Origin of the sequence: Pandoraea vervacti, assembly GCF_000934605.2 — a bacterium.
GTDB lineage: Bacteria > Pseudomonadota > Gammaproteobacteria > Burkholderiales > Burkholderiaceae > Pandoraea > Pandoraea vervacti.
In genome coordinates this window covers 1,670,147-1,785,489 of record NZ_CP010897.2, presented here as the reverse complement: position 1 = coordinate 1,785,489, position 115,343 = coordinate 1,670,147, and the positions used below count along the sequence as shown (strand labels likewise).

Genomic DNA, 115,343 nt, shown 5'->3' with positions numbered 1-115,343 from the left:
GTTGCCGGAACGGCGCAAGCGCATCAGGTCTGGATCGAGCAACCCGCCGACCAGAACGCCGTCATCCGCTTCGGCGAGTTCGGCGAAAACCTGCGCGAAGCGTCGCCGGGACTGCTCGACAAGTTCGTCGCCCCGACCGCCACGCTGCGTTCGGCGCACGGCGAGAAAACGGCTGCCGGCACCAAAACGGCGAACGGTTTCACGCTGCCGTTCCGTGCCATGGCGGGCGAAGCCCTCGTCGCAGAAGAGGCCAGGTATCCCCTCTTCACTTCCCGTCGCGACGCTCAGGAGATCACGACCTGGTACCGTCCGTCGGCGCGTCTGGCGACCGACTTCACCAAGCAAAAGCCGCAACTAACGCTCGACCTGGTGCCTGCCGGCAAGTCTGGCGAGTTCCAGTTGTTCTTCCAGGGCAAGCCGCTGCCCAAGGCGAAGGTTTCGCTTGTCACGCAATCGGGCTGGGCGAAGGAAGCGCATACGAACGAGCAGGGACGGGTGACGTTCGACATGCCGTGGAAGGGTGTGTACGTTGCCGAAGTCAGTCACAAGGACATGACGCCGGGTGAGCGCCCGGGCACGAACGGCGCCGAGCGATATCAGGGCGTGAGCTACGTGACCACCACCACCGTCACGCAGGTCGATGGCATCGACCCGCTGCCGGCCGGGCCGGTCGCCACCCCCAACAAGTAAGCGACACGCGTCATGGCTCAGGTTCGTCGCGCGCCATCGGCCAACACCGGCGGGCTCGGCCGGCGAGGCGCACTCGTCGCCCGCATCGTGGCGGCCATCGGCGGCGGTTACGCCGTTGCCGCCCTCGCCAGCGTGGCTGTCCTTGCCTTGCCGATGAGCAAGCCACAGGCGGTCATCACCGGAGAGCTGGCGAGCTTTGCGATCTATGCGGGCGCCGTCGTGTGGGTGTTCGCGGCGCGCAGTGCGTGGCGTGCCTGGGCCGGCCTGCTCATCGTCGCGACACCGCTCGCACTGGCGGCGTGGGCCGTCGCGTGCGGATGGGTGCCGGGAGGGGCGACATGACGCCTGAGCCGAACACCGAGGTGAAGTCGGCGAAGACCGGGATTTCCATGGGCGCATTGAAATCCCGGCAGCCCGCCCCGCCGCCGGGACGTGGCATCCGCCAGACGATGTCGGACCTGCATACCTGGGCCGGCCTGCTCGTGGGCTGGCTGCTGTATGCCATGTTCCTCACCGGCACCGTGAGTTACTTCAGGGACGAATTGTCGCAATGGATGCGCCCTGAGGTGCCGCACAGACAGACACTGCCAGATCCAGCTGTCGTTGCGCAAAGCGTTGCCAACCGGTTGACGACGCTTGCCGCTGGCAGTGCGCAATGGGGCATCACCTTGCCGACCGAGCGCAATCCCGTCGCGAGCGTGTTCTGGCGCACGGCGCCGGTACCCACGGGCACTGGAAACACACCGCGTCGCACATTCGAGGAAGCGACGTTCGATCCAACGACGGGCGAGACACTCGGAACGCTCGGAACGCGCGAGACCCTCGGCGGTGACTTTTTCTATCGATTCCATTTCCAGTTCCATCCGTTGCCGGTCCTGTGGGGACGCTGGCTCGCCGGTGTCTGCGCCATGTTCATGCTGGTGGCGATCATCAGCGGCGTAATCACGCACAAGAAGATCTTCGTCGACTTCTTCACCTTTCGGTGGGGCAAGGGACAGCGTTCGTGGCTAGACGCGCACAACGCGCTCTCGGTCTTCGGCCTGCCCTTCCACCTGATGATTACCTACACGGGTCTCGTCACGCTCATGGCGATGTATATGCCGTGGGGCGCGCAGACTGCCCTCAAGACACCGGTCGAACGCGCGGAACTGGCTGCGCAGTTGAGTGCCTTCCCCGCGCCCGGCAAGGCGACTGGACAGAAGATGCCGCTTGCCTCCATCGAGACGATGGTGCGCGAGGCACAGGCTCGCTGGGGCGCACACGACGTGGGACGTGTGACCGTCACGAACGCGGGCGACGCGGCCGCACGTGTTGCCGTCACGCGCGGCGATGCCACGCGCGTATCGATGAGCCCACAATATCTGCTATTCGATGGCGCCACTGGCAAGGTGCTCGAAGTCCATGACGGCGTCGGCGCCGCCGCCGAGACTCGCGGCGTGATGTACGCCCTGCACCTCGGACGCTTCAGCGATCTCCAGTTGCGCTGGCTGTACTTCCTGGTGAGCCTCGGGGGAACGGCGATGGTGGGCACAGGGCTGGTGATGTGGACCGTGAAGCGTCGCACCCGGCTGCCGGACCCGACACGACTTCACTTCGGGTTTCACGTGGTCGAGCGTCTTAACATCGCGGCGATTGCCGGCCTCTCGATCGCCATGACGGCGTTCCTCTGGGGCAATCGTCTGATTTCGCGCGACGTCATCGAGCGCAGCGCCGCGGAAGTCCACACGTTCTATTGGGTATGGGCAGCGACGCTGCTATACGCACTGGTGCGCCCGGCCCGACGTGCATGGATCGAGTTGCTGTGGATCGGCGCGGCTGCGCTTGCCCTGCTGCCAGCACTCAACGCCGTCACCACTTCGCGCGGCCTATGGCAAAGCGTGACGACCGGGGACCGGGTCTTTGCCGTCATGGATCTGGCGTTGTGGGCGTTCGCCGCGCTGCATGCGTGGCTGGCCGTGAGAACCGCCCGCCATCGGCCGAAGACGAAGCCCTCCCGCGCGGCGCTTCCAGGCAAAACGACGTCGCCCGCCTCGGGGAGCGCCACCGTCAACGCGCCGTTGGGCGAGGATCGCGCATGATGGCTCTCCTCACGTTTGCTTTCTGCCTTGCGGGCTTTGGCGCCCTCGCACTGGCGACGGAACGTCAGCAGCAGACGTATTTCAGCGGCGTCTGCGCGTCACGCACGCGGCGCTACCGGCGGATCGGCTGGACAGCGCTGGTCGCAGCGCTTGTCGTCACCGTGGCGCGACAGGGATGGGGACTGGGGCTGGTGAACTACAGCGGGCAGACCAGCATGGCCGCCGGTCTGGTCTATCTGGCGCTCATTGTGGCCGAGCGGCGGGCAGCGCCTGCACTTACTCGTTCTCTTCGAAGTAGTGCCCGAACTTGACCTGCTTGGTCCGGATATAGCGTTCGTTCTCTTCGCGCATCGGAATATCGAGCGCCACGCGCTCGCTCACGGGGATGCCGTGCTTGATGAGCGTATCGAACTTCTTCGGATTGTTGCTCATGAGGCGTACCGAACCCACCCCCAGAATGCGCAGGATGGCGGCGGCGGAATCGTATTCGCGGGCGTCGTCGGGCAAGCCGAGATCGAGGTTCGCCTCGACCGTATCGCGGCCCTGCTCTTGCAGCAAATACGCACGAATCTTGTTGCTCAGGCCGATGCCGCGCCCCTCATGACCGCGCAGATACAGCATCACGCCACGGCCTTCTTCGGCAATCTTGCGCATGCCGGCGTCGAGTTGCTCACCGCAGTCGCAGCGGTAGGAGCCGAACACGTCCCCCGTCAGGCATTCCGAATGCAGGCGCACCAGCGGCGGCAGATCGACACCGCTCGCGCCCGTCACGTCGCCCATCACCAACGCCAGATGCTCGTTGCTGCTGTCTTTGACGCGAAACGCGTGGGAGGTAAAGGTGCCATAGCGGGTGGGCAGCGTTGCCGTAGCAACAAGCTCGACGCATTCGCCTGCGTCGCAGTTGAGCGTGGCAGAGGCAGTACCAGGGGACTTCATGTTGACGTTCAAACGGGCTGAAATTGGGAGTCGCGTGCCATCGCACAGCGATGGCGTGTGCTCGGAGTGTACCGCCATTTGCGAATTTCAGCCGACAGCGCCCTGCAACACACTGTTGCACAGGGCTGTCCAATGCGCTGTCGTGCGCGCCCGACCGGCATGAACGCTCGGTTCCCGACGCCTCGACGGCCCGCGAGCGCTCGATCTACCCCGCACCGCGAAGCTTTCGGGAAGCCCGTCCAGCGAATCGACGCCACGGCGGTGAAGGCTCTGTTTTAGCACTGCGCCCGGAAAGCAACCCGCACGAGCGCTTCGAAGACGTCGCGCCCGGCACCGAAAGCCGGATCGAATTGCAGCGCATCGCGCGCGCATTTTTCCGTAATGTCGGGGGCGATCGTCAATGACGGTCCCATCATGCTGGTTGCCAGCTGGATTTCACAGGCGCGGTTCAGCGTCCAGAGATAAGTCAACGCTTCGGGTACGCTGCCGCCCCAGGAAAGCAGACCGTGATTGCGCAGAATCACCGCCTTTCGCCCGTCGATGCTGCGAATCAGTCTCGGCCCCTCCTCCGGATCGACGGTGACACCTTCGAAATCGTGGTACGCCACGCGCGCCTGCAATTGCGCGCTGTAGAAGTTGTCGCTGCGCAATCCGGCTGCGGAACACGCGACGGCAACGCCCGCCGTCGTATGGGTGTGCATGACACAGTGCGCCCCGGGCAAACCGTTGTGCAGCGCTGCATGCACCGTGAATCCGGCCGGATTGATCGGGTATCGGCTATCCCCGAGGATATTGCCCGCGCCGTCGACTTTAACGAGATTGAGCGGCGTAACTTCAGAGTAATGCAACCCGAAGGGATTGATCAGGAACGCGGGCGGGTTGGCACTGCTTAAACGAAGCGTGATGTGGTTGTAGATCAGTTCCGTCCAGCCGAGGTAATCGAACACCCGGTAGCAGGCGGCCAGCTCACATCGTGCGGCCCATTCGCTGTCGTCGATATCGTCTGGTCGCTTGAGCGAAGCGAATGCGGGCAATGCAGAAATCGTTGTCATGCTGCGTGTCTCCTCAGTTCCCGGAAGAGTCTACGCGGCGCCGCGTCGCGTATCGCGATTTTCGCTTATCGATTGCTTAAACGCGCTTACGAATGGGCACAGCGCGTCATTGCGCCAGCGCCTTGTACCAGTCGCCGACCCAGTGCACAAGGAAATCGTGAAATCCGGCGGCGGCCGGCGATAGCGCACGTTCTTTCGAGTAATAGAGACAGATTTGCCGGATCGTCTCCGGTTTTCCGGTTCGGCGCATCACCAGACCCTGGCTGCGCGCGAAGCCCTTAACGTAATCCGGCGCGAGCGTGACGGAAAGGCCCGCACGTGCCAGTCCGAACGCGGTGGTCACGTTCTCGACGATCTCGACGGGCAACACGCGCTGGCTGTCCGGCTGGTCGCTCAGCATGCGCGTCACGCTGTACTCGTGGTCGCGTCCGGTGGCCACCACGGACGCTTCGCGCAACGCCTCCCACGGCACGACGTCGTAACGCGCGAGCGCGTGTTGCGGCGAACACCAGACCACCCATGGGCTGTCGAACAGAGGCGTGGCGCTCACCCGTTCGCCCAGCGGTTGATTGGGGCCTAGCGCAATGTCGATCTGCGCGTCGGCAACGGATGGCACAAGTTTTTCGACTTCGACGTCCGACGGCCGCACGCTCACGTTCGGATGCAGATCGCGGTACGCGGCAATGGCATCGGGCAGGACGGCGGCACACAGCACGAGCGGCGCGCCGACGCGAATAACGCCTGACGCCCGCTCCCGGATGTTCCGAGCCGAACGCTCCGCCGCGTAGAGTTGCGTCATGGCGGCCGACGCAGCCGATAGAAAGTCTGCACCGGCCACCGTGAGCGAGACACGCCGCGTGGTCCGATCGAAGAGCCGGAAACCGACTTCACGCTCCAGCTCACCGAGCAACTGACTGACGGCCGACGGTGTCAGACAGACCCGGTCGGCGGCTCGCGCAATGCTCCCGCAATCGGCAATCGCGAGGAACGTCTCAAGCTGTCGGGCATTCAGTCGGCTCAGTGCCATAGGTCCTTCATCCGCGGCGAAAATGACGCGTGAGTCATGCGCTCAGCCATTCGCGCAAGTCCTCGGTACGTCGGCCCTCTTGCCGTCTGGCGTGGCTGGCGCCGCCCGCACGAGCGGCGATCCGTTCTCGACCGGGCTCAGCAGTTGCCCTTCTTCGCCTGTCCGGGGGGACAGAAACCGTTGCCAGGGCCACCACGGCCGCCGTGCGGCCCATCGTCAGGCAGATAAACGGCACAACTGGTAAGCAGGACCGATGCGGCGAGCAGCAGGAACGTAAGTTTTTTCATGTTGGAAGACCTGTAGAACCCCGGACAGAGCGCGACATCTGCGTGCCGTATCGGCGCTATTTTACGGGATCGCGGGAATCACCTGCCCCTCATCTCCCTCACCGCCTTGCCCCTGCCACCGGAGCCGCTAGCCCAACTCGCCTAGAAGCTGCAGCAGTCGCAAAGCAGTTCCGGATTGAGCAGATCCGGCGGGCGTCCACCGAGTCGTCCAAAACCGAAAGCCGCCAGAAGATTCTCGACGGCACGTTCGGCGTCGGGCGAGGACATCGCCCGCACGCCCGCGCGCGTCATGGCCGCAATGTCCATGCGCGGCTCGTGCGAGGTCAGGCAGCACACGGCCTGAAGCGTGTCGAGACCGTCCAGCAGTTGCGCATCAATGACGTCGCGTTCGCCCACCAGGGCGGCTGCCGCCGAGCGCAACTGCTCGCTCATGTCCTGCGCGCCGGTGCACAGCGTCACCTCGAAGAAGCGATCCAGGCGATCGATGGCCGCGCCGCACAATGGCTGTGTGACGACGACCCGATGCCGCCGCATCCCTGCGAGCGCGAGTTTCATGCGGCCACCGCTCGCGTGTCGACGGGGGCGGAATGGGCGGGCGGGACGGCTCGCGTCGGCACCCGGTCGCGAATCAGGTCGGCAGCACGCTCCGCAATCATGATGACCGGTGCGTTGATGTTTCCCGACGTCAGGTCCGGCATGACAGAGGCGTCGACCACTCGCAGATTGCGCACGCCCTTGACGCACAACTCGCTATCGACCACGGCCATCGGGTCGTCGTCTGCCCCCATGCGGCAAGTGCCTGCCGGGTGGTGGACCGTAATCGCCGATTGGCGAATGAACGCGTCGATGTCCGCGTCCGACGAACGCGATGGCCCCGGCGCGATTTCCGCACCGATATACGGCGCCAGACTCGGTTGCGCAGCAAGGTCGCGCACGATACGCACGGACGCGCGCAGTGCCGCCCAGTCGTATGGCGTCGAGAGGAAATTCTGATGGATGCGCGCCTTGGCGGCAGGGTCGCTCGATGTCAGCCGGATTTCCCCACGGCTTTGCGGATGCAGCAGCACGGTGCGGCACGCAAAGCCATCGTTGAACGGCTGCCTGAACGGCTTGAAGTATGGCCATGCACCGAGCGGCGCCGCCGTGAGCAGCAACTGAAGGTCCGGCGCTTCGCTGGGCACGGGCGCTTCCCCGCTGTGCATGAAACCGACCACCCCGCCGGGCACGTCCGACGCAAATCCCTTGCCCGTCAAGTACGCGCGGATCAATTGCATGCCGATGCGGTCCAGCCGCATCATCCGATGGAAGGGGCCGGGGCTGGCACGTCGATACATGACGATCACCGAAGGATGATCCTGAAGGTTGCGCCCGACGCCGCGACTGGCCACCGTCACGGGCACATCGATCTGCGCGAGCCGCTCCGGATCGCCAATGCCCGAGAGCATCAGCAGTTGCGGCGTGTTGATCACGCCCCCGCACAGCAGCACCTCGCGCGCAGCCCTAGCCACGTGTTTGACGCCGTTTTGCCAATACTCGACGCCGACCGCCTTGTCGCCTTCGAGCACGACGCGCGAGGCATGGGCATTGACCTCGACCCGCAGTCCCGCACGCTGGCGCGCCGGGTGCAAATACGCGCTTGCCGCACTACAGCGGCGACCGTTTCGAATCGTCATTTGCAGGCGACTGAATCCGGCTTGCGTCGCGCCGTTGTAATCGTCGACCCAATCGTGCCCGGCCGTCTCGGACGCGCGCTCGAATGCGCCGAGCAGCGGATCTTCGTAGCGACAACGCTGCACATTGAGCGGGCCGTCGCCGCCGCGAAACGCGTCGCCTCCCCCCTCCCACCGCTCCTGCCTGCGGAAGTACGGCAGCACGTTGTCGTAGGACCAGTCGGGTAATCCGTAGTCTCTGGCCCATCGATCGAAATCCGCCCGATTGCCACGCACGTGAGCCATCGCATTGACCGAGGACGACCCGCCGACCACCTTCCCGCGCGCGCATTCCACGCTTCGTCCTCCAACGTTCTCTTCCGGCTCGCAGTCGTACATCCAGTCGTGCAAACGCTTGGTCAGTATCTTGCCCCACCCGAGCGGAATATGAATCCACGGATCGCGATCCCACCCGCCTGCTTCGAGCACGAGCACGCGCGCGCCGCTATCCTGCGTCAGGCGATTGGCGAGCGTACAGCCCGCCGAGCCCGCGCCAACGATGATGTAATCGAAAGTGGTTTGCATGTGTCCTGCCTTCTGATGATCAACTCGAATGACCCACTCGGATGTCGGATCCGGTCGGCGGATCAGTGCTGTGCGGCCACGCGACGCAAACTCACGTGAATGTTCTTTTCCTGCGTGAACGACAACATTTCGCCCAGACACTCCTCGCGCCCCATACCGGACTGCTTCATGCCGCCGAACGGCGCGCCAAGAAAGTGCTTGCCGACTTCGTTGATCCACACAAAGCCCGCGTTGACCCGTGAGGCCGTGCGCATGCCCTTTTCGAGATCGTTCGTCCAGATGGCACACGTCAGGCCATAGTCGAGTCCATTCACATCGGCCAGCATCTGCGCTTCGTCGTGCCACTTGATGACGCTCAGCACCGGCCCGAAAATTTCCTCCTGCGCGATACGCATTTGCGGCGATACGTCGGCAAATACCGTCGGCTCGACGTAATACCCCCCGGCCAGCGACGGGTCGTCGGGCACCTTGCCGCCACACACCAGGCGCGCGCCCTCTTCGTGGGCCGACGCGATATAGGACAGCACCCGCGCGTGCTGCGCCTGGCTGATGATCGCGCCCATGGTCGTTTTGGGATCCGTCGGCAGGCCAGGCACAAAGGCCTTGCAGCGCTCGACGATGCGCTCGATGACGGCGTCGTAAAGGCTCTCATGCAGGAACAGGCGGCTGGTCGACCCGCACGATTGCCCGCACCACGTGAAATTCATGCCGGCCACGGCGCCAGCGGCCAGCGCATCGGGATCCACGTCCGGGTAGGCAATGAGCGCGTTCTTGCCGCCCAGTTCCAGCAACATCGGCTTGAGTCGCTCGGCAGCGCCACGCGCCACCGCACGTCCCGTGGGAATGCTTCCGACCAGTCCAAGCATGCCCACGCCGGGATGCGACACCAGCGCCTGCCCCACATCGCGCCCGCCATTGATGATCGACACGACACCCGGCGGAAACAGGCCGCCAACGATCTCCGCGAGTCGCAACGACGACAACGGCGCCTGTTCCGGCGGTTTGATGATCACGGCGTTGCCAGCGGCCAGCGGCGCGGCCATCTTGCCAGCCGCGAACATGAACGGGTGATTGAAAGCGACGATTCTCGCGACCACGCCCACCGGTTCGCGCACCGTAAAGTCGATGGCCTCCGGCCCCATTGGGATCGAAGCCCCTTTCATCTCGGTAACGAGCCCGGCGAAAAATTCGAAGAGCGCGGCGGCGACCATCACGTCCGAGGTCATTTCGGCCACCGGATTGCCGCAATCGGCAGCGTCGAGCCGCGCCAGATCGGCAGCGTGCTTGCGCATCTCGACAGCCGCTGCCTTGAGGATGCGGGCGCGTTCGAGCGGCGGGGTGTCTCGCCACACGGCAAACCCCTGCCGTGCGGCCCCAACGGCCGCGTCGACATCGGTCGCATCCCCTACCGCCACCCGGCCGATGCGCGACCCGTCGCCCGGGCTGTGGATATCTTCGTACCGGCCCGCGTGCGGCGCATGCCATGCGCCGCCGTAATAGAGGCCGTCCTGAGCCGGCAGGACCAGCCCCGCCGCGCAACCTTGCCGTGACGAAGCGGCGACATCCTGCGTGTTATCGGTCACGATCGCGTTCATCTCCGTCTCCTTACTTGCGCAGCGGCTTGGCCGCCGTCAGGAATTTCATGTCGAAACCGCCGCTGGCTTTCGCGCCCGCTTCGATCGAACCCTCCTTGCGCAGGATGTCGAACATATCGCCCCAGCGCCTGGCGTCGACCCAGCCAATGCCGTGGGTCGCGGTATCGCCCGAGTACATCGTGTGCTTGAAATCGGCGTCGAGTTGCTCGGCGAGGATCTTCTCCTGGCCCTTGTACTCGGGGTTGGCCTTGACGATGGCCGCGACCGCTTCGTCCGGATGCGTAATGACGTAGGCAAACGCCTCCATGTAGGCATTCACGAAGCGCTGCACGAGTTGGGGATTCGATGCCACCATCTTGTCCGAAGTGAACATGCCGGAGCCGTACACATTCAGACCATGGTCGGCCGCCTGAAGGATCGACAGTGACCCCGGCCCGCCGGTCTTTTCTTCGAGCAGTGGCACTTCGGCATCGATATAGCCCGGCACCGCGTCGACGCGCCCCATCACCAGGTAATTCTCGTAAGGCGGCGCAACGGTGCTTTGCTTGATATCCGCAAGCGACATGCCGTTCTTGCTCAGAAAGGCTTTGAGGAACACGTAAGTCGAACCGGCCGGGTGAACGCCGACGTTCATGCCTTTCAGATCGGTGGCCGCGTTAAGCGGCTTGCGCGACTTGATCGACACCATCGCCAGCGGGCTTTTCTGGTTGACCGCCACGAGCGTGGTGTTGGCCGCCCCCTGGGTGCGTGCGACAAGCAGCGTGGAGAGATCGCCGAAACCGAATTGCGCGCTGCCATTGGCGACCATGCGCAGCGCATCGACCGAGCCGGTACCCTTGCGGATCGCCGTCACATTGATCCCCTGCTTTGCGAACATGCCCTTGTCGCGTGCGACGAAGAACATGGCGTGGTTACCCCGCACGATCCAGTCAAGCTGGACGACGACGTCATCTGCCGCGGGCGCCGCCAGTGCCGCCGATGCCCCGGCGCCCAGCAACGACGCGCACAAGAGAAGACCCGAAAACAGTTTGCTCAATCTGCTCACGCTGGAACTCCTGCAAGAAGGAATGCTAAGAAAGCGCTCGTGGCGACCTCCGGCCGACGAGCCCGGGGGCCGATTCATCCCCCGGTTTGAAAATATCCGGCGATCACTCCGGCAATCAGCGATGCGCCTCGCCTCCCCAGGTAATGAAGCGGGATTCGAACCCTTCGACGGCGTAGTAGAACAACACCCCCAGTAACGACACCTGCACGAGCGCGGCGAACACGAGAGGCATCTGCATCTGTGTCGAGGCGAACTGAATCACGTAGCCCAGCCCCGCCGACGCGCCGGCGAACTCGCCGACGATGGCGCCGATCACGCTCAGCGTGATCGCCACCTTGATGCCGGCCATCAGCGCAGGCAACGAATGCGGTATCTGCACGCGCGTCAGGATCTGCGTTCGGGTAGCCCCCACCGACTTGAGCAGCGCCACGAGATTCGGATCGGCCGAGCGCAGGCCGACGAGCATGTTCAGCGCCACGGGAAAGAACGCCATCACGACGATCAACAGAATCTTGGGCATCAGGTCGTAGCCGAACCAGAGAACGAAAATCGGCGCGAGCGCAATCTTTGGGACGTTCTGGAACACGACCATCAGCGGGTAGACGGCGCTGCCCAAACGTTCGAATCGCGCGATGCACACGGCCAGTGCCGCGCCAACGACGCTCGAGAGCACGAATCCGTAAAGCACTTCGCGTGCCGTGACCCAGGTCGCTGCGGCGAGCTCGGGCTGCTTCGCCACCAGGGCGCCAACGACCTGCGTCGGTGTCGGCAACACGAACACGGGCACGTCGAACGCGCGCAACCCGGCCTCCCACAACGCCAGCAACACGATCATCAGCGCGACGCCCGGCCCTGCACGCCAAAGGCCCCGGAACGGCTTCGGCGCCGCACGCCCGCGCGCACCGGCGGGTACGACTTCGGTAGGCGATACGCTCATGATGTCCTCCCGGCACGGTGGCCTTCCTTGAGTCGTTTGCGCAAATGCGAGGCCGTCTGCGCAAATTCGAGCGTCGCGTAGCTGTCCTCATTGCGGGGATACGGCAACGGCACGCTCAGGCATTCGAGGATGCGTGCCGGTCCCGTTGCCATGACCGTCACGTCGCGCGAAAGGAACACCGCTTCGTCGATCGAATGCGTCACGAAGACGATCGTCTTGCCGGTGCGTTTCCAGAGATCGAGAAGAAAGTCGCTCATCTCTTCCCGCGTGATCGCATCGAGTGCGCCGAACGGTTCGTCCATCATCAGCACTTCGGGATCGAGCGCCAGCGCGCGGGCAATCGAGACACGCTGTCGCATGCCGCCGGACAACTGCGACGGTTTGCGGTCCACCGCGTGACCGAGGCCGACGATGTTCAGCAATTCGAGGGCGCGCGTACGAATGGCCTCCTTGTCGCGCAGCGTGCCGACCAGTTCCATCAGCAGGCAAACGTTATCGAGCGCGCTCTTCCACGGCATCAGCGCCGCCTCCTGAAACACGAGTCCGATACGCCGCTGCCGAACGGCTTCCGAAGGGGGCATGCCCCCAACGCTCACGCGTCCCAGCGTGGGCGCCTGCAAGCCCGCGAGCACCTTCAGCAGCGTGCTCTTGCCGCAACCCGACGGACCGACGAGCGAGGTGAAGCCACCGCGCTCGACGGACAGGTGAATGTCGTTGAGCACGCGATTGACGCGGCCGCGCGTCTCGAAGTCGACGCAAAGGCCGCGCACGCTGATATACGGCTCAGGCGAGGCGCTCGCAGCACTCGCGCTTGAGGCGGCCCTCTCCGGCCTATCCGGCCGATCGAGACTTGGCATGGGGACACTCCCGTCTTGCTGTTGGCTTGAGGATCGCCGCACCCCGGGGCGACCGGAACGCGGCCTGAATACGCGGCGTCGGGTCAGCCCGCGCTCGTGGCTTTGACGAACGCGGGGCGCTGTTCGATACGCGCGAGCCATGCCGCGATGCCCGGAAACGTCGGCAGGGCGTACGGAAAGCGTACGCAACGCTTGACGAGCGGGGCCAGCGCCACGTCCGCGAGACTGAATGCCGGACCGGCACACCAAGGCAACTCGCGCAATTGGGCGTCGAGAATTTTCAGTTCTGCCGCGAGATTCGGCCCCGTGTCGGCCGCCTGTTCGTCTGCGGGTTTTTTCGCGTCCTTGAAGCCTGCGAGATACACGGGATTGAGCGATGCAAGGGTCCAGTCCATCCATCGCTCCACGAACGTGCGCTGCGCCGGGTCGGCCGGATAGAGCGACGCGCCGTGACGACTGGCGAGATAGCGCAGGATCGTGTGCGACTCCCAGATCACCAGTTCGCCGTCGGCAAGCGTGGGCACCTTGTTGGTGGGGTTCATCGCGAGATACTCCGGCGTGCCCGTGTTGCCGAACTGGCGACCGTAGTCCAGCCGCTCATAGGGCTGTCCCAGTTCCTCGAGAAGGAAAATGACTTTCTGCACGTTGCCGGAAGTGGCGCGTCCGTAGAGCTTGAGCATGTCGGTGTCCTCGGGTAAGGGTCGTAGCCGATGCGGTATGTCACAGCGGCCGGTAAGCAATGCATTCGATCTCGATGCGCGTGGTGATCACCGCGCGCGCTTCGACCGTGGTTCGGGCAAGGCGCCCGTCCGGGAAATACTCTTTGAACACGCCGTTGTAGCGACCGAAGTCGCGGGCGTCTTCGAGATAGACGGTCGCCTTCACGACGTCGGACAGATCGCACCCGGCCTCGCGAAGCGCCCGCTGCACGGCGAGAATCGTGGCCCGCGTTTCCTCTTCGATCGTGCCGCCGATCATCCGTCCGTCTTCGTCCTTGGCGACTTGTCCGGAAACGAACACGAAGTCGCCTGCCCGTACGGCCGGATGGAAGGGAAGATTGGGGTTCTTCTTGCCGTGTACCGAAATCGTCATTGCAGTCCTCGTGTCCTTGGCGATCCGTGCGCCGGTGGTTATCGGGTTTTGCGCTTACGCGCTCACCCGGGGAAGCACTCGATGATGTCGATGCCCTGTTGTCGGTCGAGCAGGTATACGAGTCCGCGATCGTCGATGGTGACGTCGTTCGACGAGGCACGTTCGCACCCGGCGGGGGCGTCCGGTTCGTAGTAAGCCATCTCTTTCGGCGCAAACGGGTCGGCAATGTCGACGAGCCGCATGCCCTTTGCGAACCACGCGAACGGGAGCGTCGTGCCGACGAAGCGCTCCGAGGGCTGATGACATCCCGACATCGGCTCGCGCGGCGCACCATCGGGATCGACGCCCTCGACCTGAAACGTCGAGATCGGCATCGGCTGACGTTCGTCGGTGATGTCGTAAATCCAGGCGAAAGACGGCGGCGACGGCCGCAACTTTGCGACATCCTCGTCGGCAACGACCATGACGCGACGCCCCTTGACGAGACCGGGAATCGGCAACGCCGTGTGCGTGGGGTGCGGATGTGCGGGACTGCTGTTGATGCCGGAAACCAGCTTCGGAGACGACATGTCGGAAATGTCGAGAATGAAGAAGCCGTGGTGCCAGTATGAGACGTAGAGGCGATCGCCCATGCGCAGCGGATGATGGCAGCGCGGGCGCACGTAGTCGTCCCAAGGGTATTCCTCGCCCGCGCCGACGTTCTGTCCCGGAATCCACCAGCGCCCGACTTCCTCCGGGCGCTCGGGGTTGGCGAGATCGAGAATCTTGACGATGTTGCCGACAAAACCCTCGGCCGTCGGCGAGATGTAGGCGTAACGGCCATCGAAGTCATACCGATGCACGCCGCCCGCTTCGCCACCGGAATACCAACGCGAAATCGGACGCGGCTCGGACGGACGCGTGACGTCGAAGATGCCGAGACCGCCACCGAACTCGGGGGCCCCCTCGCGGAACTTCTCGTAATTCACCAACATCACGCCGTCCTGCACACGCACCTTGTGCGAGTGCCAGCCCATCGGCACTTCAAGCGTTGCCAGCAGACGCGGATGCCTCGGATCGGAAACGTCGTAGATCGACGTTCCCGCCGGCGGACGCATATGCGAGACATACAGGATATTGCGCTCGACCCACACCTGCCCGCCCCCGGGACAGTCGATATGGCTGACGAGGCGCGTATTCCATGCCTTGGCCATGACGGCGTCCCTTAATCGAGGAGGAGAACATCGCCGCCGGCCGTCTTGCCCCAGCGCTGCAACAGGCCGAACGCACGAAGCGCCGGTTCATCGCTCGCAATGAATACGATGGCTGGCTGCGTAGCGCTCGTGTTCTCGTATTGCGCCCAAGTGCCGCCAGGCACCGCGAGCGTATCGAACGGGTTCGTCTCGAAGGTCTGCTCGTCGAGCACGGCACGCACCGATCCCTCGAGCGGCGAGACCAGCAGGCTCGCCGTCTGTTTCATCGGCAGCGTGCGCTCGCCGGGGCGCAGCATCTGCATGAAGAACGTCATGGTCTTGTAGACGGGTCCGCCACGCAGGGGATCGACGTACTCGATGCGAAGTCCCTCGTAGGGGTTCTCCGCCCATTCGCGATGCTTCTCGAGCAACTCGCGCACAGCCTCGTAGCGGTAAATGAACATCGGCGATGAACCATTGGCGCCACGGCGGTGGTCGACGAAGCGCGGCATCAGCCCGCCCGTCCCATAGGTAATCGCCGAATAGTCGGCGGGAAAACGTGCCGACTGCTTGCGCATCGCCTCGCCGCCTTCGGTGTAATCGTGATCGAACGACAAGGCATTGAGCGTTTCGACCAGCGGGTAGTCGAGCACCGAAAGATTGATGGCGGGCTCGCTCCCCACATTACCGTGGTTGTGCCACGTATCGCGCGGCGTGAGCACCATGTCGCCCGGGCCGAAGACGACGTCTTCGCCCTCCACGCCAGTGAAGTTTTGCGAACCGGTGAGCCCGAGCCGGATCGCGCTTGCCGTGTGGCGATGCGGCGGCATGATCTCGTTCGGATCGTTCAGACGGTAGGCGGTGTACAGCGTGGTGACCGTCGCGCGACGGGGCTTGAGCCCGGGGTTGGTCAGAATCAGCGAGCGGCGATCGGAGTCTGCCGTAGAGATCAGGCGCGCCGATTGTTGCAGCAGGGGTTCCAGCACGTCCTTGAAGCGCCACAGGTAGGGTACGGCGCGCTGTCCCTGCATCAGTTGCTTGATTTCGTCGTGCTCGACATCGGCGCTTCGCGCCCAGAACGGGAACAGGTGCGCGTTACCGATCTCCTCGTACATTTGCCGCGTCTCGTCTTGTTCGCGACTGCGAACGGCGGCTGCCTGCGTGGCTTGCATCATGCTGCGGTACCTCCGAGTGGGGTTTTACCAACTGCCGATGCAAACGATTAGATCAATACAAATTTTTGGTGTCAACCAAAAATGTATTTGGTTATTATGGTTGGTATGTTTTGGTTGTTTATCTTGGTTGAACCAAAAATTCATGAAATCGAATCATGGGGAACGGACTACGCGCCGAGTATATGGACAAAAGGGAATAACCAAAGCAGGGATGCCGTTGGTCGGGCAAGCTGAATTCCGATATCATGCGGCCTCGATAATTTTTTTGGCGTGCAACCAAATCCATTGGTTGTGGTGGAGAAAAAACGATGGTTGACCTGGTTGAAAGTCTGCGGAGCCGTCTCGCCAACGGCGACACGTTGCCGGCAGAGCGACAGTTGGCCGACGAACTCGGTGTGAAGCGCCATCAATTGCGCAATGCGCTCAAGGTGTTGCGCGAGGAAGGCGAACTGGAGACACCGCGCGGGCGTGGCGAGGGGCAATCGAAGCGTAACGGTGAGTTGCTGGCCGGGCGTACCAATGTGCTCGAAGTGATTGAGCTTCGGCTGGCGCTGGAGCCGTTTCTTGCGCGGCTGGCCGCCGTCAGGGCGACCCCGCTGGAGATCTCTCGCATCGAACGGGCGGCGACCACGTCGCCCGGCGCCGATCGTGGATCGACGGACCTCGCCTTTCACCGCGCCGTGGCGTCGGCGTCCGGTAACGCACTTGCTGCAGACGTCTATCAGATCATCCGCCGCGTGGGCTCGGACATCCGCTTGCATATTCAGCAGCCCGTTCCTCACTGCCCCGAGCGAATCCGGCAACGCGACCGGGAACATCAGGCGATCGCGCAGGCCATTCGCGATCGGGCGCCGGACCGTGCAGAGACCGCCATGCGTGAACACCTGATCCGCGTGCGCGAACAGATCATGGCGCGCATGGTGCCGGGCGGCCAGCAGAGCTGAACACGTCGCCCCAAAAAAGAAGGGCTCCCGCGCAGGGAGCCCTCATCGTTTTTTGTTGCGTATTGGTTGCGTTTGAGTTGTGCTTTAGCCATGTCTTGGCGGAGGGCAGCCGGAGTCGAACCGACCTGGGAACGTCTGACGCCCCCAACCGGGTTTGAAGCCCGGCCGCATCACCGGATACGGATGCCTTCCTACACCGCGCCCCAGGCTACACCCGGGCGCCGTACATGCAAATCGCCAACGCGGCGAGTATATCCCGCACGGTCGAAGAACTCCAGAATCTGAATCGCGCGCTTGCGGCCCAGTCCCGTCGCATCCCGAAAGGCGCCGGCTTCCACCCTGCCGTCAGCCCCTGCAATCATGTCGGCGAGCGTCTGCACGCACGCATCGTCGTAAAACAGGTCCTTGACGATCTGATGCACCCGCCCCTGCCGCGCGAGCTTGCGCAGCACCGAACGCACCCGATCTTCCGGCACGTTCAGCTCACGTCCCATGTCACGCACCCAGGGCGGATCGAAACGCCCCTGCGCCACCTTCGGCAACAATGCCTGCGCCAGCGCGTTTTCCTCATCCGTCATTTCGACGCGATGCGTCGGCAGGTGCCACCACGCGCCGGTGCGCGCCAGCGCCCCTTCGCTCAACAAGGCCTGCACGATCACGCGCCAACGTGCCGCGTCCAGCGAGGGCCAGGTCATACGCCCCAGACGCGCCGCGTCGAGCCCCGGCTCGTCCGGCACGCGTGCGTGATAGTCGCTCAGCGAGGCGAGTACACGCGCACGCATGACCTCCCACGCCTGCGGCGCGAATGCTAGTGATTCGCCCTCGGACCCCGCGTGCACCACAGCTCCCGACGGCCATGTCCATTGCGTCGCGGGCAAGCCCGTCAACGTGATGACCTGCGTGCTCGTCAGACCGAAGGGCGATTGCGCGAGCAAGGCGTCGAGCCCGTCGCCATCGAGATACCGCGCAACGGCATCGAGCCACGCCAGTCTGGGCGCCGAACGACGCTTGCGCTCGGGCGCGGCCGGATCGAGCACGCGCCCCCCGCCGACGGTCGCCGTGGCTTGCGGATTGCGCACGATGAACCGGTCGCCCGGCATCGCGCACACCGGCGTGTCGAACACGAGCTGCACCCGCATCGACGCGCCGGGTGCAAGCGTATCCCCGCCGAGCAGCACCGTGCGCGCCTGCACATGGGTCGTGCCCAGATGCACATGCAGCGGAAACCATTGCGTGAGCGGCGCGCTACCCGGCAGCCAGTGCAGTTCGACGTCCACATTCGTCGATGGCTCGGACAAGCCCGACGCCACGATCCAGTCGCCACGCGACAACTGATCGCGCTCGACACCCGCCAGATTCAATGCGCAACGCTCGCCTGCCCGGCCAGTCTCCACAGGACGATTCTGCGCATGAATGCTGCGCACCCGCACAGGCAACTTCTGTGGCATCACCGTCAACGTATCGCCCACACGCACGGCGCCCGCAAAGGCCGTGCCCGTCACCACCGTGCCATGCCCCGTCAACGTGAAGACGCGGTCGACGGCAAGCCGGAACAGCGCATCGTCGCGACGCGCGGCGTTGCCCGACGCGAGCAACGCGCCCGCCGCTCGCGTCATATGCTCCCGCAATGCCGCCACCCCGGCATCGCCCGTCGTCGTCGCGGACACGGGAATCACTTCGGCGCGTGCAAACGGCGTGTCTGCAAGCCACGCCTCGATCTCTTTCGTCACCGCCGCCAGCCGTGCAGCATCCACCCGATCGGCCTTCGACAACGCAACCACGCCATGCCGCACGCCCAGCATCGTCAGAATGGCCAGATGCTCACGGGTCTGCGGCATGATGCCGTCGTCCGCCGCAATCACCAGCAACGCAAAGTCGATGCCGACCGCGCCCGCCGCCATCGTATGGATCAGCTTCTCGTGCCCGGGCACGTCGATGAATCCCAGCACCTCGCCATCCGGCAACGGTGTGTAGGCGTATCCCAGCTCGATGGAAATGCCGCGTGCCTTTTCTTCCTTGAGACGGTCGGTGTCAACGCCCGTCAGCGCGCGAACGAGACTCGTCTTGCCATGGTCGATGTGCCCTGCGGTGCCGACGATCATGCGCGCAACTCCGCGAACTGCAACGACAGCCGCGCTTCGTCACCCGCTTCGAGGCAACGCAGGTCGAGCCAGAGCGTCTGATCGGCAATGCGCCCGATCACGGGGTACGGCAACCCGCGCAGCGCGGCTTCGAGTCTCGCCAGCGCGCGCCCGCTGCCGCGCTTGCCGCCAGCCGGTGCAATCGCCAGCCCATAACTCGGAAGTTGCTCCACCGGCAACGCACCGCTGCCGATCTGGCTGACCATCGGGGCGGCCGTCACGGTGTAGTCCTCGCCCAGTGATTTCTCGAGCACCGGCGCCAGCCGCCCGGCTTGCGCAGCCATCTCGTCGCGCGTACGCGTGAGCAGGCGAAGCGTGGTCAGCCGCTCGGGCAAATGATCGGGATCTCGATACAGACGCAGCACCGGCTCCAGCGCCGCGAGCGTGAGTTTGCCCACCCGGAGCGCGCGCTTTAGCGGATGCTTCTTGATCTTCGCGATGAGGTCTTTACGACCGACGATCATGCCCGCCTGCGGCCCGCCAAGCAGCTTGTCGCCGGAGAACGTGACGAGGTCCGCGCCTGCGGCTATCGTCTCCTGCACGGTCGTCTCATGCGGCAGCCCCCATCGCTCCATCGGGGTGAGCGTGCCGCTGCCGAGATCGACCGCCACCGGCACGCTGTGCGGCTTTGCGATCTCCACGACCTCGGCCACATCGACGCTCTTGGTGAAGCCCGTGACTTCGTAATTACTGCAATGCACCTTCATCAGCAGCGCCGTCTTGTCGCCAATGGCATTGCGATAGTCGGCCGCATGCGTGCGATTGGTCGTACCGATCTCGACGAGCTTCGCGCCCGCATGCGTCATGATGTCGGGGATGCGGAAGGCCCCGCCGATCTCCACCAGTTCGCCGCGCGACACGACCACTTCCCGGCGCCTGGCCAGCGTCGCCAGCATCAGCAGCACCGCCGCCGCGTTGTTGTTGACGACCGTCGCCGCCTCGCCGCCGGTCAGCTCGCAGAGCAGCGGCGCGATGAGGTCGTCGCGATCGCCGCGTCCCCCGGTTGCCAGATCGAATTCGAGATTGGCGGGCGAGCTCAGCGCCTGCATGACCGACTCGATGGCGACCTCGGGCAACAACGCCCGCCCAAGGTTCGTGTGCAGCACCGTGCCGGTGAGATTGAAGACGGGGCGCAGCGTCGCGCGATTGCGCTCGGTCAACGTGGCGACGACCCGCGCGCCGAACGCGGCCGGCGTCAGCGCATCGTGGGTAAGCGTGCTGACGCGCGCCTGCGCACGACGCGCGTCGAGGTCGCTGCGCAACGCCGCAACGACCTGCGTGCGACCGAAGTCGGCGAGTGCCGCCTGAAACTCGGCCGTGCCCAGCAACCTGTCGAGCGACGGCAGATCCGCCACGTCCGCCCGCCCCTTGTCATGCTCCGCCATCGGCATCCTCGTCCCCATCAGGCGTCTTCGGCGTTTTGCCAGAGCAGCGGGTTGCCGTTGGCGCGCGCGTAGCCGGCTTCGCCCATCAGCACGTCCAGCGCCAGACTGGCGAGGTCGTCGGCGACCGGTTCGACGAACGGGTCCTTGTCCTGATAGAAGATCTTCCGATAGCTGTGGCAATCGTCACACGATTCGGCGCGAATCGGCGACGACGCCACCCGCCTGGATGCCTCGTCGAGCTTCGGTCGCCCGTCCGGCCCCTTGAGCATGCCACCGTCGGCCACTGCACTCTCAGCCGCCGAGGCCGACGCGGCGTCGGTCCCTGCGCCCGCGGTGTCGACGACGTGATACGCAACGTGCTCGCTCGCTTCACAATGCGTGCACTTCACGCGGACCATGTGCCACTCGGTCGCGCACAGCCCGCAGCAAAGATAACGATAGCCTTCATGCGCGCCCCCGATGCGCACCACGCTTGCCACCGGCAGCGTGCCGCAAACGGGGCAGACATTGGGGACGTCGAGCATGGGCACTTCACCGGCCTCGAAGGTGCTCGCCACGCCGGTCCAGAGGACTTGCAGCGCCGCCATCAGAAACGGCGCGCTCGCGGCATCGACACCCTTGCCGTGTCCCGCGAGCAATGCCTGTGCACCGGCTTCGAGCGCTGCCGGGTCGGCCGCGCGAACACGCTCGATCACCCCTTTGACGGCGGCGGGCAACGCCGGCTGCGCCGCCACCGCATCGAGCAGCGGGACGAGCAACGGCTGCCAGCGCCCGGCGTCGTAACCGCCGGAGGCGGGCACGAGCGGCATGCAGTGCTGCTGCGCCTGTTCGATGGACTCGGGCGAGGGACGCTCAGCCTGGAAGTTGTCGAGCACATGCTGCTGCGCGTCCACGAGTGCGGCCATTAGCCGCAGGTAGTCACCCAGCGGATGGCCGTCGGCCAACTGACGCAAACGTGCGGCGCGCGCCGAAAACACTTCGGCGCGTTGCGGCATGCGCAAACGGGGAATGGAGGTGCGATCGAGCGATTCAATCTGCCCGGGTTCGAGAATGCGTTGCAAGGTGGCCGGCCTCGTATGAGTGTCCGGCCACCAGCAGGGCCGGACTTATTTGTTGAGCTGCTTGTACCAGGCGCGATGATGTTTCCACGCCCAGCCGCGGGTGACGGTACCGCGCGTCATGGCGCGCACGGAACCCTTGATCCAGATCGCCGCGTAGATGTGCGTAATGATGCCGCAAATCAACACGAATGCACACACCGCATGCACGTCGGATGCCAGACGAATCACCCAGATCGGGAAATAGAACGCGAAGTACGCGCGCCAGATCACGATGCCCGAGAGCAACAACCCGATCATGCACAACACCATCACGTAGAAAAGCAGCTTCTGTCCGGCGTTGTAGCGCCCGACCTCCGGCAGATTTTCCTCGCGATTGTTGAGCACGTCGCCGATGTGCTTCATCCACTCGGCGTCGCGTTGCTCGAACTTGTTGTAGCGGGCGAGCCGCAGCGCGAGCCACACGAAAGCGATGAACATCACCAGCCCGACGAACGGGTGCAGAATCCGTGTCCACGGCCCGCCACCGAAGAGATTGGTGAGCCAGAACATCGACGGATGGAACAGCGCCAGCCCGGAGAGCGCGAGCAGAATGAAGGTGCCCGCGACGATCCAGTGGTTGATGCGCTCCGCGGCGTTGTAGCGCTCGATCAGGTCGTCTCGACCCGACTTGCCAACTTCAGCGTCATGCGCCATGGTCAGACCTCCTCGTGCGTGCGAACGCCCTTCTCGCCGTCGGGACCGCCGCCCTTGCGGGAGGCATCGTACCGGCGGGCCTGCGCTTCATCTTCCTCGGTCGTTTCGTTCGGACCGCTCTTGATGTAGTGGAAGAACCCGGCGATGGCCGTGAGCGCCATCGCGGCCACGCCCAGCGGTTTGGCAATGCCCTTCCAGAACGTCACCATCGGACTGATGCGCGGATTGTCCGGCAAGCCGTGATACAGCGACGGCTTGTCGGCATGGTGCAGCACGTACATCACATGCGTGCCGCCCACGCCGGCCGGATCGTACAGCCCGGCGTTATCGAAGCCGCGCGACTTCAGGTCTTCGATGCGCTCGGCCGCCTGATCCTTCATGGCGTCCTTCGTGCCGAACATGATCGCGCCGGTCGGGCAAGTCTTGACGCAAGCCGGCTCCAGTCCCACGGACACGCGATCGGAACACAGCGTGCATTTGTACGCCTTGTGGTCCTTTTGCGAGATGCGCGGAATGTTGAACGGACACCCGGTAATGCAGTATCCGCACCCGATGCACGCTTCTTCGTGGAAGTCGACGATGCCGTTGGCGTACTGCACGATCGCGCCCGGCGACGGGCACGCCTTCAGGCAGCCCGGATCCTCGCAATGCATGCAGCCATCCTTGCGGATGAGCCATTCCAGGTCGCCCTTCGGATTTTCGTACTCCGTGAAACGCATGAGCGTCCATGAGTCCGCCGTCAGGTCGGCCGGGTTGTCGTACACCCCGACATTGGTGCCGACTTCGTCGCGCAGATCGTTCCACTCCATGCACGCCGTCTGACATGCCTTGCAGCCGATGCACTTCGAGACATCGATGAGTTTGGCGACGTCGCCCGTGTGCGCCTCACGCACAGAGGGCGACGGCAAGGTCGTTGCCGAGCGCCGTTTGATATCCAGTGATTGCAATGCCATGGCGCCCCCTTATGCCTTCTCGACCTTCACGAGGAACGACTTCACCTCGGGTGTCTGCGAATTGGCGTCGCCGACGATCGGCGTGAGCGTGTTCGCGAGGAACCCGGGTTTGGTCAGCCCCTTGAAGCCCCAGTGAATCGGAATGCCCACGTGGTGAACCGTCTTGCCGTCCACCTTGAGCGCACGCAGACGCTTGGTGACGACCGCCTTGGCTTTGATATAGCCCCGGTTGGACGACACCTTGACCGTGTCACCCGCGACGACCCCGATCTCCTTGGCCAGCGCCTCGCCGATTTCGACGAATTGCTCAGGCTGGATGATCGAGTTCAGCAACGCGTGCTTGGTCCAGTAGTGGAAATGCTCGGTCAGACGATAGGTCGTGGCCACATACGGGAACTGCTCGGCGCGGCCCATGGTGGCCAGATCGTCCGGGAACACGCGGGCGCCCGGATTGCTCGTGGCCTTGGGTTGCTTCGGATGCAGCGGGTTGTAACCCAGCGGCGTCTCGAAAGGCTCGTAATGCTCGGGGAACGGTCCTTCGGCCATGGCGCCCTTGGCAAAGAAACGCGCAACGCCCTCGGGGTTCATGATGAACGGACTCATGCCTCCGGCCGGATCCTCATCCGCCTTGAAGTCCGGCACATCCGCGCCCGTCCACGCCTTGCCGTTCCAGTAGACCAGCTTGCGCTTCGGGTTGAACGGCTTGCCCGCGACGTCGGCCGACGCACGGTTGTACAGAATGCGACGGTTCGCCGGCCACGCCCAGGCCCAGTTCAGCGTCTGACCGATGCCGGTCGGATCGCTGTTGTCGCGCCGGGCCATCTGGTTGCCGGCCTGCGTCCAGGCGCCTGCGAAGATCCAGCAGCCTGATGACGTGCTGCCGTCGTCCTTGAGCTCCGCGAAGCCCGACAACTGCTCACCCGCCTTGCGCGTGACCTTGGTCGGATCCTTCGGATCGACGAGGTCCTTGAGCGCGCGGCCGTTGTACTCCTTGGCGAGCTCTTCCGGCGTCGGGCTCTCGGGCTGCGCATACGGCCAAGCGAGATTGACGATCGGGTCGGGATACTTGCCGCCCTGCGTCTTGTACATCTCGCGAAGGCGCAGGAACAGCGCCGACATGATCTCGATGTCGGTGCGTGCCTCGCCCGGCGGCTCACCGCCCTTCCAGTGCCACTGCAACCAGCGTCCCGAGTTGACCAGTGCGCCATCCTCTTCGGCGAAACAGGTCGTCGGCAGACGGAATACTTCCGTCTGGATCTTGCTGGAGTCGACGTCGTTGTGCTCACCGAAGTTCTTCCAGAACTCCGACGTCTCGGTGGCTAGCGGATCCATGATGACGAGGAACTTGAGCTGGGCGAGCGCCTTGTCCCACTTGACCTTGGCCGGGGTCGCGGCAAGCGGGTTGAACCCTTGCGCGATGTAGCCGGTCATCTTGCCCTTGCTCATCAACTCCTGCACTTGCAGCATGTCGTACGGCTTATCGAGCTTGGGCAGATAGTCATAGCCCCAGTTGTTCTCGGCCGTTGCCGCGTCGCCCCACCAAGCCTTCATCAGGCTCACGTAGAACTTCGGATAGTTCTGCCAGTAGCTCAACTGGTTCGGACGCAGAGGCTTTTGCGTGCGGGCCGTCAGATATTGCTCGACGGTCTGCTCCGCCTGCTTGGGCAACGACATGTAGCCCGGCAGCAGGTCGGTCATCAGCCCGAGATCGGTCAGCCCCTGAATGTTCGAGTGACCGCGCAGCGCGTTCATGCCGCCGCCCACCGCACCGATATTGCCCAGCAGAAGCTGCACCATCGCGCCGGTACGAATGATCTGCGAGCCGATCGAGTGCTGTGTCCAGCCCAGCGCGTACAGGATCGTCATGGTGCGCGTCGGGGTGGAACACTCGGCAATCTGCTTGTAGATGTACTCGACCTTGTCGGCTGGTGTCCCGCACACGCGCTCGACCATCTCGATGGTGTAGCGCGAGTAGTGCTGCTTCATCAGCTGGAACACCGTGCGCGGGTGTTGCAGCGTCGGATCGGTGAGGACGTAGCCGTCCGCGCCCTTCTGGTAATCCCAGGAAGACTTGTCGTAGGTGTGCTTCTCGGCGTTGTAACCCGAATAGATGCCGTCTTCGAACGAGAACTCGTCTTTCACCAGGAAGGTGAAGTCCGTGTAGTTCTTGACGTATTCATGCTGGATCTTGTCGTTCGTGAGCAGGTAGTTGATCAACCCGCCGAGAAAGGCGATATCCGTGCCGGTACGGATCGGGGCGTAGTAATCCGCCACCGATGCCGAGCGGTTGAAGCGCGGGTCGACGACGATCAGGCGCGCCTTGTTGTGCGCCTTCGCCTCGGTCACCCTTTTGAAACCGCACGGGTGTGCCTCGGCGGCGTTGCCGCCCATGATAAGTACCAGATCCGCGTTCTTGATGTCGACCCAATGGTTCGTCATCGCGCCACGGCCAAACGTCGGGGCAAGACCTGCCACCGTCGGGCCGTGTCAGACACGTGCCTGGTTATCGAATGCCAGCATCCCGGTACTGCGGATGACCTTGTGCGTGATGTAACCGACTTCGTTGCTCGACGCCGACGCGGCCAGCATGCCGGTCGTCAGCCAACGGTTGACCGTCAGCCCGTCGTCCGTCTTCTCGACGAAGTTGGCATCGCGGTCGGCCTTCATCAGCTTGGCGATGCGATCGAGTGCGTCGTCCCAGGAAATCCGTTCCCACTTGTCGGACCCCGGCTTGCGGTACTCCGGATGGGTCAGACGATTCGGGCTGTGGATGAAGTCGATGAGGCTCGCCCCCTTCGGGCACAGCGTGCCACGGTTGACCGGGTGGTCGGGGTCGCCTTCGATGTGGAAGATGCTCTTCTTGGCGTTCTTCGCGCCGTCGCCGTAGCTGTACATGAGCAGACCACAGGCGACGGAGCAGTACGGACAGGTATTGCGGGTTTCGGTCGCTCGCGCCAGCTTGAACTGACGGACCTCCGCCAGCGCCGCGTCGGGCGCGAACCCGAGCATTGCCAGGCTGGACCCGGCCAGCGTTGCGCCACTCACTTTCAGGAACTGGCGCCTGGACATATTAAGCATGGGGGAATTCTCCTCAAATTTTGAGAAACTTTGCGGGAGTGTGTTGAGTATAGAGCAAAGAAGTAACGATTTCCGTGACTTAGCACAAACCATGCCTCGTGTTGCATTACGCCTGATTGCAGCTTATTTCGTGGGAACTTCCTTGACATTTTGGTATTCTGAGCGTCACTTTGGTCACCGTCCCCGGTAATGGACACATTGCCCCCAGAAGATGATGTGACGAACCTGATCGCATGTCCGAACTGCGACACTCTGCACCGTCGCACGGAACTGCCTTCGCACGAAACCGCTCGCTGCGTGCGTTGCCATTCGGTTCTTTACCGCTCCCCGGACCTGCGCCTGTCGCGCGTGCTCGCGCTCACCCTGACTTGCCTGATCGTGTTCGCCATTGCGAATGCGTTCCCCATCGTCGAGATCGAGGTGCAGGGCATCGTGACCGAGACCACGCTCGTGGGTGCGGCCTGGGCGCTCTACAACGAAGGCATGTGGCTGGTCGCCCTGCTCGTCTTCGCCACGACGGTGGTGTTTCCCCTGTCGCAACTGCTTGCCCTCATCCATCTGATCACTCCGCTGTCGCTGGGCCGTCGTCCCTACGGCGTGTTCCATGTCATGCGCGCCATCGAATTCTGCCGGCCGTGGGGCATGATCGAAGTCTTCATGCTCGGGGTGCTGGTGTCGCTCGTGAAACTCTCCGCCATGGCGAGCGTGCTGCCGGGCATTGCGCTCTGGGCGTTCGGTGCGCTCACCATGCTGCTCGCCACGGTGCTCTCGTTCGACCTGCGCAATCTCTGGATCGTGATCGACCGCACGCCGGACCCCGAGGTGCAAGCGCTCAAGGCCCGAAAGACGAACCGCACGGGGTCGGCCACGCGATGAAATACATCTCCGCCAAAGCGGCAGGACTCGTCGCGTGCCATGTGTGCGGCCGGCTCTCGCGCGAAGTCAAAACCGTCGAAAAGGAGCGCTGCCCGCGATGCGGCGCGGTGCTGCATCAGCGCAAGGTCGACAGCCTTACCCGCACCTGGGCCTTGCTGATTGCTGCGGCGATCCTGTACATTCCCGCCAACGTCCTGCCCATGATGCAGACACGCTCGCTGCTCGGAAACAGCAGCGACACGATCATGAGCGGCGTGATTTATTTCTGGACCAGCGGCGAGTACGACCTGGCCATCGTCGTATTCACCGCGAGCATTCTCGTCCCGATGCTCAAACTCATTGCGCTGTCGCTGCTGTGCTTCACGGCGCAGCGCGGTGTGCGCTGGAAACCGCACCAACGCACCAAGCTGTATCACATGGTCGAGTTCATCGGCCGCTGGTCGATGCTCGATGTTTTCGTCGTCGCGCTGATGGTCGCGCTTGTCAATATTCAGTCGCTGGCCGTCATTCAGGCGGGGCCGGGCATCGTGGCTTTCGGCTCCGTCGTCGTACTCACCATGTTGGCATCCATGCAGTTCGACCCTCGCCTGATCTGGGATCAGATCCGCGACGACGACACCGAACAGGACGATCATGACTGACCCGAAAGACCCCAAGGATTCGCAAGACCCGAAAGCCGTTCCCCCGCCCGGTGCAGGCGACCTGCCCACGCCGGTGATCGAACCGCGCAAGCGCTGGGCGCCGTCGCTCGTCTGGCTGATCCCGCTGGTCGCGGCGCTCATCGGGCTGTCGCTGGTCGCCAAGGTGCTCATCGAGCGCGGGCCGAGCGTGACCATCGACTTCAAGACGGCCGAAGGCCTCGAAGCCGGCAAGACGAAGGTCAAGTACAAGGAAGTCGACATCGGGACGGTCAAGAGCATCGAATTGTCCGACGATCTGTCGCACGTGCGCGTCACGGTCGACCTCACCAAGAACGCCAAGAACTTTGCGGTCAAGGACTCGCGCTGGTGGGTCGTGCGCCCGCGCGTGGCAGGCGGCAGCGTGTCGGGCCTGTCGACGCTGCTCTCCGGCGCGTACATCGGCGCCGACGCGGGCAAGTCGAAGGAGTCCGTCAGCCACTTTACCGGGCTGGAGGTGCCCCCGGTGGTCTCCAGCGGCCAGCCCGGCAAGCCGTTCGTGCTGCATGCCGCAGACGTCGGCTCGCTCGACATCGGCTCGCCGATCTACTACCGGCGCATTCAGGTCGGTCAGGTCGAGGCGTATTCGCTCGACCCGGACGGCAAGGGCGTGACGCTGCGCGTGTTCGTACAGGCGCCCTACGACCAGTACGTCGGCACGAACACACGCTTCTGGCATGCAAGCGGTATCGATCTGCGGCTCGATTCGAGCGGCTTCCAGGTCAATACGCAGTCGCTCGCGTCGGTGGTCATCGGCGGCATTGCCTTTCAGGCGCCGGATGGCTCGGGTGCGGGCGTGATCGCCAAGCCGGGGCAGGAATTCCGGCTGGCCCCGGACCAGGCGACCGCCATGAAGGCGCCCGACACGCATCCGGTGCAGGTGGTGTTCCGCTTCCAGCAGTCGCTGCGCGGGCTGGTCGTCGGCGCGCCGGTCGACTTCCGTGGCATCACGCTCGGCGAAGTCACGTCGATCGGCGTGGAGTTCGATCAGGCCACCAAGCAGATCAACATGCCGGTGACGGTCGATGTCTATCCGGAGCGCCTGCGCCGTCGCGACCCGACCAACAGCGTGCCGCCGACCGAACTCCAGAGCCACAAGATTCTGGATGCCCTCGTCCAGCGCGGTCTGCGGGGTCAGCTGCGTACCGGCAACCTGCTGACCGGCCAGTTGTACGTGGCGCTGGATTTCTTCCCGAGCGCCAAACCCGCCAAGGCCGAACGTATCGGTGAAACGCTGTACATGCCGACCGTGCCCAATACGCTCGACCAGTTGCAGCTCCAGATTGCCGACATTGCGAGCAAGCTCGACAAGATTCCGTTCGACAGCATCGGCCAGAATCTCGACGCGTCGCTGCGCAAGCTCGACAAGACGCTCGAGAGCGCCCAGGGTCTCTTCCGCCAGCTCGATAGCGAAATCGCGCCGGAGGCGAAGGCCACGCTGGGCGAAGCGAAGAAGAGCTTCGGCGCGGCCGAGCGCACGCTGTCCGAGGACGCGCCGGTGCAGCAGGACGTGCGTCAGGCCATGCAGGAACTCACGAAGACGCTGCGCTCGCTGAACACACTCGCCGACTACTTGCAGCAGCATCCCGAAGCGCTGCTGCGTGGCAAACCGAAGGATCCGCAACCATGACGAAGCCGACCGAGATGACCCGCCGCCCGCGCCCGACCGCGCACAGGCGTGCGACGCCGCTGGCGGGACTCACCGCCACGGCAGCGACTGCCGCCTTCGTGCTGGCGCTGGCGGGTTGTGCGTCGCCGCAACCGACGTTCTATACGCTGGCCGATGCCAATGGGGGGCCGACGGCGAACGGCGTGGCAACGACCGGCGCGAGCGCCCCGGCCACGCCCTACGCCATCGAGGTCTCCCCGGTGGCCGTGCCCGAGCAGGTCGACCGGCCGCAAATCGTCGTCACGCGCAGTGGCGGGCGCGTCGACATTCTCGAAGCGTCCCGCTGGTCTGCGCCGCTCAAGAACGAGCTGACGTCGACGATCTCGCGCAACCTCACGCAGCGTCTGGGCGCCATGGATGTGTATGGCGTGCCCCGTGCCGATAGCCTCGCGGTCTATCGCGTGTCGACATCGGTGCAACGTTTCGAGTCGGTACCCGGCGAACAGGCTGCATTGACCGCTGTGTGGAGCGTTCGCAAAGTGCCCGGCGATCTCGTGCTGACGTGTCGCTTCGCGGCAACGGAACCCGCTTCGGGCGGTATCGACGGCGTGGTCGCTGCGCAGCGCAAGCTCGTCGACCGGCTGGCGGACGGCATCGGCAACGCCATCGCGACCAGCGCTCAGGGCATGGGCGCGGCCCGCTGCGCCAGTTGAGCGCCCCGCGGTAAGTGGATGGGCGCGGGGGCATGGTGATGCGGTAACCGCCGGTCCCGCGCTGCGTTGCGGAACCGGCCGGCGCCACGAACGGCGGTCCCCCCCGGAGCCCGCCACCCGTTTGTTGCGAGCGACGCATCGCTCAGGCTCGCCGCACTTGCGCCCCGCGCATCATGTGCGCCGTATGCGCCAACCGCCCATACGCCAGCCCCCGTGCGGCGAACCCAAAGTCCATCGTAGCGAGCATTTTGCGTGTCGGCATTGGACTAAAGTCTCATGCGCGGGCGATTTTTCTGTGGGAGACTCCCTCTGCCTGCCACAGGGCGCCATTCCGGCATACCTCGGCACACTTTGGCTTCTTCCCCTTCGCCACCTGCCACTTGCCACCTGCCCCGTGACATCGCACGCGCCCAACACCTCTCCTGCGGACCGCCCAGAAGCCTGCGCCCCCCACGGTCGGACGGCAGGCGCCGTGCCGCCCCCGAACGCCGCCCCGCCAGCCTCTGCGCAAACCGCCGCCCAAAGCGACGCCCAAAGCGACGCGTCCCGCATTGCGCGGAGGCACGACGACGAAGTCTATGTCGCGCGTCTGCGCACGCTGCGCAAGAATTTGCCGACTTCGCTCGCAGGGTCGTTCCTCACCGTCTGGCTGATCGTGGCCGTGCTCCACGAAGTGTTCCCGATGCACGACCTGCTGCTCTGGGCAGGCGCGCATGCGCTGCTCACGCTGTGGCGCGCCACCATGCTGATTGGCGGACCACGCCGGCCTTCGCGGCGCACTGCCCGAAAGGCCCATGGCGGCCGTGACGCGCATAGCGCCACCCCGAGCGCAGCTTCGGCAAAATCCCCGTCACCGGACCCCATCGCCGACTCCGACGCCCCCGATCTCAAGACGTTGCGCCTATGGGACTGGCGCGTGCGAGCCGGCGCGCTGGCGGCGGGCATGCTGTGGGGCATTCCCTATGCGATCTGGCTATACCACGCGCCCTCCGCCCAACAGATGTTCATGATCGTCGGATTGCTGACGCTCGGTACCGGTGCGATCTACGCGTACTGCATCCATCCACCGGTACTGCTCGCCTTCGAAGTCCCCTACTACGCACCGAGCTTTATCGCGCTCGGCATGCTCGGCGGCACCATTCACTCCACACTGGCAATCGCTGGCGCCCTGTACCTCGCTGTCACGTTCACCTTCGCTTACCGGATGTACCGGACCCAGATGGATTCGCTGCACATGCGCTTCGTGAACGACGACCTGCTGGCGAGACTGGCTGTGGAGCGCGACGCGGCGCAACGCAGCAATCTGGCCAAGTCGCGCTTTCTTGCCGCCGCGAGTCACGATCTTCGTCAGCCCGTCCATGCGTTGAGCCTGTACGTCGGCGTATTGCGCGAGCAGACCCTCAACGCCCGCAGCCGGCAACTGGTGGATCACATCGGACGGGCGACGGCTGCCATGGGGCAGTTGTTCGACGGCCTGCTCAATATCTCCCGGCTCGATGCCGGGGTGATCCAGCCGAAGGCCCGAGCGATGCGCCTCGCGCCCATGATCGATCAGTTGCAGCTGGAGTACGCGCCTCAAGCGGCGGCGAAGGGGTTGATCCTGCGCGTGCGCCCGCCCCGTTCCGGCCACGCGCTGGCGCTCAGCTCGGACCCGGTGCTTCTGGAAAGGGTATTGCGCAATCTGATCGACAATGCGATTCGTCACACCGCCCACGGCGGGGTGCTCATCAGTTGGCGCCAGCGCGGCGAGCAGGTTCGCATCGACGTCTGGGATACGGGCGTGGGAATTGCCGAGGGCGATCTCGACAAGATCTTTCTCGAGTTTCATCAGGTCGGCAATCCGGAGCGCGATCGCTCCAAGGGTCTTGGCCTCGGCCTCGCGATCGTGCGCCGCACCGCCGATTTGCTCGGCCATCCGTTGTTCGTTCGGTCCGTCCCGGGACGTGGCAGCGTGTTTTCGCTAAGCGTGCCGCTGGTCGACGCGCGGGCCGTGCGCCAGCCGCCCGACCTGAGCGCTGGCGCCGCGCAGCACGACGCGGCAGGGATTGCCGTGGACAAACCGCTTGTGTGCGTTATCGAGGATGACGCGGAAAACCTCAATGGCCTGTGTCTGTTGCTCGACGCATGGGGCTATCGAATCGTCGGCGGCAGCAGCGGAGACGACATCGTTCGCGCCGCGGCGGCCACCGGCAGCAAGCCCGCTCTGATCCTGAGCGACTTTCGGCTGCGCGATCACGAGACGGGTATCGACGCCATCGACCGGCTTCACGAAGAATTCGCGGACGACACCATTCCGGCCATTCTTCTGAGCGGCGATACCGATCCGCAGCGAATCGTGGAGGCGTCCGCCCGTGCGTGGCCACTGCTGCACAAACCCGTTGACGCGCAACTCTTGCGACATACCGTCGAGCAGGCGCTCAAGTCTCGCGCATAGCGGGCGTGGAGCGGATGGAACGTGGAGGGCGTAGAGGGTCGAGGGTGTAGCGCACGCAAGGGCGTGCCGGGGGCAATGGGTTCAGGACGGCTTGCCCAGCAACCCGGCGCGCCGCGCCAACGCCGCGGCCTGTGTCCGGTTGAGCGCCCCCAGCGCGGCAAGCACCGCCGACACGTGCGCTTTGACCGTCTTCTCCGTCATTCCGAGGCGTGTGGCGATTTCGCCGTTGCGCAACCCGTCGCAGACCAGGCGCAGCACCTCACGCTGACGCGGCGTAATCGACGCGAGTCGTTGCATGAGCGCCATATCGTCGAGCACCGGTTCACTGCCTGAACGCCCTTCCCCATGCTCGACGCCCGTGGCCGCGTCGACCGGCTCCATGCCGAGATCGTATCCCGGCGAGAGATAGCGCTCGCCGCCCATCACCGTCTGCAGCGCATCGACCAGCGTGCGGCTGTCCGCCGATTTGTGAACGAAGCCATGCGCGCCTGCCCCCAGCGCCGCCCGAACGTCCTGCGAGTCCTCGGACGCCGATATCACCAGCAGACGAAGATCCGGGCGCACGGCGCGCAGCCGGGCGAGCAATGCCGCGCCGGCCAGATCGGGAAGGTAGTAATCCGCCATGACGGCATGAACGTCCGGCCGCAGGGGCAGCGCCCGCACCGCTTCCGCGCCGGTCGCAAAAGCTTCGAAGGTCAACTCGGGGGCTGCAGCGCGCAGCGCGAGGAGCAGGCCTTCGCGAAACATCGCATGGTCGTCGATCAGAAAGACAGTCGGCACGGGCGGCGCGCGCAAGGCGCAGAGTCGTCGGGGGGAGCGAGGGGAATTATGTCGCAATACTGACCAAAAGTCGTAATTTCGATTGCTGTTCGACGCGTTCCCCTCCCCCATTCTCACTTAACGAAAATTGCGCATGCCAAAACGGGGCACCGTATTCGCCAGATCGCGACGGGATAACGATGATGCGCACCACAGCGGGGAAAACACCAATCGGTTACGCATTGCGCAACCGATTACGTGATGTTTAATATGTAACAGACCCCGCCACCGGGGCGCCATAACAAATACTGGAGACAACCCCATGCCCACCCCGAACGGCGCACTGCGCCGCACGCTTGGGAGCGCGGCCTCGAATGCCGTCTCGACGGCTGCGCTCACGCTCTTTACCGCCGTCGCCGCCATCGCCGCCATCGCCGCGATGACGCCCCTCTCCCGCGCACATGCCGCGCCTGCCGCACCTGTCGTCTCCGACGGCGTCGTCAAGATCGGCGTGCTGACCGACCTGTCGGGCGTGTCGAGCGACAACGCCGGCAAGGGCAGCGTGCTCGCCGCCACCATGGCCATCGACGACTTCTCGCGCGATCACAAGGTACTCGGCGCACCGATCGAACTGGTCTCGGCCGACTCGCAAGGCAAGACCGACACCGGCGCGACCATTGCGCGCGAATGGTACGACCGGGGCAAGGTCGACATGATCACCGACCTGACCTTCTCGAACGTCGCGCTCGCCGTCGATCGCATCGCGGACGAAAAGAAGAAGATCGCACTCGTCACGGGTGCGGGCTCATCCGCCATCAGCAATGAGCAATGCACCGCGCACAGCGTGCAGTGGATGTACGACACCTACGCGCTGGCGAACTCGACCTCCCAGGCGCTGCTGCGTCGCGGACTGAAATCGTGGTATTTCATCACCGCCGATTACGCGTTCGGGCAGGCGCTGGAAAAAGACGCCAGCGAAATTCTGACGCGCCAGGGCGGCAAGGTGGTCGGTTCGGTGAAACACCCGGTGAACTCCCCCGACCTGTCGTCGTATCTGCTGCGCGCGCAAACGTCCGGCGCGCAGGTCATCGCGCTGGCCAACTCCGGCACCGATACGCTCAATACCGTCAAGCAGGCGGCCCAGTTCAACATCATTCAGGGTGGCAAACAGGTGTTCACACCGTTGCTCTCGCTCATCACCGAAGTCCACGGCATGGGCCTGAAAAACGCACAGGGCATGATCCTGACGAACGGTTTTTACTGGGATCAGGACGACCGCTCCCGCGCGTTCGCCCAACGCTTCTACGCGCAGCACAAGAAGATGCCGACTATGATGCAGGCCGCTGTCTATTCGGCCGTGCTCAACTATCTGAAAGCGGTTCAGGCGGCAGGCACGGACGAAGCGGATGCCGTCATGGCCAAGCTCAAGTCGATGAAGATCGACGATCCGGTCATTCGCAACGGTCAGATCCGCGCCGACGGCAAACTGGTGCACGACATGCTGCTGGTGCAGGTGAAAACGCCCGCCGAATCGAAGTCGGAATGGGATCTGTACAAGATCCTGGAGACGATTCCGGCCGACAAGGCATTCGCCTCGCTGGCCGATTCGAAATGTGCGCTCGTGAAGAAATAAGCGAGCGCCGGTTCAGCGTTTGAGTTCGGTGGCGGACGCCGTTTGCGCGCCGCCACCGCCACGCTCGGATCCGTCTGCCGGATCTTCCACGCGACGAAACACCAGCGCCGAGGCCAGCGTAATCAGCCCCACGCATACGAACGTCATGCGAAAGCCCGCGACCGTGCCGCCCGCCGGCCCGGCAAGGTGACCGAACAGCGCCAGCAACTGGCCACCGATGGTCACGCCCAGCCCAAGCGCGAGCATTTGCGCCATCGAGAACAGACCGTTGCCCGCACTCGCGCGGCGTGTGCCCAGATCCTTGAGCGTGACGCTGTTCATCGCGGCGAATTGCATCGAATTCGCGCCGCCGAACACCGCCAGCTGAATCAGCCCCAGCCAGATCGGCCAACCCGGCCCGAACAGTGCGAAACTTGCAATCGAACCACCGACGACGGCGGTATTGACCATCAGAAAACGCGTGTAACCGTAGCGCGCCACCAGCGGGGTGACCATGCGTTTGACGACGACGCCCGAGAGCGCAACCGGCAGCATCATCAGGCCCGACGCGAGCGGGCTGTAGCCCATTGCCACCTGAAGCAACAGCGGCAGCAAAAACGGCACGGCGCTGCTGCCGATCCGTGCGACGAGATTGCCGAGCAGACCGAGACTGAAGCTGCGCGTCTCGAACAATGCCAGGGGAAACAGCGGCGCAGCACGGCGGCGAGCATATGGCCAGTAGCCAACCGTCGTCGCCACGCAAAGCAACGCGAGGCCGACCGAAGGTCCCCATCCCGCATCGGCGAACGGGTGGTCGAGCGCGAGCGTGAACGACACCATCGCCACGGACAACAGCGAGAAGCCGATCCAGTCGAATCCGGTCTCGATGATGTCGTCTCTGGACGGGCGAGGCAGGTAATGCCGTACCGCGAGACTGCCAATGAGACCGATCGGCACGTTGATGAGGAAGATCCAGTGCCACGATGCGACTTGCACGAGCCAACCGCCGAGCACCGGCCCGATCATCGGACCGACCTGCCCGGCGATCGACACGAAGGCCAGCGCCGCCAGGTACTCACCGGCCGGGAACGTGCGAAGCACGGCAAGACGCCCGATAGGCAGCAGCATCGAGCCGCCGGCGCCCTGCAACACGCGCGCGAGCACGAGTTGCGGCAACGTATGCGCCATCGCACACGCAATCGAGCCAAGGACGAACAACAGAATGGCGACGAAGTAGACGCGTCGCGTGCCGAAGCGGTCGGCGAGCCACCCCGATGCCGGCGTGAGCATGGCCATCGTCAGCGAATAGGACACCACGACCGGCTGCATGCGCAACGGATTCTCGCCAAGACTCGCGGCCATCGCAGGCAGCGCCGTGTTGACGATGGTCGTATCGAGCGCCTGCATGAAAAAGCCCGCCGCGACGATCCATAATAAAGCGGTGAGTGTCTTGTCTTGCTTCATGCGGCGCGGGGGATGAGGCCGTCGGAGGATCCGGGCGTCAGAATGAATTCAGCGAAAGCAGAATTCTATCGCGCTTCGTGCCCGCACTTCCAAGCACATTCATGCGCATTTTTGCGGGATCGATGAGCGCCGTGCATCGATGCGCGGCGCCATGGTTCGCGCGTTCGGGCGGGTCAAGCCGTCGTGTTGACGCGCGTGCCCGTCGTCTTCGTCGGGTCCATGAGCGCGGTGATCTGCGCCTGAATCGCCATCGCCTCGGAAGACAGCGTACTGACCTGCTGCATCTTCTCGTCGGGCGGCAGGCGGTCGTTGTTACGCACGGCTTCGAGTTGCGCCATCACTTTGGCAAGCATGTCCTTGAGCTTGCGAATCGTCTGCTCGACGATCGAATCGCCCGCGCCACCGCCGCCGGCTGCCTGACTGGTCATCGCCTTGCCCGCCTGTCTGGCAGCCTCGCTCGCGCTGCGCAGACTGATCGTGACCTTCTCGCCGTCGCTTTGCGGCGCGGCGTCGTCGGACGCGCCGGCGGCCTCCGCGCGGCCATTCTCGACCTGAGCAGCGCGCGTCGCGTTCGCTGCGCCGCCCGTGTCTGCGGACTTCGCCGTCTGTGCCGCCTGTGTCGATTGCGCTGCCTGTGTAGATTGCGCCGCTTGTGCTTTATCCGCCTGCTGCTGCGCGATATGCGCCTGCCAGATGTCCAGCATGCTGGACGTTGCGCTGCCCTTGGCGGGAATGATGATGGTCATGGAGCGAGGGGTCTCCGGAAAAAGTAAGGATTCGAAAGTATTACGGCATCTTTCACGAATTCCTGAATTTCCGATGCATCGCCTGCCGCGCCCCGGCAAGCGCTTTCAAGCGAGATAGCCGGAGATCCCGTCCCATAGCAGCTTGATCGCCGTGACCACCAGCAAACCATAGCAAGCACGGTAAATCTGGCGTTGATCCAGATTGGCGTGAAGCCGCCAGCCCGAGACCACGCCAGCGGGAATCGCGAACAGGCAAACGCCCATCAGCACCCACACCGACCCCGTCGGTCGGACCAACAGCAGCCACGGCACCGCCTTCGTTGCGTTCCCCACGGTAAAGAACAGACTCGTCGTTCCGGCATACACCTCCTTGCTCAGCCCCAGCGGCAACAGATACATCGCCAGCGGCGGCCCGCCCGAGTGCGCCACCATGGTCGTCACCCCCGACGCGACCCCTGCGGTAATCGCCTTGGGTGTCGAGCGCTCGCGCGTGGTCGGCCTCGCCCCCGAGACCAGCCAAAGGCCAACGAACGTGAGCGTGATCACCGCCATGACGATGGAAATCGCGCGATGGTCCAGCACCCGGAACAACAGGTATCCCGCCGCAATGCCCACGAGCAGTCCGGGCACGAGCCGCGCAAGGTCCGGGCGCGACCATGTCGACGGCTTCCAGTACCGCAGCGCGAAGAGATCCATCGCAATGAACAACGGCGCGAGCATGCCACCCGCGCTCACCGGGTCCATGACGAACGACAGCAGGGGAATACCGACGATGGAGAAGCCGCCACCGAACGCCCCCTTCATAAAGGCAATCAGAAACACGGCGGCAAACGCGACGAGAATGGTCGTCATCGTCAGGTCGGGACCGGACAACATGGGCAGCGCCATCATGCGCGCCTTGCCCGTGTGCGAGCGCAATCGCGTGGCGGTTCGCTCGGCGCGCAATACGTCTGAAACCATGGCAGTGCAAACACGCAGCTCTCCTGAAATGTCGACCCCGCCGCAATTGCGGCAAGTGCAATCAGAATGCTCCGATGCTAAAGTCAGTGCAATTAAAACATTGCTCTCGGTGCAATATATGACAAGGACCGACTATCTGGCGCTTGCGGACACGGTGGCAGCGGACATCGCGAGCGGCTCGCTCAAGCCGGGCGACCGCCTGCCGCCGCAACGCGACTTCGCCGACCGGCATGGCATTGCCGCCTCGACAGCGAGCCGCGTTTATGCCGAATTGCTCCGACGTGGACTCGTCGTCGGGGAGGTCGGACGCGGCACGTTCGTCTCCGGGCAGCCCCGACGAGGCGTCGAGGCGCCGGGCGAACCGCGCGGCGTGCGCATCGATCTCGAATTCAATTTCCCAATGCTTCCAGAGCAATCCGCACTCATTGCCAGGAGTCTCGCGGGACTGGAGCGTGCCGCCGAACTCGAACTCGCCCTGGGCCCAGCCACGAGTGGTGGCACGGGCGCCATTCGTAACACCGCGGCTGCGTTTTTGGCCGAAGGGGCGTGGACACCGTCTCCCGATCAACTCGTCTTCACCGGTGCCGGACGCCAGAGCATCGCCGCCGCGCTGGCAACCGTCGTGCCGCCTGGCGGGCGATGCGGTGTCGAGATGCTGACGTATCCCTTCGTCAAAGGCATCGCGGCACGCCTGGGCGTGTCGCTCGTCCCCCTGGCGATGGACGAAGACGGTGTGCGCCCGGAAGCGATACGGCAAGCGCATCGCGATGGCCATCTGTCGGCCATCTATCTCCAGCCGACGGTTCAGAGTCCCCTGGGCATGACAATGAGCCCGGCGCGACGCGCCGATCTGCTAAGCATGGCCGAGACGCTGAACCTCGTCGTCATCGAAGACAACGTCTATGGGTTTCTGGACAGCGCCACGCCTCTGGCAGCGCATGCCCCCGAGCGCTGTATCGTGGTCGACAGTTTGTCGAAGAAGGTGGCGCCGGGACTCAATCTGGGATTTCTCGTCACGCCGCCACATCTTAGGGAAAGCGTGATGGCAGCCGTGCGATCCGGCGGCTGGACGGCATCGGGCTACGCGTTCGCAGCGGCGCATCGCATGATGAGCGACGGCACCGTGGCCGAACTGGTGCGGCTAAAACGGAGCGACGCGCGCCAACGTCAGGCGATCGCGGCGGACTGTCTCGCGGGATTCGATGTGCGCGCCAACGGCAAGGGCTATCACCTGTGGCTCACGCTGCCGGCCCACTGGCGCTCGCAGGCGCTGGTGGCGGCCGCAGCCCGGCATGACATCGGGCTGACACCCTCCACGGCGTTCGCCGTCACCGCAGGCCACGCGCCCAACGCGGTGCGACTGGCGCTGGCCGGGCCGTCCATGGAGCTGCTGGATTCGGGGTTGCGCACGCTCGCGGGGATTCTGAATGCGCGGGAAGACGACTTCGACCTGACGGAGTGAACGACGAGAGGAACGAGGACAACGAGAAGGTCCAGAAGGTCGAGAAGGTCGAGAGAATGGGGGGGGCACAACGAGAAACCGGAGGCGGCATGCGTAGACAGCCGACCTCCTTGCCGGGCCCGGCTCAGGCGCGGATCGCCCGATACCCCACGTGCTCCAGATGCGCATCGTCATCGGCGGACAGATCGTGCGCCGCGTCATCCGCACGGTCGTCGTCTGCGAGCGAATCGAGGCGAATGGCCGCGTGGACAAGCGCAATATGCGAGAACGCTTGCGGAAAGTTGCCGACCTGACGCTCGTGTGTCGTGTCGTACTCTTCGGCGAGCAACCCGACGTCGTTGCGCAACGACAGCAACCGCTCGAACAAGGCGCGCGCGTCTCGTTGACGACCGATCATCACGAGACAATCGACCATCCAGAAACTGCAGGCGAGGAACGCCCCCTCGCCTGCGGGCAATCCGTCGTCCACGCGGCTGGTGCGATATCGCTGCACCAGACCGTCCTGCATCAACTCGCGCTCAACCGCTTCCACGGTCCCGATGACACGCGGGTCGTCCGGCGGCAAAAAGCCCACGAGCGGAATCATCAGCACGCTCGCGTCCATCTCCGAAGACCCGTACGCCTGCATGAACGCATTGCGCGCCTTGTCGAAACCATTCGCGCAGACGTCCGCGTGGATTTCCTTGCACAAGCGCCGCCAATGGTCGACCGGCCCCGGCAATCCGAAACGCTCGGCGGACTTGATTGCACGATCGAACGCCACCCACGCCATCACCTTCGAGTAGGTGAAGTGCTGTCGCCCGCCGCGTACCTCCCATATGCCCTCGTCGGGCTGGCGCCATACGGTCTCGAGATGCGCCACAAGCTTTGTCTGCACTTCCCAGGTCGCGTCGTCCGGCGGCAGGCCGCCGAGGCGGGACTGGTGCAGCGCGTCCATGACCTCTCCATAGACATCAAGCTGCAATTGCCCCACCGCGCCGTTGCCCACCCGCACAGGCTTCGCGCCTTCGTAACCCGGCAGCCAGTCGACCACCCACTCGGGCAGCCGCCGCTCGCCCGACAACCCGTACATGATTTGCACTTGCGACGGCGCACCGGCCACGGCGCGTACCAGCCAATGACTCCAGTCGCTCGCCTCGGTGTAATAGCCGCCAAGCATGAGCGCCTGCAAGGTCAGCGTGGCGTCGCGCAGCCAGCAGTAGCGATAGTCCCAGTTACGCTCGCCCCCGAGTTGCTCGGGCAACGAGGTCGTGGGCGCCGCCACGACGCCGCCCGTCGGCACGAACGTCAATGCCTTGAGCACGATGAGCGAGCGACGAATCGCCTCCGACCAGCGTCCATTGAGCTGACAGCGATTGGCCCACGTGCGCCAGTAACGCTCGGTATCGGTCAGCGCGGCGAGTGGGTCGATTTCGCGAGGATCTGCGTGATGGGAAGAGACCCGGGAGAGGACGAAAGGCACGGTCTCGCCCGCCTTTACGTCGAACCGTGCGCGCAGGCTACCGGGCACATCCTGAATCTCGACAGGGGTGCGCATCACTACCTTGTCGGGTCCGGCAATGAGGCGCATGCCGGGCCCGGTCGGATCGTCGGGCGCGAGCGGTCGCGCCCATGGCACCGACGCGCCGTAGTCGAAACGCAGGATCAGTTCCATCGACATCGATACGGTGCCGTGCACACCCCGGACCAGACGCACCAGCTCGGCAGCGCCGTCGCGCAACGGCATGAAATCGATCACGGCGACGCAACCTTCCACGGTCTCGAAGCGCGTCTCCAGAATCAGCGTGTCGTCGTGATAGCGACGTGTGGTGGTCGCACGCGGGTCTTCCGGTGCGATTTTCCAGCGGCCATGTTCCGGGCCGCCGAGCAAGGCGGCAAAACACGCCGGGGAATCGAAGTACGGCCAGCAGAGCCAGTCGATGGAACCGTCGCGCGCGACCAGTGCAGCGCTGCGGCAATCGCCAATCATTGCGTAGTCTTCAATGCGTGCCGGCATGCTCACCTCGCGAACGGAAGAGGAAGGGTGTCTCCGGCAGCCATCGGTGTCGAGACGCTGGAAAATGCGAGCGAATGAAGTCCTATGGTACGCGCATGGCGTACGCGCGACCATGGCGAGTGCCACGGAATGGGCGAGTGGCCGGGGGCGCTACGAGACAGTCTGCCAAGAGTCATGCCTTCCCTCCTTACGACACGGCGTCGGGTCGGATTAGTCTGTGGCAGGCGCCCTATTGGCGCCCGCCGCTTCCAAAACCGACCCGCTCCCGGGAAGGAAGTTCTGACGAATTGATGTGTGGCGCGTCAACTCGCGGCAAATCCGCACAATAGACGCTGCCGATACATCATGCCGTCGCCGCTGGCGCGCTCTCCAGCGCATGCACTGCGCCTTGTGCGATGAGGTCGCGGACCTGCGCTGCGTCGAAGCCGTACTGCGCGAGCACGTCGAACGTATGCTCGCCCAGGCGAGGCGCCGGGCCACCGGCGCACTTCGGCGTCTGCGAAAAACGAATCGGCAGGCCGATACTGCGCGTCGGGCCGTCGAGCGGATGAACGGTTTGCACCACCATTTCACGCGCCACGATCTGTGGATGGGCCACCGCTTCCGAAATGGACAGCACCGGACCGACCGGCAGTCCGACCGCATCGAGGCGCTCGACCCAGTTCTGCGTCGTGTCTCGCATGAGATACGACGTGAGACGCTCGACGAGTTCTTCGCGATGCGCCGTGCGTCCCGCATTCGTCGCAAACCGCGGATCGTCGGCAATCTCCGGCGCGTCAAGCACCTGCAACAGACGTTCGTAATTGGCCTGATTGGCCGCGCCGATATTGATCCAACCATCCTGCGTGCGAAATGCCTGATACGGGGTGCTCGTGGGATTCGCGGAGCCGAACTTCGGCGGATTCTCGCCGCTGGCGAAGAAGTTAGCGGCGGCCCAGTACATCTGCTGGAAACCCGCTTCGAGCAGCGATGTGTCCACGACCTGTCCTTCGCCCGTGCGCAACCGATGCGCATAGGCCGCCGAGATACCCAGCGCCGCGAGAATGCCGGCGTTGATATCGGCGATGGGCGAACCCGCCTTGATCGGCGCCTGCCCCGGCTCGCCCGTCACGCTCATCATTCCCGAAAGTCCCTGGGCGATCAGGTCGAAGCCGCCCTTGTCCGCATACGGTCCCGTGCGCCCATAGCCGGAGATGGCGCAATAAATCAGGCCGGGATTCGACTCGCGCAGTGTCTCGTAGCCCAGCCCCAGCTTCTCCATCGTGCCTTTGCGATAGTTCTCGGTCACGACGTCCGCACTGAGGAGCATCCTGCGCAGCACGGCTTTGCCGCCCTCGGTCTTCAGATTGAGCGCAATGCCGCGCTTGTTGCGGTTGAGCATCATGAACGACGCCGACTCGCCATGCGAGAGGATCGGCGCAAAACGGCGCGCGTCGTCACCCTCCATTTTCTCGACCTTGATGACGTCCGCCCCCATGTCCGCGAGCATCATGCCGCACACCGGGCCGGACATGATGTGCGAGAGCTCGATCACTTTGACGCCCTGCAATGGGCCGGTCTTCGTTGCGTTTTCGTGGCGGGTATCGGTCATGTCAGCGGCCCTCGAATACAGGCGTCGTCTTCGCAAGGAAGGCGCGATAGCCGGTCTGGAAGTCTGCCGTGCCGAAGCACGCGAACCCTTCGTCGATCTGGGCGGGAGTGAGCGGCTTGCCGCTCGCCAATTCACGCACGAATCGCTTGTGCCAACGTGCCACCAACGGCGCGCCGGCCGCAATGCGCTGCGCGCTGGCAAGCGCTTCGCGCGCCACGTCTGCGTCCGGCGCCACGCGCGTGACGAGCCCGATGCGAAGCGCTTCCTGCGCGTCGAAAATCCGGCCTTCGAGCAAGATTTCCAGTGCCTTCGTGGGCCCCAGCAAATGCACCAGACCGGACAACTCGGCATGCGCCATCACAAGACCGAGCTTGTTGATCGGCGCCCCGAAGCGGCTCGATTCCCCGCAAATCCGGATATCGCACGACGCCGCGATTTCCATGCCGCCGCCGACGCAAATGCCGTGAATCATGGCGACAAGCGGTACCGGGCAATTCGCGAGCGCGTCGAGCGTGCGATGCATGAGCGCACCATACGTACGCGCCTGTTCCACGTTGGCGCGGTCGGTTTCGAACTCGGCAATGTCGTTGCCCGGCGCGAACGATTTCTCGCCCGCACCGCGCAGCACGATACAGCGCACCTCGGGCGATGCGGACAAGGTGAGGATGGTGTCGCCCAGCGCCTGCCACATGGGCTTGGTCAACGCATTGAGTTTCTCGGGACGATTGAGCGTGACCACCGCGATGGCGCCATCTCGCCCAGTCAGTTCGGTCAGAACGGTCGATGCCATATTGCCTCCTTGGATCGTCGGCGCGCACAGTTGTCGTCCGACTTTGATTTTTTGGTATACCAATTTTTGTAAACGATAAAATCAACAGCAAACCATTGGCAAGGAACAATCGTAAAAATGCGGGTTAACGTGGAAATTCTACGTAAGCCGGATTGACGTCAACTCGCATCCCCCTCAGAATTGGCATTCCATTTTTGATGTCGATACGTATGCCCCCCTCTGCTGCCTCACTCAATGCTGCCGCGTATGAAGCCCTCAAGGCGCGCATCGTGCGGGGCGACTTGCGCCCGGGTGCGCCGCTGTCGGAGCGCGCCCTGTGCGACGAGTTGGCGGTATCGCGCACGCCGCTGCGCGAGGCGCTCAAGCGTCTGGCGAACGAAGGATTGGTGGAAATTTCCGAGACACGTCGCGCCTGCGTTGCGCGCGTGAGCGTCGATGAGGTCGTCAACCTGCTCGCCGTCATGGCGGTGCTCGAAGGACTGTCGGGAGAACAGGCATGCGAAAAAGCGACGGACGCGGATCTCGAGGCACTTGCCCGATTACAGGACGAGATGGAAGCCGCCTACGCGCGCGCCGATCACGCTGCCTATTTCGCGCTCAATCAGCAGATTCATCTGAGCATTCTGCGCATGGCGGATAACGGACCGCTCGCCGAGTACTTCCACAATTTGAATGCGCGTTTGCGGCATGTGCGCGAGCGGCTTACCCCAACGCCGGAGCGCTGGCGTCAGGCCGTGGACGAACACGCGCAGATGCTCGCGCTGTTACGCAAGCGAGATGGCAAGCGTCTGCGCCCGATGATGGAAGCACACTTGCGCAGCAAGACGGACGCTTACGTCGCGGCCATGCTCAATGAAGGACTGGTGAGCATGAGCCGGGCGGCATGACGCCGCACGGGCCCCACGGACGCATGGAGAAAATGAGCATATCGGCACGTGGGCACACGGACAGGTGGACCACACGGCGCAGCCGCTGCCGCTCCCGGCGGCTCACGCGGCCGCGCGCGCGTGGGCGAGCACGGCGGCACACTTGGCCATCAGGTGCGCGCGCAACAGTCGGCCGAGCGTAGCGCCATCGCGCCGGTGCAGTGCACGCAGCATCTCGACGTGCTCGTCGACTGCGCGCTCCCATTTGCCCGCATGCAGATTGGAGCGAAAGCGCAACGCCTGAAGCCGGTGATTGACCGACTGATACATTTGCGTGAGCGCAGCATTGCGCGCCGCCGCGTTGATACGGTCGTGAATCCGTTGATTGCAATCGAAGTAACCGGACAGGTCGCCGTTCGCATAACAGGCGTCCATCGCGCAGTGCAACTCCTGAATCTCGTCGACTTCCGCCTGCGTGATGCGTTGGCAGGCCAACTCGCCTGCGAGCGCCTCGAGACCGCTGAGCAATTCGAAAGCGTCGGCGATATCGCTTGCGGACAGGGTCACCACTCGAGCGCCACGATTCGGCAACAGATCGATCAGGCGCTCCACCGCGAGCATCTTCAGCGCTTCGCGCAGCGGTGTGCGCGATACCCCCAGTTGCTCACACAACGCGCGCTCGTTCAGATGCGCGCCGGGCGGCAGCACCCCCTCCGTAATCATCTTTCGCAAGCGATCCATCACGGCGAGATGCAACGCCTGACGGCTGATCGGCTGGGTGACGCTGGCGTTCGGCGGGTGGACGGTATGGTCGCGTACGGCGTTCAGTGTGACGGAGTGCATAGGCCTGCCTTGGTCATTCGTTGCTGGATGAAAGACTGCGACTGCATGCACAGCACTTGCGCGAGCGACGTCAAAACCTTGGTCGGAAATTGTTCGGAACGCCGCACGATGGGAATACCACTCGGAATACGGATCAGTTCACCTATCGCAAACCGACGGAATATTACGAAATATTACGAAGTCAGATTCTCGCAGATCACCGTCATTTTGACTACGTTATGTGATGTTTTCACCGAGAAAGCGACACGTTCGCGCCGCAGCGCAACATCGCACGAATTTTGTATACGATGTGGTCCACATGCCGCCGGCGTCCGAGCGGCGCATCGCCCTTCCCTCAGGAGATTTGCAAGATGTTCGAGACCCAACCCGCCGTCGAATCGCTGGCGCGCCTGCTCGCCGACACGCGCCGCGGCGACACGCCGATCGACTCGCCCGCCGCTGCCTTGCTGCCGGTCGATGCCAACGCCGCTTACGCCGTGCAGCTTCGCACGCTCGACTTGCTCGGCGAGACCATTGCCGCATGGAAAGTCGGTGCGAAGACGCCGACCGATCTGCCCAATTGCGCGCCGATTCCGGCGTCCGTGGTGAGCAACGCCGGTGGCGTGCTCGCACTCGACGACTTCTTCCGCCCGGGGCTCGAGCTCGAAATCGCCTTCCGCCTCGCGCGCGACATCAAGCCGGGAAATTACGACGAACGCGAAGCCATGATGTTCGTGGACGACATGCTCGCGACCATCGAGATTACCGACAGCCGCTTCGCCGGGAAGGGACTCGACAGCCGATTCGCGCTGGCGGATCTGCAGAACAACGGGGCGCTGGTGATCGGTAGCGGTCGCCGTTACGACGCCGGCTACGACTACCTCACGCCGAAGGCCGCTTTCACGCTGGACGGCCAGGACATCACGCCGCCCAAGGTCTTCAATACCGGCGGTGACCCGCGTGCGTTGCTCACGTGGCTCGTCAACCACAACGGCAAACGCGGCATCACCATGCGCGCGGGCGCGATCGTTACCTGCGGCTCGTACGTCGGCATGATCCCCGCGAGCGGCAAGGGCGAGCTGCGGGGCGTGATCGAGGGCGTCGGCGAAGTCGCGCTCACGCTGAAGTAACGTCAGCGGCGCGCGTGATCGTCAGTCAGTCTGTCGTCGGGGGCTGACGGGGCCTAATGGGGGGGCCTGTCGGGGCCTGTCAGGGCCTAACGAGGCGTATCGGCGCGCCCGTCGACCCCGGCCAGCATCTTCGGCGCGAGCACAGCGATCGGCACGATGCACAGCAGCCCCACGCCCAGCGCCACCGGCAGATCGACGCCATGCGCAATCGCGCCGATCAGCACCGGCCCGACCAGCAACCCCAGATAGGCCAGGCGCGCCATTACCGCAATCGCCTCGGCGCTTGCCATTCCGGCACTTCGCGCCACTTCGCCCGACGCCGCGAACATGACCGGCATGACGTTCGACAGACCGAGTCCGGCGAGCGCAAAGCCCACCACGGCCGCCAAGGGCTCACGCCAGAACAGCGCCAGCAGGACCCCAGCCACGCAAAGCAGACTGCTCACGCGCAGCAAACGTGCACCGCCCATGCGCGCGCGCACCGGATCGCCACCAAAGCGCCCCGCCGCCATGCCCACGGAAAATGCCGCGTATCCTGCACCGATCCACGCGCCCTGGGCAGCAACGACTTCGCGCATGTACACGGCCGTCCAGTCGTACATCGCGCCCTCCACCACCAGACCAAGGAACGCGAGCACGCCGAAGCCCGTGAGCTTGCGGTTGAGTTTGCGGCGGGCTGCATCGTCGAGCAAGGGCGCAGGCGTGTGCTTTCGCGCAGGTGTCCCAGCCTGCGCGTTCGCCACCGGGGCCTCTCCCGGCAACATGTCCGGTTGCATGAACCGGGCGCCAATGACAATCACGACCGCGCACCCGAGCGCCGCCAACCCGACGTGCCACTGCGGCGAGCCCTGATGGGCGAGCCACGCACCGCCGACCAGCGCGCCCGCCATGCCGCCCAGGCTGAAACACCCGTGCAGCGACGCCATGATGGGCTTGCGATAGCGCGCTTCGAGCGTGGCGGCCTGGGCGTTCACTGCGACGTCGTACGTCGCGTTCGCCGCGCCGTACAACGCCAGCCATGCCACGAGGCCCCAATAGTTGGGCATCGACAGCAGGAAGGCGCTGGTCAGCGCGAGCGCGATCCCGGCGTGCAGACTTGCGCGCTGGCTACCGGCGCGCCCGACCCAACGCGCCATGCGCGACATGGTGACGATCGCGCCACCGGCCACGGCGAACATCGCCACCGACAGACTCGCGTCGTTCAGGTCGAACATCGCCTTGACGGTGGGCACATGAACGCCCCACGTCGCATAAAGAAAACCGCTGCAAAAGAGTAATGCCATCGTTGCCGCGCGTGCAGGCCAAAAGCCCGGGCGTGGCTTCGCTGTTTCAGAAGTCATCGGAATCGGAGAAGTATGGGACTGACACGGCGCAGAACGCTGTCTTGACCGTGTCGATGGAATATCGCTGGAACGTCGTCTGACGCGAAATGTGCGAAGTAATGTGCGAAGTGCCAGCGTTGTGGAACTTGCAATCGATGTTGAGAATTCTAGCGCACTCTGCGTGACAACACAGTGCACCTTGCACAACATGGTCCGTAACCCGCGTCCGTTCTCACGTCAATGCGACGGTGAACGAAGCACCGCGCGCCGTCGCATCGCCAAACGCACCAAACGCACCAAACGCATGAAACGCACCAAAACGGTCCTCGCGCGTCATGGCGGCATCGACTTATCCACCGTTTTTGTTCACAAGGCTGTGGACAACGGGCAGACGCGCCAACCCAAGCGCTTGATCGGTATGGGATTTTTGGGGAAGGCTATCAGACGGCGGCACTCGCGGGCAAATCGCTCGCCAGCGCCGCCAGCTTATCCACAGATTTTGTGTTCAAGTCTGTGGACAAGCCCTTGATGAGGGGACACAAGTCTTTGATTCGAATCGAAGATTCAGCTAGCGGAGATCGGCGAAGCAGTTTGCGACGGCTCCATTGCCATCGCGAATCCCTTGTTGCGCTCACGCACGACCCGATGAATCAGTTCCCACACGGTATGCGCCACCGGCGAGAGCGACCGGTTCTTGCGACGCACGAGCACGATGTTGCGCTCGAACGCGGGCAGCAACGGACGCACCGCGAGCGTGGAGTTCTCCGGCAGCGGCAAGGCCAGCGGCGGCAGCACGCTCACCCCCAGCCCCTCCTGCACCATGCGGAAGATGGTGCTGACGTGTCCCAGCTCCTGCGTGATGGTGCCCTGCACCTTTTGCGTGGTGAGCGCGCGATCGATCAGTGCACGGCTGCCCGAGCTCTGGTTGAGCAGCACGAGATTCTCGCCGGTGAGTTCTGACCAGTGCACTGCCGCCTGCGAGGCGAGCGGGTGATCGGTGCGGCAAATGAGACAGAACGGCTCGCTCATCAGATGCTCGGTCGTCAGATCGTCGGCGCCTTGCGGGGCGACCACGATACCGAAGTCCACGTCGCCCGCGCGCACGCTGTCGAGCACCGCGCGCTGCATCTGATCGACGAGCGCGAGCGCGATGTCGGGATACGTGGCCTGTGAGGCGAGCAGTACACGCGGCATGAGGGTTGCGGAGATCGTCGGGGCTGCGCCGATACGAACGCGCCCCGTCGTGCGCGCTTCTGCGCCGTGCGTCTGAAGCAGGGCGATTTCGAGTTCGTCGAGTACGCGATCGAGGTTGCCCGCCAACGTGACGCCCGCATCCGTGAGCGCAACTTCGCGCGTGGTGCGGTCTACCAGACGCAGGCCGAGCTGCCCTTCCAGTTCGTTGATGCAGCGGCTGATAGCCGGTTGCGTCAGCCCGATTTCGGCGCCCGCGCGGCTGAAGTTCTTGCTGCGCGCCACCACCATGAAGACCTTGAGTTGTCTCAGCGATACGTTCATTTTGGGCCCTGCCTGAAGAGAAAGTGAGCCACCGAAATGGCCAAGGCGCGCCGCATGCCGCGGCGCGCCCCGTACACGCGTCGATCAGGCCGCAGCCTTGACCATGTCTTCGATCACCTTCTTCGCATCGCCGAAGACCATCATGGTCTTGTCGAGGTAGAAGAGATCGTTATCCAGCCCGGCGTAACCGGCGGCCATGGAGCGCTTGTTGACAATGATCGTCTTGGCCTTGTAAGCCTCGATGATCGGCATGCCCGCAATCGGCGACGCCGGATCGTTCTTCGCGGCCGGGTTCACCACGTCGTTGGCGCCCAACACCAGCACCACGTCCGTCTGACCGAATTCGCCGTTGATCTCATCCATCTCGAGCACCTGGTCGTACGGCACTTCGGCTTCGGCGAGCAACACGTTCATGTGACCCGGCATGCGGCCTGCGACCGGGTGGATCGCATATCGCACGCTCACGCCCTTCTCGATGAGCTTGTCGGTCAATTCCTTGAGCGCATGCTGCGCACGCGCCACGGCCAGACCGTAACCCGGCACGATCACCAGCGATTCGGCGTTGCTCATGAGGAACGCTGCGTCATCGGGGGAGCCGGATTTGACCGGGCGCTGCTGTTGTTCGCCCCCGGCTGCCGCAGCCCCCGGCGTTGCGCCGAACCCGCCCAGAATCACGTTGAAAAACGAGCGGTTCATGGCCTTGCACATGATGTACGACAGGATCGCGCCTGACGAGCCCACAAGCGAACCTGCGATGATCAGCATGGGGTTGTTCAGCGAGAAGCCGATGCCTGCGGCGGCCCAGCCCGAGTACGAGTTCAGCATCGAGACCACGACCGGCATGTCGGCACCGCCAATCGGGATGATGATGAGCACGCCAAGCACGAAGGCAATGGCCGTCATGATGACGAACGGCGTCCAGCTCAGCGTGGTGAAGAACGCCACGCCAAAGCCGATCATGGCAATCGCCAGCGCCAGATTCACCATGTGCTGGCCCTTGAACACGACCGGCGCGCCCTGGAACAGGCGGAACTTGTACTTGCCCGAGAGCTTGCCGAACGCAATGACCGAGCCCGAGAACGTGATCGCACCGACGAACGTGCCGATGAACAGTTCGATACGGTTGCCCGGCGGCAGCGCCTCACCTGCGGCAACGATGCCGAACGCAGCGGGTTCCGCCACGGCGGCCACGGCGATACACACGGCGGCCAGACCAATGAGCGAGTGCATCGCGGCGACCAGCTCCGGCATCTTCGTCATCTCGACCTTGCGTGCCACGAAGGCGCCGATGCCGCCGCCCACGACCAAACCCGCCAGAATCAGCGCAAGACCCGAGTAGTTGCCCCCCGAGAGCTTGCGCAATTCGAAAATCAGGGCAATCGTCGTGACGGCGGCAATGGCCATGCCGATCATGCCGAACGCGTTGCCGCGTCGCGCCATCTTCGGATTGGACAGCCCCTTGAGCGCCTGAATGAAGCAGATCGACGCGATCAGATACAACAGCGTCACAAGATTCATACTCATGTCAGTGCGCTCCCTTTGCTGCCGTTTCATCGTTGGCCGCCTTTGCAGGGGCCTTGTCCTTTTTCTTGAACATCTCGAGCATGCGCTGCGTGACGAGGAAGCCCCCGAACACGTTCACAGCGGCAAGCGCCACGGCGATGACGCCCATCGTCTTGCCGAGGTTGCCTTCGGTCAGACCGGCGGCGAGCATCGCCCCCACGATCACGATGGCCGAGATGGCGTTCGTCACGGCCATGAGCGGCGTGTGCAAGGCCGGGGTGACGTTCCACACCACGTGATAGCCGACATATACCGCCAGCACGAAGATGATCAGGTTGATCACCGTGTGATTGATCAATTCCATGGTTCTGCCTCCCCCTTATGCCGCACGCAGTACTTGACCGTCGCGGCACATCAGGCACGCGCTGACGATGTCGTCGTTGGTATCGATGACGAGCTTGCCTTCCTTGTCGATCACCAGCTTGAGGAAGTCGAGCACGTTACGGGCATAAAGCGCGGAGGCATCGGCGGCCACCATGCCCGCCAGGTTGGTGTATCCGGCAATGGTCACGCCGTGCACCTTGACCACTTCGTCGGCCACCGACAGCGGGCAGTTGCCGCCGCCGTTCGCGCCGCGACCGGCCGCCAGATCGATGATCACCGACCCGGGTTTCATGGCCTTGACGGTGTCTTCGGCAATGAGCGTGGGCGCCGCGCGCCCCGGGATGAGTGCGGTGGAAATGACGATGTCCGCCTGCGTGAGCCGCGTGTGCACGAGTTGCGCCTGACGGGCCAGCCACGCGGCGGGCATGGGGCGCGCATAGCCGCCCACGCCCTTGGCGATTTCACGCTCTTCGTCGGTCTCGAAGGGCACGTCGATGAACTTCGCGCCCAGCGATTCGATCTGCTCGCGCACGGCCGGACGCACGTCGGAGGCTTCGATGACCGCTCCCAGGCGCTTGGCCGTCGCAATGGCCTGAAGGCCGGCCACGCCCGCACCGAGCACGACCAGTCGTGCGGCCTTGACCGTACCGGCGGCGGTCATCAGCATCGGCATGAAGCGTTGATAGAGGTTCGCGGCGAGCATCACGGCCTTGTAGCCGGCGATGTTGGCCTGCGACGAGAGCACGTCCATGCTCTGCGCACGCGTGGTGCGCGGTGCGGCTTCCAGCGCGAAGCCGATGATCCCGGCCGCCGCCATGCGCGCGTTGTTTTCGGCATCGAACGGATTGAGCATGCCGACGACCACCGCGCCGCGGCGCATCTGGGCAATCTCGGCGACTGACGGCGCACGCACCTTCAGCACCATCTCCGCACCGAACGCTTCGGCGGCATTGCCGCTCGACGCCCCGGCAGCGACAAATGCCGCATCCGGCACGCTCGCCGCCTCACCGGCGCCATGCTCCACGGTGACGCGATGACCTGCGCTCACCAGCTTCTTCACCGTTTCCGGTGTGGCCGCGACGCGGGATTCGCCGCCGGCCGTCTCCTTTGGAATGCCAATATGCATAGTTATTGTCTCGGGGTCTGAGCCCCTGTCGTGTTGTGAAACTCAGGCCGCTGCGGCTCGCGGCGCCTGCATCGAACGGCCTTCATTGGCAGCTTCGAAGCAACGCACCTTCGTGCAGTGAATCAGGTCGCAAAGGAATTCCGGCTCGTAGGCGCGCAGCAGGTGCGGCTGATGTCCGTCGAGGTAGGCCCCGATCATCGTCAGCTCGGCCATGCGCAGCGCCTGCGCCGAAGCGCCTTCGAGATACGCCAGCGGCAAATCCTGGTTGCCGGTGGTATGCAGCAAACGGGTGTAGGTGTGGTTATCCCAATACCAGTCCAGACCCAGTTCGACGAACGCGTTGTTGAACGCGTGCAGATGAGCGTTGGCAACCGGTGCCAGGGCGGCGGGTTTGATATGCGATTCGATGACCGACATGATGGCGTCTCCCAAAATAGTGATCGTCCAAACCCGCGCAATGCCTGACGTGACGGCGCTGCCTCTGCTGCTCCTGCTGCTGCGACTCACGCTGCCAATCCTGCCAAAGCTGCGTTCTTCGCCTTGCTGTCACACCACTTTCATGCGGGCTGCCATTGCAGATTACGCAGCCCGACATATAAAAGACAGTTAAAGTTAATTATGCAAACCATCAACGATTACTTATACTTCCCGAATACCTTGACGCGCAAACAAGCGACGTCTTAAAGCCTCATTCGGGCCTCATTCACGCCTCATTCAAGCGTGACTCAAGCCTTTTCCAACCGGATGCCCGCCGCATGAAACACGCCACGCTGCGCCAACTGAAAGTCTTCGAAGCCGTCGCGCGACATCTGAGCTTTTCGCGCGCCGCCGAAGAGCTTCACCTCACGCAACCGGCCGTCTCGACACAGGTCAAGCAACTTGAGACACATGCCGGACTGCCGCTCTTCGAACAGCTCGGCAAGAAGATCTTCCTGACCCCGGCGGGCAGCGAAATGCTTCACTACAGCCGCGCGATCATTGCGCTCTTTCGCGAAACCGAAGAGGCGATGGACCACCTCAAGGGCATTACCGGCGGCAAGCTCAACGTCGCGGTCATCAGCGCCGGCGACTACTTCTTCCCCCGGCTGCTCGCGGCATTTACCGTGCGTCATCCCGGCGTCACGCTCAATCTCACGGTGCACAACCGCGAGGAACTGCTGCGTCAGTTGACCGAGAACCTGACGGACCTGGCGGTGATGGTGCGCCCGCCCCACGAAATCGACACGATCAACGAAGCGTTCGCGCCTCACCCGTACATCATCGTGGCGCCGCCCGATCATCCCCTCGCCGGTCAGAAGCAGATTCCGTTTTCGCGACTCACACAAGAGCCGTTCATCAGTCGCGAGCGCGGGTCCGACACCTGGAACTCCCTGCAGGACGCCTTCGGCCACCGCACGCAACAACTGAAAATTGCGATGGAGATCGCGAGCACGGAAACCATCAAACAGGCGGTGGTGGCCGGCATGGGAATCAGCTTCCTGTCCGCCCACACCGTCGGCATGGAGCTGCAGACGGGCCAGCTGACGGTGCTCGACGTACAGGGCTTTCCGGCATGGCAAAGCTGGTACGTCGTGCATCGTCGCAGCAAGCGCTTGCCGCCGGTCGCCCTCGCCTTCCGTCAATTTCTGCTCTCGGAAGGCGCCGCGCTGATCGACGGCATGATGGCCTACAAAAGCGCCGCGCCGCCGCCCGCAGGCAGCGACACGAAATAGGCCGAGATGGCTTGCCCGGCCAGGCAGATCGTTCGGATCGTTGCGGTCTGCCGAATGAAAAAGGGCGATCGACTCAGGCCATTGCCACCCCGGCCGATCACCGTGAAATCGGTTGCGTTTGCGTTGAATTGCGTCGAATACGAAGTGCGGCGATCACCCGCCCATGCGGTTCGCAAGCGTGCCCAGTGCGTCGATGCTCACTTCCACCAGCGAGCCCTCTTTCATCGAGCCCACGCCGATGGAGGTGCCCACCGCAATCACATCGCCGGGCAGCAAGGTCATGTCCTGAGACAGGCGCGCAACGATCTGCCACGGGTTGAAGATCATGTCCGCGAGCGGATAACGTTGGCGCTGCGTGCCGTCGAGCGTCGTGATCAGTTCGGCCTCGCGCCAGTCGAAGTCCTCGGCAATGAACGGGCCCACACAGCCGAACGTGTCGAAACCCTTGGCGCGCGTCCACTGCGCGAAGTTGCCGTCCTGCTCGATGATTTCAGCGGCCGTAACGTCGTTGACTAGCGTGTAGCCGAGGATGTAATCGCGCGCCGCCGCCTCGCTCACGTTGCTTGCCGGCTTGCCGATCACGATACCCAGCTCGCCCTCGAAGACGATCTTCCCGGCATACGACGCCGGACGCCGAATCACGGCGTCGGGACCGTTGAGCGTGGTGGCAGGTTTGATGAGAAACAGCGGATGCGACGGTGCGGCCTTGCCGAGCTTTGCGCCGAGCGCGTGGAAGTTGTTCCATAGCGCCACGATTTTCGACGGCTCGCATGGGCATAGCAGATCGACCGCGTCGCGCGCAATCGTCGCGCCGGTCGCCACCGGCTGATCGTAGAGATCGCCGCGATGTTCCAGAATGTGATCGCCCTGCAAAAGGCCAAAGCCGATGCGACCATGTGCGGTCTTGAAACGAGTCCAGAGCTTCATGCGTTTGCCATTCCTTTTTCGATGAGGCGGCGCGGCAAGGTTCGCCGACGGCGCGCTTCACGCGATGTCTTGAAGTCATTTACGTCTGCCCAATACCCGCCTTGTGTGCGGGGCATACCTGGCACGGATTCGCGTAGCGTCGGGCGCGATCCACGCGTGATCGCCCCCGCTGACGTTCGCCTCGCGCGTCAGACCGCGCCGATTTCGCGCAGCGCGGCGATCTGCTGCTTGCTGTAGCCGAATTCCGAGAGCACGTCGTCCGTGTGCTCGCCGAGCAGCGGCGAGCGTTCCACCTGCGTGGGGCTGTCGGAGAGCTTGATCGGGTTGCCCACGGTGAGGTACTTGCCACGCGTCGGGTGATCGACTTCGACGATGGTGCCGGTCTCGCGCAGCGACATGTCCTCGGCGATTTCCTTCATCGACAGAATCGGACCGCACGGGATGTCGTACTCGTTGAGAATGCGCATGACCTCGAATTTGGTCTTGGTCACCGTCCACTGTTCGATCGTGTCGAAGATCTCGCGAAGTCGCGGCAAACGCGCGCGCGGCGTCGCGTAATCCGGATGCTCGACCCACTCCGGCTTGCCGATCACCTTGCAGATCGAGCCCCATACGGGCGCTTGCGTAATGAAATAGATGTAAGCGTTCGGATCCGTTTCCCAGCCCTTGCACTTGAGAATCCAGCCAGGCTGGCCGCCGCCCGAGGCGTTACCGGCGCGTGGCACGGCGTCGCCGAATTGCCCGTTCGGGTACTGCGGATACTCTTCCATCACGCGCGCGCGCTCCAGGCGCTGCTGGTCGCGCAGCTTGACCCGACAAAGGTTGAGCACACCGTCCTGCATGGCGGTCAGCACGCGCTGGCCCTGACCGGTCATCGTGCGCTGATAGAGCGCCGTGACGATGCCCAACGCCAGATGCAGGCCCGTACCGGAATCGCCGATTTGCGCGCCGGTCACCATGGGCGGGCCGTCGTCGAAACCGGTCGTCGACGCCGCACCGCCCACGCACTGCGCCACGTTCTCGTAGACCTTGCAGTCCTGATACGGGCCCGGCCCGAAGCCCTTGACGGAAGCGACGATCATGCGCGGGTTGAGCGAGTGAATGTGCTCCCAGGTGAAACCCATGCGATCGAGGGCGCCCGGCGCGAAGTTCTCCACGAGCACGTCGCAGTCGCGAATCATGCGCTCGAGCACGGCCTTGCCTTCCGGATGCTTCGTATCCAGCGTGATGGAGCGCTTGTTGCTGTTGAGCATCGTGAAGTACAGGCTGTCCGCGTCGGGAATGTCGCGCAGCTGATCGCGCGTGACGTCACCGTGGCCCGCGCGCTCGATCTTGATCACGTCTGCCCCGAACCACGCCAGCAACTGCGTACACGTTGGACCGGACTGCACATGCGTGAAGTCGAGAATGCGCACACCTTCGAGTGCCTTTCCCATGGTTTGTCTCCTCCTGATGCGACGGCGTTTATGTAATGGGTGTGCGAGGGACGCCGATGAACGCTTTAGCGTTTCGATGGCGCCAATGTCGCGGGCCTCGCCGGATCTCAGAACGGTTCTCGCCTCTTCGGGCGCCATGTCGTTCGTCGATCAAATCTTGTGATATACGGTATTTCATACACGATATTTTATCAACGGCTTTTTGTTGCCAATGCGATTTGCTGTATCGCGGCAATTTCTCGCACGAATCTCGAGAACGCCCATTGGCAAAGGCGCTCCGCATTGCAACAACGGAATGCGCCGGATCGGCGGCTACGGGTTTACAGGCATGTGTCACCGCGATGAAATCAGGCGGCTTGATGAGGGCGCGTTATCAATGACAGTTGGATATATTGAATACAAAATACTTGTCGATTCGCCATTCACTCCCTCCCCTCCCCCCGGCAGACCGTGCGCATCGCGCGAAGGCACAAAAAAAGCACCGATGCGCATCACGCAACGGTGCTCTTTCTTCGCAGTGTCCCGGCAGTCGCTGTTTCGCCTGCCTCGTTGACAAGACGCTTTGCGTCCTGCCCGGGAATCCCGTAATCCCGTGAATCAGTTGGCCGTCGCGGCCAGCTTCGCCTCCAGTTCGGTCACGCGTTTGCGCAGCTGACGATCTTCCTGGAAGCGTGCCGTTTCATCGCGAATCACGGCCACGATGCCGGTCACCTCGCCACGCTCGCCATGCAGCAGCGCCACGGTGAAGGCGATCGACATCGCACGGCCATCCTTGTGTGCCGCAGGGACCTTGAGCAGATCGCTGCCGTACTTGGTCTGCCCAGTGGCCATCGTCTTGGCATAACCCTCGTTGTGACGTGCACGCAGCCGGTCGGGAATGATGATGTCGAGCGGCTGCCCGACGGCTTCCGCCGCAGAGAAGCCGAACATCTTCTCCGCGCCCGAATTCCAGAGCGTGATGACGTTAGAGGGGTCGGCGACGACAATGGCGTCGCCCACCACCTGTACGAGCTGATTGACGTCCACGGATGCGCTCATGATGTCTCCTAGGGTCTTGTGAGGAATGCGATCGGTACGGATCGAACGAATTGAACGAGTCGAACGAACGGAACGACTGGAACGAATGGCTGGACGATCCCGTCTCCGCCAAACATGCAGACAAATTACATCAATTAGAGGACAACGCGGTCCCGAAAATAAAAATGGGTGCCTGCTCCACGCGGAGCCGCACCCATGAACCCTTGCCTGCGACCGCGCACACGGTCGCCGCCCAAAGGCGGCAACCGGACTTGCGGCATGTCTGCTCGTGTTGGCGCTAAGCGAACTCAGACCGAACGGGCAGCGTGCAGGTGAGCGATCTGATCCTTGCTGTAGCCCAGCTCGGCCAAGATCTCGTCGGTGTGCTCGCCCAGCAGCGGCGAACCCGTGATTTCCGGCTTCAGACCCGAGAACTTGATCGGGCTGCCGACGGTCAGGTACGAGCCACGTTCCTTGTGCGGCACTTCGACGATCGTGCCCGAGGCGCGCAGCGACGGATCGTTGGCGATTTCCTTCATCGAGAGCACCGGAGCGCACGGGATGTCGAACTTGCGCAGAATATCGACCGCTTCGTACTTCGTCTTGTCGGCCAGCCATTCTTCGATGGTCGCGAAGATATCGAAGATGTGCGGTTGACGGGCTTGCGCCGTTGCGTAGTTCGGATCGCTGATCCACTCCGGCTTGCCCAGCGCGCGGCAGATCGGCTCCCAGGCGTGACCTTGGATCGTGAAGTAGATGTAAGCGTTCGGGTCCGTTTCCCAGCCCTTGCACTTGAGCACCCAGCCCGGCTGACCGCCGCCGCCGGCGTTACCGCCACGCGGCACGACATCGGTGAACTCGCCATGCGGGTACTGCGGATACTCTTCGAGATAGCCGACACGGTCCAGGCGCTGTTGGTCGCGCAGCTTCACGCGGCACAGGTTGATGACCGAGTCCTGCATCGAGACGGCCACCTTCTGACCACGCCCCGTCTGACCACGGCCGATGAGCGCCGTCAGAATACCGATGGCCAGGTGCATGCCGGTGTTGCTGTCGCCCAGCGCTGCGGCCGACACCGTCGGAGGACCGTCCCAGAAGCCCGTCGTCGACGCGGCGCCGCCGGCGCACTGCGCCACGTTTTCATAGACCTTCAGGTCATCGTAGTGGTGGCCGTCCGAGAAGCCCTTGACCGATGCCACGATGAGCTTCGGGTTGAGCTCGTTCAGGCGCTCCCACGTGAAGCCCATGCGGTCCAGTGCGCCCGGGGCGAAGTTTTCGACCAGAACGTCCGACTCCTTCACCAGCTTCTCGAGCACTTCCTTGCCTTCCGGCGTCTTCGTGTCCAGCGTCAGCGAGCGCTTGTTGCTGTTGAGCATCGTGAAGTACAAGGCATCGGCGTCGGGGATGTCGCGCAGCTGGCTGCGCGTCACGTCGCCCGAACCCGGGCGTTCCACCTTGATCACGTCAGCGCCGAACCATGCCAGCAGCTGGGTACAGGCGGGGCCGGCCTGCACGTGCGTGAAGTCGATGATCTTGATTCCTTCGAGGGGTTTGCTCATGTCATGTCTCCTTGATTGACTCGGCACTTACTTTTTCATTGCCGCGCTTTGCGGATTCAGATTCGTCAGACGGCCGCTTTCCGTACCGGCGGATTCGTCGATCACAGCGTTGATGAGCGTGGGCTTGCCCGAAGCGATGGACTCCTCCAACGCGCGGGTCAGCTCGGCCGGCGTGGTCACGTTGTAACCAATGCCACCGAATGCTTCGATCATCTTGTCGTAGCGCGCGCCCTTGACGAACACCGTCGGGGCCACGTCCTTGCCGCCCGTCGGGTTCACGTCGGTGCCGCGGTACACGCCGTTGTTATTGAAGATGATGGTGGTCACCGGCAGCTCGTAGCGGCAAATGGTTTCCAGTTCCATGCCGCTGAAGCCGAACGCGCTGTCGCCTTCGATGGCCACGACCGGCAGACCGCTAGTGACTGCCGCGCCAATCGCGAAGCCCATGCCGATGCCCATCACGCCCCAGGTACCCGAGTCGAAGCGCTTGCGCGGCTGATACTGGTCGATGATGCTGCGTGCGTAGTCGAGCGTATTCGCGCCTTCGTTGACGAGGTTGATGTCCGGGTGCTTCTTGAGGACATCGCGAATCGCGCCGAGTGCGCTGTGGAAGTTCATCGGCGACGGATTCTGCGCCAGCGTTGCCGCCATCTTCGCCAGGTTCTTGTTCTTGCGCTCCGCAATCGCGCCGGTCCACTCGGCCGACGGCTTGCCGAAGTTGGCGTCGATGCCGCCGAGCAGTGCCTTCACGCACGAGCCGATGTCACCAATCACTGGCGCCGCAATGGCGACGTTGCTGTCGATTTCCGTCGGCGAAATGTCGATCTGCACGAACTTCTTCGGTGCGGCGCCCCAGGTCTTGCCCTTGCCGTGCGCGAGCAGCCAGTTCAGGCGCGCGCCGATCAGCACGACGACATCGGCCTCTTGGAGCACGAACGAACGTGCAGCGGCAGCCGATTGCTCGTGCGTGTCGGGCAGCAGGCCCTTGGCCATCGACATCGGCAGGTACGGAATGCCGGTCTTTTCGATGAGCGCGCGGATATCCTCGTCGGCCTGAGCGTACGACGCCCCCTTGCCCAGCAGGATCAGCGGACGCTTGGCGCCCTTGATGACGTCGAGTGCACGCTGCACGGCGTCTTGCGCCGGGATCTGACGCGGTGCGGCGTCGATCACGCGGATCAGCGAATCCTTGGCCTTCTGCGCATCGATGGTCTGGGACAGCAACTTGGCCGGCAGGTCCAGATAGACGCCGCCCGGACGGCCCGAGACGGCTGCGCGAATCGCGCGGGCCAGGCCCACGCCGATGTCTTCGGCGTGCAGCACGCGGTAGGCCGCCTTGCAATACGGCTTGGCCGCATTGAGCTGATCCATTTCTTCGTAATCACCCTGCTGCAAGTCGACGATCTCGCGCTCGCTCGAGCCGCTGATGAGAATCATCGGGAAGCAGTTGGTGGTCGCGTTGGCAAGCGCCGTCAGGCCGTTCAGGAAGCCCGGTGCGGACACCGTCAGGCAGATGCCCGGCTTTTGCGTCATGTAGCCGGCGATGGCGGCCGCATGGCCTGCATGTTGTTCGTGGCGAAAGCCGATGAAGCGCAGGCCTTCGGCTTGTGCAAGACGCGCCAGGTCGGTGATGGGAATCCCCACCAGACCGAAGATGGTGTCGATGTCGTTCGCTTTCAGGGCATCGATGACCAGATGGAAGCCATCGGTCGTTGCTGCCTCGGACACGATGTTCGCGTGTCGGCTGTTGTCTTCGAGCGTATCGTTTTCCGCCTTGCCGACTGGCACGGTCATCGCAATGGACATAATTCTCTCCTCCAATTTTTCCGGTTTCAGTGTTGCGTCGTCTTGTCTGACGATTAGTGGGTATTCCTTTACTGCCTCTTTACTTGCTCACCCGGTCGTGCAACCGAACCGGTGACGGTTCGGGTTGCACGCCGGTCAAACATGTCGCTAATCAAGCCAGCCAGTCTGCTTTCTACTTAGTACTACTTAACGTCAAGATGACGTATCCCGTTCGCCTTACGTGGTGCTGCGGCTCAGGTCCGCCGCCTTCACCACCGGCTCGCTCGACTCCGCCTTGTAGTCGCTCGCGTAACGCTGTGCCAGACGGGCACGCATCGGCTTGAGGACGAACAAGGCAAGGAAGGCAGCGAAGGCGTTCATGGCGCAAGCGATCATGAACACGGCCTGCCAGCTACCGGTCGACACGGTGATGATGCTCGAGAACGGCACCAGCAACGCGGCGGTTCCCTTCGCGGTGTACAGCATGCCCGCGTTGGTGGCGGCGTACTTCGAACCATACGTATCGGCGCACGTCGCCGGGAACAGGCTGTAGATCTCACCCCAGGCGAAGAACACCAGACCAGTCAGGATCACGAAGGCCACCGGGTGCTGGCCGAATTTCGCCAGGGCGTAAATCCCCGCCGCTTCCATCGCAAACGCGATGAACATCGTGTTTTCCCGTCCGATCTTGTCCGAGATCCAGCCGAACACCGGACGCGTCACCCCGTTGAGCACACGGTCAATGGCCAGTGCAAAGGTGAGTGCGGGCAGCGTGAGACCGAGAATCGAGACCGGCGCCTGATCGAGGCCGTAGTCCTTGGCGATCGGGCCGAGCTGAGCCGTGGCCATCAGGCCGCCTGCAGCCATCAGCACGAACATCAGGTACATCAGCCAGAACACCGGGGAGCGCATGACTTCGGTCGGCTTGGCGTTGTAGCGCATTGCACCCGGCGCCAGCTTCTTGAGCGCTTCGATCGATGCCGGCGGATTGGCAAGCGCCAGACCCAGCAACAGCACGATGATCCCCTGGCCCAGCCCGAAGGTCAGGAAGGTGTTCTCATAGCCGCTCGACTTGATCATGTTGGCGATCGGCACCACGGTCAGTGCCGAACCGGCGCCGAAACCGGCAGCCGTCAGGCCCGCAGCCAGGCCGCGGCGATCCGGGAACCACTTCAGCGCGTTGCCCACGCAGGTGCCATACACCGCACCGGCGCCCACACCACCGACCGCCGCTGCGAAATAGAGCATCGGCAGCGACGATGCATAGGCGTTGAGCACCCATGCGATGCCGCACAACAGACCGCCGCCGACGACCACCGGGCGCGGGCCGAACTTGTCGACCAGATACCCTTCGATCGGCACCAGCCAGGTTTCCGTCACGACGAAAATCGTGAACGCCACCTGAATGGCCGTACGGCCCCACCCATACTTCTCGTCGATCGGGTTGACGAACAACGTCCACCCATATTGCAAGTTGGCGATCATCGCCATGCAGATCACGCCGAATACGAGCTGGACCCACGGGCTCGCGAACGGTGACTGCTTACCGTGTTGCTTTGTCGTCTCCACTTGTACCTCCTCCATCGGTTTTCAGTTGTCTGGCAGCTTCACAACAACAACACCTTCCGGATGGGGTCTACGCCCCCTGGGTATGCTTTACGAGGTCTTAGCCTCGTCGACTTGTCTCTGATGCCTACGGAATCCCTTGCATCTCCCGTAAATATACCGAACGAAATATACGATATATCAGATATAAGTCAACACTAATTTATTGCTGTCCTCGTTTTCCCCCTCGCGTGCCGAAGTCGTTTTCGTCCATTGCTGCGAAAACGACCACGGCACGCGAGGCACTGTCCTAAGTGGCGGCTAGATACAGTAACGCAACTGTAGGACGGAGCGCCGCAACAACGCAATGCGAAAACACTAAGGAGTTAACCTGATCCGAGAACCTTGCCCGACAAGGCGCTCAGGCCTTTTATATCGGGCTCCTTGCGAATTTTTGAAACGAGCACAAAGTGATATTTCTGTGAATTTCATTCACAAGCAATCATTCTCACTCCATCCGATCACCCGCTGTAACACGCCGTAATAATTCAGTTGTCGCGACTGCCGAGGCATTTCACAAGTGCAATTCATGCCCGCCCCGCTCACACATCCCCAGGCCCCGAAAGCGCCTTTTTTCCGGCGCCTGCGGGGAAACCATGAGACCAAATGACCCGCGAAGGCTTGGCGCTATTCTCCTTGTGATATACGATATACAACATTTGGTATTAGAAAAAACATAAGAATAAAGCGGCCCAATACCAGGCCCGGGTTTCGATTGACCTTTGGAGGGAGAGACTTCATGAAGATTTGCATCTATGGCGCTGGCGCCATCGGCGGTTATCTCGGCGTGCAACTCGCGCGCGCCGGAGCCGATGTCAGCCTGGTGGCACGTGGACCGCACCTGGCGGCCATGCGCGAGAACGGACTCAAGTTGCTCATCGATGGCGAAGAACGTGTCGCCCATCTGCGCTGCACCGACGATGCGCGCGAACTCGGGCATCAGGACTACGTGGTCATTGCCCTCAAGGCACACTCGGTACCGTCGGTACTCGATGCGATGCAGCCGCTGATCGGCCCGAATACGGCCGTGGTCACGGCGGTCAACGGTATTCCCTATTGGTACTTCTATAAACACGGCGGCGCGCTCGAAGGCACGACGCTCGAGAGCATCGATCCGGGCGGTCGCCAGTGGCGCGAACTCGGCCCCGAGCGCGCCATCGGCTGCGTGGTCTATCCGGCCACGGAAGTCGTCGCGCCGGGTGTGATCCAGCACGTCTACGGCAACAAATTCCCGCTCGGCGAAGCGAGCGGCGAGCGTACCGAACGGGTGGAAAAGCTCTCGCAAATGATGATCGCCGGCGGGCTCGACGCACCGATTCGCGAGAACATTCGCGACGAGATCTGGCTCAAGCTCTGGGGCAACCTCTGCTTCAACCCGATCTCGGCGCTCACGCATGCCACGCTCGACATCATTGCGAGCGACCCGGGGACCCGGGCGGTGGCGCGCGCCATGATGCTCGAAGCCAAAGCGATCGGCGACAAGTTCGGTGTGCATTTCCGCGTGGACGTGGAGCGTCGCATCAACGGTGCGGGCGCGGTCGGCGCGCACAAGACCTCGATGCTTCAGGATCTGGAGCGCGATCGCGCGATGGAAATCGACCCGCTGGTCTCTGTCGTGCAGGAGATGGGACGTCTGGCCAATGTGCCGACGCCGACGCTCGACGTTGTGCTTGCGCTCATCAAACAGCGCGAATTCATGACCCGCCCCGACGCCGTTGCCGCCGCACAGGAACGCCTGGCGAAGGCCGCCTGACCGGCGTCGTCGAACTGTCCGGCATGGGTCGACGTCGGCGTTGTTTCCCGGAGACAGCGCGAACACGAGGTATACCCGAGGCGCGAAACATCGCGTCTCGGCGCCAACCTCTCGGTCCTCTATATATAGAGGGCCGTGCAGCGAGGTCGACATGGCCGTGTCGATAGCGTCAGCGGCTGCTCCCGAATTGGCTTGTCGTGCCGCCACCGGCCTTCCGGTCGCGGCCGATTTTTTACCGCATCCCTGTACGTTGCGCCGGGGGTGCCGGAAAAACCAGCTGTGGTTTCGCGGCAACGCAATAACGTGCATTTGCGCCACCGAAGCGCCTGACAAGAAACACTGAAAATCGCGCGCGTCATCCGCGTCCCGAAATCCGCACCATTGCAAGCTGCACGGACATCCGAGGAGGTGCATCGCCATCATCGTCGTCATGAACAGTATCGGAAAAAGAGACAAATCCGAGCCGGGTAAGCGCAGTGTGACCTGAAGAACGTCCCGAAAAACGATAAATTTTGATATTCGGTATGTGGTATATCTTGAGACTTGTTGCGGCGCGACATACAATGCAAAGCAAGTTCTCCCCCACAACACGACCCGTCAACTTTTATCTGGAGTGTCACCATGTTAGTCGCTGCCCTTACTCTGCTTGCCCTGGCTTCCGCCCTCGCCGCCGGTGTTGCGATGGTTCATCTGTTCGTCGCCCTGCCCGCCAAAATGCTCGAAAAGGCCGAATCGAATGGCCGCTTCGCTTATCTGGCGGAAACCACGCAGGCAAATGAATCGGGTAAACTCGTCTCGAAGCCGGCAACTCTCGTGGGGCAGCAAGCATTGCGCCTCTGAAGGGGCCGTAATACCTAGGAGACTATTGCATGTCCCTGATCACCCCAACTCCGGTGCGCGTGACCCCACTCGCACTGGAGCCGATCGACACCACTACGAGTTTTCGTAATCAGGCGTATGCGCTGCTGAAAAAAGCCATCGCCGATGCCGATATCTATAACCAGAAGGAAGAGATTCGCCTGGACGAGCGTCAGCTCATCCAGGTGCTTGGCGTTTCGCGCACGCCGATTCGCGAAGCCATGACCTTGCTGGAACAGGAAGGCTTTTTGCGTACGGTGCCGCGCCGCGGCATCTTCATCATCCGCAAGACCAAGCGTGAAATCGTCGAAATGATTCAGATGTGGGCAGCCCTGGAGGGCATGTCCGCGCGCCTGGCGACGCAAAACGCGAGCGACGAAGAGATCGCCAAGCTGCGTCACTTGTTCGACGAGTTCGTCAATGCCCCGCCGACGGATCATATTGAAGAGTATTCCGACGCGAACATCGACTTCCATCAGGCATTGATCAATCTCGGCGGCTCGCAGGCGATTGCCAATACGATCAAGAACCTGTTCATTCACGTTCGCGCCATTCGCAAGGTGACGATCGCTCAGAACGACCGGGCAGCACGCTCCATCGTCGATCATCTGAAGATCATTACCGCATTGGAGAAGCGCGACACGGAGCTCGCCGAAAAACTTGCGCGCGACCACACGCTGGGTCTGGCCGCGTTCGTCGAAGAACACTGCGACTTCCTCGAATAAGCGATCGACCGAAGCAATCGACGTCTGCAAGGCGCGTGGTGCACGCGTCGACGAAAAAAGCCAGTGACATGGAAATGCCACTGGCTTTTTTCTGGCCTCTCGCTCTGCTCGTCGCGGGTCGCCCCCCCGCTCTGCGGGCCTTCCGCCCGCCCCCGTTACTATGTTCGCACCTCGATAATCGAGGTTTTGGCCAGCCAGGCCCGGCATGATTCCCGCCCCCAGTCGTAACCATGATCCGGGGGGTGTTGTCACCGGGTCTGGTGGGTGGCTGGTGATCGCTGATAGGGGTTTGGCACGGATATTCCGACGCCGTCCGTAACGTGGATGCCGAGACTTGCCACCAGGGTTCTTGCAGGCCAATTCACTTTTTGTGCCAACTGCAATGCATAACTTTCCACTTCATGACGCCGTCGATGTCTTCATCGGCGTCGACGTCGGCAAAGGCCACCACCATGCCGTCGCTCTCGATCGCAACGGCCGTCGCCTCTACAACAAGGCCCTGCCTAACGATGAGACCCAACTGCGCGCCCTCATCGATGAGTTGAAAGCCCACGGCCAGCTCCTGTTCGTCGTCGATCAGCCGGCTACCATCGGCGCACTGCCGCTGGCCGTAGCCCGCGACGCCGGTACGCTAGTCGCCTACTTGCCAGGTCTGGCTATGCGTCGCATCGCCGACCTGCACGCAGGCGAAGCCAAGACCGACGCGCGCGACGCCGCCGTCATCGCAGATGCCGCACGCACCATGCCGCATACGCTGCGCTCATTGCGTCTGGCCGATGAGCCGCTCGCCGAGCTCACTATGCTGTGTGGCTTCGACGACGACCTGGCCGCCCAAGCCAACCAAACCAGCAACCGCATTCGCGGCCTGCTCACGCAGATTCATCCCGCGCTTGAGCGCGTGCTCGGACCTCGCCTGGATCATCCCGCCGTGCTCGATCTGCTTGAGCGCTACCCCTCACCCGCAGCACTGGCGGCCGCGGGCCAAAAAACGCTGGCGAATCGCCTGATCAAGCTCGCACCACGCATTGGCAAGAGCTTGGCCGCCGACATCGCGCAGGCGCTTACCGAACAAACCGTAGTCGTGCCGGGTACTCATGCCGCCACGCTGGTCATGCCGCGTCTGGCCCAGCAACTGGCCGCCCTACGCAAGCAACGCGACGAGATCGCCGCCGAGGTCGAGCGCCTGGTGCAAAGCAACCCTCTTTGGCCGGTCCTGAGCAGCATGCCCGGAGTCGGGCTCAGGACCGCAGCGCGACTCCTGACCGAGGTGGCGCACAAGGCCTTTGCCTCGGCCGCCCACCTGGCGGCCTATGCCGGCCTAGCGCCGGTGACCCGGCGCTCTGGCGCCTCGATTCGCGGCGAACACCCCTCTCGACGTGGCAATAAGGTACTCAAACGCGCCCTGTTTCTCTCGGCCTTTGCGGCTTTGCGAGACCCGATCTCAAGGGCTTACTACAGTCGAAAAATCCAGCAGGGCAAGCGCCACAACCAGGCACTTATCGCGCTGGCTCGCCGGCGCTGCGACGTCCTTTTTGCCATGCTACGCGACGGCACTTTTTATCAACCCAAAACGGACCCCAGTGCTTGACGAACTACATAGGGGCACCCTCCGCCTTCCGGCGCCCTCCGTGTTGCACCTCACTCGCCTGCCCTCTCCCGCCTCATCGGAACCGGCGTTCCGAATTGGGGTAAACGATCCCGCGAAACCGCTTGTCACGCTATTGCACGTATACCGTATATGATATATCGTGTTTCACATACTGACCGAAGGTTGACGAAGTAAGCAACGGGCGAGAGACCGACCCCGTGCGGCATATGGTGGGGGCTATGTGCCGCACGCTCATACGGCGCCGCGCTGATCGCTAGACCCGAGCAGCGTCTCCGTATGTGACCAATGGGTCTCTCGCCCCGGGGCAGGACAAGAACATATCACCACCCTCAGGCGTGCCGTTCCCCACGGCGGGCCACACAGGAGACAACAGCCATGCGCGAGGCTTTTTCCATCGCGACGGTGCAAGCGATTCTGGACAGTCATGCCACACAGGAAGGCCCCCTTCTGCCAATCCTTCATGACGTTCAGGACGCTTTCGGCTACGTTCCCCCGGATGCCGTATCCGTCATTGCCAATGCCCTCAATCTGTCTCGCGCCGAAGTCCATGGCGTGATCACGTTCTACCACCACTTCCGCACCAGCCCGCCGCCGCGGCACGTCGTCCAGATCTGTCGCGCCGAAGCGTGCCAGAGCATGGGCGCCGATGCGCTCGTCGCGCACGCCGAACGTGTGTTGAGTTGCACGATGCACGGCCACAGCGGCGATGTCGCACTCGAACCGGTGTATTGCCTCGGTCAGTGCGCCACCTCGCCCGCCATCACGATCGACGACAAGCTGCACGCGCGCGTCACCCCCGAGAAATTCGACCGTCTGGTCGCCCGCGCCAAGGATGCCGTATGAGCCAGTCCGCCACGCCCAGCAAGGTGCGCCTCTACCTTCCCCGCGACTCCGCCGCGCTCGCCCTGGGCGCCGACGAGGTCGCGCAAGCCATCGTTGCGCAAGCGGCCCAGCGCGGTATCGATATCGAGCTGATCCGCAACGGCACGCGCGGCATGCTGTGGCTCGAACCGTTGCTTGAAGTCGTGACACCCGCAGGTCGCGTCGCTTATGGCCCCGTCGATGTCGACGACGTCGCAAGCCTGTTCGACGCGAACGTGACCGGTGGCGGCGACCATCCGCTGGCCCTCGGCCTGACCGAAGAGATTCCATACTTCAAGAACCAGGAACGTCTGACGTTCGCCCGTGTAGGCGTCACCGACCCCGTCTCGGTCGACGACTATGTCGCGCATGACGGATATCGCGGCCTGCGCAACGCCCTCGCGCTCGACGGCGCAGCCATCGTGGCGCAAGTCACGGAATCCGGCCTGCGCGGTCGCGGCGGTGCGGCATTCCCGACCGGCATCAAATGGAAGACCGTGCTGAACACGCCCGCCGCGCAAAAGTACATCGTGTGCAACGCGGACGAAGGCGATTCGGGCACGTTCGCGGACCGCATGCTGATGGAAGGCGACCCGCTCGTGCTGGTCGAAGGCATGACGATTGCCGGTATCGCCGTGGGCGCGACGCGCGGCTACATCTATGTGCGCAGCGAATATCCGCATTCCATTGACGTGCTGAACGAAGCGATCGCGAACGCCAACAAGGCGGGCTACCTGGGAGAGAACATTCTAGGCTCGGGCCAGACCTTCCACCTGGAAGTGCGCAAGGCGGCCGGCGCTTACGTCTGCGGCGAAGAAACGGCGCTGCTCGAGAGCCTCGAAGGCAAGCGCGGCGTGGTGCGCGCCAAGCCGCCGCTGCCCGCCATCGAAGGTCTCTTTGGCCTGCCGACGGTCATCAACAACGTGATCTCGCTCGCCTCGGTGCCGATCATCATGGATCGCGGCGCCGAGTTCTACAAGCATTTCGGCATGGGGCGCTCGCGAGGCACCCTGCCCATCCAGCTCGCGGGCAACATCAAGCACGGCGGCCTCATCGAGAAAGCCTTCGGTGTCACGCTGCGCGAAATTCTGTACGACTACGGCGGCGGATCGATCACCGGTCGCCCACTGCGCGCCGTGCAGGTCGGCGGCCCACTGGGTTCGTACCTGCCCGAATCGCAGTGGGACACGCCGCTCGACTACGAAGCCTTTGCCGCGCTCTGGGCCGTGCTCGGCCACGGCGGCATCGTGGCGCATGACGACACCGTCGATCTCGCCAGGCTTGCGCGCTACGCGATGGAGTTCTGCACCATCGAATCGTGCGGCAAGTGCACACCGTGTCGCATCGGCTCGACACGCGGCGTCGAAGTCATGGACAAGATCATCGACGGTCGTGACCGTCCCAAGCAGATCAAGCTGCTGCGCGACTTGTGCGACACGATGCTCAACGGCTCGCTGTGCGCCATGGGCGGCATGACGCCCTACCCCGTGCTGTCTGCGCTGAATCATTTCCCCGAAGACTTCGGCGCGGCCGAACCGTCGAATCTGCCGACCAAGGCCGCCTAGGAGAGCCCCGATCATGATGGACCCGATGTTTGAAAAGGACTACGGCACCCCGCGCCGCGAGTCGACCAAGGAAGTCACGCTGGAGATCGATGGCGAGCAGATCACCGTGCCTGCGGGCACGTCGATCATGCGTGCGGCCTCCGAGGGCGGCGTGAACGTGCCCAAGCTGTGCGCGACCGACTCGCTGGAGCCGTTCGGCTCTTGCCGCCTGTGTCTGGTGGAAATCGAAGGCCGTCGCGGCTTTCCGGCATCGTGCACCACGCCGGTCGAGCCCGGCATGAAGGTCCGCACGCAATCGCCGAAGCTGCAGGAACTGCGCAAGGGCGTGATGGAGCTGTACATCTCCGACCACCCGCTGGACTGCCTGACGTGCGCGGCGAACGGCGACTGCGAATTGCAGGACATGGCCGGTGTCACAGGCCTGCGCGAAGTGCGTTACGGCTTCGACGGCGCCAACCACTTCGACAGCGAGAAGGACGAGTCGAATCCGTACTTTACCTACGACGCCTCGAAGTGCATCGTCTGCAACCGCTGCGTGCGCGCCTGCGAGGAAACGCAGGGCACGTTCGCGCTGACGATCTCGGGCCGAGGCTTCGAAGCCCGCGTCTCGCCGGGCCAGGATCAGCCGTTCATGGATTCGGAGTGCGTGTCGTGCGGCGCCTGTGTGGCCGCCTGCCCGACCGCAACGCTGCAAGAGAAGTCGGTCATCCATCTCGGTCAGGCCGAGCACGCCAAGATCACCACCTGCGCCTATTGCGGCGTGGGCTGCTCGTTCAAGGCGGAGATGAAAGGCAATGAAGTCGTGCGCATGGTCCCGCACAAGGACGGTCAGGCCAACGAAGGCCACGCCTGCGTGAAGGGCCGCTTCGCCTGGGGATACGCCACGCACAAGGACCGTATCCTGACGCCAAAGATCCGCAAGAAGATTACCGATCCGTGGCAGGAAGTGTCGTGGGACGAAGCGCTCGATTACGCCGCCTCGGAGTTCAAGCGCATTCAGGCCAAGTACGGACGTGATTCCATCGGCGGTCTGGTGTCGTCGCGTTGCACCAACGAGGAAGACTACCTCGTGCAGAAGCTGGTGCGCGCGGCATTCGGCAACAACAACGTGGACACCTGCGCCCGCGTATGCCACTCGCCGACCGGCTACGGCCTGAAGGCGACGCTCGGCGAATCGGCCGGCACGCAGACATTCAAGTCGGTCGAGCACTCGGACGTGATCCTCGTGATGGGCGCGAACCCGACCGACGGTCATCCGGTGTTCGGCTCGCGCATGAAGAAGCGTCTGCGTCAGGGGGCGAAGCTGATCGTGATCGACCCGCGCCGCATCGACCTGGTGAAGAGCCCGCACATCCATGCCGACTATCACCTGCAACTGCGTCCGGGCACGAACGTCGCCATGATCAATGCGCTGGCGCACGTGATCGTCACCGAAGGCCTGATGGCGGACGACTTCATTGCCGAGCGTTGCGAAGACCGTGCCTTCCAGCAATGGCGTGACTTCATCGCGCGTGCCGAGAACTCGCCCGAAGCGACCGAAGTGCACACTGGCGTACCGGCGCACCTCGTGCGCGGCGCGGCGCGGCTGTACGCCACGGGCGGCAACGCCGCGATCTACTACGGGCTGGGCGTCACGGAGCACGCCCAGGGTTCGACCACGGTGATCGGTATCGCCAACCTCGCCATGGCCACCGGCAACGTGGGCCGCGACGGCGTGGGCGTGAACCCGTTGCGCGGTCAGAATAACGTGCAGGGTTCGTGCGACATGGGGGCCTTCCCCCACGAACTGCCGGGTTATCGTCACGTGTCGGACGCCAGCGCGCGCGCATTGTTCGAAGCCGAATGGGGCGTCGAGCTGCAACCCGAGCCGGGCCTGCGTATTCCGAACATGTTCGATGCGGCGCTCGCGGGCACCTTCATGGGTCTGTACTGCCAGGGCGAAGACATCGTCCAGTCCGATCCGAACACGCAACACGTCACGCATGCGCTGGAGCAGATGGAATGCATCGTGGTGCAGGACATCTTCCTGAATGAAACGGCGAAATACGCGCACGTGCTGCTGCCGGGCTCGTCGTTCCTCGAAAAGGACGGCACCTTTACCAACGCCGAGCGTCGCATCTCGCGCGTGCGTCAGGTCATGCCGCCGCGCGCCGGTTATGCCGACTGGGAAGTGACGATCCAGCTTGCCAAGCGTCTGGGTTACGAGATGAACTACTCGCACCCGTCGGAAATCATGGACGAGATTGCACGCCTCACGCCGACCTTCCGCGGCGTGAGCTACGAGAAGCTCGACCGCCTGGGCAGCGTGCAGTGGCCGTGTAACGACGACGCGCCGCAAGGCACCCCGGTCATGCACATCGACGAATTCGTGCGCGGCAAGGGCAAGTTCCTCATCACCCAGTACGTCCCCACGGACGAAAAGGTCACGCGCCGCTTCCCGCTCATTCTCACGACCGGGCGGATCCTGTCGCAATACAACGTGGGGGCGCAGACGCGTCGTACGGACAACAACCACTGGCACAGCGAAGACCGGCTAGAACTCCATGCGCACGATGCCGAGGAACGTGGCATCAAGGACGGCGACTGGGTCGGCATCCAGAGCCGCGCGGGCGAGACCGTGCTGCGCGCGCTCATCAGCGACCGCATGCAGCCGGGCGTGGTGTACACCACGTTCCACTTCCCCGAATCGGGGGCGAACGTGATCACGACCGACAATTCGGACTGGGCCACGAACTGTCCCGAATACAAGGTGACGGCCGTGCAGGTGACGCCGGTTGCGCAACCGTCGGAGTGGCAGCGTCAGTACTCGGACTTCAACCGTCAGCAGGAGGCGTTCCTCGGACACGCCCACAATGCGACGGAGGCGAGCGCGAGCTAAGTCGCGCGCGTCTGGGGAAACGACGCGCGCGGTGGATATCACGCAGGGATCATTCGGGATCAACAGGAATCAACAAGGGATCACAGGGGACAAGACAGATCATGGACACCGACAATCTGGTCAAGATGGCCAATCAGATCGGGGATTTCTTCGAGACGATGCCCGACCGCAGCGAAGCGCTCGAGAACATCGCAGGTCACCTGCGTCGCTTCTGGGCGCCGCGCATGCGCATGACGATTCTCGAGCATCTCGAGACCACCGATGGGCACGGCATGCGTGAAATCGTCGTGGCGGCTATCACCGCCCATCGCGCGGAACTGTGGCCTCGCGCCTGAGCCCTCGGGCGCTACGCACCTAGTTTGATGAGCACAGCGCCCCCGACCACCAGGCAGCAGGCAATGAGTCGGCGGGCGTTGAGTTTTTCCCCCAGAAAAATCCAGCCCAGCAGCACTGCGAAGATCGCGCTCGATTCGCGCAACGCCGACACCACGCCCATCGGCAGGTATTGCAGCGCGAAGACCACCATGCCGTAGGCGCACGGCGCAACGACACCCGCGCCCAGCGCCTCCCCGACCCGGCGAGGCGGCGCGAGAAACATGCCGCGCCACCCACCGCGCCACCGCCACACCGCACCGACGAGCGGCACACTCGCGAACAGATAGGCCCACGCTATGTAGGCAAAGCCGTTGCCATTCGACATGCGCACCCCAAAGCCATCGACAATCGTGTAGGCCGCGATGAACACACCGGTCAGCAACGCGGCAGGCACGCTGTCGCCCGAGAGGCGCCGTCCGCGCAATGCCAGCGACAGAATGCCCGCGCAGATGCAGGCGATGCCCAGCACCGCCATCCATCGGGGCGACTCTCCGGCGAGGAGCAACGCCGCGCCGGAGATCAGGAGCGGCGAGATCCCTCGGGCGATGGGATAGATCTGGCCGAACTCCCCCACGCGATACGCGCGAATGAGCGCCGCCGTGTAGGCGACCTGCGCGCACGCGGACAACAGGATGAGCGGCCACACCGGCATTGGCGGCAAGGGCAACAACGCAATGCCGACGAGCGCCGCGAGCAACTGCGGCACCGCCATCATGCCGACTTGCCAGAGACGATCGGGACTCGCGTGGAGGAAGGCGTTCCAGGTAGCGTGCATCAGTGCTGAGAGCAGCACCAGCAGCACGATGGGCGTGGTGGTCATGTCGATCGGACGCGGCAACGATGTGTCGGAAAACGACTGACAAAAGTCCGCGTCCGACGAAGGGAAAAAGGGAAAAGCGCTATTGTCGCAGCGCACGTCGCATCGCCATAGAGCCAGTCAGGTCGATTCCCATCGAGCCAGCGCCCGCTCGATTCCCTCGCCCCGTCATTTCGCGTTTCGGTGTTGCTGCCGAAACGGGCGAACCGTTCCATCGGGCAACGAAACGCCAATGACGACGACACGATGGTCGAATTCCCGCCATCCCGTCGAAAGTTGTCCACACCCTTTGTGGATAACCCACTGGATAACCTGACGACGCTCGCTCAAATGCCCCGTGAACACAGGCTGTCAAGAGCCTTGCTCAAAAAACGATCAGTGCCGGAACAAATATTCGGCTTGACGGTCTGTCGCCCGCCTGCTCAACGGCTCGCGGCGCCGATTACCGACGCGTCGGGCTCCTTGCAAGTTTCGCGCAGGCCACGCCACCGGCTGCTCAGGCATCTGCCGGCGGTGAGGGTGGAGACTGCGGCGCCGCGCGCAGCGCCGCCATGACCTGACTCTGGCCGAAGCCCGCGTCCGGCGACTTCTGCAGCGCCAGCAGGTATCGCTCACGGAACTCGCCCTCGCTCGCCGCCGTCTGGCGGAACAGCTTCGCGGCTTCATCCGCGAGCGCGATTCCCGCGTCGGCCAGCGGCGGCGATTGTTCCTGCCATTCGTCGAGCGCGACGATCAGCCTCGAGACCGGATCGAGCCAGCGAAACCAGGGGTCTTCCGTGATCAATTGCACGAAACGCCCCGTCGGCACCGGGCCGAAGACTGCTTCGTATTGCTGACGGTCATAGTCGATCAGCACCTTGTGCTGGGCGAGCAGCGCCGTGCGCAACGCCTTCATGGCGGCAATCTGGGCGGCAGTGGCCGGCGTGGGTTCGGTCGGTTCGGTCATCTATCGCCCCGGTAACGTCAGAAAGGTTAGGAAACGGAATTGGAAAGCGTCTTACACGCACTTTAGGACTTGGCCCATAGCCAACAGGCGTTTGGATCACGATACTACACGGGTCTCGCACACACCTCGCGAGACCAGGCTTTCACTTCCCCGTGGGAGGCCTGCTTCCTCACCCGCCGACCTGGCGGGTTTTTTTCGCCCGCCGGGTCTTCGTTGAGTCTTCGTTGAGTCTTCGGTGGTCTTCGTTGGGGCGCCGTTCGATCACGATCGTGACGCGTGCGTTCGGCGAACGCACGCGCGCCGGGGCTCGTTCGATAACGTGACGGATGCCGTCAGAACGGCACGGTGAGCTTCGCGTCGATCGACTGGAAGCGGTAGGACCATCCGGGCGGCCCGCTCGACGCCGGCATCCATGGCGCGTTCAGGCGCTGCATGACCGACAGGTCGAGCTTGGACGTCCCCAGATAATGCGTATGGCTCAACCCGACTTCGGCATAGCTGTCGTAGGTATGCAGCGCATTGGGGTCTTCGGTACGGCTGCGGTTGTAGCGCAGCTCCACGCCCGTGGTGCCGTTGGACGTCACGTCGAACGCGCGACGCACGCGCCACTGCAGCGTCTGCGTCTGTGTCGTGCCCGCGGCGATCTGGTCCGTCGCCGCATTGGTCTTGCCGGTCACGCCGACGGTCCATGCGGCGTCGAGCGGCACCGAATAGTTCGCCGTGAGGTCGCGGTTGGTCGCATCGCGGCGTGCATTCTGGAGATCCTGGCTGAGCGTCGTATTGAACTTGCCGTACATGCCGAGGGGATTGCTCATCAGCAGGTTCGCCGTGCCCTGCATCTTGCCTGTGGTCGTCATGCCGCTATTGTTCATGCCGACGTTGAACTGGTACGGACGCTCGTTGAGCACCTGCAAACCGATCGCCCCCTCGCCCGGCGTGCGGCTGCGGGTTGCGACGAAGGGCAATTGCTCCTCGCGCACCGCAAGGCCACGACGCATCAGCATGCGGATGTTGCGGTCGGCCAGACTCTCGCGACGCGGCATGCCGCGCAAGCACGAAGCGCGCGCAAGGAAGGCATTGGGCGGGGCAATGTCGGGGGCCGGTAACGCCGGTCCGGCGGTAGCCGTGGCAGTGGATGCCGCTGCGTCGATATCGACGGCGGATATGGCGGTACCGTCGGCGCTCAGTTCCGGCGCAACGGCGAACTCTGCCGCTGGCAGCGGTGGCGACGCCGGAGGCGGAGCCGAACCGTCGGCCGCAGCGTCGCTAACGGCCATGGCGTGCGCGGGATCTGCGTTCGCGGTACCCACATCGAGGGTCGTCGCCCGCTGCGCCGCATCACGATCGACCGCTGCGGCGACCGCGTTCGGATCGTCGCCGGCGAAAAGGGCAATGGGATCGGCCAGCGCGTTCGGGTCCTGCGCCACGGCAGGCGCCGGCGGTGGCGGTACGAAGTACTGAGGTGCCAGCCCGCGGTCCCACAACCCGTAGGACACTGCGTTCTGCTCAGTGAAACATGGCGGATTAGGATCCGCGAACAAGGATTGTGCGTGCGTGCCCACCGGAATCCCGGCACTCAGGCACGCGGCCAGCAGGAGGCGACTCCGCACGACCGGCTTTACCGACATTCGACACCCGAAACTCCCCCCCCACGCTGATGCCGTCCACTGGCGTCGTGCGCCGCATTCGGCATGAGGGGGTGCTATAGCGACAAGGGGCTATTTTACGTCCATCGGAGGACGCTCTGCCAGTCACGAAACGTGCAAAAAGATTGGGGAACTCTTTCGACGGATTGCCACTCATACCGCGTGACTTCCCCTGTAGTGATTTTTGCCCGCCTCGTGCGGGCATTTTATTTTGGGGTGTCACAAGACAAAAAAAGCCCGGGAAGCGGATTCCCGGGCAATGTTCGACCGCCATGGAGGGGCGATCGAGGGGGGGCCTGCCGATGCCGCTGCGCGCGTCGTTACTTCTCGTCGTTACTTCTTCTTCCCGCCCTTGCTGCCGCCGGCAAGGAAGCGGGTGTTGTACTCGTCCATGAGCTTGCGCACCGTATCGCCGATCTGGATGTAATCCGGCTCGTTGAGGTTCGCCAGCGAGACGCGGCCCGAGGGGTGCAGCGTGCCGAAGCCACGGCCCGGCAACAGCACCACGCCGCTTTCCTTGGCCAGACGGAACAGCACTTCCGAGGGATCGACCGTCTTCATGAACCAGTCCACGAACGCCTTGCCGTAGATCTTCGTGCCCAACACCTCGAGATCGAGGATGTTGTAATAGTCGACGGCGGTCGGCCCGGTCTCTTCGGAAATACCCGCCGCGCGATACATCGCAGCCTTGCGGCGGCGAATGATGCGCTTGACGGCGTGCTTGTAGGCGTCCGGTTCGTCCATGAGACAGAACAGCGAGAAGAGCGCCATCTGCACCTGCTGCGGCGTCGAAAGACCAGCCGTGTGGTTCAGCGCCACGGCACGGCTGTCGGCCACGAGACGGTCAATGAACTTGAGCTTTTCCGGCTCCGTCGTAATCGACGAATATCGCGCGTTGAGCCCCTCGCGCTGTGCCTTGGGAAGCTTGGCGATCTTGTCGTCGAAAAGGTTCTTCTCATGCGTGGCGATCGCGCCCAGACGCCAGCCCGTCGCACCGAAGTACTTCGAATACGAATAGACGAGAATGGTGTTGTACGGCGCAATCGCGAACAGCGAGCGAAAGTCGTCGGCGAAGGTGCCGTAGACATCGTCGGTGAGAATGATCAGATCGGGGCGCTTCTTCGCGATCTCGGCAAGATGTTCGAGAGACGCATCGTCGAGCTTGACCGAAGGCGGGTTGCTCGGGTTCACGAGGAAAAACGCCTTGATCTTCGGGTCGAGCAGCTTGTCGAGTTCCTTCTTCGAGTACTGCCACCCAAGCGACGGATCCGCGTTCAGGTTCACCTCGTGAAGCTGATAGTCGGCCAGTTCCGGAATCTCGATGTACGGCGTGAAGATCGGCATGCCCAGCGCGATCGAGTCCCCCGCTTGCAGCAGGTGGTTCGTCTTGAGCGTGTTGAACAGGTAAGTCATGGCCGCCGTGCCGCCTTCGACGGCGAACACGTCGAAGTTGCCCACGAACGGATGACGTCCGACCATCTCGCGGCGAAGGTACTTGGCGGCGATCTTTTCCGTGTTACGCAGCATGCGATCCGGCACCGGGTAGTTACACCCGAGAATGCCGTGCACCATCTCCGTGAGAAAGTCCTCGACGTTCAGGCCCATCTGGTCGCGAATGTACGAGATGGACTTCTCCAGGAACTTCACGCCCTGCTCCTGGTGATGTTCACGGGCGTAGTCCTGCCAGCGGGCTTCGACACCCTTGCCCGGCGGAATGCCGCCGACACCTTCCGGCATGTACGTGAACTGCCGTTCGGCTTCGGTCAACGCGAACAACCCCAACTGGAAGAACCCGTGACGCGGTTCGAGCGCGAGGAAGTTCGGATTGCCGCGACCGGCATTGAGCATCGAGCGCTGCGCGCCATTGTCCTGAGCAAGTTCGATCAGCGTGTCCTTGAATTCGAACGGGCTGAGTTTGGCGAGTGCGTCGAGTTCCTTCGATTTCATAGCGATTTCTCCATGAACAACCACTTACAACCAATGTCGATGCCGTCCTGCGGGGGCAATGACGGGGATCGGAATGAATGCTTCAGATGCGTTGCATGACGGGTAACGTGCTCATGTGAGCGATACCACCAGCGGCCCGAGCAGCGTGAGCAGCACGTTGGCAATGGCGTAGGTAATGGCGAACGGCACGGTCGGCACGTTGCTCTCGGCCTTGTCGAGAATTTCGCCGAACGCCGGGTTGGCGCTGCGCGAACCGGACAAGGCCCCGGCGAGAATGGCGACGTTGTCGTAACGCAGCACATAACGCCCGAACAGATAAGTCAGCAGCAGCGGCACGATGGTGACGATCACACCGGCAACGAAGATCGAAACGCCGCTTTGCTGGAGCGTCTGCCATGCCTGCGCACCGGCGGACAGCCCCACGCAGGTCACGAAGGTGGCAAGACCCAGTTCCTTGAGCAACGAACTGGCCGCGAGCGGCATCGCGCCGAAGGTCGGATGCTTGCCGCGCAACCAGCCGAAGACCAGACCGGCGAGCAGCGCACCGCCGCCGCTGCCCAGCGTGAGCGGAATGCCGCCCACCTTGACCACGATGTAGCCGATCAGCAGACCCACCACGATGCCGATGCCCATGTAGACGTAGTCGGTCTTGACCGAGTACGCCACCGGGTAGCCGGCTTCCTTGGCCGCACGTTGCACGTCGCTGTCCGCGCCGTACAGCGTCACGACGTCGCCGTGATACACGACGGTGTCGTCGAGCACCGGCAGGGGCTGTCCCATACGCGTGATCTTCGCGATGTACACGCCGTGCTTGACGTCGCGCGTAACGCCAGCCTTCAGTTCGCCGAGCGTCTTGCCGTTGCCGCCTTTGCGGGCAAAAACCACTTCCTGCATGCGCAACGCGATATCGAGGTCGGCAGACGGACGCTGTTCGTCGCCAAGCAGACGCCACGCCTCGGTAGCGGCTTCGCGGCGGCCGATGAGCATCACGTCGTCGCCCGCTTCGAGCACGAGATCGTCCGTGGCGATGATGATCTTGCCGTTGCGACGCAGACGCTCGATGGTCACGCCATCGGTCAGTTGCTTCTCGATGTCGATCACGCGCTTTCCTGCACCGGTGCTCACGCGATACACGCGGCCTACGAGCGCGGGCAGCGAGTCGACCTGGTCGGCCGTGAGCACCGCACGGCCACCGGCCATTTCGAGCTCCGCCTTCTTCGCGTCGTCCTTGAGCGTGCGGCCCATGAGCTTGGGCACCAGCGACGCGCACACGATGATCGCCCCCAGGCTGCCGAAGATGTACGTCACCGCGTAGCCGATGGCCACCTCGGACTGCAGACGCTTGACCTCGTCAGCGGGCAAGCCCAGACGGGCAATCGCATCGCCTGCCGTGCCGATGATGGCCGACTGCGTGAGACCGCCACCGGCCACACCGGCTGCCAGCCCCTTGTCGAAGCCGAAGATCTTTGCGCAGACCAGCACGGTGACAAGACCGGACGCCGCGAGAAACAGCGCCATGCCGATCTCGCGCAGGGTCTTGCGCGAGAGCGAGCTGAAGAACTGCGGACCGCTCTCGTAGCCGACTGCATAGATGAACAGCGCGAACATGATGCTCTTCACGCCGGCGTCGACCGAAATACCGATTTGCGAGACGACCACGGCGACGAGCAGCGAACCGCCCACACCGCCTAACTGGAACGATCCGAACTTGATCGCCCCGATGGCATATCCGAGGGCGAGCGAAAGAAAAATCGCGACCTCCGGGACATGGTTGAGAATCGTATGCACCAGTTCCACGGCAGAACCTCCGTCAAAAGAAGAATGCAGCGACCGGCGGGGGAGCCGGCACGCGACGACTCAAAGCAAATCAGCGCGAAAACTGATGGGCGACGAACACGACCGCCGGTCCCATGAGCGGCAGCAGCACGTTCGACAGGGCGTACGTCACCGTGTACCCCACGACCGGCAATGCGCTGTTCGCCGTTTGCACCACTGCGCTGATCGCAGGCGTGCTCGCCTGCTGACCCGCGATCGCCCCGATCAGAATCGGGCCATCGATGCGCAGCAACTTATGACCCACCCACAGCGATACCAACGCCGGAACGAGCGAGACGCAGATCCCCACGACCGGCAACGCCATGCCATGCTCACGCAGCAGCACGGCTGCCTGCGGGCCGGCGGAGAGGCCGACGCACACGACGAAGACGGCAAGTCCCAGGTCCTTGAGCAATTCGTAGGCCGCCGGCGGGAACGTGCCCCACGTGGGACGGCGCGAGAGCAGCCAGCCGCTCGCGAGCCCCGAGACCAGCGCGCCACCGCCCGAGCCCAGCGTCATGGGAGCGCCGCCGACGTGCACCGACAGATGCCCGATGCATAGACCAACGATCAGCGCGAGGCCGACGAAGATGAGGCTCGTCTTGTTGCCGTGCGGCACGGCCTTGCCCATGACCGCGCCCGCACGCTCGACATCGCCCTCCAGTCCTTGCAGCGTGACGACGTCGCCGCGTTGCAGCGCAATCTTGCTCAGCGAAGGCAACTGCATGCCCATGCGTTTGACGGATTTGACGAACACCCCGTGGCGCAACTCGACCGGCGCTTCGCGTCGCAGATCGCTCACGGTACGGCCTTCGGCTTCCTTGTTCGTCAGGATGTAATCGCGCTCGACGAGCACAATGTCGCCCGTTTCGGTGCCCGCGACTTCCGGACCGACGAGCGCATGAGCGTCGAGCATGGCGTCGCGTCGCCCCACCAGCAGCACTTCGTCGTCTGGCAGCAGTGAGAGGCCTTGCTCGACGGGCACCGTTGCCGAAGCCCGTCGCACGCGTTCGATGGCAACCCGTGCGTCCAGCGAGGCTTCGAGCGATGCCACCGTGAGTCCGGGGTGCGCCACGCGATAGCTGCGGCCGACCAGATCGGGCGCGGCGGGCGCGCCGATCTCCTCACCGTTCTCGTCCTCCATCTCCTTTGCCAGACGCGCGCTGTCTGCCTTGAGATCGATACCCAGCAGGCGCGGCGCGAGAAGATTGGTGAACAGGACGATGGTGATCAGACCGAACACGTAGGTCAGCGTGTAAGCGGTCACGACGTTGGCCTGCAACGCCTTGAACGTCGCCGGGTCGAGCCCCAGACGGCTTAACGCTTCGATGGCCGTCCCGACCATGGCGGATTCGGTGGCCGCGCCGGCAGCGAGCCCGCCGGCCGTGCCGGGATCGAGGCCCAGCAGCTTGACGGCGAGCATGACGATGCCGAACACGAAGACCACTTCGATGATCGATAACACGCCGAAGCGCAGGCCTCGCAGGTTCAGGTTTTCAACGAACTGCGGCCCGGCCGAGAAACCCATCGCAAAAATGAACAGGGCGAACGCGAAGTCCTTGAGCGAGCCTTCGACCATACAACCGGTCTGTCCCACCAATAACGCGACGAGCAGCGCACCGCACACGCCGCCGAGCTGAATCGGTCCAAATCTGATGCGCCCGAGCAACTGGCCCAGAACAACGCATACGAACACGGTGATCAACGGCACTGCATCGAACAGAGGAACTGAACACTGCATACAGGCTCCTGCCACATGTCACACTTCGGCGATGGGCTGACCACCCCTTCAGGCGATCGACGTCCGGCATACGAGACTTCAGGAAACGACTGATCTTCGCGAATACGACCACGCAGATCGAAAGACAGCAGACCGTACCTCGGTCATACGTTTTGCACCCAGGCGCATACCGCCGGGCGTTGGAGTGGGAGGGCGCACACGGCGCACTGAATTACCTATGCAACATCATGCGAACGTCGCGCATTTCGGTAGCACAAGTAATTAAAATTACGCTATTTGCGACGATTTTTCGCCCAATGGCGGTCCGACGTGGGCATAGTGTTGTTCAACGTTCCTGACGTGTCAACTGGTTTTGCGTAGGGTCTCGACCTTGTGCGCGTCAAGCTGTCAATTTCACCGACTAGGTTGGACTACTGATGAAAATTCGCCGAGCATCGAACGCCCCAGCGCGAGCGCAGCGACACGCCGTGCATGACGCGCCGCATGACGTCGCGCCTTCAAGTGCGTGCGCAAAATTTCAACGGGCAGAGATGAAAATTATTCAAACGTCGCGACCGAATGCCGCCGCTTCCGGACGACATGGGTGACAACATGGGTGACAACATGGGTGACAACATGGGTGACAACATGGGTGACGACATGGAAGACGGCCCCGGTGTCGTCGCTGACATGGCGTTGACACGGTATCGACGACGGCATGGCGCCGACGGAGGGAACGGACGCGGCGGGCGCGATTACTTGCCGGAATTCGGGGTGCCGGGGGCGCGAATTTCGTGAAGGGTGCCGGGCCCCCACCCGGTGGCGTCCCACTTGCCGTCGCGCAACGTCCATTCGTGCGCGCCGGTCTCCTCCCAGTGCGGCGGCGTGTAGCGCATACCGGGGCGCTTCGCTTCCATATGACCGTCGACCCAGTCGTAACGACCGTCTTTCCACTGCCAGTATCCGGGCACCCAGAACTCGCCCTTCGGCGCCGCATGCGGGTCTTCGAAGCGCGGCGGCGGCGGTCCGCGTTGCAACGTCACCTCGGCCAGTGCAGGCAAACTTGCGAGACACAGGACAGCCGCGACGGCGTGACGGCGATGCGCGGAAAGAAAGGTCACCAGCGACGAGACCCTTGAAAGCGACGGGGACGGCATACGTAGACTTTCAGTGAAGAGGCAGAAGTGACACATTGTACCGTCCACGACCTGCCTCCGCGGTCACCGACACGCGAGGGAGACGGCGCAAAATGTCGCACGCGGTCGCCAGACTTCGCGTCGGGTCATGTTGCGTCGCGTTAGCTTGCATTGCGTCCCATCACGCCCTCAACATGCCCCCGTGCGCCCCCATGCGCCCCGCCAGGTCGCGAATCTTCGCATCACCTTATAATCGGCGCACACACAACCTGCCGCCGCGTGCGTGCGCAATCCGACGGTGCCGCCATGAACGGCCACCGCAACACTCGCTCATGAACCCTGCCCCCGCGGCCACCGGCCATCGGCAATTGCTCCGTCTGGCGGTGCCCATCGTGCTCGCCAATCTCACCCAGCCCCTGCTCTCGGCCGTCGACACGGCCGTGGCCGGACACTTGCCGGGCCCCGCCTATCTGGGCGGTGTCGCGCTCGGCGGGCTATTGCTCAATCTCATCTTCTGGGGTTTCTCCTTCCTTCGGATGGGCACGACCGGGCTCGCCGCGCAAGCTTTCGGCGCGCGCGACACCGAGCGTCTTCGCGACACGCTCGCGCGCGCCCTGGCATTGGCTTTCGCCATTGGCGCGAGCCTGCTGATATTGCGCGGACCGCTGGTATCGCTTGGTGTTTCGTGGCTCGGGGGCAGCGATCAGGTGCAGGCGCTCGGGCGCGAATACGCAAGCATCCGTATCCTTGCCGCGCCGTTCGCGCTCGGGAACTACGTGGTGCTCGGCTACCTGCTCGCGTGTCAGCGGGTGCGGCAAGGGCTTGCGGTGCAAGTCGTCATCAACGTCGTGAACATCGTCGCCGTGCTCGCCTTCGTGCGCGGTTTCGATGCGGGCGTGGCGGGCATTGCATGGGCGACTGCGCTGGCCGACCTGCTGGGCTTTGCACTGGGCGCATGGCTGCTGTGGCTCGCGCGTACCCCCGGCCTGCCGCCGCTGCGGCTCGCGACACTGGTCGAACGCGGTGCGCTGTGGCGTCTGCTGCGGCTCAATCTCGACATCTTCCTGCGCACCCTGTTCCTGCAACTCGCCTTCGCGTGGTTTGCGCGTGTGGGCGCACGGCTCGGCGACACGACGCTCGCCGCCAACGCCCTGCTCCTGAACTTCCAAACCTTCATGGCGTACGGTCTCGACGGCTTCGCGCACGCCGCCGAAGCGCTCGTGGGCGCGCATGTCGGGGCGCGTCAACGCGAGGCGTTGCTCCACGCGATCCGTTTGTCGCTGGGATGGGCGCTCGGTTGCGCCGTGGCGTTTGCGCTGGTCTATGCCGCTGCGGGCGGGTCGATCATCGATGCCCTGACCGACCAGCCGATACTGCGCGAGACCGCACGGGAATTCCTGCCGTGGGCCGTCGTGTCGCCGATCGTGGCGGTGTGGTGCTTCCAGCTCGACGGCGTGTTCATCGGTGCGACACGCACGCGCGAGCTGCTTACCTCGTCGCTGATCGGCTTGCTGGTTTTCGGCGCCGTGATGCCGCTCACGCTACGCGCATGGGGCAATCACGGCTTGTGGGTGGCGCTCATGGCCTTTCTCGCCACGCGCGGCATCGTGCTGGGGGTGCTGCTGCCGCGCATCTGGCGAGGCATGCCTCGCCATCTCGGGTAGGCGCAGTCACTTCCCGCGAATGCAGGCGAGCGCTGCCGCGTGCAACTCGGCGTTGGCGGCAGCCAGCACCTGGCCCTGCGAAGTCAGCGTCAGTGGATTGCCTTCCCAATCGGTGATGATGCCGCCGGCCGCTTCGATGACGGGCGCGACCGCCAGATAGTCATACGTCTGCAATCCGGCTTCCATGACCAGTTCGATGTGACCGCTCGCGAGCAGCCCGTAAGCGTAGCAATCGCCGCCGAAACGGCGACGGCTCACCGCCTTCGTCAGACGCTCGAAGCGGGCGTACTCGGCAGCGTCGAAGATATCGGGCGAGGTGGCGTAAACCGTCGCTTCGGCCAGCGACGTCACCGGGCTCGTCGCGCACACTTCGCCGCCGAAGCGGGCTTCGCGCACGCCGTTGGCCGGGTCGTTGACACCGACCCAACGCTCGCCCGTCGCGGGAATATCGATCAGGCCAACGATGGGCTGGCCGTTTTGCAGCAGCGCGAGCAACGTGCCCCACAGCGGGTGCCCGGTAATGAAACTGCGCGTGCCGTCGATCGGATCGACCGACCAGACGAACTCGGCGTCCACCCCTTGTTTGCCGAATTCCTCGCCCCAGATCCCGTGCGACGGGAAGCGCTCGGCGATCTTCGCGCGCAACGCGGTCTCGACTTCACGGTCCGCAATCGTGACCGGGCTCTCATCGGCCTTGTCGTCGACGGCCAGACGCCGGCGGAACCAGCCCAACGACAGCGGCCGGACGGCGTCGGCAAGCGACGCAGCGAAGGCGGCATACTCGGCGACAGCAACGACTGCGGGGGAAGACGACATCCACGAATCTCCTGCAAGGAAGCGCCGCGCATGGCGGCAAATGGGAAAAACACTCGATGAGTCGCGATGATACGCGCTCACGGGTGACGATGTGACGACATACGATGCCTGCCATCGAGGGAAGGCGGCCTTCAGGAAAGGCTTGGAACGGCGCGGGGTAACGCCCAAAACTGGTGCAAGTTTGCTATGCTCGCGGCCTTGCTCAAGTCATTGAGTCATCGAGTCACAGCCATCCACAGGTCTCCCCATGCTTTCCGGTCGCGGCGTGATGCTCTCCGTATCGGCGTCGGTCATGTTCTCCATCATGCCCGCGCTGGTCGCGCAACTCTCACCCCTCACGGGGCTGGACGTCTTTGCGTGGCGCATTCTGCTCACGCTGCCGGGCACGCTCGTCATCGTCACCGCATTGCGCCGCTGGAACGTGCTCGGCAGCACGCTCTCGCATGTCCTGCACCGGCCCGCCCTGCTCGGCGCGGTCTTGCTGTGCGCGGCCATGCTCGGCGTACAACTCTGGCTCTTCGTGTGGGCGCCGCTGCAACAGCGCATGCTCGACGTCTCGCTCGGTTACTTCCTCCTGCCCCTCACGATGGTGCTCGCCGGCCGTACCGTCTACAAGGAGCGCCTGAGCCCCTTGCAGACGGCCGCCGTCATCTTCGCTGCCGTGGGCGTGGCGCACGAGCTCTGGGTCACGCGGGCGCTGTCGTGGGTCACCGCGCTCATCATGTTCGGCTACCCGCCCTACTTCCTGCTGCGCCGCCGACTGCATCTCGACGCGCTGAGCGGCTTCATCCTTGAGATGCTCGCCATGGCGCCGGTGGCCGTGGTCCTCGTGTGGCACGCATGGGCGCAAAACGCACCGGCGCTGGCCGAGGCGCGCTTCTGGTTCTGGCTGCCGGCGCTGGGTCTGCTCAGTGCGAGCGCGCTCGCGAGCACCTTCGCCGCCGCCCGCGTGCTGCCCATCGGGCTGTACGGCATTCTGGGTTATGTGGAACCGGTACTGCTGTTTGCCGTCTCCCTCGTGCTGCTCGGCGAGCCGTTCACCGAGCGCGGCCTATGGACCTACGCGCCGATCTGGATCGGCGTCGCGCTCATCGTGTTCGACAGCTTGCGCACGCTGCGCCGGCAACGGCTGCGCGGCCCCGGCGCCGCCCCCTGAGCCGGATTGCCAGCAGTGGCAAGTCCGTCGCAGACGTGCCGTATCGGTCCGCGCGGGCGCGTTATACTCGCGAAAGCTTGTAAGACGACCACTATGAAAAATCTCGCCAAGATCGCCACTCTGCTTTCCTCGGGGCTTCTCACGGTTACGCTGTCGGCCTGCGGCTCGTCCGCGCCGCTGTTCACGTCCGATGGCCGCGCCACTCAGCAAATCCAGTGCTCCGCCGCCAGTGCCGGAGACTGCGAACAGCGCGCACGCTCGCAATGCGCGCAAAAGGACTACGACGTGCTCACACGCGACGTCTCCGGCAACGTCGCCAACCTCGTGATCGCCTGCCAGCCCGGCTGAGCCACGCCGCCTGCGCCGTTCCGAATCCGTTTCGAGCCCCGGCACCGTGCCCCTCACGTGCACGCGCCGGCAGTTGGCATTACGATGCGTTATTGCGTGCGATCAAATACCGGTCGATCCCCGCCGCGGCGCGGGATGACTTTCAGGGCGCGCAGTGCGAGAATGAAAACGTACTTTTCAGCCCCAAGAGGACACCATCATGTATGAACGCATTCTGGTTTCGATCGACGGCAGTACTCCTTCGAACCGAGCCATCGACGAAGCGGTCAAGCTCGTAGCACTCAGCCAGGGCAAGATTCGTCTGGTTTCGGTCGTCCCGTCGCTTGCCAACGCCTACGCCGCCGGCGCTTACAGTGGCTTCGTGCCGCTCGAGAGTCAGGAGTCGTTCGAGAAGGAAACGGACGAAATTCTCGCTAATGCGCAGGCCGACCTGAAAAAGCGCGGTGTCGATGCCGAGACGAAGATGATCACGCTCGACACCGGCACCGATGAAATCGCCGACGCCGTGCTGCGCGAGGCGCAAGAGTGGAACGCAGACGTCATCGTGCTCGGCACGCACGGGCGTCGCGGCATCAACCGTCTGCTGCTGGGCAGTGTGGCCGAAACGCTGCTGCGCATCACCACCGTACCGGTACTGCTCGTCAAGGCCGCCGACAAGTAACTCCGACGCCCCTCATTCTCTCGTCCCGACGCCCGGGCTCGCTCCGGCGAGCGCAAGGGGCGCTACGTCAGACGACGATGAAACGCAAGACGGCACGCTGCGCAGCGTGCCGTTTGCTTTTGCGCCCACGCCCTTGCCCCTTGCCCCTTACCCCTTGCCGACGCCGCGGACTCAGCGGACTCAGCGGATGCCGGCTCGCATGAACGACTGAACGAACTGCCGCTGAAACAGCAGGAAGGCGATGAACAACGGCGCGGCCGTCATCAGCGTTGCTGCCGTGATCAACGACCAGTCGATGCCCTGATCCGTCGCCGCGAACACTTGCAGACCGACGGTCAGCGGGCGCGTCTGCACCGAGTTCGTGACGATCAGCGGCCACAGGAAGTTGTTCCAGTGGTGACTGATCGACACCAGCGCGTACGCCACATAGACCGGCCGCGCCAGCGGCACATACACGCGCCACAGCACCTGCCAGGCATTCGCGCCTTCCACGCGCGCCGCATCGTCGAGCGCTCTCGGTACCGTCTTGAATGCCTGACGCAACAGAAAAATACCGAACGCCGATGCAAAGTACGGCAGCGCAATGCCGAGAATGGTGTCGCGCAAGCCCATCCATGCGATGGTTCGGTAGTTCTCGACGATCAATACGTCCGGCATGATCATCAGTTGCAGCAGCACGATCATGAACGCGACCTCACTGCCGCGAAACGTGAAGCGCGCGAAAGCGTAAGCCGCAAGCGTGGCGAGCACGAGTTGCGCAGCGAGAATCACGGTGACCAGCACAAACGTATTGACGAGATACCGCCCGAACGGCGCCGCCTGCCATGCCTGGACAAAATTCTCCAGCGTGAGCGGCGCGCTCAGCGAGAATCGCGTGGCATAGGCCGACGGGTGAAAAGCACTCCATACCGCATACAGCAGCGGCAGCAACCACAACAGACCGAGCAACCATGCCCCCGTCGTGTCGAGCAGATTGGCGTGTCCCGTCGCGGAAAACGGTCGCAGCGACACGCGTGCCGTGCCGTCCCTGGGGGACACGGGAGCGATCTCGGTCGTCGGCGGGCGCTTGGCAGGCGGAGTCGAGCTGGCGGAAGTCGTCATTGGTAGTGCGTGCGTGAGTCGAGCAGGCGGAATTTCACGAAAGCGACGATAGCGAGCAGCGTAAGCAGCACCACCGTGAGCGCCGCCGCGTACGACGTATCCCAGAAGCTGAAGACGACCTGATAGACGTAGTACAGCAGCAACTGCGTGGCGTTATCGGGTCCGCCACGCGTCATCACGACCACGTGATCGACCAGACGGAACGCATTGATCACCGCATTGATGACCACGAACACGGTCGTGGGCATGAGCAACGGCCATTGCACGCGGCGAAAGAACTGCCAGCGCGACGCGCCTTCGAGCGCTGCAGCTTCGGCCAGCGTCGGGGAGATTTGCTGCAAGGCGGCCAGATAAAAGATCATGAAGAACCCGGCCTCTTTCCAGATCGTCACGACCATCAGCGCGGGCAACGCCGTGCCCGGCTGACCGAGCCAGTTGTGGTCGCCCCAGCCGAACGCCTGCGAGATCTGCGCAATGAGACCGTACTGCGGCGTGTAAAAGAACAGCCAGATGTTCGCCACGGCGATCATCGGCAGAATGGCCGGCGTGAAGTACGCAAGCCGCAGTAACGCGCGCCCCGGCACCTGCCGGTGCACCCACAGCGCCATCGCGATCGACAGCGCAATGGCGACCGGCACGGTGATCAGGGCGAACCACACGTTGTTGCGCAGCGCCTGCCAGAACACAGGATCGTCGAGCAGCAACTGATAGTTCTCGACACCGACGAAGACCGACGCGGCCCCCGCGCGGGCCGTCGAGAAAACGCTGTGCCACAGCGTGGCGACGGCCGGATAGTGGGTGAAGGCGACGAGCAGCAGCAACGCCGGCGATAACAGCAGCCAGGGCGCCCGGGAGGATGAAGTACGGTTCATCGTCAGTCCATCGATTCTGCGCCCGGCGGCGCGATCCTGCCGCGCGCCGCCGGGTGACTACGAGACGAATGCGCTACGGATTCGCTCAAGGTGTTGCGCAAGATGTTGCTCAGCGCGCGTACGGACGCAGAATGCGATCCGCTTCGCGCTGGGCGTCGTCGAGCGCCTGCTTCGGCGACTTGGCGCCGGTGACGGCCGCCTGAATCGCATCGTTGAGCGCCTTCGTCACGCGTTGGTTGTCATGCGTGGAGAACTCGGCAACGCTCACGCCCAACTGGTCGCGCGCCACGGCAGCAGCCGGCACCTTCTGCACGTATTGCTTCATGGCAGGGGTTTCCCAGGCCGCCGGCGTGACCGCGACATAGCCCGTGTCGATACCGAACTGCGCCGCACGCTCGGGCATCGTCGCCCACTTGATGAACGTCATCGCGGCCTGCTTTTCTTCCGGCGTCGACTTCTTGAAAACGTAGAAGTTGCCGCCACCCGTCGGGCTGCCGCCGCGCACCTTGGCGGGCATTTTGCCCACGCCGAACGGGAACGTGGCGTTGGTGCGGATATTGGTCAGGTTGCCCGTCGTCGTGTAGATGATGGCGGCCTTCTTCTCGAGAAAGTCCTTCGGCGTGGTGCCCCACTCGATCGACCCCGTCGGCATGACCTTGTACTTGGTCGTCAGATCGACCCAGTATTGCAGCGACTGCACCGCTTGCGGTGCGTTGAGGAACGTCTTCGTGCCCGCAGCGTTCATCAGTTCGATGCCAGCGGGCGTGGTGAACGCCTGGAACAGCCAGTAGGCGAAGCCGACGGACGGCACCTTGATGCCCCACTGGGTCACATTGCCCGATGCGTCGCGCTTGGTAAGCTTCTGCGCCGTGCTCACGAGTTCGTCCCAGTTCGCCGGAGCGTGTTCCGGATCGAGGCCGGCTTCGCGGAAGGCATCCTTGTTCCAGTACATGACGATGGTCGAGCGCTGGAACGGCACCCCCCACGTATGACCGTTGATGCGCGAGTTCAGCATCAGTGCCGGGTAAAAACCGTCGAGCCACTGCTTGTCTGCGGCCGTGTTGGCGATACTGTCGATGGGCACGACGGCGTCCTCATCGATCAGCGTGAAGACGTCGGCCGCAGCAAGCACGGCCAGTTGCGGCGGCGTGCCGGCCTTCGCGGCGGTGAGCGCCTTGACCACGGAGTCCTGATACGAGCCGGCGTACACCGGTTTGACCTTGATGTTCGGGTGATCCTTCTCGAAGTCCGCCACCAGATCGTTGATGATCTTCGTGACCGGGCCGCCAATCGCGACCGGGTAATAGAACTGGAGTTCAACCGGTTTCTGTTGGGCGAAGGCCGCGCCGCTCAGGCCACTGACGCCGAGCGTGGCTACGGTGGCCAGACCGGCCGCAAACGTTTTCAGAATCTTGCGTCGCATTTCTCTGGGTTCCCCATGTAAGCGTGGTGGTGATGTATCGGGTGATCGATGCCGGAGGTGTCTGCTGCTCGAGCGCGTCGAACAAGCGACGGCCGCCGCAGCGGCAGGCCCGCGTTCAGGCGTGTTGTTCGGCGATCGTGGCGGCCGCGGCAACGGTGCCGGCCAGGGCGCCGCCAGCCGGAGCGCGCGAGAGCGCATCCTCCGTTGCCGCGGACGATGCCCGCCCCGGTGGCGCGACACCGGGCGCCGCTGCGGCAAGAGCGGCAAGGGCGGCAAGGTCGGCATGCGCGATGCGCTCGCCCGACGTCGCGTCGAACAGATGCTGATCGGCGACGTCCCACTGCAGACCGATCGCGTCGCCCGGCAGGAACGGCCGATGGCCCGGCACACGCGTGGCAATCGCTCCGGCGTCGCCCAGCGTGCAGGCCACCAGCGTATCGGCACCCAGATATTCGACGGCACTCACCGTGGCGAGCACCGCACCGATGGACGTCGGCGCCACCGCACGCACATGTTCCGGGCGAAGGCCGAGCAATACGCTGTCGAGCCGACCGGCCTGCGCGAGCGCCGGGCCAGTCTGTCCGGCGGGCACCAGCGAGTCACCATGACGCACCAATCGAAGCAGATGCATCGGCGGCGTGCCGATGAAGCTCGCGGCGAAACGCGTGGACGGGGTGGCATACAGCGCGTGCGGTGCGCCGTGTTGTTCGATGCGCCCGCCACGCAGAAGCACGACCTGATCGGCCATGCTCATCGCTTCGGTCTGGTCGTGAGTCACGTAGATGAGCGTCATGCCGAGCTGCTGTTGCAGCGCGCGGATCTCGCGACGCATTTCCTGACGCAGTTGCGCGTCGAGATTCGAGAGCGGCTCGTCCATCAGGCAGACGGACGTCTCGGCAATGACGGCGCGGCCCAGCGCAACGCGCTGTTGCTGTCCGCCCGAGAGTTGCGACGGCTTGCGCTCCAGATAGGGCTCCAGCCCCAGCAGCGACGCGACGCGCGCGAGGCGGTGCGGATAGTCGCGTGTCGGCTCGCGGCGCACGCGCAGGCCGAACAGCAGGTTCTCGCGCACCGACAGATGCGGGAACAGCGCATACGACTGAAACACCATCGAGAGCTTGCGACGCGCCGGCGGCAAGGCCGTCACATCGTCGCCGCCCAACAGAATGCGGCCGTGCGTCGGCGTCTCCAGGCCCGCGATCATGCGCAGCAGCGTCGACTTGCCGCAACCTGACGGACCGAGCAGCACCACGAGCGAGCCTGCGTCGGCGGCAAAACTCACCTCATGAAGTGCGTGCGTGTCGCCCCACTGCTTGCTGACGGATTCGATGACGAGCGATGACATGGCTGAATCGGCGCGGCGTCGCGCACAGGCGACTGGGTCGGAAAAACCCGACCTTAACCGGCCAACGATGGCAGTTTGATGACATCGCGTGCCTCAGCACCGGCGCGGCTCGCAAGGCCATCGGATATCCGGCGGCCGGTGACGAGGCAGATCGCGCGGATCAGGCAGCCGACTGACGGCGTTTGGCGCGCAACAGCGCCTTGGAAATGATGCGGGTCTCCGAGGTGGCGGCACCCGTGCGACGCGCGATCGCATCGCGGAAGAATCGACGCGTTTCGTCGGCCACCGTCTCACGCTCGTTATCCATCGTCAGGATGTGATAACTCTCACCGAGCAGACACTTCTGCTTTACTTCCGACGACACGCCGTTGTAGACCATGCGGGCGTTGTGCGGGCTGGCCGTATCGTCGTCCACCGCATGCACGATGAGGCAGTCCGCGCTCACGCGATCGAGCCGGTTGCGCACGTGAGACGCGAGGCGGCGCGCGTTGTAGAGATGGGCGATCGGCAGCGAGGCCGAGCCGATTTCGGAGGCGTCGTGCAGCGACATCGACTTCTCGACGCGGGCGCGCAGCGCTTCGTTCTTCAGTCCGAACGGCGCCTTTTCGTAATAGCGATAGCGACGCCCGAACGGCAGGTGATAGAGCAGATCGAGCAGCGGATACGCCAGTGGGATCGTCCAGCCGTCATACACCAGCGTGACGGCGAGCACCGAAATCGCGGCGACATCCGGTTCTTCTTCGGCAACGGCCAGCGCCAGCGTGGCGCCCATGCTCAGGCCGCACAACGACACGGTCTCGTGCGCATCGCGCAGTTCGCGATACTTCGCGCGCGCGGCGACAATCCATTCGCGCCAGTGCGTGCACGGCGAACCCAGACCGTAGCCCTCGATGTGAGGCACCGACACGGTATAGCCATCGCGGTGCAACGCTTTTGCCACCGGGCGCATCTCGAGCGGCGTGCTCGATAGCCCCGGCAACAGCAGCACGGCATGTTCGCCGCCTTTGTAGAAGATATTCTGGTCAAACATGGTCATACCCCGCCGGTGACGATCGGCGTGCCGTTCGTCTGTGGCACGTCGCGCGTGGTCGGCGCACTGCTCGTAGAAGATGTGTTGGATGCGCCCGATGCCGGCGAAACGGTATGCAACGGTGTCACCGGACGCACGGCCGGCCCCGTATGCACGCGCAGGATCACATAGGTGCCCACGTGGGCGCGAAAGTGTTGCAACTCGCAATGCATCACGTCGAAACTGCCGTCGCGCTTGCGAATTCGCAAATTGTGGGCGCCCTGTTGCGGCGGTTCGCCATCTGCCGAAAAAAGTCCGGTCATGCGCTGTGCATCATCCGGATGCAGCAGCGCGCGCAAACCCTCACGCTTGATGGCTTCGGGCGCAACACCCGTCTCGCGCCGGAAATGTTCATCGATGAATTCGTAGTGTATGGCGCGATTGGCCAGATAGACGATGGAATCGAGATGCTTCGTCAGGTATGTCATCAGGGCGTTGCCCAACTGCACGGAGTCGGACAGCACCATACGCTCATTCTCGGCGCGCAGCAGCATTTCGTAGCGGGTCTGCGCGACTTCGGCGATCAGTTCGGCGCGATATTGTGCGCGGCGCAGGCGCTCGATGAGCGCGACAGCGAGCGGGGTGATCAGCAGGAACCCAGTCACGATCAACACGTCGCGACGATCCAGCTCGGCGATGTCGCGAAACGGCGGCACGAAGAAAAAATCGAAAATCGGAATGCTGATGACCATCGCCATGATGGCCGGCCCGAGCCCCCAGGTGAACTCGACGATGATGGCCGCGCAAACGAAAAAGAGTCCCGGCATCGAGTGGTCGAGCACCGGATGCAGGAGGCTGCGCATGAGAAACGCAGCCAGTACCACCATAAGTGCGCCGACGTAGCGCTTCGCGCCGGGCTCCGCCCAGCGTCGGGCGTTTCTGATATCCATGATTCACCGTCGACGTTCGCCGACGCTCAATAAACCGTAACTGCCCTGAATCGGTGCAGCTGTTACAAAATATTACGGATTATCGCACGTCCGCCCTTGACGTTCTGACGCGGTGAACCCTAATCGAGTGGCGTTGTAACAACGCAAAAACGCTGCACCAAGGCTGGCGCGGTTGCGCAGGCAATGGCTGATCGGTTGACAGGGAAAAACCGATGACAAAACGCCACAATTCCCCTGCAAATCAAAAGGTTAAGCCCCGATTTGGACCGGGGTCCCTGCATTCGAAGCGGCGAATTCCGTGTCCTCCGTGTCCTCCGTGTCCTCCGTGTCCTGTTTCCCCCGCTCGGCGGGCGATGGGCGGTCAGATCTTGTTCAACGCAGCATGAACGACATGGCGGACAAGCAGTTCAGCATGCGAACCGCAGCCTCCACACTGGGCGCTTCGAACTGGAGGGTGACGCCGTCGATGCGCTCGAGCGTCGGCCACTGGCAAAACAGATCGGCCAGCGCCGTCGTCTGGGCCTGCAAACGCACTTCGACGGGCGTTTGCACAGTGTAGGTATGCCACTTGCGCGAGTCTTCGAGCGACACCTTGGCAGCTTCGCGGATCAGATCGCACGACTGCGAGGGACTGAGCGTCATGCCGCTGCCCTGCCCCCACGCCGCTTTCGTCTGCACGTACCGCGCCGACGGGAAGATGAGCCGCGTTTCCTCGCAAAAGACGTCGTCGCCGCTGGCCATGATCATCGGCACGCCCCGTTCGCCGGCCAGCGCGCCGTACAACATCGCTTCGCTCGCCTCCACGCCGCCCAACCAGACGCGCGCGAACGCGAAGCTGTTGATCGTATGCGCCAGAATCCCGGCACTCTGCGCCTTGCCGTGATAACCGATCATGAACAGCGCATCGCAACCGGCTTCCACCCCGGCGACCATGCCCAGATAGCGTGGTTTGCCCAGCACCAGACGTGCGCGTGGATCGAGTTCGTCGGGCAGCAGATTGCGAAAGCCGCCGTGCGAGTCGTTCACCATCACTTCGTTCGCGCCGCCGGCAAAAGCGCCTTCGACGGCCGCGTTGGCCTCGCGCGTCATCCAGCGGCGTGCCCGCTCGTACTCGCCGTTCCCGGCGCGCGTCTGTTCGGCATGGAAAACGCCCGCGACGCCTTCGATATCGGTGGAAATCAGGATTCGCATAATGTCGGTCATCTCATGAATGGCGCCGGCCCGGCCTCAGGACCGGGCCGGCATCGACTGCCGGCCTAGAGCGTGGCCCAGTCGGGCAGCACGTCCGCCAGTGCGCGTCGCACGTGAGCGTCGCGCCCGAGCACGGACTCGGCAGCAAAGAGGGCGTGCAGGATCGCCTGTTCGGTGGCGTCGGCCGTCGCCTGGAAAATCGGATCGAGCAATGCATCGGGCACGAGCGCCGCAGGTGCGACGCGCCCCATGGCATCGTGCGCCATCGTGTACCCCGTCGTGAGCGCCAGCGCAACATCGCCGCTGCCGTGGCCGTAGACCGAACCGGTACGCGCCAGCCCGGCGCCGGTGCGTGTCGCCACGCGGCGCAATTGCCGCGCGTCGAGTGGCGCATCGGTGGCCACCAGCATGATGATGGAGCCCCGCTCAGGCGCGGCGCGTTGTTCGGGATGCGCGAGGCGCTCGTCGAGGACCGGGCCGACGTGCCGACCGGCGATGGTCAGCTGCGACGGGCGGCCGAAGTTCGACAGCACCAGCACCCCCACGGTAAACGCCGCGCCCGCCGTTTCCACGAGACGCGATGCCGACCCGATCCCGCCCTTGAGGCCAAAACTGGACATGCCGCGTCCCGCACCGACGGCCCCTTGCGCGAAGTCCGACGACGCGTTCGCGAGCGCCTGTGCGTAATGCGCCTCCGTCACGGCGAACGCCTGCATGTCGTTGAGGTAGCCGTCGTTGCACTCGAACACCGTCGGATTGAGCGATGGTGCGCCGCGACCGATGTCCGGGTTAGCTGCGATGGCCGCGCGCAGCTGGCCCAGGGCGACGTGACTGACGGAGAACGTGTTGGTCAGCGCCAGCGGCGCTTCCACCACACCGAGTTCGTCGATCTGCATCAGACCGACACTCTTGCCGAAGCCGTTGATGACGGCGGCGCCGGCGGGAATCTTGGTGCGAAATGGATCCCACTGCACGCTCGGCGACGCCGCGTCGGGACTCGCGCCGCCGGCGTCTGCCGGGCTCGCCGGTGTCGGGCAGACAACCGTCACGCCCGTTTGCACCGGTCCGTCGGCGAGCGTGACATGGCCAACGAAGACCCCGGGCACGTCGGTGATCGCGTCGCGCGGCCCGGCGGGCAGAAGCCCGACATGGGGTGCGCCGAACAACGCTTCGCGAAACTCTGACACGGGGATCATTTCGCGCTCCAGTGAAAACATCAATGCATCAGTGCGTCAATGCCGGTCTAGCTTCGGATCGAGCGCGTCGCGCAGGCCGTCGCCGAGCAGATTGAAGGCGAGCACGGTCAGGAAGATGGCCAGGCTCGGGAAAATGGCGATGTGCGGCGCATTGACCATGTCGGCGCGCGCTTCGTTGAGCATCGCGCCCCACTCCGGCGTAGGCGGCTGCGCGCCCAGCCCGAGGAACGACAGGCTTGCCGCCGTGATGATGGACGTGCCGATGCGCATCGAGAAATATACGACGATCGACGACACCGTGCCTGGCAGAATATGCCGCATGATGATCGTCCAATCCGACGCGCCGATGGAGCGCGCCGCTTCGATGTACGTCAGATGCTTGAGCACCAGCGTGTTGCCACGTACGAGCCGCGCAAACGCGGGGATCGAGAAAATGGCCACGGCCACGATCACGTTGATCATGCCGTTACCCAGCACGGCCACTACGCCGATGGCGAGCAGGATACCCGGGAAGGCGAACAGCACATCGGAGATACGCATGACGATGCGGTCCCACCAGCCCTCGTAATATCCGGCGAGCAGCCCGAGCACTGTGCCGATCATCGCGCCCAGCGCGACCGAGCCGAAGCCGGCGGCCAGCGAGATGCGCGTGCCCGCGAGCACGCGGCTGAAGATGTCGCGACCGAGCGAGTCCACGCCGAACCAATGCTTCGCGGACGGGCCCGCATTGAGCGCGTCATAGTCGAAGAAATTCTCCGGATCGAACGGCACGAGGTGCGGCGCGAGAATCGCGAGAACGACCAGCAGCAGCACGAACACGCCGGCGACCATCGCAACGTGCTGCTTCCTGAACTTGCGCCAGAATTCGCGCCACGGCGTGCGCACCCGGTTGCCGCTCGCGGCGGCCGCGTTCGCTGCACCCGGTTGAGTTGTCGGTTGGCTTGCGCTCATCTTGCTTGCCTCACTTGTAACGAATGGTCGGGTTGATGACGGCGTACAGCACGTCGACCACGAGGTTGATCAGAATGAACTCAAGCGAGAACAGAAGCACCAGCGCCTGAATCACCGGATAGTCGCGCATCTCGACGGAGTCGATCAGCAGGCGTCCGAGTCCGGGCCAGTTGAACACCACCTCGACGACGATCGAGCCGCCGAGCAGAAAACCGAACTGCAATCCCATCATGGTCACGACGGGAATCATGGCGTTGCGCAGCGCATGCTTGAACACCACGTGCATTTCGTTGAGCCCCTTCGCCCGCGCGGTGCGCACGAAGTCCTCGTGCAGCACCTCGACGAAGGCGGAGCGGGTAAAGCGCGCCATCACGGCGGCCACTGCCGCGCCCAGCGTGATCGAGGGCAGGATGTAGCTCTTCCAGGAGTCGGCGCCAATGGTCGGCAGCCAGCCCAGTTGCACGGAGAAAATCTGCATCAGCAACATGCCGAGTGCGAACGCCGGGAACGAGATACCCGACACGGCGAACGTCATACCGAGCCGATCCGGCCAGCGGTTGCGCCACACGGCGGACGCTACCCCGAGGCCCATGCCGATCAGCACCGACCAGACCATGCTCACCAGCGTGAGCCACAGCGTTGGCATGAAGCGGCTGGAGATCTCCTGCGAGACAGGTTGCTTGCTGCGCATGGACAGACCGAAGTCGCCACGCACCGCGTGCGTGATGAAGTTCGTGAACTGGGTGAGCAGCGGCTTGTCGAGGCCGAGATCCTGGCGCACCAGCGCCACGGTCGCCTCGTCCGCCTGCGGACCCGCGGCCAGACGCGCCGGGTCGCCCGGCAGCATGTGCACGAACGCGAACACCAGCACTGCCACGATCAGCAGCGTGGGGATCAGGCCGAGCAGGCGTTTGAGAAAGTAATTGAGCATCGCAATCTTGCCGAACGTCTTGCCAAAACCGTGTCTTGCGGTAAACCGCGCCGCCAGCCGGAGCCGGCGGCGCGGGGAACATCACGCGAGCGCATTGCGCTCGACTTCACCGGTGATGGCTTCGATTACTTCATCGAGATATCGGTGAAGTTGAACGAACCGTCAGGCATGGTGTACACGCCCGACAGATTCTTGTTGCGCGCGTACAGCAGCTTTTCCGTCACGAGGAAGGCCCACGGCGCATCGTTCCAGATTTTCTGTTGCGCATCCGTGTACAGCTTCGTCTTCTCGGCGCGGTCGGTTGTCTGCAGCGCCTTGGTGAAGTCGGCGTCGACCGCCTCGTTCTTGTAGTAGGCGGTGTTGAAGAGCTTCGGCGGGAACGACTCCGAGCTCAGCAGCGGACGCAGCGCCCAGTCGGCTTCGCCCGTCGACGACGACCAGCCCACGTAGTACATGCGCACCGGCGCCTTGTCGGGATCCGGTGCGGACTCGACCAGCTCGACGCGCTGACCGGCTTCCAGGGCGCGCACTTGCGCCTTGATGCCGACCTGCGCCAGTTGCTGCTGCACGAACTGGATCACCTTCTGCGCCGTCGTGTACGTGTAGGCCGACCACAGCGTGGTCTCGAAACCGTTCGGGTAGCCCGCTTCCTTGAGCAGTTCCTTGGCCTTGGCCGGGTTGTACGGCCACGGGCCGGTCTTGGCCGCGTAGTCGACGCCCTTGGGCACCACGCCTTCGGCCGGCATGGCGTAGCCCGCGAACGCCACCTTTACCAGCGCTTCCTTGTTGATCGCGTAGTTGATGGCCTGACGCACGCGCACGTCGTCGAACGGCTTTTGCTTCGTGTTGAAGCTCACATAGCGCTGAATGATCGAGGGGCCGGCGATCACGTCGACCTTGCCGCTGGCCTTCAGGCCGTCGGCTTGCTCATACGGCACCGGGAAAGCGAAACCGGCTTCGCCCGTTTGCATGACGGCCGCGCGCGTGTTGTTGTCGACGACCGGCTTGAAGGTGATCGTGTCGACCTTCGGGTAGCCCTTCTTCCAGTAGCCGTCGAACTTCTTGACCTTCACGTAATCGGTACGGTTCCATTCGACGAACTCGAACGGGCCGGTGCCGACCGGGTGCGACGCGATGTCCTTGCCGTACTTCTTGAGCGCTTCAGGCGAGATGATCACGGCCGACGGGTGCGCCAGCGTGTTGATGAACGGCGAGAACGGTTCTTTCAGCGTGAACTTCACCGTGTGCGGATCGACCGCTTCCGTCTTGGCGATTTCCTTGTACAGGTTGTAACGCTTGAGCTTGTTCTCCGGGTTCGTCACGCGATCGAAGTTCGCCTTCACCGCAGCGGCGTCGAAGGTCGTGCCGTCCTGGAACTTCACGCCCGACTTGAGCTTGATCGTGTAGACAAGCCCGTCCGGGGAGACGGTGTAGCTCTCGGCGAGCACGTTCACGAGCTTCATGTCCTTGTCGAAACCGAACATGCCTTCGTAGAACGACTTCGCGACGGCTTGCGACAGCGTATCGTTCGCGTCGTACGGATCCATCGTCGTGAAGGTCGACTGCACGGCCATCACGACATCCTTGGCGGCGAACGCCGGGGCGGTACCGAACACGGCGGACGCCACGGCGACGGACGCGAGCGCGGTTTTCCAGCGAGCGCCCAACAAAACGTTTTTCGACATCTGTCTTTCTCCTTCTGGTCTGACGGGGTCGCCGCAGGCGAGTCGTTCGACTGCGCCACTTGGCGGGCATTAAGGTGACAACAAGACGTGCAACTGCCTGAAACTTCCGACGACAGCTAACGACCGCCAATGACTGCGCATCGCTGCCTGAGACTGCGTAAAACTTCCGCGAAACGCATGCCCCCCCGGGGACACGGGTCCCGCAATCGATCAGTACGCCCCGGCCACGCGGTGACGCGCCACGAAGTGCCCGGCACCGACTTCCACCAGCGGCTGCACCTGCGGCTCATCGCCGACCAGACGGATCGGGCTCGGAATCTCTTCCGTGAGCAACTCGCGCTTGGCATGGCGACGCGCCGGATCGGCGATCGGCACGGCCGACATCAATTTCTTCGTGTACGGATGCTGCGGGTTCTCGAAGATGGCGCGACGCGGACCGATCTCGACGATCTGCCCGAGGAACATCACCGCCACACGGTGGCTGATGCGCTCCACGACCGCCATGTCGTGCGAGATGAACAGGAAAGCGATGCCGAACTCCTTTTGCAGATCGAGCATCAGGTTGATGATCTGCGCCTGCACGGAGACGTCCAGTGCCGAGACGGATTCGTCCGCGATCACGACCTTGGGCTTGAGCGCGAGGGCGCGGGCAATCGCAATGCGCTGACGCTGACCGCCCGAAAATTCATGCGGGTAACGTTGCGCATACTCGGCGGGCAAGCCCACGCGCTCGAGCAGCTCGGCCACACGTTTTTCGGCTTCGGCGCCGCTGGCGACGCCGTGCACCAGCAACGGCTCCATGATCGAGAAGCCCACCGTCAGACGCGGATCGAGCGACGCGAACGGGTCCTGGAAAATGAATTGGATGTCGCGGCGCAGCGTTTGCAAGGCGCGGCCTGCGAGGTCGTGAATCGGCTTGCCGCCGAATTCGATGGAACCGCCCTGGCTCGCGACCAGACGCAGCAATGCGCGACCGGTCGTCGACTTGCCGCACCCCGACTCGCCCACGAGGCCCAGCGTCTCACCCGGATACAGGTCGAAGCTCACACGCTCGACGGCGTGCACGCGCTGTTTCACCCGACCGAAGAAGCCTGAGGGCACGTCGAAGCGCGCCACGAGATCCTTGACGCGCAGAATCGGACCGGCGTCGGTTCTGACCGTCGGTTGCGGCGTTTCGGCGGCGGGTTTGGCGTCGGCCGGCGCGTCGTAGCGCAACAACGGGAAGCGGGCCGGCAAATCGGTGCCCTGCATCGATCCCAGACGCGGCACCGCCGAGAGCAGTGCCTGCGTGTAACGTTCGCGCGGCGCGGCGAAGATCTCGGCCGACCGGCCCTCTTCCACCTTGTCGCCACGGTGCATGACCAGCACGCGGTCGGCCACTTCCGCCACCACGCCCATGTCGTGCGTGATGAACACGACGCCCATGTGCATCTCGTCTTGCAGCGCCCGAATCAGTTGCAGAATCTGTGCCTGAATCGTCACGTCGAGCGCGGTCGTCGGTTCGTCGGCGATGAGCAGTCCCGGCTTGCACGAGAGCGCCATCGCGATCATCACGCGCTGGCGCATGCCGCCCGAGAGTTGATGCGGGAAGCGCCCGAGCACGCGACGCGCCTCGGGAATGCGCACAAGTTCGAGCATGCGCAACGCTTCGGCGCGCGCGGCGGCGGTGTCCTTGCCCTGGTGCAGGCGAATGGATTCGGCGATCTGCTCACCGACGGGGAACACCGGATTGAGCGAGGTCATGGGCTCCTGGAAGATCATGGCCATGTCGGCGCCGCGAATGCTGCGCATGGTGCTGCCGCTCGCGCGCGTCAGGTCGACGAGTTTGCCGTTGCGGCGGCGCATGATCATCGAGCCCTGGGTGATGCGTCCACCGCCGTTCTCGACGAGCCGCATGGCAGCGAGCGACGTCACCGACTTGCCCGATCCCGATTCGCCCACGATGGCGAGCGTTTCGCCGCGGTCGACGTGAAAGGACAGATCACGCACGGCCGTGACCACGCGCTCGGACGTCGCGAACTGCACGGTGATGCCGCTCACGTCGAGCACGCGCTCGTCGGGCAACGAAATCGTTGGGGTTGTCTTACGCTCAGCCACGCCTGTCCTCGCTTATCTTCACTGGCTCAATCCGGTACCGGACGGGAGGCATTGTGATCGGTGCCGCCCACCCTTTCCTGCTTGTCTGCTCGCCTGCTCGCTCATCCGGGAATGAGCGGGTCTTCCCATCTCGCTTATTCGTGAATGGCCGTTACCGGCGTTTCGCCCACGCGAGCCACGCCGCGATACATCCCTTCGGTGTTGAACGGGAGCGCCACGTTGCCCTGCGCGTCGACCGCAATGATTCCGCCCCGGCCATTGACTCGCGGCAGACGCTCTCGAATCACGCGCTCGGCGGCGTCGTTAAGCGACAGTCCGGCATACGCCATCAGTGCGCCGACTTCGTAGCAGGCGACCGCGCGAATGAACGCCTCGCCCGTGCCGGTGGCCGAGACCGCTGCGGTCGCATCGTTTGCATAGCATCCGGCGCCGATCAGGGGCGAATCGCCGATGCGTCCGACGGCCTTGTTCGTCATCCCGCCCGTCGATGTCGCCGCGGCGACGTGCCCCTGCATGTCGCAGGCGACCGCGCCCACCGTGCCGAATTTGGTGTCCGGATCGATCGGCTCTTTTTTGAGCGGCATGTCGTGATCGAGCGAGACGGCAGCGCTGGCCAGCGCGCGCTGCAACTGGTCGTAACGCGCTTCGGTGAAGAAATATTCCGGATCGACCAGCGCCGCACCGTTCGCGGCGGCGAAGGCTTCCGCGCCTTCACCGACGAGCAGCACGTGCGGGCTGCGCTCAAGCACCATGCGGGCTGCAAGGATCGGGTTGCGCACTCGATGTACGCAGGCGATAGCGCCCGCGTCGAGCGTGGCGCCGTTCATGATGGCGGCGTCAAGCTCGTGCGTGCCTTCGTGCGTGAAGACCGCGCCGCGCCCCGCATTAAAGCGCGGGCAGTCTTCGAGGTGACGCACGGCTTCGGTCACGGCGTCGAGCGCCGAACCTCCGGCGGCCAGCACTGCCTGACCGGCGCGCAGCACATCGGCCAACGCCTCGTGATACGCCTTGAGTTCTTCGGGCGACGTGTCGCGGCTGATCGTTCCAGCACCGCCGTGAATGGCGATGACCGCACGCTGGGCGTGGCTCATGATGCGTTGTCCTTTCTGTCCGGCGCCGTCGCCCCGGCCGTGACGCCTGACGACGCACCGCGAGCATGACGGGTTGTGGCCTGATGGGCCGGGTTCGGGAGGCCTTGCGCGACGGTCGTCGCGGCGACAGCCGCGTTCGATAGCGCGGTTGCCGTGGCACTGGCCGCCACCGAGGTGGCGCTATGTTGTGAGGTGCCCGCGCGCCCCGACGCTACCGCATTGGCCGGCGCATTCGGCGCCCCCGCGGCGTTCAGCGACGCCGAATCGAGCCACGGCAGCAGGAAGTCCGTCAGTTCGGTGGCGCGATCGACGGCGTGCTTGGCGCGTTGCGCGACCGCGTCGCAGATCGCATCGATCATGGCCAGCACGCTCGCTTCGGAGTTGCTCGACAGACGCGGCTTGCTGCGCACGAAAATCACAATATCCCCCAGCGGCGCGAGCGGCGACGTGGGGCTGTCGGTCAGCACCATCACCGAGACGCCGCGCCCGCGCAGGCGTCGGCACAACGTCACGGTATCGGAGACGTAGCGTGGGAAGCCGAGCGCGATCACCAGGTCGCCCTCGCGCAATTTGAAAAGCTGGCGTGCGGCGTGTGTCGATCCGCCTGCGCCGACGACCGATTGCACATTCTCGCAATACGGATCGAGACCGTGGTGCAGCAGACCGGCAAGATAGCCGCTTGCGCCAAGACCCAGTACGTAAATGCGATGCGCCTGCAAGATCGAGTCCACGGCGCGCTCGCAGGTGCCGGCGTCCAGGGCGCGGCGCGTCCAGTCCAGATTCTCGATGGCTTGCGCGAGTGACGCGGCCATCACGTCGGCGGCTGCGCTCGCCTGCGCCTTGCTCGTGCGCAGGCTCTCGATCGGCGCGAGCGTCGCTTCGTAGCCGCGCACCATGGCGGCACGACATTGCGGATAACCGTCGAAACCGAGCGCCCGGGCGAAACGATTCACTGTGGCAAGCGAGACACCGACCGCATCGGCGAATTCGTCGATGCGCATGGTTGCCGCACGAAACGTGTTGTCGAGCACGAACGCCGCCATGCGCTGTTGCGCAGGGGTCAGTTCGGGCATGGCGCGCACGATTCGCTCGGTGAGCGGCAAGTCGGCGGGCAACGAGTCGGCGTCAATCATGAGTGGCAACAATCCTTCAGAGTGAAGGAAAGTATATTTTCATCGATACCCCGTCAAAAGAAAAAAAATAGTTCAAACGGTGACGGACGTCCCCGTCGGTCACGCCCCATCCCCCCGCCACCCCGCAAACCCTGTCAAAACAAGGGGGGATCGGTCCCTCTATACGCGAAAAGCGGGCATACTAGGGGAAACCCGAATGCACGAACTTGCCGGACCCTTTGCGATCCGACGTTGAAGTACGGTGTCACGCGCCCGATGGATGGCGAGCGGCACGTGATGTCAGGCAACAGAGACAGGACAGTCGAAGGACCGCCTGGGGAGGCTTGGTCGGAGGCGAGTCGTAACGTGCAGTAAACATGGCGTAGTCGCGGGCTTACATCTGCCCATTACGCTGACTATGTCGATGTGAACACTATTCGCCTCAAGGAGCATGACCATGCTGAGCCCGCATGAAATCGCCACGCTGCTGCTGGCGGCCGCATCCTTTGGACCGATCGACGCCGATGCGCTCGAATCGCCCGATCTCGCTGCACTGGAGCAGGCCCGTCTGGTGCAGGTCGCCGTGGCGGAGGGACAAACGAAAGTGAGCGTGACCGAAGACGGTCACCGTGTGTTGCGACGGCTGGGACTGTCGCGCTCAGGGATTGAGCCTGCGCAAGCCCCGCGTCTGTCGATGGCGCCAGCCAAGAGCGCGGGTACGTGACGTCGAGACGACGCGAACGTCACGTTGACGCGAAAAGGCACTGAGACCGAAGTGGTAGCGACGTGAAATCGGAGCGGCCATGCTGGCCGTTGCGGCGCTGGCAGGCCGCCGAATCACCCGAATTACATCAAAGCACGCGTTCGCGTTAGGCAGGCAGCATCGCCACCTGCCGGGACATCATCAAAGCGTCGCGAAGAACAGGCTCAGTCGCGCGAGCACGATCAGCAGAATCTGCATCAGCAGAAACAGCCCCAGCGGCGACAAATCAAAACCGCCGACCGTCGGGATGACGCGACGGATGGGGCGCAGCAGCGGGTCGAGCAGGTGTTGGAGAATCGGCATGGCAGTCGCACGGGGATTCACCCACGACAGCACGGCCATCAGCAGCGTGAGCCACATCACCAGATTCGCCCCCCACTTGGCCACGAGCACCAGCGCCACGAGCAGGCCTCTCGGGAACACCGAAACCGGCGACACCCCCACCACCGCGGTGATCAGCACGAGGTACGCAATGGCAGCCAGCCATGCGCCGATCACGCACGCCCAATCGATACCACCGACGCCAGGCACAACGCGCCGCAGCGGTAACACAATCCAGTTGGTGAACTGGAAGACGCCTTGTGAGAGCGGGTTACGCGGGGGCAGTCGTGTCGCCTGCATCCACACACGTAATAGCAACAAAGCGCCGAATAGCGAGAAGACGAGGTCTAGCAACAGACGGGCGATTTCGACGAGCATCTGGACTCCAACGGATTGTGCGGTCCCCCGCAAAACCGGCATTGTCGCATGCGTTTCGCCGAGTTCAAGCGCCGCCCTGGTCGATCCTCGTGCGCGCGGACGCGCGGCGCTCGCCAAGACGCGCCGCCTGCGCTGTCGGACCTGGCGTCAACGTGACGCGCGGCGTTCTCAGGTAGCTTGCTCAGCGCCCCAAGGCATTCAGCGGATGTTCGCCGTCGGCCCACGGCGAGACGAAGAACGCCTCGACCGCCTCGGTCGGCACATCGGCCAGTGTGGCGTAACGCCAGCGCGGTTGCTTGTCCTTGTCGATGAGCAATGCGCGCACGCCTTCGACGAAATCGCCCGACGCAAATGCGTGATAGCCCAACACCAGCTCCATGCGGAACGCATCGGCCAGGTCCATACGCCGGCCCTTGAGCAATTGCCGGTCCGTCAGACACAGACTGAGCGGCGAGCGCTGCTGCAGGACTGCCAGCGTTTCCTCTGCCCAGGCGTCGCCCCCGACGTCCACGTCGGCGCGTAGCGACGCCAGAATCCCCCGCACATCGATGGCGCTGAAATGTTTGTCCAAGGCGGCTCGCACGCGTGCAAGCGGCGCGGCGTCCGTCCATGTTCGGCCCAGCGGAAGGATCGCAGCGCGAAGGGCGTCGAGGACACGACCGGCATCGACTGCCCGCCCGCTTCCGACCACACCGCACGCCCCTGATGCACCTTCCACTACCCGCGCCCAGTCGAACCGTTCCAGCATTTCACGCAATTGCGCACTGGCGTCGCCTTCGAGCCAGACATCGGCCAGACCGCAGTAAAGCGCATCGGCCGCATTGATGGTCACGCCGGTGAGTCCCAGATAGCGTGCGAGCGTCGGGGCCAGATGCCCGAGAAACCAACTCGCCCCCACATCCGGGAACAGCCCGATGCCGGTCTCCGGCATGGCAAGACGCGTGCGGTCCGTCACGATGCGCAATGCCGCCCCCTGCGCCACCCCCATGCCTCCGCCCATCACGATGCCGTCGAGCAGCGCGATATACGGCTTCGGATATCGGTGAATCAGGTAGTCGAGGCGATACTCGTCGACAAAGAATGCCTGGTGGTCGGTCGCGTTGCTCACGCGGCTTTCATAGAGTGCGCGGACATCGCCGCCGGCACAGAACGCTTTCTCCCCGGCGCCCTCGATCAGCACGGCATGCACGGACGGGTCGTCGATCCACACGTTAAGTTGCGCCCACATGGCACGCACCATGCCATGGGTGATGGCATTGAGCGCCTTCGGCCGATTGAGGGTGATCACCCCGAACCCGTTGATCACGTCGAACAGAACTTCGTCCTGCGTTTCGATGCCGCTATCGTGCAAACTCACTCGTCGTTCTCCTCGCGATACTGGAACGCAATGCCGCGCCGTCTCAGTCAAGCGCACGGGCGATGACCTGACGCTGAATCTCGCTGGTGCCCTCGTAGATTTGGGTGATGCGGGCGTCGCGGTAGTAGCGCTCCACCGGGTAGTCCTCGAGATACCCGTAGCCGCCGTGAATCTGGATCGCATGGGTGCATACCCACTCGGCAAGTTCGGAGGCAAAGAGCTTTGCCTGCGACGCCTCGGACAGACACGGCAGCCCCTGCGTACGCAGCGCCGCCGCGTGCAGAATCAGAAAGCGCGCCGCGTTGATTCGCGTGGTCATGTCGGCCAGCATGTTCGCGATGCTTTGATGTTCCCGAATCGGCTTGCCGAACTGCTGACGCTCGTTCGCATATTGAAGCGCGGCTTCGAATGCCGCACGCGCGATGCCCAGCGCCAGCGCAGCAATGCCGATGCGGCCGCCTTCGAGGTTGGACAGCGCGATCTTCAATCCCTGCCCCGGCTCGCCAAGCATGGCTTCATCGCCCACTTCGCAGTCCACGAGCGTGATCGGACACGTGTCGGACGCGCGAATACCCAGCTTGTGCTCGGGATGACCGACTTCAAACCCCGGCGTGTCGGTTGGCACGATGAACGCCGAAATGCCACGCTTGCCCGCCGCAGGGTCCGTGACAGCGAATACGATCGCCACTGCCGCACGCTTGCCGTTGGTCACGAACTGCTTGCTGCCGTTGAGCACCCACTTGTCGCCACGACGCTCGGCGCGCGTTCGCAGATTGTTGGCCTCGGATCCGGCCTGAGGCTCCGTCAGGCAGAACGCACCGATTTTCTTGCCGGCCGCCAGGTCGGGAAGCCAACGCTCACGCTGGGCATCGGTGCCGAATTTCAGAATCGGCGCACAGCCAACCGAGTTATGGACGGACATCATCGTGGCGGTCGAGGCGCAACCGGCCGCAATCTCTTCCATGGCCAGCGCATACGCCGTGTAGTCCGTGTACGACCCGCCGTACTGCTCCGGCACCATCATGCCGAGCAAACCCAACTCGCCCATCTGCGCGACCATCGCGTCGGGCAACGTACAGTCCTTGTCCCACTGTGCAGCGTTCGGTGCGAGTTGTTCGCTGGAAAACGCACGCGCCATATCGCGAATCATGCGTTGGTCTTCAGTGAAAAAATCCATGTTTTGTCTCCTGCGCCCCGGCCTGTTCCGAAGGTATTCGACATGAAGCCGAACCCATTGTCGACGCCTGCGCCTTGTCGATGGGTCCAGTGTAGGGATCACACGGCCTTGGCACCATAGCCAAAAACGGCAAATTGGCTGAGCGGAATTGCCATCGGAATCGTCCGTATTCCGATAAGGACAAACCCTTGCCGCCCGCCAACGTGGCGAAGCGTCGAGTGCTGCCACGCCCGTGGTCTTTGCTGCGCCGCGCAATCCCCCTGACTGCGGAGTGGATAAATCCCTCACGCACTCTGACCCGTTTAGCCATTGCCTGCCGTGAGCGCGACCCATTAGGATCGATTTCACCAATGCCCACGAGCGTCGCGCCCTTCCTGGGTCCAAAGACGACGCCACGGGCGGGCGGTCATGTGCGCCGGGATCTTCCATGCGCGGCGCACCTGCCGGCCGGCTTCCGACAACAGGAGACAACCCATGACTGCGGATTACGCACAGGCCTATGAGGCTTTCGACCTCGACGCCACGGTACGCGCCACACTGGACGGCGATCTCGACGCCATGAACGCGTGCGTCGAATGCTGCGACCGGCATGCCCTTCCCGGGCGCATCGCACTTTTCTGGGAAGGCAAGGACGGCACGAGCCAGACGTGGACGTTCAAGCAACTGCAAACGCTTTCCGCCCGCTTCGCCAACTTCCTGCGCGAACAGGGGGTGCAGCCGGGTGATCGTGTCAGCGGCCTGCTGCCTCGCACGCCGGAACTGCTGGTCACGATTCTCGGCACGTGGCGCGCCGGCGCCGTGTATCAGCCGCTCTTCACGGCATTCGGGCCGAAGGCCATCGAACACCGGCTGCACAGCGCGCAAAGCAAGCTGGTCGTCACGGACGCCGCGAATCGCAGCAAGCTCCACGAAGTGGCGAGCTGCCCGCCGGTCGTCACTGTCAGCGGCCCACGCGGTCAGGGCGTGCAACGCGGCGACTTCAGCTTCTGGCATGAGCTCGAGCAGCATGACGCAACGTTCGAGCCGGTCATGCGTCGTGGCGACGATCCCTTCATGATGATGTTCACCTCGGGCACGACGGGAGCAGCCAAACCGGTCATGGTGCCGCTGCGCGCCATTCTCGCGTTCGTGGGCTATATGCGCGACGCCGTCGACCTGCGCCCGACCGACACCTTCTGGAACATTGCGGATCCCGGCTGGGCGTACGGTCTGTATTACGCCGTCACAGGCCCGCTCGCGACGGGCACGCCCACCACGTTCTACGACGGCCCTTTCACCGTCGAGAGCACGTATCGCATCGTCAACAAGCTCGGCATCACCAACCTCGCCGGTTCGCCCACGGCCTTCCGTCTGCTGATCGCCGGTGGCGACAAGGCCGCCGCGCCGGTCAAGGGCCGGCTGCGCGCGGTGTCCAGCGCAGGCGAGCCGCTCAATCCCGAGGTCATTCGCTGGTTCGCGGAGCACCTCGACGTGACCATTCACGATCATTACGGGCAAACGGAGCTGGGCATGGTCGTGTGCAATCACCACGCGCTGGCCCATCCGGTGCAGTCCGGTGCAGCGGGCTTCGCGTCGCCCGGGCACCGCGTCGTGGTGCTCGACGACGAAGGGCGTGAGTGCCCTGTCGGCGTGCCCGGCGTCCTCGCGCTGGATCGCAAGCAATCGCCGCTGATGTGGTTCACGGGCTATTGGGAACGCGAGACGCCCGCGTTCGTGGGCGACTACTACCTGTCCGGCGACACGGTCGAGCGCAACGTGGACGGCAGCATCAGCTTCGTCGGTCGCAACGACGACGTGATCACCTCGTCGGGCTATCGCATTGGCCCCTTCGACGTGGAGAGCGCGCTGATCGAACATCCGGCGGTCGTCGAAACGGCGGTGGTCGGCAAACCGGACCCGGAGCGCACGGAACTGGTCAAGGCGTTCGTCGTGCTGCATGCGCAGTTTGCCCCAACCGATGCCCTGGCCCGCGAATTGCAGGAGCATGTCCGTCATCGGTTGTCGACGCACGCCTACCCGCGAGAAATCGAATTCGTCGCGGAACTGCCCAAGACGCCGAGCGGCAAGCTCCAGCGCTTCATTCTGCGCAATCAGGAAATCGCGAAGGCGGCGCAGGCGTCTGCCGCGGCGGCCTGAGCGCCTCTTATCGACGCCTCCAACGCTTCCAGCACCTCCAGCACCTCCGACGCTGACTCTTCAGGAACCGCAGCTCATGCAAATCAAGGATCGTATCTTTCTCGTTACCGGCGCATCGTCCGGCCTCGGTGCGGCAACCGCGCGCATGTTCGTCGACGCCGGCGCCAGGGTGGTGCTCGGCGACATCAACGCCGAAGCCGGGGCAAAGCAGGCCGCAGCGCTGGGCGATGCCGCTCGCTTCGTCGCCACCGACATCACGAAGGAAGACGATGTTCAGCGGCTTGTCGATACCGCCAGAAACGCTTTCGGCACATTGAACGGTGTCGTCAATTGCGCCGGACTCGTCATCGGCGAACGCATTCTTGGCAAACAAGGCCCCCACCGGCTCGATAGCTTCGCTCGCATCGTCAACGTGAACCTGATTGGCACCTTCAACGTGTTGCGTATCGCGGCCTCGGCCATGGCCGAGGCAGAGGCCGACGCGGAGGGCGAGCGCGGTGTGGTCGTGAACACGGCGTCGGTTGCTGCGTTCGACGGACAGATCGGTCAGGCGGCCTACGCTGCGTCGAAGGGAGGCGTTGCCGCCCTGACGCTGCCGGCAGCACGCGAACTCGCGCGCGTGGGCGTACGGGTCGTGACGATCGCGCCGGGGATTTTCGAAACCCCGATGATGGCAGGCATGACCCCGGAAGTGCAGGCGGCCCTGGGCGCCTCGGTGCCCTTCCCGCCGCGCCTGGGTCGTCCGTCCGAGTATGCCACCCTGGTACGCCACATCGTCGAAAACACCATGATCAATGGCGAAGTGATTCGCCTTGACGGCGCGCTTCGCATGGCACCGAAGTAAGCCTGCCCGGCATCGAGCTCTCCCATCGCGAACGAGGCCATGCCCCGGTTCGCGAGCGAATTCGGAATACGCCGATCCGCTTTTCGGACGGCGCCGGAAGCGCCATCGCGGGCCGCACTGCTAGAATTCCTGCGTCCCCCGCTATGGCATTCCGCCGGTTCCGATTCGCGACGCATGGAAAAAGGCAGCATTTCGATACATTTCGTCATCAACGCACTGGCGCATGTCGAGCGACTCGGCGGCGATCCGTCGGCACTGCTTCGCGCCGCCGACATTGCGCCCTCGTTGCTCACGCGTGCGCAGGGCCGTGTGTCGGCAGATCGCTATGCCCACCTCTGGCGATTGATCAGTCTCGCGCTGGACGACGAATTCTTCGGTCAGGATTCGCGCCGCATGAAGGTCGGCAGCTTTGCGATGCTGTGCCACAGCGTCGTCACGTGCCGAACGTTGGAGCAGGCGTTGCAGCGCGCGGCGCGTTTCTTCGGCTTGTTGCTCGACGATCTCGAGATGCGTCTGGTGCGCGACGGTGCGCTTGCCCGCCTGGAAGTGCACGAGCGCGCGGATGCGCGGGCCCCTCGCATTTTCGGACATGAAACACTTCTGATCCTCTTCTACGCGCTGACGTGCTGGCTGATTGCGCGGCGCGTCACGCTCAGCACCGCCTACTTCGCATTCGACGAGCCGGTCTATAGCGATGAATATCGCACGATGTATTCGGCACGTCTGGTCTTCAACGCCGCACACACGGCCATCGAGTTCGACGCAGCGTGTCTGGACTTGCCGGTCGTGCAGAACGAGGTGAGCGTCAAGGATTTTCTGCGTGCGGCGCCGGGCAACATCATCCTCAAGTACAAGAACACCAAGGGGATGGTGGCCAGGGTGCGGCGACGGCTGAAGGCGTTGCCGACCGACAGTTGGCCTGCCTTCGAAACGCTGGCGAGTGAATTCCACACCACGCCCTCGACGTTGCGTCGGCGGCTTGAGGAAGAGGGGCAGTCGTATCAGTCGATCAAGGATCAGTTGCGGCGCGACCTGGCGATTCACGCGCTGTGCCACACGTCAAAACCCATGCTGGAGATTGCGCTGTCGTTGGGATTTGCGGACCCAAGCGCCTTCTTCCGGGCATTTCGCAAGTGGACAGGCGCGCGCCCGGGCGACTATCGGCGTCAGGCCGTGGAGGCCTGACACCTGGCACGACCTTAAATCGTTCGTGCCTTGCTCGTCACACGACTGGGCGCACCGTCCACATCTTCCGCATCTTCCGCATCTTCCGCATCGTCGTCGAGTTCAATACGTTTCACTTCGCCTAGCAGCAGCAAGTAGCACAGCACGCCGGCGATGGCGAACAGGCTGATGAGGCCGAGCGCCCAGCCGAACGAGCCGGTCGCTTTCACGATGAAGCCGATCGCAATCGGGGTGATGATGCCGGAGAGGTTGCCCGCGAAGTTCACCGCGCCTCCGGTAATGCCGACCATGCCCTTGGGCGCGATGTCCGCCACGAGCGACCACGATGCCGACGCCACGCCTTGCGCAAAAAAGGCAAACGACATGATGGCGATCACGAGCCAGTTGGCGTCCGTGAGCACGGTGAGCGACATCGTCGGCACCAGCAACAGGCCCGTGACGATCGGCGTTTTGCGCGCCGTGCCGACAGCGACACCGCGACGCAGCAGCCAGTCCGAGAGCAGACCGCCGCAGACCACCCCGATCGACGCCGCCACGAACGGCACCGACGTCATGCCACCCGCCTTGAGCACCGTCATGTGGCGCTCGGTGATCAGGTACGTCGGAAACCACGTCAGGAAGAAGTACAGGGAAGACAGCGACGCGAACTTACCCACGCAGATCGCGATGATCTGGCGATTGCGAAACAGCACCAGCAGCTTGCGCCATGGGAATTTCTGCGCCTCGGCCTTTTGCGTGGACTGGACCTCGACGAGCGCCCCGCCGCTGCGAATGTGTTCAAGCTCCGCGGCGTTTACCCACGAACACTTGTCCGGATCGCGGTAGCCAACGAACCATACGCCTGCCCAGACGATGCCCAGCAGGCCGGTGGCATAGAAAATCTCGCGCCATCCCCACGTATGAGCGATCCAGAACAGCACCGGGGTGAGGGCCGCCATGCCGATGTACTGCCCCACGAGATAAACGCTCGTGGCCACACCTCGCTCGCGTTGCGCGAACCAGATCGAGACGACGCGGTTGTTCACCGGAAAGGTCGGCGCTTCCGCAACGCCCACGCCCAGACGCATGCCGAACAGCGTAGCGAAGCGCGACGTGAACCCTTGCATGAACGTCAACACCGACCAGCTCAGAATGGCCACGCCATAGATCGCACGCGTGCCGAAGCGATCGATGACCCAGCCGCCGGGAATATTGGCGATCACGTACGTCCACGCATAGGCCGAGAAAATGAAGCCCAGTTCGACGGGGCCGAGTCCAAACTCCTGCTTGAGCATGGGCGCAGCAACCGAAAGATTGGCACGGTCCACGTAGTTGATGACCGTGCCCACGAAGACCAGAAAGAGCATCCAGTAGCGCACCTTCGACGGGCGCTGCCCGGACGACGGGGGCAGAGAAACTGACATATTGAATCTCGTAATGTGCGAGGGCGCACGCGCCCGAAAACCTGCCATCGATCGCCAACGCCTTCGGCGTGGCACGACGGCCACACCGACGGTGTCGCGCATCAGAAGCTGTGATACATCCCGACGCGCACCAGCATCTGATCGTGATTGCTCGATGCCCCGATCGGATACGACGCGGCGTGGTTATTACCCGTCGCGGCGATGTACGTCACCTGCGCCTGCAATTGCGTGCGCTTCGAGAACGAGTAAAGGTCGCCCGCTTCGATCTGGTTGTAGTGGGTGTGATTGAACGACGAGTACGAATAGCCCAGCGTAAGCGCATTTGCCTCCGTCACGCGGTACTCCGTGCCCACGTCGTAGTTGAACATGTTGCCCGAGCCGCCCGGCGCGCGCACCTCGCTGCGGGTGTACAGCGCATGCACGTTCCAGCGCGACGACATGCGATAGGAGGCGCCGACGCCAGTGTTGTTCACGGCGTCCGACTTGAACAGATTCGTCGCGGAGAGCGCCGACTGGCCGAAGATCGACGAAATCCCCAGACGTGACGAAAAGTCGAAAGTCCGCTTGTTGATGCTTACGTAGGTCGCTGCAAGCGAGAGCGGTCCGTTGTCGTACTTCAGGTAAGCACCGATCGTGCGACCGAGCGCGTTGCCGCCTGCGAAGCCGTACATCAGGCCGCCGGTCAGTCCGTGAAAGCTC

98 protein-coding genes, 1 tRNA gene and 1 pseudogene (2 of these 100 running past the window's edge) are annotated in these 115,343 nt (G+C 63.8%); 32 read left to right on the top strand and 68 right to left on the bottom strand.

What is annotated here, in order from left to right; translation table 11 throughout:
- The 4 genes in view from UC34_RS08015 to UC34_RS08000 are tightly spaced (at most 12 nt apart) and all read left to right on the top strand, a layout consistent with a single transcriptional unit that may run on beyond the window.
- On the top strand, window positions 1–690 hold the 3' portion of the coding sequence (locus UC34_RS08015; protein WP_084070439.1) for a DUF4198 domain-containing protein. It extends 75 nt beyond the left edge of the window; 690 of the gene's 765 nt are visible here — the last part of the coding sequence; the start codon falls outside the window, past its left edge; its stop codon occupies window positions 688–690.
- Window positions 691–702: 12 nt separating this feature from the next.
- A complete protein-coding gene (locus UC34_RS08010) occupies window positions 703–1,032 on the top strand; it encodes a DUF3649 domain-containing protein (RefSeq protein ID WP_044455126.1) in 330 nt (109 codons plus the stop codon).
- Complete coding sequence (locus UC34_RS08005) at window positions 1,029–2,768, top strand: PepSY-associated TM helix domain-containing protein (RefSeq protein ID WP_418303924.1); 1,740 nt, start codon at window positions 1,029–1,031, stop codon at window positions 2,766–2,768. Before UC34_RS08010 ends, UC34_RS08005 begins: the two co-directional genes overlap by 4 nt.
- A complete protein-coding gene (locus UC34_RS08000; RefSeq protein ID WP_072617445.1) occupies window positions 2,765–3,079 on the top strand; it encodes a DUF3325 domain-containing protein in 315 nt (104 codons plus the stop codon). Before UC34_RS08005 ends, UC34_RS08000 begins: the two co-directional genes overlap by 4 nt.
- On the opposite strand, the gene ribA is transcribed toward UC34_RS08000, so the two are convergent.
- The 14 genes from ribA to UC34_RS07935 form a co-directional block, all read right to left on the bottom strand.
- On the bottom strand, window positions 3,045–3,704 hold the full coding sequence (gene ribA, locus UC34_RS07995) for a GTP cyclohydrolase II (RefSeq protein WP_044457897.1): 660 nt from the start codon (window positions 3,702–3,704) through the stop codon (window positions 3,045–3,047). The genes UC34_RS08000 and ribA overlap by 35 nt on opposite strands.
- A gap of 275 nt (window positions 3,705–3,979) precedes the next feature.
- Window positions 3,980–4,756, bottom strand: a complete 777-nt coding sequence (locus UC34_RS07990) for a class II aldolase/adducin family protein (RefSeq protein WP_044455125.1) — start codon at window positions 4,754–4,756, stop codon at window positions 3,980–3,982.
- A 106-nt stretch (window positions 4,757–4,862) separates the two neighbouring features.
- Window positions 4,863–5,783, bottom strand: a complete 921-nt coding sequence (locus tag UC34_RS07985; RefSeq protein ID WP_044455124.1) for a LysR family transcriptional regulator — start codon at window positions 5,781–5,783, stop codon at window positions 4,863–4,865.
- Between the two features lie 137 nt (window positions 5,784–5,920).
- The gene (locus UC34_RS25620) at window positions 5,921–6,070 is read right to left on the bottom strand and encodes a hypothetical protein (protein WP_167370646.1); all 150 of its coding nucleotides are present in this window, start codon (window positions 6,068–6,070) and stop codon (window positions 5,921–5,923) included.
- A gap of 141 nt (window positions 6,071–6,211) precedes the next feature.
- Window positions 6,212–6,625, bottom strand: coding sequence for a hypothetical protein (locus tag UC34_RS07980; RefSeq protein ID WP_044455123.1), 414 nt, complete (start codon window positions 6,623–6,625; stop codon window positions 6,212–6,214).
- Window positions 6,622–8,304, bottom strand: a complete 1,683-nt coding sequence (locus tag UC34_RS07975; protein ID WP_044455122.1) for a GMC family oxidoreductase — start codon at window positions 8,302–8,304, stop codon at window positions 6,622–6,624. Before UC34_RS07975 ends, UC34_RS07980 begins: the two co-directional genes overlap by 4 nt.
- Before the next feature lie 62 nt (window positions 8,305–8,366).
- Window positions 8,367–9,899 carry an aldehyde dehydrogenase family protein gene (locus UC34_RS07970; RefSeq protein ID WP_084070437.1) on the bottom strand — a complete coding sequence of 511 codons (1,533 nt, stop codon included), beginning with the start codon at window positions 9,897–9,899 and terminating at the stop codon, window positions 8,367–8,369.
- Window positions 9,900–9,909: 10 nt separating this feature from the next.
- Window positions 9,910–10,944, bottom strand: a complete 1,035-nt coding sequence (locus tag UC34_RS07965) for an ABC transporter substrate-binding protein (protein ID WP_052810945.1) — start codon at window positions 10,942–10,944, stop codon at window positions 9,910–9,912.
- Between the two features lie 115 nt (window positions 10,945–11,059).
- Entirely contained in the window at window positions 11,060–11,881 is an 822-nt protein-coding gene (locus UC34_RS07960; RefSeq protein WP_044455121.1) for an ABC transporter permease, read from the bottom strand.
- Window positions 11,878–12,738: an ABC transporter ATP-binding protein gene (locus UC34_RS07955; protein WP_052810944.1), complete on the bottom strand. Its 861-nt coding sequence runs from the start codon at window positions 12,736–12,738 to the stop codon at window positions 11,878–11,880. The genes UC34_RS07960 and UC34_RS07955 overlap by 4 nt, the downstream gene beginning before the upstream one ends.
- Window positions 12,739–12,821: 83 nt before the next feature.
- Entirely contained in the window at window positions 12,822–13,418 is a 597-nt protein-coding gene (locus tag UC34_RS07950; RefSeq protein WP_044455119.1) for a glutathione S-transferase family protein, read from the bottom strand.
- Between the two features lie 40 nt (window positions 13,419–13,458).
- Window positions 13,459–13,830, bottom strand: coding sequence for a RidA family protein (locus UC34_RS07945; RefSeq protein WP_044455118.1), 372 nt, complete (start codon window positions 13,828–13,830; stop codon window positions 13,459–13,461).
- A 62-nt stretch (window positions 13,831–13,892) separates the two neighbouring features.
- Window positions 13,893–15,023 (bottom strand): LVIVD repeat-containing protein, encoded by a 1,131-nt coding sequence (locus UC34_RS07940; protein WP_044455117.1) that lies wholly within the window; start codon window positions 15,021–15,023, stop codon window positions 13,893–13,895.
- Between the two features lie 11 nt (window positions 15,024–15,034).
- Window positions 15,035–16,177, bottom strand: a complete 1,143-nt coding sequence (locus UC34_RS07935; protein ID WP_044455116.1) for a cupin domain-containing protein — start codon at window positions 16,175–16,177, stop codon at window positions 15,035–15,037.
- 308 nt (window positions 16,178–16,485) lie between these two features.
- On the opposite strand from UC34_RS07935, the gene UC34_RS07930 reads away from it, so the two are divergent.
- The gene (locus tag UC34_RS07930; protein WP_044455115.1) at window positions 16,486–17,121 is read left to right on the top strand and encodes a FadR/GntR family transcriptional regulator; all 636 of its coding nucleotides are present in this window, start codon (window positions 16,486–16,488) and stop codon (window positions 17,119–17,121) included.
- Window positions 17,122–17,217: 96 nt separating this feature from the next.
- On the opposite strand, the gene UC34_RS07925 is transcribed toward UC34_RS07930, so the two are convergent.
- The 7 genes from UC34_RS07925 to fdnG form a co-directional block, all read right to left on the bottom strand.
- Window positions 17,218–17,313: transfer RNA gene (locus tag UC34_RS07925), tRNA-Sec, on the bottom strand.
- Entirely contained in the window at window positions 17,313–19,223 is a 1,911-nt protein-coding gene (gene selB / locus UC34_RS07920; protein WP_044455114.1) for a selenocysteine-specific translation elongation factor, read from the bottom strand. The genes UC34_RS07925 and selB overlap by 1 nt, the downstream gene beginning before the upstream one ends.
- Window positions 19,220–20,647, bottom strand: coding sequence for an L-seryl-tRNA(Sec) selenium transferase (selA, locus tag UC34_RS07915; RefSeq protein ID WP_044455113.1), 1,428 nt, complete (start codon window positions 20,645–20,647; stop codon window positions 19,220–19,222). Before selA ends, selB begins: the two co-directional genes overlap by 4 nt.
- 17 nt (window positions 20,648–20,664) lie before the next feature.
- Window positions 20,665–21,708, bottom strand: coding sequence for a formate dehydrogenase accessory protein FdhE (gene fdhE / locus UC34_RS07910; RefSeq protein WP_044455112.1), 1,044 nt, complete (start codon window positions 21,706–21,708; stop codon window positions 20,665–20,667).
- A gap of 45 nt (window positions 21,709–21,753) precedes the next feature.
- Window positions 21,754–22,401: a formate dehydrogenase subunit gamma gene (locus UC34_RS07905; protein WP_044455111.1), complete on the bottom strand. Its 648-nt coding sequence runs from the start codon at window positions 22,399–22,401 to the stop codon at window positions 21,754–21,756.
- A gap of 2 nt (window positions 22,402–22,403) precedes the next feature.
- Window positions 22,404–23,354, bottom strand: a complete 951-nt coding sequence (gene fdxH, locus UC34_RS07900) for a formate dehydrogenase subunit beta (protein ID WP_044455110.1) — start codon at window positions 23,352–23,354, stop codon at window positions 22,404–22,406.
- Window positions 23,355–23,363: 9 nt separating this feature from the next.
- The gene (fdnG, locus tag UC34_RS07895) at window positions 23,364–26,432 is read right to left on the bottom strand and encodes a formate dehydrogenase-N subunit alpha (protein ID WP_157123078.1); all 3,069 of its coding nucleotides are present in this window, start codon (window positions 26,430–26,432) and stop codon (window positions 23,364–23,366) included.
- A gap of 216 nt (window positions 26,433–26,648) precedes the next feature.
- Between fdnG and UC34_RS07885 the strand changes: the two genes are divergently transcribed.
- From UC34_RS07885 to UC34_RS07865, 5 genes are all read left to right on the top strand, one after another.
- Window positions 26,649–27,308: a paraquat-inducible protein A gene (locus UC34_RS07885; protein WP_237165271.1), complete on the top strand. Its 660-nt coding sequence runs from the start codon at window positions 26,649–26,651 to the stop codon at window positions 27,306–27,308.
- Window positions 27,305–27,949 (top strand): paraquat-inducible protein A, encoded by a 645-nt coding sequence (locus UC34_RS07880; protein WP_044455106.1) that lies wholly within the window; start codon window positions 27,305–27,307, stop codon window positions 27,947–27,949. Before UC34_RS07885 ends, UC34_RS07880 begins: the two co-directional genes overlap by 4 nt.
- Window positions 27,942–29,615, top strand: coding sequence for a PqiB family protein (locus UC34_RS07875; RefSeq protein ID WP_044455105.1), 1,674 nt, complete (start codon window positions 27,942–27,944; stop codon window positions 29,613–29,615). The genes UC34_RS07880 and UC34_RS07875 overlap by 8 nt, the downstream gene beginning before the upstream one ends.
- Entirely contained in the window at window positions 29,612–30,307 is a 696-nt protein-coding gene (locus UC34_RS07870) for a PqiC family protein (RefSeq protein WP_052810943.1), read from the top strand. The genes UC34_RS07875 and UC34_RS07870 overlap by 4 nt, the downstream gene beginning before the upstream one ends.
- Before the next feature lie 472 nt (window positions 30,308–30,779).
- Window positions 30,780–32,741, top strand: a complete 1,962-nt coding sequence (locus tag UC34_RS07865) for an ATP-binding response regulator (protein ID WP_052810942.1) — start codon at window positions 30,780–30,782, stop codon at window positions 32,739–32,741.
- An 81-nt stretch (window positions 32,742–32,822) separates the two neighbouring features.
- Here the strand turns inward: UC34_RS07865 and UC34_RS07860 are convergent, their stop codons facing one another.
- Complete coding sequence (locus tag UC34_RS07860; RefSeq protein ID WP_072617560.1) at window positions 32,823–33,521, bottom strand: response regulator; 699 nt, start codon at window positions 33,519–33,521, stop codon at window positions 32,823–32,825.
- A gap of 301 nt (window positions 33,522–33,822) precedes the next feature.
- Between UC34_RS07860 and UC34_RS07855 the strand changes: the two genes are divergently transcribed.
- Entirely contained in the window at window positions 33,823–35,133 is a 1,311-nt protein-coding gene (locus UC34_RS07855; RefSeq protein WP_084070434.1) for an ABC transporter substrate-binding protein, read from the top strand.
- Window positions 35,134–35,145: 12 nt separating this feature from the next.
- On the opposite strand, the gene mdtD is transcribed toward UC34_RS07855, so the two are convergent.
- From mdtD to UC34_RS07840, 3 genes are all read right to left on the bottom strand, one after another.
- Window positions 35,146–36,576 (bottom strand): multidrug transporter subunit MdtD, encoded by a 1,431-nt coding sequence (mdtD, locus tag UC34_RS07850; RefSeq protein ID WP_044455104.1) that lies wholly within the window; start codon window positions 36,574–36,576, stop codon window positions 35,146–35,148.
- Window positions 36,577–36,749: 173 nt separating this feature from the next.
- Window positions 36,750–37,322, bottom strand: coding sequence for a hypothetical protein (locus UC34_RS07845; protein WP_044455103.1), 573 nt, complete (start codon window positions 37,320–37,322; stop codon window positions 36,750–36,752).
- A gap of 105 nt (window positions 37,323–37,427) precedes the next feature.
- Window positions 37,428–38,282, bottom strand: a complete 855-nt coding sequence (locus UC34_RS07840) for a sulfite exporter TauE/SafE family protein (protein WP_237165270.1) — start codon at window positions 38,280–38,282, stop codon at window positions 37,428–37,430.
- A gap of 118 nt (window positions 38,283–38,400) precedes the next feature.
- Here UC34_RS07840 and UC34_RS07835 point away from each other — a divergent pair, with 118 nt between their 5' ends.
- Window positions 38,401–39,744: an aminotransferase-like domain-containing protein gene (locus UC34_RS07835; RefSeq protein ID WP_044455102.1), complete on the top strand. Its 1,344-nt coding sequence runs from the start codon at window positions 38,401–38,403 to the stop codon at window positions 39,742–39,744.
- A 124-nt stretch (window positions 39,745–39,868) separates the two neighbouring features.
- On the opposite strand, the gene UC34_RS07830 is transcribed toward UC34_RS07835, so the two are convergent.
- The 3 genes from UC34_RS07830 to UC34_RS07820 all read right to left on the bottom strand — a co-directional run bounded on the left by UC34_RS07830 (window position 39,869) and on the right by UC34_RS07820 (window position 44,121).
- The gene (locus UC34_RS07830; RefSeq protein ID WP_044455101.1) at window positions 39,869–41,740 is read right to left on the bottom strand and encodes a glycoside hydrolase family 15 protein; all 1,872 of its coding nucleotides are present in this window, start codon (window positions 41,738–41,740) and stop codon (window positions 39,869–39,871) included.
- 343 nt (window positions 41,741–42,083) lie between these two features.
- Complete coding sequence (locus tag UC34_RS07825) at window positions 42,084–43,331, bottom strand: CaiB/BaiF CoA transferase family protein (protein ID WP_044455100.1); 1,248 nt, start codon at window positions 43,329–43,331, stop codon at window positions 42,084–42,086.
- Between the two features lies 1 nt (window position 43,332).
- Window positions 43,333–44,121: an enoyl-CoA hydratase/isomerase family protein gene (locus tag UC34_RS07820; RefSeq protein ID WP_044455099.1), complete on the bottom strand. Its 789-nt coding sequence runs from the start codon at window positions 44,119–44,121 to the stop codon at window positions 43,333–43,335.
- Window positions 44,122–44,330: 209 nt separating this feature from the next.
- Between UC34_RS07820 and UC34_RS07815 the strand changes: the two genes are divergently transcribed.
- Window positions 44,331–45,008: a GntR family transcriptional regulator gene (locus UC34_RS07815; RefSeq protein ID WP_052810941.1), complete on the top strand. Its 678-nt coding sequence runs from the start codon at window positions 44,331–44,333 to the stop codon at window positions 45,006–45,008.
- Window positions 45,009–45,110: 102 nt separating this feature from the next.
- Here the strand turns inward: UC34_RS07815 and UC34_RS07810 are convergent, their stop codons facing one another.
- On the bottom strand, window positions 45,111–45,830 hold the full coding sequence (locus tag UC34_RS07810) for a GntR family transcriptional regulator (protein WP_044455097.1): 720 nt from the start codon (window positions 45,828–45,830) through the stop codon (window positions 45,111–45,113).
- 350 nt (window positions 45,831–46,180) lie between these two features.
- On the opposite strand from UC34_RS07810, the gene UC34_RS07805 reads away from it, so the two are divergent.
- Complete coding sequence (locus UC34_RS07805; RefSeq protein ID WP_044455096.1) at window positions 46,181–46,939, top strand: 2-keto-4-pentenoate hydratase; 759 nt, start codon at window positions 46,181–46,183, stop codon at window positions 46,937–46,939.
- An 86-nt stretch (window positions 46,940–47,025) separates the two neighbouring features.
- Here the strand turns inward: UC34_RS07805 and UC34_RS07800 are convergent, their stop codons facing one another.
- A complete protein-coding gene (locus UC34_RS07800; protein ID WP_218919567.1) occupies window positions 47,026–48,222 on the bottom strand; it encodes an MFS transporter in 1,197 nt (398 codons plus the stop codon).
- Between UC34_RS07800 and UC34_RS25615 the strand changes: the two genes are divergently transcribed.
- On the top strand, window positions 48,216–48,362 hold the full coding sequence (locus tag UC34_RS25615; protein WP_167370620.1) for a hypothetical protein: 147 nt from the start codon (window positions 48,216–48,218) through the stop codon (window positions 48,360–48,362). The genes UC34_RS07800 and UC34_RS25615 overlap by 7 nt on opposite strands.
- Before the next feature lie 463 nt (window positions 48,363–48,825).
- On the opposite strand, the gene UC34_RS07795 is transcribed toward UC34_RS25615, so the two are convergent.
- The 5 genes from UC34_RS07795 to UC34_RS07775 all read right to left on the bottom strand — a co-directional run bounded on the left by UC34_RS07795 (window position 48,826) and on the right by UC34_RS07775 (window position 53,206).
- Window positions 48,826–49,776 carry a LysR family transcriptional regulator gene (locus UC34_RS07795; protein WP_044455094.1) on the bottom strand — a complete coding sequence of 317 codons (951 nt, stop codon included), beginning with the start codon at window positions 49,774–49,776 and terminating at the stop codon, window positions 48,826–48,828.
- Between the two features lie 84 nt (window positions 49,777–49,860).
- Window positions 49,861–51,300, bottom strand: a complete 1,440-nt coding sequence (locus UC34_RS07790; RefSeq protein WP_044455093.1) for an NAD(P)(+) transhydrogenase (Re/Si-specific) subunit beta — start codon at window positions 51,298–51,300, stop codon at window positions 49,861–49,863.
- A gap of 1 nt (window position 51,301) precedes the next feature.
- Window positions 51,302–51,643 (bottom strand): NAD(P) transhydrogenase subunit alpha part 2, encoded by a 342-nt coding sequence (locus tag UC34_RS07785; RefSeq protein ID WP_044455092.1) that lies wholly within the window; start codon window positions 51,641–51,643, stop codon window positions 51,302–51,304.
- A 15-nt stretch (window positions 51,644–51,658) separates the two neighbouring features.
- Window positions 51,659–52,789 carry a Re/Si-specific NAD(P)(+) transhydrogenase subunit alpha gene (locus UC34_RS07780; RefSeq protein WP_044455091.1) on the bottom strand — a complete coding sequence of 377 codons (1,131 nt, stop codon included), beginning with the start codon at window positions 52,787–52,789 and terminating at the stop codon, window positions 51,659–51,661.
- Between the two features lie 42 nt (window positions 52,790–52,831).
- Window positions 52,832–53,206 (bottom strand): HAD family hydrolase, encoded by a 375-nt coding sequence (locus UC34_RS07775; protein WP_052810940.1) that lies wholly within the window; start codon window positions 53,204–53,206, stop codon window positions 52,832–52,834.
- A 338-nt stretch (window positions 53,207–53,544) separates the two neighbouring features.
- Here UC34_RS07775 and UC34_RS07770 point away from each other — a divergent pair, with 338 nt between their 5' ends.
- Window positions 53,545–54,501: a LysR family transcriptional regulator gene (locus UC34_RS07770; protein ID WP_044455090.1), complete on the top strand. Its 957-nt coding sequence runs from the start codon at window positions 53,545–53,547 to the stop codon at window positions 54,499–54,501.
- Window positions 54,502–54,654: 153 nt separating this feature from the next.
- Here UC34_RS07770 and UC34_RS07760 read toward each other — a convergent pair whose 3' ends face one another.
- The 6 genes from UC34_RS07760 to oxlT all read right to left on the bottom strand — a co-directional run bounded on the left by UC34_RS07760 (window position 54,655) and on the right by oxlT (window position 62,809).
- Entirely contained in the window at window positions 54,655–55,428 is a 774-nt protein-coding gene (locus tag UC34_RS07760) for a fumarylacetoacetate hydrolase family protein (protein WP_044455088.1), read from the bottom strand.
- A gap of 188 nt (window positions 55,429–55,616) precedes the next feature.
- Window positions 55,617–56,864, bottom strand: a complete 1,248-nt coding sequence (gene frc / locus UC34_RS07755) for a formyl-CoA transferase (RefSeq protein WP_044455087.1) — start codon at window positions 56,862–56,864, stop codon at window positions 55,617–55,619.
- A 597-nt stretch (window positions 56,865–57,461) separates the two neighbouring features.
- Window positions 57,462–57,902 (bottom strand): PAS domain-containing protein, encoded by a 441-nt coding sequence (locus UC34_RS07750; RefSeq protein ID WP_044455086.1) that lies wholly within the window; start codon window positions 57,900–57,902, stop codon window positions 57,462–57,464.
- 287 nt (window positions 57,903–58,189) lie between these two features.
- Window positions 58,190–59,440 (bottom strand): formyl-CoA transferase, encoded by a 1,251-nt coding sequence (frc, locus tag UC34_RS07745; protein WP_044455085.1) that lies wholly within the window; start codon window positions 59,438–59,440, stop codon window positions 58,190–58,192.
- Window positions 59,441–59,467: 27 nt separating this feature from the next.
- Entirely contained in the window at window positions 59,468–61,246 is a 1,779-nt protein-coding gene (gene oxc / locus UC34_RS07740; protein ID WP_237165269.1) for an oxalyl-CoA decarboxylase, read from the bottom strand.
- Window positions 61,247–61,462: 216 nt separating this feature from the next.
- Window positions 61,463–62,809 carry an oxalate/formate MFS antiporter gene (gene oxlT / locus UC34_RS07735; RefSeq protein ID WP_044455084.1) on the bottom strand — a complete coding sequence of 449 codons (1,347 nt, stop codon included), beginning with the start codon at window positions 62,807–62,809 and terminating at the stop codon, window positions 61,463–61,465.
- A 760-nt stretch (window positions 62,810–63,569) separates the two neighbouring features.
- On the opposite strand from oxlT, the gene UC34_RS07730 reads away from it, so the two are divergent.
- From UC34_RS07730 to UC34_RS07695, 8 genes and pseudogenes are all read left to right on the top strand, one after another.
- Window positions 63,570–64,583, top strand: a complete 1,014-nt coding sequence (locus UC34_RS07730) for a 2-dehydropantoate 2-reductase (RefSeq protein WP_044455083.1) — start codon at window positions 63,570–63,572, stop codon at window positions 64,581–64,583.
- Window positions 64,584–65,204: 621 nt separating this feature from the next.
- Entirely contained in the window at window positions 65,205–65,423 is a 219-nt protein-coding gene (locus UC34_RS07725) for a hypothetical protein (protein WP_044455082.1), read from the top strand.
- Between the two features lie 29 nt (window positions 65,424–65,452).
- Window positions 65,453–66,166: a GntR family transcriptional regulator gene (locus UC34_RS07720; protein WP_044455081.1), complete on the top strand. Its 714-nt coding sequence runs from the start codon at window positions 65,453–65,455 to the stop codon at window positions 66,164–66,166.
- Between the two features lie 324 nt (window positions 66,167–66,490).
- Window positions 66,491–67,754: pseudogene (locus UC34_RS07715) on the top strand (IS110 family RNA-guided transposase).
- A gap of 396 nt (window positions 67,755–68,150) precedes the next feature.
- Window positions 68,151–68,618 carry a formate dehydrogenase subunit gamma gene (locus tag UC34_RS07710; protein ID WP_044455080.1) on the top strand — a complete coding sequence of 156 codons (468 nt, stop codon included), beginning with the start codon at window positions 68,151–68,153 and terminating at the stop codon, window positions 68,616–68,618.
- Window positions 68,615–70,201: a formate dehydrogenase beta subunit gene (locus UC34_RS07705; RefSeq protein ID WP_044455079.1), complete on the top strand. Its 1,587-nt coding sequence runs from the start codon at window positions 68,615–68,617 to the stop codon at window positions 70,199–70,201. Before UC34_RS07710 ends, UC34_RS07705 begins: the two co-directional genes overlap by 4 nt.
- A 13-nt stretch (window positions 70,202–70,214) precedes the next feature.
- Entirely contained in the window at window positions 70,215–73,079 is a 2,865-nt protein-coding gene (fdhF, locus tag UC34_RS07700) for a formate dehydrogenase subunit alpha (RefSeq protein ID WP_157123074.1), read from the top strand.
- Window positions 73,080–73,180: 101 nt separating this feature from the next.
- Window positions 73,181–73,414 carry a formate dehydrogenase subunit delta gene (locus UC34_RS07695; protein ID WP_044455077.1) on the top strand — a complete coding sequence of 78 codons (234 nt, stop codon included), beginning with the start codon at window positions 73,181–73,183 and terminating at the stop codon, window positions 73,412–73,414.
- An 11-nt stretch (window positions 73,415–73,425) separates the two neighbouring features.
- Here the strand turns inward: UC34_RS07695 and UC34_RS07690 are convergent, their stop codons facing one another.
- The 7 genes from UC34_RS07690 to UC34_RS07660 form a co-directional block, all read right to left on the bottom strand.
- On the bottom strand, window positions 73,426–74,274 hold the full coding sequence (locus UC34_RS07690) for an EamA family transporter (protein ID WP_044457887.1): 849 nt from the start codon (window positions 74,272–74,274) through the stop codon (window positions 73,426–73,428).
- 493 nt (window positions 74,275–74,767) lie between these two features.
- Entirely contained in the window at window positions 74,768–75,217 is a 450-nt protein-coding gene (locus UC34_RS07685; RefSeq protein WP_052810939.1) for a hypothetical protein, read from the bottom strand.
- Window positions 75,218–75,549: 332 nt separating this feature from the next.
- Window positions 75,550–76,713 carry a ShlB/FhaC/HecB family hemolysin secretion/activation protein gene (locus UC34_RS07680; protein WP_157123072.1) on the bottom strand — a complete coding sequence of 388 codons (1,164 nt, stop codon included), beginning with the start codon at window positions 76,711–76,713 and terminating at the stop codon, window positions 75,550–75,552.
- A 483-nt stretch (window positions 76,714–77,196) separates the two neighbouring features.
- Window positions 77,197–78,810: a bifunctional aspartate transaminase/aspartate 4-decarboxylase gene (locus tag UC34_RS07675; protein WP_044455075.1), complete on the bottom strand. Its 1,614-nt coding sequence runs from the start codon at window positions 78,808–78,810 to the stop codon at window positions 77,197–77,199.
- A 111-nt stretch (window positions 78,811–78,921) separates the two neighbouring features.
- Window positions 78,922–80,607 (bottom strand): aspartate-alanine antiporter, encoded by a 1,686-nt coding sequence (gene aspT / locus UC34_RS07670; protein WP_044455074.1) that lies wholly within the window; start codon window positions 80,605–80,607, stop codon window positions 78,922–78,924.
- A 70-nt stretch (window positions 80,608–80,677) separates the two neighbouring features.
- The gene (gene aspT / locus UC34_RS07665; RefSeq protein ID WP_044455073.1) at window positions 80,678–82,366 is read right to left on the bottom strand and encodes an aspartate-alanine antiporter; all 1,689 of its coding nucleotides are present in this window, start codon (window positions 82,364–82,366) and stop codon (window positions 80,678–80,680) included.
- Between the two features lie 734 nt (window positions 82,367–83,100).
- Window positions 83,101–83,502, bottom strand: a complete 402-nt coding sequence (locus tag UC34_RS07660) for a YXWGXW repeat-containing protein (RefSeq protein ID WP_052810938.1) — start codon at window positions 83,500–83,502, stop codon at window positions 83,101–83,103.
- A gap of 311 nt (window positions 83,503–83,813) precedes the next feature.
- Between UC34_RS07660 and UC34_RS07655 the strand changes: the two genes are divergently transcribed.
- Window positions 83,814–85,145: an MATE family efflux transporter gene (locus UC34_RS07655; protein WP_044455072.1), complete on the top strand. Its 1,332-nt coding sequence runs from the start codon at window positions 83,814–83,816 to the stop codon at window positions 85,143–85,145.
- A 6-nt stretch (window positions 85,146–85,151) separates the two neighbouring features.
- Here the strand turns inward: UC34_RS07655 and hisN are convergent, their stop codons facing one another.
- A complete protein-coding gene (gene hisN, locus UC34_RS07650; RefSeq protein ID WP_044455071.1) occupies window positions 85,152–85,961 on the bottom strand; it encodes a histidinol-phosphatase in 810 nt (269 codons plus the stop codon).
- Between the two features lie 247 nt (window positions 85,962–86,208).
- Between hisN and rarD the strand changes: the two genes are divergently transcribed.
- The 3 genes from rarD (at window position 86,209) to UC34_RS07635 (ending at window position 88,126) form a co-directional block, all read left to right on the top strand.
- Window positions 86,209–87,117: an EamA family transporter RarD gene (gene rarD, locus UC34_RS07645; RefSeq protein WP_044455070.1), complete on the top strand. Its 909-nt coding sequence runs from the start codon at window positions 86,209–86,211 to the stop codon at window positions 87,115–87,117.
- Between the two features lie 93 nt (window positions 87,118–87,210).
- Window positions 87,211–87,465: a hypothetical protein gene (locus tag UC34_RS07640; protein ID WP_052810937.1), complete on the top strand. Its 255-nt coding sequence runs from the start codon at window positions 87,211–87,213 to the stop codon at window positions 87,463–87,465.
- A gap of 199 nt (window positions 87,466–87,664) precedes the next feature.
- Entirely contained in the window at window positions 87,665–88,126 is a 462-nt protein-coding gene (locus tag UC34_RS07635) for a universal stress protein (protein WP_044455069.1), read from the top strand.
- A gap of 180 nt (window positions 88,127–88,306) precedes the next feature.
- Here the strand turns inward: UC34_RS07635 and UC34_RS07630 are convergent, their stop codons facing one another.
- The 14 genes from UC34_RS07630 to UC34_RS07565 all read right to left on the bottom strand — a co-directional run bounded on the left by UC34_RS07630 (window position 88,307) and on the right by UC34_RS07565 (window position 105,101).
- On the bottom strand, window positions 88,307–89,227 hold the full coding sequence (locus UC34_RS07630) for a carbohydrate ABC transporter permease (protein ID WP_237165268.1): 921 nt from the start codon (window positions 89,225–89,227) through the stop codon (window positions 88,307–88,309).
- Window positions 89,224–90,099: a carbohydrate ABC transporter permease gene (locus tag UC34_RS07625; RefSeq protein ID WP_044455068.1), complete on the bottom strand. Its 876-nt coding sequence runs from the start codon at window positions 90,097–90,099 to the stop codon at window positions 89,224–89,226. Before UC34_RS07625 ends, UC34_RS07630 begins: the two co-directional genes overlap by 4 nt.
- Window positions 90,100–90,208: 109 nt before the next feature.
- Entirely contained in the window at window positions 90,209–91,522 is a 1,314-nt protein-coding gene (locus tag UC34_RS07620) for an ABC transporter substrate-binding protein (protein ID WP_044455067.1), read from the bottom strand.
- Between the two features lie 115 nt (window positions 91,523–91,637).
- Complete coding sequence (locus UC34_RS07615; protein ID WP_084070432.1) at window positions 91,638–92,867, bottom strand: ABC transporter ATP-binding protein; 1,230 nt, start codon at window positions 92,865–92,867, stop codon at window positions 91,638–91,640.
- 160 nt (window positions 92,868–93,027) lie between these two features.
- Window positions 93,028–93,897, bottom strand: a complete 870-nt coding sequence (locus UC34_RS07610) for an alpha/beta hydrolase (protein WP_167370645.1) — start codon at window positions 93,895–93,897, stop codon at window positions 93,028–93,030.
- 2 nt (window positions 93,898–93,899) lie between these two features.
- Window positions 93,900–94,826 (bottom strand): DUF4118 domain-containing protein, encoded by a 927-nt coding sequence (locus UC34_RS07605; RefSeq protein WP_052810936.1) that lies wholly within the window; start codon window positions 94,824–94,826, stop codon window positions 93,900–93,902.
- Window positions 94,827–95,198: 372 nt separating this feature from the next.
- A complete protein-coding gene (locus UC34_RS07600; protein ID WP_044455065.1) occupies window positions 95,199–96,017 on the bottom strand; it encodes a M55 family metallopeptidase in 819 nt (272 codons plus the stop codon).
- A 65-nt stretch (window positions 96,018–96,082) separates the two neighbouring features.
- Window positions 96,083–97,213 carry a DmpA family aminopeptidase gene (locus UC34_RS07595; protein ID WP_044455064.1) on the bottom strand — a complete coding sequence of 377 codons (1,131 nt, stop codon included), beginning with the start codon at window positions 97,211–97,213 and terminating at the stop codon, window positions 96,083–96,085.
- Window positions 97,214–97,249: 36 nt separating this feature from the next.
- A complete protein-coding gene (gene gsiD, locus UC34_RS07590; RefSeq protein WP_044455061.1) occupies window positions 97,250–98,164 on the bottom strand; it encodes a glutathione ABC transporter permease GsiD in 915 nt (304 codons plus the stop codon).
- A 10-nt stretch (window positions 98,165–98,174) separates the two neighbouring features.
- Window positions 98,175–99,095, bottom strand: a complete 921-nt coding sequence (gene gsiC / locus UC34_RS07585) for a glutathione ABC transporter permease GsiC (protein ID WP_044455059.1) — start codon at window positions 99,093–99,095, stop codon at window positions 98,175–98,177.
- 125 nt (window positions 99,096–99,220) lie between these two features.
- Complete coding sequence (gene gsiB, locus UC34_RS07580) at window positions 99,221–100,780, bottom strand: glutathione ABC transporter substrate-binding protein GsiB (protein ID WP_044455057.1); 1,560 nt, start codon at window positions 100,778–100,780, stop codon at window positions 99,221–99,223.
- A 210-nt stretch (window positions 100,781–100,990) separates the two neighbouring features.
- The gene (locus UC34_RS07575; RefSeq protein ID WP_044455055.1) at window positions 100,991–102,877 is read right to left on the bottom strand and encodes a dipeptide ABC transporter ATP-binding protein; all 1,887 of its coding nucleotides are present in this window, start codon (window positions 102,875–102,877) and stop codon (window positions 100,991–100,993) included.
- Window positions 102,878–103,011: 134 nt separating this feature from the next.
- Window positions 103,012–103,968, bottom strand: coding sequence for an isoaspartyl peptidase/L-asparaginase family protein (locus UC34_RS07570; protein ID WP_044455053.1), 957 nt, complete (start codon window positions 103,966–103,968; stop codon window positions 103,012–103,014).
- Window positions 103,965–105,101, bottom strand: coding sequence for a MurR/RpiR family transcriptional regulator (locus UC34_RS07565; protein ID WP_052810935.1), 1,137 nt, complete (start codon window positions 105,099–105,101; stop codon window positions 103,965–103,967). The genes UC34_RS07570 and UC34_RS07565 overlap by 4 nt, the downstream gene beginning before the upstream one ends.
- Window positions 105,102–105,537: 436 nt before the next feature.
- On the opposite strand from UC34_RS07565, the gene UC34_RS07560 reads away from it, so the two are divergent.
- Window positions 105,538–105,804, top strand: a complete 267-nt coding sequence (locus tag UC34_RS07560; protein WP_044455051.1) for a hypothetical protein — start codon at window positions 105,538–105,540, stop codon at window positions 105,802–105,804.
- Between the two features lie 180 nt (window positions 105,805–105,984).
- On the opposite strand, the gene UC34_RS07555 is transcribed toward UC34_RS07560, so the two are convergent.
- The 3 genes from UC34_RS07555 to UC34_RS07545 form a co-directional block, all read right to left on the bottom strand.
- Window positions 105,985–106,542, bottom strand: a complete 558-nt coding sequence (locus tag UC34_RS07555) for a YggT family protein (protein WP_044455050.1) — start codon at window positions 106,540–106,542, stop codon at window positions 105,985–105,987.
- A 181-nt stretch (window positions 106,543–106,723) separates the two neighbouring features.
- On the bottom strand, window positions 106,724–107,899 hold the full coding sequence (locus tag UC34_RS07550) for an enoyl-CoA hydratase/isomerase family protein (RefSeq protein ID WP_044455049.1): 1,176 nt from the start codon (window positions 107,897–107,899) through the stop codon (window positions 106,724–106,726).
- A 43-nt stretch (window positions 107,900–107,942) separates the two neighbouring features.
- On the bottom strand, window positions 107,943–109,076 hold the full coding sequence (locus UC34_RS07545) for an acyl-CoA dehydrogenase (RefSeq protein WP_044455048.1): 1,134 nt from the start codon (window positions 109,074–109,076) through the stop codon (window positions 107,943–107,945).
- 474 nt (window positions 109,077–109,550) lie between these two features.
- Between UC34_RS07545 and UC34_RS07540 the strand changes: the two genes are divergently transcribed.
- The 3 genes from UC34_RS07540 (at window position 109,551) to UC34_RS07530 (ending at window position 113,241) form a co-directional block, all read left to right on the top strand.
- Complete coding sequence (locus UC34_RS07540) at window positions 109,551–111,212, top strand: AMP-binding protein (RefSeq protein WP_044455047.1); 1,662 nt, start codon at window positions 109,551–109,553, stop codon at window positions 111,210–111,212.
- Window positions 111,213–111,288: 76 nt separating this feature from the next.
- Complete coding sequence (locus UC34_RS07535) at window positions 111,289–112,056, top strand: SDR family NAD(P)-dependent oxidoreductase (RefSeq protein ID WP_044455046.1); 768 nt, start codon at window positions 111,289–111,291, stop codon at window positions 112,054–112,056.
- Window positions 112,057–112,230: 174 nt separating this feature from the next.
- Window positions 112,231–113,241 (top strand): AraC family transcriptional regulator, encoded by a 1,011-nt coding sequence (locus UC34_RS07530; protein ID WP_044455044.1) that lies wholly within the window; start codon window positions 112,231–112,233, stop codon window positions 113,239–113,241.
- Window positions 113,242–113,255: 14 nt separating this feature from the next.
- Here the strand turns inward: UC34_RS07530 and UC34_RS07525 are convergent, their stop codons facing one another.
- Together UC34_RS07525 and UC34_RS07520 are read right to left on the bottom strand one after the other, a co-directional pair.
- Window positions 113,256–114,644, bottom strand: coding sequence for an MFS transporter (locus tag UC34_RS07525; RefSeq protein ID WP_237165267.1), 1,389 nt, complete (start codon window positions 114,642–114,644; stop codon window positions 113,256–113,258).
- A gap of 101 nt (window positions 114,645–114,745) precedes the next feature.
- Window positions 114,746–115,343 carry the 3' portion of a porin gene (locus UC34_RS07520; RefSeq protein WP_167370644.1) on the bottom strand. 485 nt of this gene lie beyond the right edge of the window, so only the last 598 of its 1,083 coding nucleotides appear in the window; its start codon lies beyond the right edge, outside the window; it ends in the stop codon at window positions 114,746–114,748.

Excerpts from the sequence above, each read along its gene's own strand:
- UC34_RS08010 (WP_044455126.1), top strand. The coding sequence starts at position 703 with ATGGCTCAGGTTCGTCGCGCGCCATCGGCCAACACCGGCGGGCTCGGC.
- UC34_RS08005 (WP_418303924.1), top strand. The coding sequence starts at position 1,029 with ATGACGCCTGAGCCGAACACCGAGGTGAAGTCGGCGAAGACCGGGATT.
- UC34_RS08000 (WP_072617445.1), top strand. The coding sequence starts at position 2,765 with ATGATGGCTCTCCTCACGTTTGCTTTCTGCCTTGCGGGCTTTGGCGCC.
- ribA (WP_044457897.1), bottom strand. The coding sequence starts at position 3,704 with ATGAAGTCCCCTGGTACTGCCTCTGCCACGCTCAACTGCGACGCAGGC.
- UC34_RS07990 (WP_044455125.1), bottom strand. The coding sequence starts at position 4,756 with ATGACAACGATTTCTGCATTGCCCGCATTCGCTTCGCTCAAGCGACCA.
- UC34_RS07985 (WP_044455124.1), bottom strand. The coding sequence starts at position 5,783 with ATGGCACTGAGCCGACTGAATGCCCGACAGCTTGAGACGTTCCTCGCG.
- UC34_RS25620 (WP_167370646.1), bottom strand. The coding sequence starts at position 6,070 with ATGAAAAAACTTACGTTCCTGCTGCTCGCCGCATCGGTCCTGCTTACC.
- UC34_RS07980 (WP_044455123.1), bottom strand. The coding sequence starts at position 6,625 with ATGAAACTCGCGCTCGCAGGGATGCGGCGGCATCGGGTCGTCGTCACA.
- UC34_RS07975 (WP_044455122.1), bottom strand. The coding sequence starts at position 8,304 with ATGCAAACCACTTTCGATTACATCATCGTTGGCGCGGGCTCGGCGGGC.
- UC34_RS07970 (WP_084070437.1), bottom strand. The coding sequence starts at position 9,899 with ATGAACGCGATCGTGACCGATAACACGCAGGATGTCGCCGCTTCGTCA.
- UC34_RS07960 (WP_044455121.1), bottom strand. The coding sequence starts at position 11,881 with ATGAGCGTATCGCCTACCGAAGTCGTACCCGCCGGTGCGCGCGGGCGT.
- UC34_RS07955 (WP_052810944.1), bottom strand. The coding sequence starts at position 12,738 with ATGCCAAGTCTCGATCGGCCGGATAGGCCGGAGAGGGCCGCCTCAAGC.
- UC34_RS07950 (WP_044455119.1), bottom strand. The coding sequence starts at position 13,418 with ATGCTCAAGCTCTACGGACGCGCCACTTCCGGCAACGTGCAGAAAGTC.
- UC34_RS07945 (WP_044455118.1), bottom strand. The coding sequence starts at position 13,830 with ATGACGATTTCGGTACACGGCAAGAAGAACCCCAATCTTCCCTTCCAT.
- UC34_RS07940 (WP_044455117.1), bottom strand. The coding sequence starts at position 15,023 with ATGGCCAAGGCATGGAATACGCGCCTCGTCAGCCATATCGACTGTCCC.
- UC34_RS07935 (WP_044455116.1), bottom strand. The coding sequence starts at position 16,177 with ATGATGCAAGCCACGCAGGCAGCCGCCGTTCGCAGTCGCGAACAAGAC.
- UC34_RS07930 (WP_044455115.1), top strand. The coding sequence starts at position 16,486 with ATGGTTGACCTGGTTGAAAGTCTGCGGAGCCGTCTCGCCAACGGCGAC.
- selB (WP_044455114.1), bottom strand. The coding sequence starts at position 19,223 with ATGATCGTCGGCACCGCAGGGCACATCGACCATGGCAAGACGAGTCTC.
- selA (WP_044455113.1), bottom strand. The coding sequence starts at position 20,647 with ATGGCGGAGCATGACAAGGGGCGGGCGGACGTGGCGGATCTGCCGTCG.
- UC34_RS07905 (WP_044455111.1), bottom strand. The coding sequence starts at position 22,401 with ATGGCGCATGACGCTGAAGTTGGCAAGTCGGGTCGAGACGACCTGATC.
- fdxH (WP_044455110.1), bottom strand. The coding sequence starts at position 23,354 with ATGGCATTGCAATCACTGGATATCAAACGGCGCTCGGCAACGACCTTG.
- UC34_RS07880 (WP_044455106.1), top strand. The coding sequence starts at position 27,305 with ATGAAATACATCTCCGCCAAAGCGGCAGGACTCGTCGCGTGCCATGTG.
- UC34_RS07875 (WP_044455105.1), top strand. The coding sequence starts at position 27,942 with ATGACTGACCCGAAAGACCCCAAGGATTCGCAAGACCCGAAAGCCGTT.
- UC34_RS07870 (WP_052810943.1), top strand. The coding sequence starts at position 29,612 with ATGACGAAGCCGACCGAGATGACCCGCCGCCCGCGCCCGACCGCGCAC.
- UC34_RS07855 (WP_084070434.1), top strand. The coding sequence starts at position 33,823 with ATGCCCACCCCGAACGGCGCACTGCGCCGCACGCTTGGGAGCGCGGCC.
- mdtD (WP_044455104.1), bottom strand. The coding sequence starts at position 36,576 with ATGAAGCAAGACAAGACACTCACCGCTTTATTATGGATCGTCGCGGCG.
- UC34_RS07845 (WP_044455103.1), bottom strand. The coding sequence starts at position 37,322 with ATGACCATCATCATTCCCGCCAAGGGCAGCGCAACGTCCAGCATGCTG.
- UC34_RS07840 (WP_237165270.1), bottom strand. The coding sequence starts at position 38,282 with ATGGTTTCAGACGTATTGCGCGCCGAGCGAACCGCCACGCGATTGCGC.
- UC34_RS07835 (WP_044455102.1), top strand. The coding sequence starts at position 38,401 with ATGACAAGGACCGACTATCTGGCGCTTGCGGACACGGTGGCAGCGGAC.
- UC34_RS07830 (WP_044455101.1), bottom strand. The coding sequence starts at position 41,740 with ATGCCGGCACGCATTGAAGACTACGCAATGATTGGCGATTGCCGCAGC.
- UC34_RS07825 (WP_044455100.1), bottom strand. The coding sequence starts at position 43,331 with ATGACCGATACCCGCCACGAAAACGCAACGAAGACCGGCCCATTGCAG.
- UC34_RS07820 (WP_044455099.1), bottom strand. The coding sequence starts at position 44,121 with ATGGCATCGACCGTTCTGACCGAACTGACTGGGCGAGATGGCGCCATC.
- UC34_RS07815 (WP_052810941.1), top strand. The coding sequence starts at position 44,331 with ATGCCCCCCTCTGCTGCCTCACTCAATGCTGCCGCGTATGAAGCCCTC.
- UC34_RS07810 (WP_044455097.1), bottom strand. The coding sequence starts at position 45,830 with ATGCACTCCGTCACACTGAACGCCGTACGCGACCATACCGTCCACCCG.
- UC34_RS07805 (WP_044455096.1), top strand. The coding sequence starts at position 46,181 with ATGTTCGAGACCCAACCCGCCGTCGAATCGCTGGCGCGCCTGCTCGCC.
- UC34_RS25615 (WP_167370620.1), top strand. The coding sequence starts at position 48,216 with ATGCCATCGTTGCCGCGCGTGCAGGCCAAAAGCCCGGGCGTGGCTTCG.
- UC34_RS07800 (WP_218919567.1), bottom strand. The coding sequence starts at position 48,222 with ATGGCATTACTCTTTTGCAGCGGTTTTCTTTATGCGACGTGGGGCGTT.
- UC34_RS07795 (WP_044455094.1), bottom strand. The coding sequence starts at position 49,776 with ATGAACGTATCGCTGAGACAACTCAAGGTCTTCATGGTGGTGGCGCGC.
- UC34_RS07790 (WP_044455093.1), bottom strand. The coding sequence starts at position 51,300 with ATGAGTATGAATCTTGTGACGCTGTTGTATCTGATCGCGTCGATCTGC.
- UC34_RS07785 (WP_044455092.1), bottom strand. The coding sequence starts at position 51,643 with ATGGAATTGATCAATCACACGGTGATCAACCTGATCATCTTCGTGCTG.
- UC34_RS07780 (WP_044455091.1), bottom strand. The coding sequence starts at position 52,789 with ATGCATATTGGCATTCCAAAGGAGACGGCCGGCGGCGAATCCCGCGTC.
- UC34_RS07775 (WP_052810940.1), bottom strand. The coding sequence starts at position 53,206 with ATGTCGGTCATCGAATCGCATATCAAACCCGCCGCCCTGGCACCGGTT.
- UC34_RS07770 (WP_044455090.1), top strand. The coding sequence starts at position 53,545 with ATGAAACACGCCACGCTGCGCCAACTGAAAGTCTTCGAAGCCGTCGCG.
- UC34_RS07760 (WP_044455088.1), bottom strand. The coding sequence starts at position 55,428 with ATGAAGCTCTGGACTCGTTTCAAGACCGCACATGGTCGCATCGGCTTT.
- frc (WP_044455087.1), bottom strand. The coding sequence starts at position 56,864 with ATGGGAAAGGCACTCGAAGGTGTGCGCATTCTCGACTTCACGCATGTG.
- UC34_RS07750 (WP_044455086.1), bottom strand. The coding sequence starts at position 57,902 with ATGAGCGCATCCGTGGACGTCAATCAGCTCGTACAGGTGGTGGGCGAC.
- frc (WP_044455085.1), bottom strand. The coding sequence starts at position 59,440 with ATGAGCAAACCCCTCGAAGGAATCAAGATCATCGACTTCACGCACGTG.
- oxc (WP_237165269.1), bottom strand. The coding sequence starts at position 61,246 with ATGTCCATTGCGATGACCGTGCCAGTCGGCAAGGCGGAAAACGATACG.
- oxlT (WP_044455084.1), bottom strand. The coding sequence starts at position 62,809 with ATGGAGGAGGTACAAGTGGAGACGACAAAGCAACACGGTAAGCAGTCA.
- UC34_RS07730 (WP_044455083.1), top strand. The coding sequence starts at position 63,570 with ATGAAGATTTGCATCTATGGCGCTGGCGCCATCGGCGGTTATCTCGGC.
- UC34_RS07725 (WP_044455082.1), top strand. The coding sequence starts at position 65,205 with ATGTTAGTCGCTGCCCTTACTCTGCTTGCCCTGGCTTCCGCCCTCGCC.
- UC34_RS07720 (WP_044455081.1), top strand. The coding sequence starts at position 65,453 with ATGTCCCTGATCACCCCAACTCCGGTGCGCGTGACCCCACTCGCACTG.
- UC34_RS07710 (WP_044455080.1), top strand. The coding sequence starts at position 68,151 with ATGCGCGAGGCTTTTTCCATCGCGACGGTGCAAGCGATTCTGGACAGT.
- UC34_RS07705 (WP_044455079.1), top strand. The coding sequence starts at position 68,615 with ATGAGCCAGTCCGCCACGCCCAGCAAGGTGCGCCTCTACCTTCCCCGC.
- fdhF (WP_157123074.1), top strand. The coding sequence starts at position 70,215 with ATGATGGACCCGATGTTTGAAAAGGACTACGGCACCCCGCGCCGCGAG.
- UC34_RS07695 (WP_044455077.1), top strand. The coding sequence starts at position 73,181 with ATGGACACCGACAATCTGGTCAAGATGGCCAATCAGATCGGGGATTTC.
- UC34_RS07690 (WP_044457887.1), bottom strand. The coding sequence starts at position 74,274 with ATGACCACCACGCCCATCGTGCTGCTGGTGCTGCTCTCAGCACTGATG.
- UC34_RS07685 (WP_052810939.1), bottom strand. The coding sequence starts at position 75,217 with ATGACCGAACCGACCGAACCCACGCCGGCCACTGCCGCCCAGATTGCC.
- UC34_RS07675 (WP_044455075.1), bottom strand. The coding sequence starts at position 78,810 with ATGAAATCGAAGGAACTCGACGCACTCGCCAAACTCAGCCCGTTCGAA.
- aspT (WP_044455073.1), bottom strand. The coding sequence starts at position 82,366 with ATGCAGTGTTCAGTTCCTCTGTTCGATGCAGTGCCGTTGATCACCGTG.
- UC34_RS07660 (WP_052810938.1), bottom strand. The coding sequence starts at position 83,502 with ATGCCGTCCCCGTCGCTTTCAAGGGTCTCGTCGCTGGTGACCTTTCTT.
- UC34_RS07655 (WP_044455072.1), top strand. The coding sequence starts at position 83,814 with ATGAACCCTGCCCCCGCGGCCACCGGCCATCGGCAATTGCTCCGTCTG.
- hisN (WP_044455071.1), bottom strand. The coding sequence starts at position 85,961 with ATGTCGTCTTCCCCCGCAGTCGTTGCTGTCGCCGAGTATGCCGCCTTC.
- rarD (WP_044455070.1), top strand. The coding sequence starts at position 86,209 with ATGCTTTCCGGTCGCGGCGTGATGCTCTCCGTATCGGCGTCGGTCATG.
- UC34_RS07640 (WP_052810937.1), top strand. The coding sequence starts at position 87,211 with ATGAAAAATCTCGCCAAGATCGCCACTCTGCTTTCCTCGGGGCTTCTC.
- UC34_RS07635 (WP_044455069.1), top strand. The coding sequence starts at position 87,665 with ATGTATGAACGCATTCTGGTTTCGATCGACGGCAGTACTCCTTCGAAC.
- UC34_RS07630 (WP_237165268.1), bottom strand. The coding sequence starts at position 89,227 with ATGACGACTTCCGCCAGCTCGACTCCGCCTGCCAAGCGCCCGCCGACG.
- UC34_RS07625 (WP_044455068.1), bottom strand. The coding sequence starts at position 90,099 with ATGAACCGTACTTCATCCTCCCGGGCGCCCTGGCTGCTGTTATCGCCG.
- UC34_RS07620 (WP_044455067.1), bottom strand. The coding sequence starts at position 91,522 with ATGCGACGCAAGATTCTGAAAACGTTTGCGGCCGGTCTGGCCACCGTA.
- UC34_RS07615 (WP_084070432.1), bottom strand. The coding sequence starts at position 92,867 with ATGTCATCGCTCGTCATCGAATCCGTCAGCAAGCAGTGGGGCGACACG.
- UC34_RS07610 (WP_167370645.1), bottom strand. The coding sequence starts at position 93,897 with ATGTTTGACCAGAATATCTTCTACAAAGGCGGCGAACATGCCGTGCTG.
- UC34_RS07605 (WP_052810936.1), bottom strand. The coding sequence starts at position 94,826 with ATGGATATCAGAAACGCCCGACGCTGGGCGGAGCCCGGCGCGAAGCGC.
- UC34_RS07600 (WP_044455065.1), bottom strand. The coding sequence starts at position 96,017 with ATGCGAATCCTGATTTCCACCGATATCGAAGGCGTCGCGGGCGTTTTC.
- UC34_RS07595 (WP_044455064.1), bottom strand. The coding sequence starts at position 97,213 with ATGATCCCCGTGTCAGAGTTTCGCGAAGCGTTGTTCGGCGCACCCCAT.
- gsiD (WP_044455061.1), bottom strand. The coding sequence starts at position 98,164 with ATGAGCGCAAGCCAACCGACAACTCAACCGGGTGCAGCGAACGCGGCC.
- gsiC (WP_044455059.1), bottom strand. The coding sequence starts at position 99,095 with ATGCTCAATTACTTTCTCAAACGCCTGCTCGGCCTGATCCCCACGCTG.
- gsiB (WP_044455057.1), bottom strand. The coding sequence starts at position 100,780 with ATGTCGAAAAACGTTTTGTTGGGCGCTCGCTGGAAAACCGCGCTCGCG.
- UC34_RS07570 (WP_044455053.1), bottom strand. The coding sequence starts at position 103,968 with ATGAGCCACGCCCAGCGTGCGGTCATCGCCATTCACGGCGGTGCTGGA.
- UC34_RS07565 (WP_052810935.1), bottom strand. The coding sequence starts at position 105,101 with ATGATTGACGCCGACTCGTTGCCCGCCGACTTGCCGCTCACCGAGCGA.
- UC34_RS07560 (WP_044455051.1), top strand. The coding sequence starts at position 105,538 with ATGCTGAGCCCGCATGAAATCGCCACGCTGCTGCTGGCGGCCGCATCC.
- UC34_RS07555 (WP_044455050.1), bottom strand. The coding sequence starts at position 106,542 with ATGCTCGTCGAAATCGCCCGTCTGTTGCTAGACCTCGTCTTCTCGCTA.
- UC34_RS07545 (WP_044455048.1), bottom strand. The coding sequence starts at position 109,076 with ATGGATTTTTTCACTGAAGACCAACGCATGATTCGCGATATGGCGCGT.
- UC34_RS07540 (WP_044455047.1), top strand. The coding sequence starts at position 109,551 with ATGACTGCGGATTACGCACAGGCCTATGAGGCTTTCGACCTCGACGCC.
- UC34_RS07535 (WP_044455046.1), top strand. The coding sequence starts at position 111,289 with ATGCAAATCAAGGATCGTATCTTTCTCGTTACCGGCGCATCGTCCGGC.
- UC34_RS07530 (WP_044455044.1), top strand. The coding sequence starts at position 112,231 with ATGGAAAAAGGCAGCATTTCGATACATTTCGTCATCAACGCACTGGCG.
- UC34_RS07525 (WP_237165267.1), bottom strand. The coding sequence starts at position 114,644 with ATGTCAGTTTCTCTGCCCCCGTCGTCCGGGCAGCGCCCGTCGAAGGTG.